Source organism: Burkholderia sp. LFS061, assembly GCF_047978125.1.
GTDB lineage: Bacteria > Pseudomonadota > Gammaproteobacteria > Burkholderiales > Burkholderiaceae > Burkholderia > Burkholderia pyrrocinia_C.
On the sequence record NZ_JBFPFS010000006.1, the window covers coordinates 1 to 114,191 of the forward strand.

Annotated in this window: 99 protein-coding genes, 4 tRNA genes and 4 pseudogenes (1 of these 107 running past the window's edge); 50 read left to right on the top strand and 57 right to left on the bottom strand. The window is 66.2% G+C overall.

The features are described 5' to 3' along the window. Positions 1–142: 142 nt before the first annotated feature. The gene (recB, locus tag ACNQQL_RS06990) at positions 143–3,853 is read right to left on the bottom strand and encodes an exodeoxyribonuclease V subunit beta (protein ID WP_347063685.1); all 3,711 of its coding nucleotides are present in this window, start codon (positions 3,851–3,853) and stop codon (positions 143–145) included. Continuing rightward, positions 3,850–7,188, bottom strand: a complete 3,339-nt coding sequence (recC, locus tag ACNQQL_RS06995; protein WP_347063686.1) for an exodeoxyribonuclease V subunit gamma — start codon at positions 7,186–7,188, stop codon at positions 3,850–3,852. The genes recB and recC overlap by 4 nt, the downstream gene beginning before the upstream one ends. A gap of 182 nt (positions 7,189–7,370) precedes the next feature. On the opposite strand from recC, the gene ACNQQL_RS07000 reads away from it, so the two are divergent. After that, positions 7,371–9,662: an FUSC family protein gene (locus ACNQQL_RS07000; RefSeq protein ID WP_347063687.1), complete on the top strand. Its 2,292-nt coding sequence runs from the start codon at positions 7,371–7,373 to the stop codon at positions 9,660–9,662. Between the two features lie 294 nt (positions 9,663–9,956). Beyond that, a complete protein-coding gene (locus tag ACNQQL_RS07005; RefSeq protein ID WP_347063688.1) occupies positions 9,957–11,324 on the top strand; it encodes an amino acid permease in 1,368 nt (455 codons plus the stop codon). 151 nt (positions 11,325–11,475) lie between these two features. Here ACNQQL_RS07005 and ACNQQL_RS07010 read toward each other — a convergent pair whose 3' ends face one another. Further along, the gene (locus ACNQQL_RS07010) at positions 11,476–11,637 is read right to left on the bottom strand and encodes a hypothetical protein (RefSeq protein ID WP_105390764.1); all 162 of its coding nucleotides are present in this window, start codon (positions 11,635–11,637) and stop codon (positions 11,476–11,478) included. A gap of 243 nt (positions 11,638–11,880) precedes the next feature. Here ACNQQL_RS07010 and ACNQQL_RS07015 point away from each other — a divergent pair, with 243 nt between their 5' ends. The 3 genes from ACNQQL_RS07015 to ACNQQL_RS07025 are packed head-to-tail and all read left to right on the top strand — an operon-like array spanning position 11,881 to position 15,380. Next, on the top strand, positions 11,881–12,924 hold the full coding sequence (locus tag ACNQQL_RS07015) for a Fe(3+) ABC transporter substrate-binding protein (RefSeq protein WP_347063689.1): 1,044 nt from the start codon (positions 11,881–11,883) through the stop codon (positions 12,922–12,924). Continuing rightward, complete coding sequence (locus ACNQQL_RS07020; RefSeq protein WP_347063690.1) at positions 12,914–14,602, top strand: iron ABC transporter permease; 1,689 nt, start codon at positions 12,914–12,916, stop codon at positions 14,600–14,602. Before ACNQQL_RS07015 ends, ACNQQL_RS07020 begins: the two co-directional genes overlap by 11 nt. Before the next feature lie 4 nt (positions 14,603–14,606). Further along, positions 14,607–15,380, top strand: coding sequence for an ABC transporter ATP-binding protein (locus ACNQQL_RS07025; RefSeq protein ID WP_347063691.1), 774 nt, complete (start codon positions 14,607–14,609; stop codon positions 15,378–15,380). Positions 15,381–15,427: 47 nt separating this feature from the next. Here ACNQQL_RS07025 and ACNQQL_RS07030 read toward each other — a convergent pair whose 3' ends face one another. The 4 genes from ACNQQL_RS07030 to ACNQQL_RS07045 all read right to left on the bottom strand — a co-directional run bounded on the left by ACNQQL_RS07030 (position 15,428) and on the right by ACNQQL_RS07045 (position 17,918). Then, a complete protein-coding gene (locus tag ACNQQL_RS07030) occupies positions 15,428–15,898 on the bottom strand; it encodes an Lrp/AsnC family transcriptional regulator (RefSeq protein WP_072435936.1) in 471 nt (156 codons plus the stop codon). A 269-nt stretch (positions 15,899–16,167) separates the two neighbouring features. Continuing rightward, positions 16,168–16,809 carry an NAD(P)-dependent oxidoreductase gene (locus ACNQQL_RS07035; RefSeq protein ID WP_072435937.1) on the bottom strand — a complete coding sequence of 214 codons (642 nt, stop codon included), beginning with the start codon at positions 16,807–16,809 and terminating at the stop codon, positions 16,168–16,170. A 132-nt stretch (positions 16,810–16,941) separates the two neighbouring features. Beyond that, positions 16,942–17,397, bottom strand: a complete 456-nt coding sequence (locus tag ACNQQL_RS07040; protein WP_347063692.1) for an Rrf2 family transcriptional regulator — start codon at positions 17,395–17,397, stop codon at positions 16,942–16,944. A gap of 92 nt (positions 17,398–17,489) precedes the next feature. After that, on the bottom strand, positions 17,490–17,918 hold the full coding sequence (locus ACNQQL_RS07045; RefSeq protein ID WP_347063693.1) for a hypothetical protein: 429 nt from the start codon (positions 17,916–17,918) through the stop codon (positions 17,490–17,492). A gap of 194 nt (positions 17,919–18,112) precedes the next feature. On the opposite strand from ACNQQL_RS07045, the gene ACNQQL_RS07050 reads away from it, so the two are divergent. From ACNQQL_RS07050 to ACNQQL_RS07085, 8 genes are all read left to right on the top strand, one after another. After that, positions 18,113–18,448, top strand: a complete 336-nt coding sequence (locus tag ACNQQL_RS07050; RefSeq protein WP_072435940.1) for a hypothetical protein — start codon at positions 18,113–18,115, stop codon at positions 18,446–18,448. Between the two features lie 252 nt (positions 18,449–18,700). Continuing rightward, positions 18,701–19,933, top strand: coding sequence for an ammonium transporter (locus ACNQQL_RS07055; RefSeq protein ID WP_347063694.1), 1,233 nt, complete (start codon positions 18,701–18,703; stop codon positions 19,931–19,933). A 165-nt stretch (positions 19,934–20,098) separates the two neighbouring features. Beyond that, positions 20,099–22,057, top strand: coding sequence for a PhoX family protein (locus ACNQQL_RS07060; protein WP_347063695.1), 1,959 nt, complete (start codon positions 20,099–20,101; stop codon positions 22,055–22,057). 606 nt (positions 22,058–22,663) lie between these two features. Continuing rightward, a complete protein-coding gene (locus ACNQQL_RS07065) occupies positions 22,664–23,488 on the top strand; it encodes an IclR family transcriptional regulator (protein ID WP_072435943.1) in 825 nt (274 codons plus the stop codon). 255 nt (positions 23,489–23,743) lie between these two features. Then, complete coding sequence (locus ACNQQL_RS07070) at positions 23,744–25,102, top strand: MdtA/MuxA family multidrug efflux RND transporter periplasmic adaptor subunit (protein WP_347063696.1); 1,359 nt, start codon at positions 23,744–23,746, stop codon at positions 25,100–25,102. 15 nt (positions 25,103–25,117) lie between these two features. Continuing rightward, a complete protein-coding gene (locus ACNQQL_RS07075) occupies positions 25,118–28,231 on the top strand; it encodes an MdtB/MuxB family multidrug efflux RND transporter permease subunit (RefSeq protein WP_347063697.1) in 3,114 nt (1,037 codons plus the stop codon). A gap of 3 nt (positions 28,232–28,234) precedes the next feature. After that, positions 28,235–31,540, top strand: coding sequence for an efflux RND transporter permease subunit (locus tag ACNQQL_RS07080; RefSeq protein WP_347063698.1), 3,306 nt, complete (start codon positions 28,235–28,237; stop codon positions 31,538–31,540). Between the two features lie 105 nt (positions 31,541–31,645). Next, on the top strand, positions 31,646–32,029 hold the full coding sequence (locus tag ACNQQL_RS07085; RefSeq protein WP_175962346.1) for a VOC family protein: 384 nt from the start codon (positions 31,646–31,648) through the stop codon (positions 32,027–32,029). 90 nt (positions 32,030–32,119) lie between these two features. Here ACNQQL_RS07085 and ACNQQL_RS07090 read toward each other — a convergent pair whose 3' ends face one another. After that, positions 32,120–33,577, bottom strand: a complete 1,458-nt coding sequence (locus ACNQQL_RS07090) for an NYN domain-containing protein (RefSeq protein WP_347063699.1) — start codon at positions 33,575–33,577, stop codon at positions 32,120–32,122. Positions 33,578–33,855: 278 nt separating this feature from the next. Here ACNQQL_RS07090 and ACNQQL_RS07095 point away from each other — a divergent pair, with 278 nt between their 5' ends. Further along, positions 33,856–34,485: an SDR family oxidoreductase gene (locus ACNQQL_RS07095; protein ID WP_347063700.1), complete on the top strand. Its 630-nt coding sequence runs from the start codon at positions 33,856–33,858 to the stop codon at positions 34,483–34,485. Positions 34,486–34,573: 88 nt separating this feature from the next. Here ACNQQL_RS07095 and ACNQQL_RS07100 read toward each other — a convergent pair whose 3' ends face one another. Next, positions 34,574–35,122, bottom strand: coding sequence for a peroxiredoxin (locus ACNQQL_RS07100; RefSeq protein ID WP_105390752.1), 549 nt, complete (start codon positions 35,120–35,122; stop codon positions 34,574–34,576). Between the two features lie 277 nt (positions 35,123–35,399). Here ACNQQL_RS07100 and cdpA point away from each other — a divergent pair, with 277 nt between their 5' ends. Next, on the top strand, positions 35,400–37,142 hold the full coding sequence (gene cdpA, locus ACNQQL_RS07105) for a putative bifunctional diguanylate cyclase/phosphodiesterase (protein WP_204426344.1): 1,743 nt from the start codon (positions 35,400–35,402) through the stop codon (positions 37,140–37,142). A gap of 27 nt (positions 37,143–37,169) precedes the next feature. Then, complete coding sequence (locus tag ACNQQL_RS07110) at positions 37,170–38,672, top strand: HDOD domain-containing protein (RefSeq protein ID WP_347063701.1); 1,503 nt, start codon at positions 37,170–37,172, stop codon at positions 38,670–38,672. Positions 38,673–38,773: 101 nt separating this feature from the next. On the opposite strand, the gene ACNQQL_RS07115 is transcribed toward ACNQQL_RS07110, so the two are convergent. The 16 genes from ACNQQL_RS07115 to hpnI all read right to left on the bottom strand — a co-directional run bounded on the left by ACNQQL_RS07115 (position 38,774) and on the right by hpnI (position 56,963). Next, on the bottom strand, positions 38,774–39,568 hold the full coding sequence (locus tag ACNQQL_RS07115; protein ID WP_072435952.1) for an ABC transporter substrate-binding protein: 795 nt from the start codon (positions 39,566–39,568) through the stop codon (positions 38,774–38,776). A gap of 286 nt (positions 39,569–39,854) precedes the next feature. After that, complete coding sequence (astE, locus tag ACNQQL_RS07120) at positions 39,855–40,883, bottom strand: succinylglutamate desuccinylase (RefSeq protein WP_177318335.1); 1,029 nt, start codon at positions 40,881–40,883, stop codon at positions 39,855–39,857. 7 nt (positions 40,884–40,890) lie between these two features. Continuing rightward, positions 40,891–42,231 (bottom strand): N-succinylarginine dihydrolase, encoded by a 1,341-nt coding sequence (gene astB / locus ACNQQL_RS07125; RefSeq protein ID WP_310136888.1) that lies wholly within the window; start codon positions 42,229–42,231, stop codon positions 40,891–40,893. A gap of 14 nt (positions 42,232–42,245) precedes the next feature. Continuing rightward, positions 42,246–43,709, bottom strand: coding sequence for a succinylglutamate-semialdehyde dehydrogenase (gene astD / locus ACNQQL_RS07130; protein ID WP_347063702.1), 1,464 nt, complete (start codon positions 43,707–43,709; stop codon positions 42,246–42,248). Positions 43,710–43,716: 7 nt separating this feature from the next. Then, positions 43,717–44,751, bottom strand: coding sequence for an arginine N-succinyltransferase (astA, locus tag ACNQQL_RS07135; RefSeq protein ID WP_347063703.1), 1,035 nt, complete (start codon positions 44,749–44,751; stop codon positions 43,717–43,719). After that, the gene (gene aruF / locus ACNQQL_RS07140) at positions 44,748–45,800 is read right to left on the bottom strand and encodes an arginine/ornithine succinyltransferase subunit alpha (protein ID WP_347063704.1); all 1,053 of its coding nucleotides are present in this window, start codon (positions 45,798–45,800) and stop codon (positions 44,748–44,750) included. The genes astA and aruF overlap by 4 nt, the downstream gene beginning before the upstream one ends. A 30-nt stretch (positions 45,801–45,830) precedes the next feature. After that, complete coding sequence (locus ACNQQL_RS07145) at positions 45,831–47,063, bottom strand: aspartate aminotransferase family protein (RefSeq protein ID WP_034183144.1); 1,233 nt, start codon at positions 47,061–47,063, stop codon at positions 45,831–45,833. A 1,010-nt stretch (positions 47,064–48,073) separates the two neighbouring features. Next, positions 48,074–49,111 carry a GlxA family transcriptional regulator gene (locus ACNQQL_RS07150; RefSeq protein WP_072435957.1) on the bottom strand — a complete coding sequence of 346 codons (1,038 nt, stop codon included), beginning with the start codon at positions 49,109–49,111 and terminating at the stop codon, positions 48,074–48,076. 22 nt (positions 49,112–49,133) lie between these two features. Then, positions 49,134–49,934 carry an ABC transporter ATP-binding protein gene (locus tag ACNQQL_RS07155; RefSeq protein ID WP_175962334.1) on the bottom strand — a complete coding sequence of 267 codons (801 nt, stop codon included), beginning with the start codon at positions 49,932–49,934 and terminating at the stop codon, positions 49,134–49,136. Positions 49,935–49,955: 21 nt separating this feature from the next. Next, the gene (locus ACNQQL_RS07160; protein ID WP_204426048.1) at positions 49,956–50,669 is read right to left on the bottom strand and encodes an ABC transporter permease; all 714 of its coding nucleotides are present in this window, start codon (positions 50,667–50,669) and stop codon (positions 49,956–49,958) included. Beyond that, a complete protein-coding gene (locus ACNQQL_RS07165) occupies positions 50,666–51,355 on the bottom strand; it encodes an ABC transporter permease (protein ID WP_006488734.1) in 690 nt (229 codons plus the stop codon). Before ACNQQL_RS07165 ends, ACNQQL_RS07160 begins: the two co-directional genes overlap by 4 nt. A gap of 270 nt (positions 51,356–51,625) precedes the next feature. Further along, positions 51,626–52,183 carry a hypothetical protein gene (locus ACNQQL_RS07170; RefSeq protein WP_072435960.1) on the bottom strand — a complete coding sequence of 186 codons (558 nt, stop codon included), beginning with the start codon at positions 52,181–52,183 and terminating at the stop codon, positions 51,626–51,628. 87 nt (positions 52,184–52,270) lie between these two features. Further along, a complete protein-coding gene (locus ACNQQL_RS07175; RefSeq protein ID WP_072435961.1) occupies positions 52,271–53,323 on the bottom strand; it encodes an HpnL family protein in 1,053 nt (350 codons plus the stop codon). Continuing rightward, positions 53,320–54,204: a hopanoid biosynthesis-associated protein HpnK gene (hpnK, locus tag ACNQQL_RS07180; RefSeq protein ID WP_347063705.1), complete on the bottom strand. Its 885-nt coding sequence runs from the start codon at positions 54,202–54,204 to the stop codon at positions 53,320–53,322. Before hpnK ends, ACNQQL_RS07175 begins: the two co-directional genes overlap by 4 nt. A gap of 3 nt (positions 54,205–54,207) precedes the next feature. After that, positions 54,208–55,629 (bottom strand): hopanoid biosynthesis associated radical SAM protein HpnJ, encoded by a 1,422-nt coding sequence (hpnJ, locus tag ACNQQL_RS07185; protein WP_031400064.1) that lies wholly within the window; start codon positions 55,627–55,629, stop codon positions 54,208–54,210. A gap of 158 nt (positions 55,630–55,787) precedes the next feature. Continuing rightward, positions 55,788–56,963, bottom strand: coding sequence for a bacteriohopanetetrol glucosamine biosynthesis glycosyltransferase HpnI (hpnI, locus tag ACNQQL_RS07190; protein ID WP_347063706.1), 1,176 nt, complete (start codon positions 56,961–56,963; stop codon positions 55,788–55,790). Between the two features lie 638 nt (positions 56,964–57,601). Between hpnI and ACNQQL_RS07195 the strand changes: the two genes are divergently transcribed. Beyond that, a complete protein-coding gene (locus ACNQQL_RS07195; protein WP_072435964.1) occupies positions 57,602–58,600 on the top strand; it encodes an LLM class flavin-dependent oxidoreductase in 999 nt (332 codons plus the stop codon). 20 nt (positions 58,601–58,620) lie between these two features. On the opposite strand, the gene ACNQQL_RS07200 is transcribed toward ACNQQL_RS07195, so the two are convergent. Continuing rightward, positions 58,621–59,682 carry an alpha/beta fold hydrolase gene (locus ACNQQL_RS07200; RefSeq protein ID WP_072435965.1) on the bottom strand — a complete coding sequence of 354 codons (1,062 nt, stop codon included), beginning with the start codon at positions 59,680–59,682 and terminating at the stop codon, positions 58,621–58,623. 173 nt (positions 59,683–59,855) lie between these two features. Between ACNQQL_RS07200 and pdxY the strand changes: the two genes are divergently transcribed. The 3 genes from pdxY (at position 59,856) to ACNQQL_RS07215 (ending at position 64,652) form a co-directional block, all read left to right on the top strand. After that, positions 59,856–60,716 (top strand): pyridoxal kinase PdxY, encoded by an 861-nt coding sequence (gene pdxY / locus ACNQQL_RS07205; protein ID WP_034183134.1) that lies wholly within the window; start codon positions 59,856–59,858, stop codon positions 60,714–60,716. Between the two features lie 272 nt (positions 60,717–60,988). Further along, positions 60,989–63,133, top strand: coding sequence for a phosphocholine-specific phospholipase C (locus tag ACNQQL_RS07210; RefSeq protein ID WP_347063707.1), 2,145 nt, complete (start codon positions 60,989–60,991; stop codon positions 63,131–63,133). Positions 63,134–63,503: 370 nt separating this feature from the next. Further along, positions 63,504–64,652 (top strand): branched-chain amino acid ABC transporter substrate-binding protein, encoded by a 1,149-nt coding sequence (locus ACNQQL_RS07215; RefSeq protein ID WP_175962327.1) that lies wholly within the window; start codon positions 63,504–63,506, stop codon positions 64,650–64,652. Between the two features lie 137 nt (positions 64,653–64,789). On the opposite strand, the gene ACNQQL_RS07220 is transcribed toward ACNQQL_RS07215, so the two are convergent. Next, positions 64,790–65,551 (bottom strand): FadR/GntR family transcriptional regulator, encoded by a 762-nt coding sequence (locus ACNQQL_RS07220; protein WP_034183131.1) that lies wholly within the window; start codon positions 65,549–65,551, stop codon positions 64,790–64,792. 360 nt (positions 65,552–65,911) lie between these two features. Between ACNQQL_RS07220 and gudD the strand changes: the two genes are divergently transcribed. Further along, on the top strand, positions 65,912–67,264 hold the full coding sequence (gene gudD / locus ACNQQL_RS07225; RefSeq protein WP_347063708.1) for a glucarate dehydratase: 1,353 nt from the start codon (positions 65,912–65,914) through the stop codon (positions 67,262–67,264). Between the two features lie 244 nt (positions 67,265–67,508). Here gudD and ACNQQL_RS07230 read toward each other — a convergent pair whose 3' ends face one another. The 3 genes from ACNQQL_RS07230 to ACNQQL_RS07240 all read right to left on the bottom strand — a co-directional run bounded on the left by ACNQQL_RS07230 (position 67,509) and on the right by ACNQQL_RS07240 (position 70,124). Next, complete coding sequence (locus ACNQQL_RS07230) at positions 67,509–67,973, bottom strand: DUF2214 family protein (protein WP_347063709.1); 465 nt, start codon at positions 67,971–67,973, stop codon at positions 67,509–67,511. A gap of 39 nt (positions 67,974–68,012) precedes the next feature. Further along, positions 68,013–68,822, bottom strand: coding sequence for a hypothetical protein (locus tag ACNQQL_RS07235; RefSeq protein ID WP_204426042.1), 810 nt, complete (start codon positions 68,820–68,822; stop codon positions 68,013–68,015). A gap of 237 nt (positions 68,823–69,059) precedes the next feature. Beyond that, positions 69,060–70,124 (bottom strand): glycosyltransferase family 4 protein, encoded by a 1,065-nt coding sequence (locus ACNQQL_RS07240; RefSeq protein ID WP_006476459.1) that lies wholly within the window; start codon positions 70,122–70,124, stop codon positions 69,060–69,062. 566 nt (positions 70,125–70,690) lie between these two features. Here ACNQQL_RS07240 and ACNQQL_RS07245 point away from each other — a divergent pair. Beyond that, positions 70,691–72,523, top strand: coding sequence for an ABC transporter ATP-binding protein (locus tag ACNQQL_RS07245; RefSeq protein ID WP_072435971.1), 1,833 nt, complete (start codon positions 70,691–70,693; stop codon positions 72,521–72,523). A gap of 124 nt (positions 72,524–72,647) precedes the next feature. On the opposite strand, the gene otsA is transcribed toward ACNQQL_RS07245, so the two are convergent. Then, a complete protein-coding gene (gene otsA / locus ACNQQL_RS07250) occupies positions 72,648–74,027 on the bottom strand; it encodes an alpha,alpha-trehalose-phosphate synthase (UDP-forming) (RefSeq protein WP_072435972.1) in 1,380 nt (459 codons plus the stop codon). Beyond that, entirely contained in the window at positions 74,024–74,776 is a 753-nt protein-coding gene (gene otsB / locus ACNQQL_RS07255; protein ID WP_072435973.1) for a trehalose-phosphatase, read from the bottom strand. Before otsB ends, otsA begins: the two co-directional genes overlap by 4 nt. 282 nt (positions 74,777–75,058) lie before the next feature. On the opposite strand from otsB, the gene ACNQQL_RS07260 reads away from it, so the two are divergent. The 3 genes from ACNQQL_RS07260 to ACNQQL_RS07270 are packed head-to-tail and all read left to right on the top strand — an operon-like array spanning position 75,059 to position 77,033. Next, positions 75,059–75,694 (top strand): SCO family protein, encoded by a 636-nt coding sequence (locus tag ACNQQL_RS07260; protein ID WP_347063710.1) that lies wholly within the window; start codon positions 75,059–75,061, stop codon positions 75,692–75,694. Positions 75,695–75,706: 12 nt separating this feature from the next. Next, positions 75,707–76,153 (top strand): copper chaperone PCu(A)C, encoded by a 447-nt coding sequence (locus ACNQQL_RS07265; protein WP_347063711.1) that lies wholly within the window; start codon positions 75,707–75,709, stop codon positions 76,151–76,153. A gap of 10 nt (positions 76,154–76,163) precedes the next feature. After that, complete coding sequence (locus ACNQQL_RS07270; protein WP_347063712.1) at positions 76,164–77,033, top strand: cytochrome c oxidase assembly protein; 870 nt, start codon at positions 76,164–76,166, stop codon at positions 77,031–77,033. Between the two features lie 19 nt (positions 77,034–77,052). On the opposite strand, the gene ACNQQL_RS07275 is transcribed toward ACNQQL_RS07270, so the two are convergent. Then, positions 77,053–77,544 carry a GNAT family N-acetyltransferase gene (locus ACNQQL_RS07275; protein WP_072435976.1) on the bottom strand — a complete coding sequence of 164 codons (492 nt, stop codon included), beginning with the start codon at positions 77,542–77,544 and terminating at the stop codon, positions 77,053–77,055. 131 nt (positions 77,545–77,675) lie between these two features. Continuing rightward, complete coding sequence (locus ACNQQL_RS07280) at positions 77,676–78,542, bottom strand: pirin family protein (protein WP_072435977.1); 867 nt, start codon at positions 78,540–78,542, stop codon at positions 77,676–77,678. Positions 78,543–78,651: 109 nt separating this feature from the next. Here ACNQQL_RS07280 and ACNQQL_RS07285 point away from each other — a divergent pair. Both ACNQQL_RS07285 and ACNQQL_RS07290 read left to right on the top strand, forming a co-directional pair. Beyond that, positions 78,652–79,550, top strand: a pseudogene (locus ACNQQL_RS07285) (LysR family transcriptional regulator). A 119-nt stretch (positions 79,551–79,669) separates the two neighbouring features. Beyond that, on the top strand, positions 79,670–80,173 hold the full coding sequence (locus ACNQQL_RS07290; RefSeq protein ID WP_072435979.1) for a GAF domain-containing protein: 504 nt from the start codon (positions 79,670–79,672) through the stop codon (positions 80,171–80,173). Between the two features lie 144 nt (positions 80,174–80,317). Here the strand turns inward: ACNQQL_RS07290 and map are convergent, their stop codons facing one another. Further along, the gene (gene map, locus ACNQQL_RS07295; RefSeq protein WP_175962316.1) at positions 80,318–81,124 is read right to left on the bottom strand and encodes a type I methionyl aminopeptidase; all 807 of its coding nucleotides are present in this window, start codon (positions 81,122–81,124) and stop codon (positions 80,318–80,320) included. After that, complete coding sequence (locus ACNQQL_RS07300) at positions 81,124–81,360, bottom strand: ParD-like family protein (protein WP_034183118.1); 237 nt, start codon at positions 81,358–81,360, stop codon at positions 81,124–81,126. Before ACNQQL_RS07300 ends, map begins: the two co-directional genes overlap by 1 nt. A 150-nt stretch (positions 81,361–81,510) precedes the next feature. On the opposite strand from ACNQQL_RS07300, the gene ACNQQL_RS07305 reads away from it, so the two are divergent. Together ACNQQL_RS07305 and ACNQQL_RS07310 are read left to right on the top strand one after the other, a co-directional pair. After that, positions 81,511–82,131 (top strand): helix-turn-helix domain-containing protein, encoded by a 621-nt coding sequence (locus ACNQQL_RS07305; protein WP_204426035.1) that lies wholly within the window; start codon positions 81,511–81,513, stop codon positions 82,129–82,131. A gap of 45 nt (positions 82,132–82,176) precedes the next feature. Further along, a complete protein-coding gene (locus tag ACNQQL_RS07310; RefSeq protein ID WP_034183116.1) occupies positions 82,177–82,725 on the top strand; it encodes a GNAT family N-acetyltransferase in 549 nt (182 codons plus the stop codon). Between the two features lie 94 nt (positions 82,726–82,819). Here the strand turns inward: ACNQQL_RS07310 and ACNQQL_RS07315 are convergent, their stop codons facing one another. Together ACNQQL_RS07315 and ACNQQL_RS07320 are read right to left on the bottom strand one after the other, a co-directional pair. Next, positions 82,820–84,298 (bottom strand): sensor domain-containing diguanylate cyclase, encoded by a 1,479-nt coding sequence (locus ACNQQL_RS07315; protein WP_347063713.1) that lies wholly within the window; start codon positions 84,296–84,298, stop codon positions 82,820–82,822. 497 nt (positions 84,299–84,795) lie between these two features. Further along, positions 84,796–85,194: a helix-turn-helix transcriptional regulator gene (locus ACNQQL_RS07320; RefSeq protein ID WP_347063714.1), complete on the bottom strand. Its 399-nt coding sequence runs from the start codon at positions 85,192–85,194 to the stop codon at positions 84,796–84,798. Between the two features lie 128 nt (positions 85,195–85,322). Here ACNQQL_RS07320 and ACNQQL_RS07325 point away from each other — a divergent pair, with 128 nt between their 5' ends. The 4 genes from ACNQQL_RS07325 to ACNQQL_RS07340 all read left to right on the top strand — a co-directional run bounded on the left by ACNQQL_RS07325 (position 85,323) and on the right by ACNQQL_RS07340 (position 86,768). After that, positions 85,323–85,685, top strand: coding sequence for a helix-turn-helix transcriptional regulator (locus tag ACNQQL_RS07325; protein WP_347063715.1), 363 nt, complete (start codon positions 85,323–85,325; stop codon positions 85,683–85,685). A 47-nt stretch (positions 85,686–85,732) separates the two neighbouring features. Then, on the top strand, positions 85,733–86,179 hold the full coding sequence (locus ACNQQL_RS07330) for an ImmA/IrrE family metallo-endopeptidase (protein ID WP_347063716.1): 447 nt from the start codon (positions 85,733–85,735) through the stop codon (positions 86,177–86,179). Between the two features lie 179 nt (positions 86,180–86,358). After that, positions 86,359–86,484, top strand: coding sequence for a hypothetical protein (locus tag ACNQQL_RS07335; protein ID WP_261530093.1), 126 nt, complete (start codon positions 86,359–86,361; stop codon positions 86,482–86,484). Between the two features lie 80 nt (positions 86,485–86,564). Beyond that, a complete protein-coding gene (locus tag ACNQQL_RS07340; protein ID WP_347063717.1) occupies positions 86,565–86,768 on the top strand; it encodes a DUF2188 domain-containing protein in 204 nt (67 codons plus the stop codon). 207 nt (positions 86,769–86,975) lie between these two features. Here the strand turns inward: ACNQQL_RS07340 and ACNQQL_RS07345 are convergent, their stop codons facing one another. Next, positions 86,976–88,454: a sensor domain-containing diguanylate cyclase gene (locus tag ACNQQL_RS07345; RefSeq protein WP_347063718.1), complete on the bottom strand. Its 1,479-nt coding sequence runs from the start codon at positions 88,452–88,454 to the stop codon at positions 86,976–86,978. Positions 88,455–88,744: 290 nt separating this feature from the next. Between ACNQQL_RS07345 and ACNQQL_RS07350 the strand changes: the two genes are divergently transcribed. Genes ACNQQL_RS07350 through ACNQQL_RS07370 form a run of 5 tightly spaced genes read left to right on the top strand, consistent with a single transcriptional unit; the run spans position 88,745 to position 91,350 of the window. Continuing rightward, entirely contained in the window at positions 88,745–89,161 is a 417-nt protein-coding gene (locus ACNQQL_RS07350; RefSeq protein WP_174379952.1) for a PAAR domain-containing protein, read from the top strand. A 3-nt stretch (positions 89,162–89,164) separates the two neighbouring features. Then, positions 89,165–89,668, top strand: coding sequence for a DUF4123 domain-containing protein (locus ACNQQL_RS07355; RefSeq protein WP_347063719.1), 504 nt, complete (start codon positions 89,165–89,167; stop codon positions 89,666–89,668). Beyond that, positions 89,661–90,137, top strand: a complete 477-nt coding sequence (locus tag ACNQQL_RS07360) for a hypothetical protein (RefSeq protein WP_347063720.1) — start codon at positions 89,661–89,663, stop codon at positions 90,135–90,137. The genes ACNQQL_RS07355 and ACNQQL_RS07360 overlap by 8 nt, the downstream gene beginning before the upstream one ends. After that, a complete protein-coding gene (locus ACNQQL_RS07365) occupies positions 90,040–90,627 on the top strand; it encodes a restriction endonuclease fold toxin 5 domain-containing protein (protein ID WP_416392559.1) in 588 nt (195 codons plus the stop codon). The genes ACNQQL_RS07360 and ACNQQL_RS07365 overlap by 98 nt, the downstream gene beginning before the upstream one ends. 12 nt (positions 90,628–90,639) lie before the next feature. Next, a complete protein-coding gene (locus ACNQQL_RS07370; protein WP_347063722.1) occupies positions 90,640–91,350 on the top strand; it encodes an immunity 52 family protein in 711 nt (236 codons plus the stop codon). Positions 91,351–91,389: 39 nt separating this feature from the next. Here the strand turns inward: ACNQQL_RS07370 and ACNQQL_RS07375 are convergent. Beyond that, a pseudogene (locus ACNQQL_RS07375) lies at positions 91,390–91,629 on the bottom strand (hypothetical protein); the annotation flags it as partial. On the opposite strand from ACNQQL_RS07375, the gene ACNQQL_RS07380 reads away from it, so the two are divergent. The 3 genes and pseudogenes from ACNQQL_RS07380 to ACNQQL_RS07390 all read left to right on the top strand — a co-directional run. Further along, positions 91,627–91,818 carry a phage major tail tube protein gene (locus ACNQQL_RS07380; RefSeq protein ID WP_347063802.1) on the top strand — a complete coding sequence of 64 codons (192 nt, stop codon included), beginning with the start codon at positions 91,627–91,629 and terminating at the stop codon, positions 91,816–91,818. The pseudogene ACNQQL_RS07375 and the gene ACNQQL_RS07380 sit on opposite strands and share 3 nt — an antisense overlap. Before the next feature lie 93 nt (positions 91,819–91,911). Then, complete coding sequence (locus ACNQQL_RS07385) at positions 91,912–92,241, top strand: phage tail assembly protein (protein ID WP_347063723.1); 330 nt, start codon at positions 91,912–91,914, stop codon at positions 92,239–92,241. A gap of 55 nt (positions 92,242–92,296) precedes the next feature. After that, positions 92,297–92,983 (top strand): annotated as a pseudogene (locus ACNQQL_RS07390) (phage tail protein); the annotation flags it as partial. On the opposite strand, the pseudogene ACNQQL_RS07395 reads toward ACNQQL_RS07390, so the two are convergent. From ACNQQL_RS07395 to ACNQQL_RS07440, 10 genes and pseudogenes are all read right to left on the bottom strand, one after another. After that, positions 92,984–93,229: pseudogene (locus tag ACNQQL_RS07395) on the bottom strand (ATP-dependent Clp protease proteolytic subunit); the annotation flags it as partial. Beyond that, a complete protein-coding gene (locus ACNQQL_RS07400) occupies positions 93,226–94,719 on the bottom strand; it encodes a phage portal protein (protein ID WP_105833217.1) in 1,494 nt (497 codons plus the stop codon). The gene ACNQQL_RS07400 and the pseudogene ACNQQL_RS07395, both read right to left, overlap by 4 nt. Next, complete coding sequence (locus ACNQQL_RS07405; RefSeq protein WP_006497114.1) at positions 94,716–94,922, bottom strand: phage head-tail joining protein; 207 nt, start codon at positions 94,920–94,922, stop codon at positions 94,716–94,718. Before ACNQQL_RS07405 ends, ACNQQL_RS07400 begins: the two co-directional genes overlap by 4 nt. Positions 94,923–94,935: 13 nt before the next feature. Next, positions 94,936–96,978: a phage terminase large subunit family protein gene (locus tag ACNQQL_RS07410; RefSeq protein WP_347063803.1), complete on the bottom strand. Its 2,043-nt coding sequence runs from the start codon at positions 96,976–96,978 to the stop codon at positions 94,936–94,938. Beyond that, positions 96,923–97,453, bottom strand: coding sequence for a MarR family transcriptional regulator (locus tag ACNQQL_RS07415; protein ID WP_347063724.1), 531 nt, complete (start codon positions 97,451–97,453; stop codon positions 96,923–96,925). The genes ACNQQL_RS07410 and ACNQQL_RS07415 overlap by 56 nt, the downstream gene beginning before the upstream one ends. A gap of 325 nt (positions 97,454–97,778) precedes the next feature. Beyond that, complete coding sequence (locus ACNQQL_RS07420) at positions 97,779–98,339, bottom strand: hypothetical protein (protein WP_347063725.1); 561 nt, start codon at positions 98,337–98,339, stop codon at positions 97,779–97,781. Positions 98,340–98,646: 307 nt separating this feature from the next. Beyond that, positions 98,647–99,420 carry a hypothetical protein gene (locus ACNQQL_RS07425; protein ID WP_347063726.1) on the bottom strand — a complete coding sequence of 258 codons (774 nt, stop codon included), beginning with the start codon at positions 99,418–99,420 and terminating at the stop codon, positions 98,647–98,649. A gap of 220 nt (positions 99,421–99,640) precedes the next feature. Continuing rightward, the gene (locus tag ACNQQL_RS07430; RefSeq protein WP_347063727.1) at positions 99,641–102,148 is read right to left on the bottom strand and encodes a VapE domain-containing protein; all 2,508 of its coding nucleotides are present in this window, start codon (positions 102,146–102,148) and stop codon (positions 99,641–99,643) included. Positions 102,149–102,408: 260 nt separating this feature from the next. After that, on the bottom strand, positions 102,409–102,792 hold the full coding sequence (locus ACNQQL_RS07435; protein ID WP_347063728.1) for a hypothetical protein: 384 nt from the start codon (positions 102,790–102,792) through the stop codon (positions 102,409–102,411). Then, complete coding sequence (locus ACNQQL_RS07440; RefSeq protein ID WP_176016940.1) at positions 102,779–103,321, bottom strand: phage regulatory CII family protein; 543 nt, start codon at positions 103,319–103,321, stop codon at positions 102,779–102,781. The genes ACNQQL_RS07435 and ACNQQL_RS07440 overlap by 14 nt, the downstream gene beginning before the upstream one ends. A 388-nt stretch (positions 103,322–103,709) precedes the next feature. Here ACNQQL_RS07440 and ACNQQL_RS07445 point away from each other — a divergent pair, with 388 nt between their 5' ends. From ACNQQL_RS07445 to ACNQQL_RS07480, 8 genes are all read left to right on the top strand, one after another. After that, a complete protein-coding gene (locus ACNQQL_RS07445; protein WP_176016914.1) occupies positions 103,710–104,138 on the top strand; it encodes a transcriptional regulator in 429 nt (142 codons plus the stop codon). Positions 104,139–104,591: 453 nt separating this feature from the next. Beyond that, positions 104,592–104,810, top strand: a complete 219-nt coding sequence (locus ACNQQL_RS07450) for a hypothetical protein (RefSeq protein ID WP_176016913.1) — start codon at positions 104,592–104,594, stop codon at positions 104,808–104,810. 51 nt (positions 104,811–104,861) lie between these two features. Further along, on the top strand, positions 104,862–105,224 hold the full coding sequence (locus tag ACNQQL_RS07455) for a beta-hexosaminidase (RefSeq protein WP_347063729.1): 363 nt from the start codon (positions 104,862–104,864) through the stop codon (positions 105,222–105,224). After that, positions 105,224–106,546 carry a pyridoxal phosphate biosynthetic protein PdxJ gene (locus ACNQQL_RS07460; protein WP_347063730.1) on the top strand — a complete coding sequence of 441 codons (1,323 nt, stop codon included), beginning with the start codon at positions 105,224–105,226 and terminating at the stop codon, positions 106,544–106,546. The genes ACNQQL_RS07455 and ACNQQL_RS07460 overlap by 1 nt, the downstream gene beginning before the upstream one ends. Next, a complete protein-coding gene (locus ACNQQL_RS07465) occupies positions 106,543–107,001 on the top strand; it encodes a hypothetical protein (protein WP_347063731.1) in 459 nt (152 codons plus the stop codon). Before ACNQQL_RS07460 ends, ACNQQL_RS07465 begins: the two co-directional genes overlap by 4 nt. Further along, the gene (locus tag ACNQQL_RS07470; RefSeq protein ID WP_347063732.1) at positions 106,998–107,918 is read left to right on the top strand and encodes a hypothetical protein; all 921 of its coding nucleotides are present in this window, start codon (positions 106,998–107,000) and stop codon (positions 107,916–107,918) included. The genes ACNQQL_RS07465 and ACNQQL_RS07470 overlap by 4 nt, the downstream gene beginning before the upstream one ends. Before the next feature lie 2 nt (positions 107,919–107,920). Continuing rightward, the gene (locus ACNQQL_RS07475; protein WP_347063733.1) at positions 107,921–108,484 is read left to right on the top strand and encodes a hypothetical protein; all 564 of its coding nucleotides are present in this window, start codon (positions 107,921–107,923) and stop codon (positions 108,482–108,484) included. Then, entirely contained in the window at positions 108,481–108,828 is a 348-nt protein-coding gene (locus ACNQQL_RS07480) for a helix-turn-helix domain-containing protein (RefSeq protein WP_198107900.1), read from the top strand. The genes ACNQQL_RS07475 and ACNQQL_RS07480 overlap by 4 nt, the downstream gene beginning before the upstream one ends. Before the next feature lie 35 nt (positions 108,829–108,863). Here the strand turns inward: ACNQQL_RS07480 and ACNQQL_RS07485 are convergent, their stop codons facing one another. The 7 genes from ACNQQL_RS07485 to uvrC form a co-directional block, all read right to left on the bottom strand. Further along, positions 108,864–110,060, bottom strand: a complete 1,197-nt coding sequence (locus ACNQQL_RS07485; protein WP_347063734.1) for a site-specific integrase — start codon at positions 110,058–110,060, stop codon at positions 108,864–108,866. A gap of 174 nt (positions 110,061–110,234) precedes the next feature. Beyond that, positions 110,235–110,308: transfer RNA gene (locus tag ACNQQL_RS07490), tRNA-Cys, on the bottom strand. 100 nt (positions 110,309–110,408) lie between these two features. Then, positions 110,409–110,484, bottom strand: a tRNA-Gly gene (locus tag ACNQQL_RS07495). A 51-nt stretch (positions 110,485–110,535) separates the two neighbouring features. Further along, positions 110,536–110,611, bottom strand: a tRNA-Gly gene (locus ACNQQL_RS07500). A 52-nt stretch (positions 110,612–110,663) separates the two neighbouring features. Beyond that, positions 110,664–110,739 (bottom strand) — tRNA-Gly (locus ACNQQL_RS07505). 142 nt (positions 110,740–110,881) lie between these two features. Beyond that, on the bottom strand, positions 110,882–111,469 hold the full coding sequence (gene pgsA / locus ACNQQL_RS07510) for a CDP-diacylglycerol--glycerol-3-phosphate 3-phosphatidyltransferase (RefSeq protein WP_034183114.1): 588 nt from the start codon (positions 111,467–111,469) through the stop codon (positions 110,882–110,884). Between the two features lie 98 nt (positions 111,470–111,567). Continuing rightward, entirely contained in the window at positions 111,568–113,610 is a 2,043-nt protein-coding gene (gene uvrC / locus ACNQQL_RS07515; RefSeq protein WP_347063735.1) for an excinuclease ABC subunit UvrC, read from the bottom strand. Between the two features lie 76 nt (positions 113,611–113,686). On the opposite strand from uvrC, the gene earP reads away from it, so the two are divergent. Further along, a protein-coding gene (earP, locus tag ACNQQL_RS07520; RefSeq protein ID WP_347063736.1) for an elongation factor P maturation arginine rhamnosyltransferase EarP crosses the window boundary here: on the top strand, positions 113,687–114,191 show its start. The gene runs 689 nt beyond the window's last position; the window shows 505 of its 1,194 coding nt (coding positions 1–505); the start codon lies at positions 113,687–113,689; its stop codon lies off the right edge, out of view.

Below are 114,191 nucleotides of genomic sequence, written 5' to 3' on the forward strand. Positions count from 1 at the left end.
GCCGCAGCCGGCGCGCCGGCGCGCCGTGCGAGGTCGCCGATGCGGCGCGCGAAGCCTTCCGCGAGCGCGATGCCGAAGTCGGCGGGCTCGGGCAGCCGCGCGACGAGGCCGCCGGTAAATTCGAGCGTGTCGTCGGATGCATTCATGCGCGGCCCCCTTCCATCATCCGGTCGAGTGCGTCGACGAGCGCGCGCTCGGGCCGCCGCGCATGCACGCCGGCCGGCTCGCCGCCGCTGCGCCAGCCGGGCCGCACGCCACGCACGAACAGGTACAGGTAGCCCGCGATATGCGTGTCGTAGTCGTAATCGGGCAGCCGCCCGCGCAGGTAGCGATGTAGCGCGACCGTGTAGAGCAGCGCCTGCAGGTGATACGCGTGATCGGCCATCGCGACGTCGAGCGCGTGCGGGCCGTAGGCGTCCGGCGTCGTGCCGAGATGGTTCGACTTCCAGTCGACGATCCAGAAGCGGCCGTCGTGTTCGACGATCATGTCGATGAAACCCTTGATGAATCCGGCGAGCATGCCCGCCTCCAGTGCAACGTCCGGGTAGCCGTGCGCGACCAGCAGCCGGCGCAGCGCCGTCAGGTCGAGCGACAGTGCCGGAAACAGGAAGCCCATTTCGTCGAGCCGCTTCGCGGGATCGAGATCGGCGAGCCGCATGCCCGGCACGAGCTCGGTGCGCACCACATCGTCGACGAGCCGCACCATCATCGCCGGCAGGCGCGTCGCGAGTCCGGGCTCGGCCTCGACCGGCCGGTCGTGCAGCGCGCCGAGCGCGGCCTGGTGCCACGACTCGGGCTCCGTGAACCGGCTGAGTTCGAACAGACGGTGCAGGCACTCGCCCGCCGCCGCGCCGCGCGGGAACACGAGGATGTCGTCGTCCGGCGGTTCGGGCGCAGCCGGATCGGCCAATATGAGCCCGCCGTCCGGCATCGCCGCGGCAAGCGCATCGTGATCGGGCCGCAGCTCGTCGTCGGGCACGACCGCGACGCCGGCCTCCTCGCGCGCCATCGACGCGGTCAGCGAACTGAAGCTCGCCATCCGCCACGCATCGCGCAGCACGCGCGTCGCATGGCGCGCCGCGAGCGTCTGCGACGCGTCGTGCCCGGCCGCGAGACGCTCGCGGCGCGCGGGCACCGGCAGCGGCACGACGCTCACGGGGCCGCCCGCGAGCGCAAGCCACGCGGCATCGAGCGCCGCTTCGTCGGGCGGCTCGTCGAGCCACGCGTCGAACGACTGGCCGGCACCGGCGACGAGCCAGTTGAGCACGCTGCGCCGCGCTTCGCGCGTCGAGCGCGACGACTGGTACGGCCCGGCGACGACATAGCAGCGATAGACCGCGCGCGTGAGCGCCACGTAGACGAGCCGCGCGCGTTCCGCGGCCTGCTCGCGCATCGCCTGCCGCGCCGCGTGCGCGGCCGCCTCGTCGTCGCAGCCGTAATGCAGCACCGCGTCGCCCGCGTCGTCGTGATATTCGCGCGCATCGGGCAGCGCGGACGAAGGCGGCTCGCGCAGCCCGCCGTCGTTCAGGAACGGACAGAACACGATCGCGTATTCAAGGCCCTTCGACTTGTGCACGGTCACGATCTGTACAAGGTTGCGATCGGATTCGAGACGCAACTGCGCTTCCTCGCCGCCGCCGTCGAGCCGTTGCGCGGCGAGCCAGCGCAGCGTCGGCGCGATGCCCGGCTGCGCGGATGCGCGTGCCTGCGTCAGTTCGGCCAGGTGGTTGATGTCGGTCACGCGGCGTTCGCCGTCCGCGCCGGCCATCAGCCGCTCGGCGATCCGCAGCTCGCGCGCGAACGTGCGCCACATCACCGCGAAACCGCGCTCGCGCCACAGCAGCCGATACCGCGAGAAACGTTCGACCCAGCTCATCGCGTCGGCACTGTCGGCCGCGGACGCTTCGTGCGACGCATCGCCGTCGCCCTGTTCCATCCGCCACAGCGCGCCGGCATCGAGGCCGAACCAGTCGGCCGCGAGCGCCGAACGCAGACGCCGCAGGTCGCCCGGCGCATCGATCGCCGCCAGCACGCGTTCGAGCTGCTCGGCGTCGCCGGTCGAGAACACCGAGGCCTGCGCCAGCTCGACGCTGCCGATGCCCCACGTGGCGAGCACGCGCTTCACGAGGCTGCCCTGCCGGTGCGTCTGCACGAGCACCGCGATGTTGCCCGGCGACAGCGGCGTGTCGCCCAGCCGCACGTGCCCTTCGCGCGCGCCGCGCATCAGCCGCGCGATCTCGGCCGCGCAAGCCTGGGCGGCCTGCGCCTGCGCATCGCGCTTGAGCAGCGTGCCTTCGCCGCCCGGCAGCGCCCAGACCCGGAAATCGCCGGCCGGGCCCGGATCGGTTTCGTCGACGAACGGCGCACGCACGCGCGTGCCGGCACGCACCGCGTAATAGTCGAGCCCGTCGAGCACGAACGCGCGCGGATTCGACATGAAGAAGCGGTTGCACGCATCGACGATCGCGGGCGTCGAGCGCTGGTTGACCGCGAGCGTGTAGCACGCGCTCGCGCTCGCGCGCGCCGCAAGATAGGTATGCAGATCGGCCGCGCGGAAGCTGTAGATCGCCTGCTTCGGATCGCCGACGAGGAAGAGCGGCCCGCCCGGCGCGAAGATCCGGTTGAAGATCGCGAACTGCAGCGGGTCGGTATCCTGGAACTCGTCGATCAGCGCGGCCGGATAGCGCGCACGCAGCGTGTCGGCGAGCCACGGATGCGCATGCAGCGCGTGATACAGGTTCGCGAGCAGATCGTCGAACGACACGACGCGCCGCGTACGCTTGCGCTCGGCCAACTCGCCGGGCGCCATGTCGAGCCATTCGGCGATCAGCGCGAGCCAGCGCGCGCGCTGCGTTGCCTCGGCTGCCGCCACGGCCGCTTCGAGCGCGTCGGCCACGTCGAAGAACGCGTGTTCGGGCGTCGCGCCGCCTTTTTTCGTCGCTTTCACGAGCGCGGTGCGCGTGAGCTTCAGTGCGGCCTTCGGCAGCGCGGCCGTCGCGTCGCCCTGCGCGAAATGCGCGGCCCATGCGTCGAGCGCATCGGCAACCGCGTCGGGCTTGTGCGAGCGCTGGTTGAGCGCGGGCTGCGCGGTGCGCAGCAACGCATCGATCGCGTCGCGTTCGGCCGCCCACATCCGCGCCGCCTCGGCGAAGCATTCGGCCGCGGCGCCCTCGGCCGATTCGTCCGGCTCGGTCACGCCGTCCCAGCGCAGCGCGGCGAGCGGCTTTTTCAGCCGGCGCGCGAGCTGCGCATCGAGCGCGGCCGGGCCGGCGCCCGATTCGACGAGCCAGGTCGCGAAGCCCGGCCAGCGCGCGGCCGCCGGTTCGACGCGCGTGCGCCAGAAGTCCGCCGCGAGTTCGAAGCGCAGCGACGCGTCATCGGTCTCCATGTCGAACGCGAACGGCATCGCGGCCGCGAACGGCGCTTCCTGCAGCGCGCGCTGGCAAAACGCATGGATCGTGTGGATTGCGGCCTGATCGAACGCGCGCAGTGCGCGCCGGATCCGCTTCGCGGCCGTGTCGGGGTCGAGCGCGCCGTCTTCGCCGAGCGTGGTCTCGAGCAGGCGCACGATGAACGGATCGCCGCCGTCGTCGCCCGTATCGAGCGCGTGCGCGAGCTGCGCGAGCCGGCCGCGAATCCGCTCGTGCAGTTCGGCCGTCGCCGCCTTCGTGAAGGTCACGACGAGGATTTCGTCCGCGCCGAGATCCTTTTCGAGCAGCAGGCGCACGTACAGCGCGCAGATGTTCCAGGTCTTGCCGGTGCCGGCCGACGCCTCGATCTGGTTGACGCCGTCGAGCGGGCACGCGAACACGTCGAGTTCGAGCGCCGGCTGCGGCTGCGACACGGCGCTCATGCGACCTCCTTCAGATGTTCGACGAGCGGCTCGAACACGAGCCGCGCGAGCGTGCCGAACGGCTCGTCGAGCGACGCGCGCGCGCCGCGCCATGCGATCGCGATGGCCGGATCGTCGGCCTCGCTCACGACACGCTCGTTGATCCAGACGCTCGCGGCCTTGGCTTCGCCGTCGGACACCCTCGCCCACGCACTGCGCGGGAAAAACCGCAGCGGCATGCGCCGCCCTGCGCGAAACAGCGCGGCAAGCGGCGCGAGCCGTTCGAGCGGCGCCGCGACGGGCGTCAGCTCGAACGCACCGCCGCTGCCGAACCACAGCGTGCGGCGCGGGCCGCCCGGTTCGACCGCGCAGTAGACGAGATGCGCGAGCCACGCGGACAGGTAGTCGCGCGCGCTCGACCGTGCATAGCGGTAGATGATCTGCCCGGCCGGCGTCAGCCGGTTCAGCGTGCCGTGCAGTTCGAGCGGTGCGCTGACCGCGTCGCCCGACAGCATCGCGTCGTCGGCGCCGAACAGCGCCTGTTCCGTATCGGGCCATGCGGGCGCGATGACGAGCGAAAACGGCCGCCTCTCGATGCCGTCGGCCAGCGCACGGCGCACGTTCGACGCAAGCTGAGTCATCGAGCCGAGCGCCTGGTCGCGCCACACGGCGCCCGTCGCGCCGCCCGGCAACTCGGGGCTCGCGTCCGCAATGCGCAGCGCATGATCGTGCGCGGCCCCATCATCCGATTCGATCAGGAGCGGCAGTACACGCTCGGCGAGCGCATCGCTGCCGGCGAAGTCGAGCGCGAACGGCTCCGTGTCGAGCAATTCGGCCTGCGCATCGGCGAGCACGATGCCGAGACGTGCGCGCAACAGCGCCCGCGCGGGATGCCGCCAGAAGCGTTCGAATTCGCTGAACGCGACGGGCTCGACCGGTTCCGCCGGCAGCGGCTGCGCGAAGAACGGCAGTTCGCGCGAGCCGTCGCGCGACGCGTCGGCGGCCAGCAGCGACGCAAGCGTCGCGCGCTCGGCGTCATAGGAAACGAGCCCGCTGCCGGGCTGGAAATACGCTGCCGCGAACGGTTGCAGCGGATGCTCGACGATGAACGCGCGCCGCGCGGCATCGACGGCGTCCGGCGCCGCGTCGGGCCCGGCCGTGACGAGCGCGAGATGGTCGAGCAGTTCGTCGACGAGTGCCGCGGGCGGCAACGGCGCGTTGTCGCGAATGCTGCGGCCCGTGTACGCGATCAGCAGCCGATCGCGTGCAGCGAGCAGCAGGTCGAGAAACAGGTTGCGCTCGTCGTCGCGGCGCTGTCGGTCGCCGAGCTTCGGCAACACGGCCATCAGGTCGAACTCGTCCGCGCGCGAGAGGCTCGGCAGCACGCCGTCGTCCATCCCGAGCAGGCAGACGACGCGGTACGGCAGGCCGCGCAGGCTCGTCAGCGACGAGAACGTGACGCCGCCCCACGGCACCCCGCCGCGCGCCGGATCGTCGAGCGCCGCCGCAAGCCCCGCGCGGACGACGGCCGCCGGCAGCGCTTCGTCGGGCGCGCCCTCCGTCATCGCAGCCAGCATCGCGTCGAGCGCGTCGCGCACGCCCGCGAGCGCATCCGCATACGCGGCGCCCGAATCGAAGAAGCGCGCCAGCGTGTCGGCGAACAGCTCGCTCCAGCCGCGCGGCGTGTGCGATTCGGCGAGCCGCCGCGCGAAGCCGTCGAGATCGTCGGTGAAACGCGCGAGCCGGCCGAGCAGTTCGGCCTCGCTGCCCGTGGCCGCCTCGATCGGCAACCACGCGCCGACCGGCGCTGCGCCTTCGGGCATCGCATAGCCGAGAAAGAGCCGCGCGAGTGCGTCGGAGAACGTATGGCGCGGCGCAGGCACGGCCGCGTCGTCGCTCGCACGCGGCGACAGCCCGCGCCGCGCGCCGGCGGCCGCGAGCCAGGTCTGCACCGTCTCGAGCGCGGCCGCATCGATGCCGTAGCGCGCAGCCACCGCATCGACGCGCAACCATTCGACCAGCTCCGGCGCGCCGACCTGCCGCTCCGGCAGCGCGAGCCAGTCGAGCAGCACGCGCGCGACCGGGTTTGCCTGCGACGGCGGCAGGCCGGTGATCCGGTAAGGCACGCGCGCGCCGCCGGCGCCGGCCGTGCCGAATACCGCATCGATCAGCGGTCCGGCCGCCGCGAGATCGGCCACCGCGACGAGCACGTCGGACGGCTGCAGGCTCGCGTCGGCATCGAACCACGCGAGCAGCCGGTCGTGCAGCACCTCGAGCTGGCGCGCGAGGCTGTGGCACACGTGCACCTCGATCCCGCGTTCGGCCGGCGCATCGCCGGCTTCGGCCTCCGGCTGCAGTTCGAGGATCGCGTTCTGCACGCGCGCGAGCCACGTCGGCGCGGGATTCTCGACGAAACGCGACGCATCGCCCACCGCGGCGCTTTCAGTCAGCTCATGCAGCATATGCAGTTGCGCCTGCGTCTGCCGGCCCCACTCGGCGAGCAGCGGATGGCCGACTTCCTGGTAGTCGAGCCGGCCGGCCGCATCGAGCGCCTCGGCATGCGCGGCAGTCACGATGTCGAACCAGAATTCGCGGCACGGGTTCAGCGCGTAAACGCGCACGTCGATCCAGCGCGACAGCTCGCGCAGCAGCGCGACGTGCAGCGGCGGCATCGTCGGCAGTGCGAACACGCTGACCGATTCCGGCCAGTCGGCACGCGCGACCGCGTCGGCATCGAGATGGCGCGCTTCGACCAGGAAGCGGTGCGCGGGCGGCGTGCCGCTGTCGCTCAGTTCCGCGAGCAGCGCGCGCCACAGCGCGGCCTGCCAGCGCTCGTCGTCGCGTGCGGCGTCGCTGATCCCGCGCGGCGCGCCGTCGCCCGCGAGCACCGACTCGCCGGCCTGCCACGCCGCCAGCCATTCGGGGCGATAGGTCAGGTAATGATCGAGCACGGCCGCGACGCGATGCGCGAGCTCGTAGCGCATCGCATCGTCGGAGGCGGACAGATACGCGGCGAGCCGCGGCGACGCAAGCCACGGCGCGCCGTCGGCCGCCTGCGCGAACAGCCGGTAGCAGCGCCACACGAGACGGTCGGGCGCGAACGGCGAACGCGCGGGCACCGTCAGCACGCGGCCGATCTGCGCCCACAGCCATTGCGCGAGATACGTGAACTCGACGTTCGCGCACACGCCGTTGCGCGCGGCGATGTCGAGCTCGAGGCGGCGGCGCAGCGCCGCGCTCGGCACGATGACCTGTTGCGGCGCCCACGGGCCGTTGCGGGCCGGAAACGCGGCCAGATCCTCGAGCAGCGCGTCGGCCAGCGTTTCGTGACGATTCGAATAGAAGAGATGGAGCATGAGGCGGGCGTCGGATTCTCGCGCCGGCCGGACCGGGCGAACAGGTTCCCGAAGGATAGCAAATGGCCTGCCGCGGCGAGCATCGGCCGGATGGCCAGATTTTGCGGACCGCGAAATACGATAGACTCGTCGCCAGTCAATTTGCCGCCCCCGGGCGTCTTCGTCTGCCATTCAGCCCATCGATGCGCTATTCGGTCGAAATCAGAAAGTTTCTCTACAGCCAGTACTTTTTCGGCGGCCTGCGGATCGCGGTCGGCGTTTCGCTGCCGGCCGTGCTGTGCCTGATCGTGTTTCACAACCGGGAGCTCGGCTTCACGATCTCGACGGGCGCGCTCGGCGCGTGCGTCGTCGACATGCCGGGCCCGCTCAAGTACAAGCACAACGAAATGCTCGCGTGCAGCGTGATCGGCTTCCTGGCCGCACTCGCCACCGGCCTCGCGACACCGAACATCTTCGCGCTGTGGCTCACGATCGTGCCGCTCACGTTCGTGCTGTCGCTGATCGTCGTCTACGGCAACCGCTGGCCGCAGATCAGCTTCGCGACGCTGTTCATGATGGTGATGACGCTCGAGGAGCAATTCACGCCGCTGCAGGCGTTCGTCAACGCCGGCTGGATTCTCGCGGGCGGCCTCTGGTATACGTACTGGGCCACGCTCGTGTCGCGCTGGCAGGCGCGCCGGATCGAGCAGCAGGCGCTGGCCGAAAGCCTGTTCGCGTGCGCCGACTACCTGCTCGCGCGCGCGCAGTTCTACGACCTCGATGCCGATCTCGACGAGTGCTACCGTAATCTCGTCGCGCGGCAGATCACCGCGGTCGAAACGCAGGAAACCGCGCGCGACATCGTGCTGCGCAACCTGCCGAAGCTGCGGCGCGGCAAGCTCGATCCCGGCCGCACGACGATGTACAACCTGTTCATCAACAGCGTCGACCTGCACGAACTGTTCGTCGGCGCGCACACCGATTACCCGCTCGTGCGCAACACGTTCGGCGGCTCCGATCTGATCATTTTCTACCGCGACCTGATCCGCAAGGCGGCCGCCGATCTCGAGGAGATCGGCCTCGCGGTGCTCGAAAACCGCGCGCCGCATTCGCGGATCAGCGTGAAGGCCGAACTGCGCGCGATCGAGTACGAGATCGAACTGATGCGCAAGAAGAACTTCGCAGCCACCAACGCGGAAGCATATGCGGCCGTGCTCGCGACGTTCCGGCGCATCTGGAGCGCGACGCGCCTGATCGAACGGATGCGCCGCAACCTGTCGGGCCACGCCGATCCGCAGCAAACCGAACTGAAGATCGACAAGGCGCTCACGCGCTTCCTGCAGCGCCGCCGGATGTCGCCGCTGCTGATCTTCTCGAACCTGAACATGAGCTCGCCGAGCTTGCGCCACGCGCTGCGCGTGACGATCGCGGTGGCGGTCGGCTTCTGGCTCGGCCGGCTGCTGCCGCTCACGAACGCGTACTGGATCGTGATGACGACCATCATCATCCTGAAGCCCGGCTATTCGCTGACCAAGCAGCGCAACGCACAGCGTATCGTCGGCACGCTGATCGGCTGCGCGGCGAGCATCGCGCTGATCTACACGGTGAAGGAGCCGCACCTGCTGATCGCGATCATGTTCGGGTCGATGGTGATGAGCTACAGCCTGCTGCTGTTCAATTACGCGGCGAGCGTCGTATTCACGTCGTCGTACGTGCTGCTGATGTTCCACCTGCTCGCGCCGGGCAGCATGCGGATCATCGGCGAGCGCGCGATCGACACCGTGGTCGGCTGCATGATCGCGATCGCCGCGAGCCGGCTGTTCCCGTACTGGGAATACCGGCTGATGGGCAAGCAGGTCGCCGACATGCTCACGGCGACCCGCAAGTATTTCGAGGCCGTGTGGCGCGTCGGGCGCGGTGCGTCGCCGCCGCCCGTGCCCACCGCCGACGGCGCGGCCGTGGTGCCGGTCATCGCCGCGGCGGTCGAGACGCCGGCCACGAGCCTCGACGACGACTACCGCTACCGCCTCGCGCGCAAGGACGTGCATATCGCGTTCGCGAACCTCGGGCAGGCGTTCCAGCGGATGATGATCGAGCCGAAGGCACACCAGCGTTTCGTGCCCGAGCTGAACGACCTGCTCGTGCAGACGCACGTGCTCGGTGCGCAGATCACGGCCGCCGCGCCGCTGATCCGCAACGCGTGCTCGGCCGACGGCGGCCTCGTCCACGACGACGCGCTGCAGCGCGGCCTCGCGGCCGTGCTCGACAATCTCGAGAAGGCCGAGGCCGGCGAGCCGCCGCCCGCCCATCAGCTCGAGGCGTCGAAGCAGATCACGCGCGATCTCGACGCGATGGTCGTGTCCGCGGAAAAATCCGCTGCGGTCGGCGCCGAACTCACGCACGACCTGAAGGTGCTCGCGCACCAGTGCAAGCAGATGCTCGCGTCGTCGCTGCTGATCCGCAAGGACGCGAGCGTGATCCGCCTGCCCGCCTGACCCTGCCCGACCGTTCCCGCCGGTGGCCGGCCCCGCACGCCGCGGCCCGGCCGCCGGCGTTCCCCGATTCAACGATCCCCCGACGCATGACCCACCCGCTCCACGCGGCCCGCGCATCCGCCGCGCGACCGCCCCACGCCCTATTCCGCGCGTCGCGCCAGTCAGGGAATACCCGATTCCGGTTACCGGGCCCGGCTTGTTATCATTCGTTCACGTTCAAGTTGTATATACAACTTGACGCAGTCGGACCGGTCCCGCTCGCCCGGTCCGTCGCATAACGATATCGGAGACTCGATGAAAAACTTGCAGCGCCACCTGAGCGCGCGGCACGTCCGCTTTCTCGCGCTGGGCTCGGCGATCGGCACGGGCCTGTTCTACGGCTCGGCGTCCGCGATCCAGCTCGCGGGCCCGGCCGTGATCCTGGCGTATATCCTCGGCGGCACGGCCGTCTACATGGTGATGCGCGCGCTCGGCGAGATGGCCGTGCGCGAACCCGTCGCCGGCTCGTTCGGCCACTACGCGACCGAGAACCTCGGCCCGTTCGCGGGATTCGTCACGGGCTGGACCTACACGCTCGAAATGGTGATCGTCGCGATCGCCGACATCACCGCGTTCGGCATCTACATGGGCTTCTGGTTTCCGGATGTCCCGCAATGGATCTGGGTGCTCGCGGTCGTCGCGATCATCTGCGGGCTGAACCTGTGCCACGTGAAGGTGTTCGGCGAGCTCGAGTTCTGGCTGTCGATCATCAAGGTCGGCGCGATCGTCGCGATGATCGGCGGCGGCGTCGCGATCCTGCTGACCGGCATGCACTTCGGCCATTCGGCCGACGTGCCGACGTTCGCGAACCTGTGGAACCATGGCGGCTTCTTGCCGAACGGTATCGGCGGGCTGATCGCGTCGCTGTCGGTCGTGATCTTCGCGTACGGCGGGATCGAGGTAATCGGGATGAGCGCCGGCGAGGCGAAGGACCCGGAGCGCGTGATTCCGCGCGCGATCAACGCGGTGCCCGCGCGCATCCTGCTGTTCTACGTGCTGACGATGGTCGTGCTGATGTCGATCAGCCCGTGGACGGGCGTCGGCGGCGACGGCAGCCCGTTCGTGCAGATCTTCTCGGCGCTCGGCGTGAAGTCGGCCGCGACGATTCTCAACCTGGTCGTGATCAGCGCGGCGATCTCGGCGATCAACAGCGACATCTTCGGCGCGGGCCGGATGATGTTCGGGATGGCTCGGCAGGGCCAGGCGCCGCGCGTGCTGACGACGACGTCGCGGCACGGCGTGCCGTGGGTCACGGTGCTTGTGATGGCGGGCGCGCTGCTCGTCGGCGTGCTGCTCAACTACCTGATGCCGAAGGACGTGTTCCTGATGGTCGCGGCGATCGCGACGTTCGCAACGGTGTGGGTGTGGCTGATGATCCTGCTGTCGCAGGTTGCGATGCGCCGCCGCCTGTCGAGCGCCGAAGTCGCGGCGCTGAAGTTCAAGGTGCCGCTGTGGCCGGTCGCGCCGGCACTGACGATCGCGTTCATGGGTTTCGTGATCGTGATGCTCGGCTGGTTCGAGGATACGCGCGTCGCGCTGTATGTCGGCGCAGCGTGGCTCGCGCTGCTCGCGGCCCTGTTCTACGCACGGATCCGCCCGAAGTTCGCACCTGCGTCACGTTGACGCACGGCTGACCTGCCCGCGCGGCGCGCCGGTTTCGGTGCCCGCTTCTTTCCCGGCTCCGCGCGGCGACTGCCGCGCCGGAAGCTGCGGGCCTCCCCCTTCTCAGCATTGCACCGACGTACGCGGCCCGAGCGGGCCGCGCATCGGCACGTCAATGCGATGCGGCGCTCGTGGCCTCGGCCGGATGGGCCTCGTCGTACGCGTGCTTCTGCGAAATCGCGTTGTACAGGATCGTCCCGATCACGAGCAGCACGGCCACGACGATCAGGATGCTCACGTTGCGGACAGGGTTCTTCTTGCGCTGATCGTTCATGGTCGGGGCGATTCCGTCAAATTCGTCGAAGCGGGCATTCTACGCGCTTGCGCCACCACCGCGACTTCCCGTTTCCGATCCCCGACCCTGCCTTCCCTACCGCTTGCCGCAAGCTTTCATTTGATAATCGTTCCCATTTCGATCTAGAATCCAGAGTCTTTCATTCTGTAATGTTCCGGATCGCTCGGGCGGCAGGCGCGCCCCGGAACGCTCCCCTCGTCCACCTGCCCCACCGGAGTCTTCATGTCGAATCCGCGCACCCGCCTGCTGCCGCTCGCCGGCGCCCTCGCCCTTGCCGCGGCCGCATTCGCGCCGCCGGCCCATGCGGCCGAGGAAGTGAGCCTGTACACCACCCGCGAGCCGAAGCTGATCCAGCCGCTCATCGACGCGTTCACGAAGCAGAGCGGCGTCAAGGTCAACACGGTGTTCGTGAAGGACGGCCTGCTCGAGCGCGTGAAGGCCGAAGGCGCGCAGTCGCCGGCCGACGTGCTGATGACGGTCGACGTCGGCAACCTGCTCGATCTCGTCGACGGCGGGCTCACGCAGCCGGTGCGCTCGAAGGCGCTCGACGACGCGATTCCCGCGAACCTGCGCGGCGCGAACGGCGACTGGTATGCACTGTCGCTGCGCGACCGCGTGCTGTACGTCGAAAAGGACCTGAAGGTCGATGCGTTCCGCTACGAAGATCTCGCCGATCCGAAATGGAAGGGCAAGGTCTGCATCCGCTCGGGCCAGCATCCGTACAACACGGCGCTCGTCGCCGCGATGATCGCGCACGACGGCGAAGCCGCGACCGAGAAGTGGCTGCGCGGCGTGAAGGCGAACCTCGCGCGCAAGGCGACGGGCGGCGACCGCGACGTCGCGCGCGACATCCTCGGCGGCATCTGCGACGTCGGTCTTGCCAACGCGTACTACGTCGGTCACATGAAGAACGCCGAGCCGGGCACCGATGCGCGCAAGTGGGGCGACGCGATCAAGGTCGTGCGACCGACGTTCGCGAACGCGAAGAGCGGCGGCACGCACGTGAACATCAGCGGCGCGACGGTCGCGAAGCACGCGCCGCACAAGGCCAACGCGGTGAAGCTGCTCGAATACCTCGTGTCGCCGGAAGCGCAGGCGCTGTATGCGCAGGCGAACTACGAATACCCGGTGCGCGCGAACGTGAAGCTCGATCCGGTGATCGCGAGCTTCGGCACGCTGAAGGTCGATCCGCTGCCGCTGGCGGACATCGCGAAGCATCGCAAGCAGGCGAGCCAGCTTGTCGACAAGGTCGGCTTTGACAACTGACGCATCGCCCGCCGGCGCGCGCCGCCAGCCGTACCGGCCGCGCCTGCGGCTGCGCGCGGGCAGCTTGTGGCTGCTCGCGGCGCTGGCGATCGCCGCGGCGGTCGCGGCGCCGCTCGCGGTGCTCGTGGCCGCCGCGTTCGACGCCGATCTCGCGCACTGGCGGCATCTCGCCGAATTCGTGCTGCCGCAGGCGCTCGTCAATACGCTGCTGCTGCTCGCGGGCGTCGGCGCGATCGTGTCGATCGTCGGCACGGGCTGCGCATGGCTCGTCACCGCATACGACTTTCCCGGCCGCCGGATGCTGACGTGGGCGCTGCTGCTGCCGCTTGCGGTCCCCACCTATATCGTCGCGTTCGCGTATCTCGACCTGCTGCACCCGATCGGCCCCGTCCAGGGCGCGATCCGCTGGCTGCTCGGCTTCGACAGCCCGCGCCAGTTCCGCCTGCCCGACCTGCGCTCGCTGCCCGGTGCGATCTTCGTGCTCGGCTTCGTGCTGTATCCGTATGTGTACCTGAGCACGCGCGCGATGTTCGTCACGCAGTCCGCGAGCCTGCTCGAAGCCGCACGCACGCTCGGCGCGGGGCGCGTCGCGACGTTCTGGCGCGTCGTCGTGCCGCTCGCGCGGCCGGCGATCGCGGTCGGCGTGAGCCTCGCGCTGCTCGAAACGCTGAACGACATCGGCGCATCGGAATTCCTCGGCGTGCAGACGCTGACCGTGTCCGTCTACACGACGTGGATCACGCGCTCCGATCTCGCCGGCGCCGCGCAGATCGCGCTCGCGATGCTCGCGATCGTCGTCGGCATGATCGTGCTCGAACGCTACGGACGCCGCCGCCAGCGCTACGCGCATGGCCGGCGCATGCGGCCGATCGCGCCGCGCCGCCTGACGGGCGCGGCCGCGTGGGGCGCCGCCGCGCTCGGCTGGCTGCCCGTGCTGCTCGGCTTCGGCGCGCCGGCCGCGCATCTCGCGGTCGAGACCGGCAAGCGGCTGCATCTCGTCGGCGGCGTGTCCGCGCAGTTGATGACGGGGCTCGCGAACACGCTGACGATCGCCACCGCCGCGACCGCCGCGACGCTCGCATGCGGGCTCGTCGTCGCATGGGCCGCGCGCGCGCAACGCGACAGCGCCCGCGCGGGCCCTGCCCGCGTGTGTGCGCGGATCGCGAGCCTCGGCTACGCGGTGCCGGGCACCGTGCTCGCGATCGGCCTGCTGATCCCGTTCGCCGCGGCCGACCGGCTGTTCGGCACGGTGCTCGGCCGCGACGGACTGCTGCTGATGGGCTCGGCGACCGCGCTCGTCATCGCGTACACCGTGCGCTTTCTCGCGATTCCGGCCGGCAGCATCGAGGCCGGCCTCGCGCGCATCCCGCCGTCGCTCGAACAGGCATCGCGCTCGCTCGGCGAGACGGCCGGCGGCACGCTGCGCCGCGTGCACCTGCCGCTGCTGCGGCCGGCGCTCACGACGAGCGCGCTGCTCGTGTTCGTCGACGCGATGAAGGAACTGCCGGCGACGCTGCTGCTGCGTCCGCTGAATTTCGACACGCTCGCGACCTGGCTGTATGCGGAAGCCGCGCGCGGCACCTATGAGGAAGGCGCGGTCGCCGCGCTCGCGATCGTGCTGGCCGGGCTCGCGCCCGTGATCCTGCTCGCCCGCACTCGCCACAAGATCGGAGCCTGAACCCGTGAACCTGCTCGAACTCGATGACCTCCACCTCGCCTACGACACGCCGCAAGGCTGCCGCACGGTGGTCGACGGGCTGAGCCTCGCGCTGCCGCGCGGCGACATCGGCTGCCTGCTCGGCGCGTCGGGCTGCGGAAAAACCACCGTGCTGCGCGCGATCGCCGGCTTCGAGCCCGTGCGCATGGGGCGCATCGTGCTGGACGGTACGCCCGTCGCAACGCCGTCGCTCGACGTGCCGCCCGAGCGGCGGCGCATCGGCATGATGTTTCAGGACTATGCGCTGTTCCCGCACCTGAGCGCGGCCGACAACGTCGCGTTCGGCCTGCGGCGCATGCCGAAGGCCGAACGCCGGGCGCGCGTCGCGGAGATGCTCGAACTCGTCGGCCTCGCCGAATCCGGCGGCGCCTATCCGCACGAACTGTCGGGCGGCCAGCAGCAGCGCATCGCACTCGCGCGCGCGCTCGCGCCGTCGCCGGAGCTGCTGCTGCTCGACGAGCCGTTCTCGAATCTCGACGTCGATACGCGCGAGCGGCTCGCGTTCGAACTGCGCGACATCCTGAAACGCACCGGCCACACCGCGATCCTCGTCACGCACAACCAGGCCGAAGCGTTCGCGATCGCCGACCGGATCGGCGTGATGAAGGACGGCCAGCTCGCGCAATGGGACACGCCGTACGCGCTGCATCACCATCCGGCCAGCCCGTTCGTCGCGGATTTCGTGCGCCGCGACGCGCTGGCCGACGAACGTGCGCGCGCACTGGCGCGCGGCCGCTGAACCCGCGCCGGCCGCGCGATCCGCAACGGTGCCGCGTCTGCAGCGCGTCAAGCCGGCTCGGCATGATCGCGCACGGGCAGCGCGGTCGAATACTTGATCTGCTCCATCGCGAACGACGAACTGACGTCGAACAGCGGCACCGCGCGAATCAGCTGCTTGTAGACGCGGTCGTAATCGTCGATGCCCGCGACGACGACGCGCAGCAGGTAATCGGTCTCGCCGCTCATCCGGTAAACCTCGACGACTTCCGGCATGTCGCGCACGACCTGCGTGAAACGCTGCGCCCATTCCTCGGTGTGCTGGTTCGTGCGGATCGCGACGAACACGGTCGTGCCGACCCCGAGCTTGCGCGGATCGCACAGCGCAACCTGCGCGCGAATCGCGCCGGTTTCCTTCAGCCGCTGCACGCGCTTCCAGCACGGCGTCTGCGACAGGTTCACGCGCTGCGCCAGTTCCGCGATCGGCAGCGTGGCATCCGCCTGCAACAGCTCCAGCAGCTTGCGATCGATGGCGTCCATTTCTCCAGTCCCTCGTAGATAGAAATTTATTCTATGCATTCTGCATAACGGGGAACAATATGAAAACCGCCTCGCCGCGTCGACCGGTATAAATACCAATCCGGTACGCGTGAATCCGCCGCGCGCGCGATCGCGCGGACATACCCTCCTCCAAACGAAAAAGGCGATTCCAACCGTCAAGCTGGAATCGCCTCATGCACCGCCCGTTGCGGCTCGCGTGCCGCGCCCGGGCCAGGCCGGCGCTCATGCGGCACCGGCCGCTACGCCGCTCAATACGCGACCGTCGCGATCTCACGCACGAAGCTGCCTTGTTCGAGCGCGTCGACGAACGCGACCGCGTAGTCTTCCGCCGAGATCTTGCTGTTGCCCTGCGCGTCCGCGATCAGCTTGTCGACGCCGGTGCGGAACGTGCCCGTCCGCTCGCCCGGTGCGATCAGCGCGGCCGGCGCGAAGAACGTCCAGTCGAGATCGCCGACCGTCTTCAGGTAGTCGAATGCGTCGCGGTGCGCGAGCGCGACCGCCTTGTACGCTTCCGGGAAGCCTTCGCTGTCGACGAGTTGCTTGCCGGGCGCGACTTCGAGCGAACCGGCGCCGCCCACCACGACGAGCCGCTTCAGGCCCGCCTGACGCGTGCCGGCGACCAGCGCCTTCGCGGCCGCGACGACCTTCGCCGCATCGTCCTGCTTCGGGCCGTACGCACTCGCGACGACGTCATGGCCCGGCAGCGCAGCCGCGATGCTGGCCGCGTCGAACAGGTCGGCCGCTTTCGCGGTGATGCCGTCGCCGGCCGCGCCGGGATTGCGCGACAGCGCGGTCACGCGATGGCCGCGCCGTGCGGCTTCCGCGGCGATGCGCGAGCCGATCGTGCCGGTGGCGCCGAACAGCGCGATATTCAAGGAACGTTGCGTCATATCGATTCTCCACAAAGAAAAATATGTAACTAAAGAAATTACATATAAGACCGAAAAAAACGGGGCGAATCCCCCGTTGCGCCGATCGCCGCGCCCACGCGCCGCCCGGCCTCCCGCCCTGCCTGCCACCGCTCACCCGCCGGCGCGCCCCGCGTGTTGCCTGCGCTGCTCCGAATCCAGCACGTCGGCCGTTACGTCGGCAAGCGTGCGCGTGGCGAGCGATGCCTCCATCGCGCGCTGCGCGTCGCCGATGTAGTCGATCAGCACGCCCTGGATGTGCCGCCCGACGAGACACGCGGGATTCGGCGCCTCGCGGTGCAGCGCGAACAATTGGGCATCGTCGACCGCGCGATACACGTCGAGCAGCGTGATCTCCCCGGGCTCGCGCGCCAGCAGCGCGCCGCCGCCCGCACCGAGCTGCGACGTGGTCAGCCCCGCGGCCGCCAGCATCGACAGCAACCGGCGGATCAGCGCCGGATTCGTGTTCACGCTACCCGCGATGATGTCGGACGACAGCGGCGCACCTTCCTGCATCGACAGCAAGGCGAGCACGTGGACGGCAAACGCGAACCGGCTGCTGGTATTCATTCCTCACTCACTCGGCGACGCCGGCCCGGACACGCAGCCGGCGACGATGTGTAATCATGGTAATTACATTTTGCGGATCATGCAAGCCCGCATCATTCTCCGCTTGCGGGCTTCGCGCCCGACGCGCTCTGCTGGCTCCACTGCTGGAGCTTCTTGCCGGCTTCCGCGATCTTCGCTCCAGCTTCGGAAGCCGCATGCGCGACGACCGCGGAAGCCGCCGCGTCGATCTGCGCCTGCGCGGCGGACGCGAGGCCGCTCGCGGACAGCGGCGGCACGGCCGATGCCGCGGACGCGATGCCGGCCTTCGCGGCGTTGAGCTGCTGGTTGACGGTGCTCGCCACCTGGTCGAGCGCCTTGGCCGCGTTGTTCGCGGCATCGGCGGCCGCGCTCGCGGCCGTGTCCGGTTGGGCGACCGGCGTGCCGGACTTTTCGCAGCCCGCGAGCAACAGCAGCGCACCGGCAGCCACCGCCGCCAGCGCGAACCCGGGCGCGCGACGCGCCCGCGATGTCTTCATGTTCATCAGCAATCTCCGGCCGCGCGTCGCACGGCCTCGTGGTTGGACCGACGTCGATGATACCGCCTGTTGAACAGGCCCAATGACGACCCGTGATTAAAAATGCCTTTCAATTTCGGACTCGTCCGATTCAATCGCGGGCGCTACGCCACTAAAGTGGGCACGCTTCAATCCGCTTCATGCGTGTCCCCTTTTTACTCATGGCTTTCCTCGTCGACTGGTTCATCGCCCTGGCCGCGCTGCTCGCCGCCACCCTGTTCCTGTGCCTGCGCCCGCCGTCGGCGCGCCGCCTGGCCGAAGCCGGACGCTCGCGCCGCATCGCGTCCGCGCGCCTGCTCACGCAGGCCGTGATCGGCTTCTGGACGGCCGCGCTGATCGTCGCGCAAGGCATCCTCGGCCCCGACGGCGACGGCCAGTCGCTCGCGGGCTTCGCGGCGCTCTCGTTCGCCGCGCTCGGGCTGACGACCGTCGCCGCATACTGGTCGGCGTGCGCACTGCGGCTGCGCCGGCCACGCGAACTGTTCGTGCGCCACTGACGCGCCAGATCGGTGCGCAACGGCATACGCCGACGCACCACGCCGCACTCATTCGCACCAGCCCCGCACGAGACGCACCACATTCGTGCGTTCGGCGCGGCCCCAGCCCGCACCGTGAGCGCGCCAATACCGGGCGCGATTCACCGAAATGCCCCGCCACGTGGTGCCGGAGCACCAATTTCACGCAATCTCTCACCAAGTTGGCTCGATACTTGCATTCCTCGCCCGTTTTTTGCGCAAGGAAGCCACGGCATGGATGGTCTGAAATCCGGCGTCGACACACTGTTCCTGTTGATCGGCGCCGTCATGGTGCTCGCGATGCACGCGGGCTTCGCATTTCTCGAACTCGGCACGGTCCGCAAGAAGAACCAGGTCAACGCGCTCGTGAAGATCCTGGTCGACTTCTCGGTGTCGACACTCGCGTACTTCCTCATCGGCTACACGATCGCGTACGGCGTCGAGTTCTTCGACGACATCGGCACGCTGTCGCAGCACAACGGCTACGCGCTCGTGCGCTTCTTCTTCCTGCTGACCTTCGCTGCGGCCATTCCCGCGATCGTGTCCGGCGGCATCGCCGAGCGCGCGAAGTTCAATCCGCAGCTCGTCGCGACGCTGATCATCGTCGGCTTCATCTATCCGTTCTTCGAAGGGATCGCATGGAACGAACGCTACGGCGTGCAGACCTGGCTCACGCACGCGTTCGGTGCGCCGTTCCACGATTTCGCGGGCTCGGTCGTCGTGCATGCGTTCGGCGGCTGGGTCGCGCTGCCGGCCGTGCTGCTGCTCGGCGCGCGCCACGGTCGTTATGCGAAGGACGGCCGGATCGCCGCGCACCCGCCGTCGAACATCCCGTTCCTGGCGCTCGGCGCATGGGTGCTCGCGGTCGGCTGGTTCGGCTTCAACGTGATGAGCGCGCAGACGCTCGACAAGATCAGCGGCCTCGTCGCCGTGAACTCGCTGATGGCGATGGTCGGCGGCACGCTCGCCGCGTGGATGGCGGGCCGCAACGACCCGGGCTTCACGTACAACGGGCCGCTCGCGGGCCTCGTCGCGGTGTGCGCGGGCTCCGACGTGATGCACCCGATCGGCGCGCTCGTCACGGGCGCGGCGGCCGGCGCGCTGTTCGTCGCGATGTTCACCTGCGTGCAGAACAAGTGGCGCATCGACGACGTGCTCGGCGTGTGGCCGCTGCACGGGATGTGCGGCGCGCTCGGCGGCCTCGCGGCCGGCGTGTTCGGCCTGCCGGCGCTCGGCGGCCTCGCGGCCGGCGTGTTCGGCCTGCCGGCGCTCGGCGGTCTCGGCGGCGTGTCGTTCCTGTCGCAGGTCGTCGGCACGCTCGGCGGCATCGCGATCGCCACCGCCGGCGGCACGCTCGTCTACGGCGCGCTGAAGGCGACCGTCGGGCTGCGCCTCGACCGCGAAGCCGAATTCGACGGCGCGGACCTGTCGATCCACCGGATCTCGGCGACGCCCGAACGCGATTGAGCGCCTGACGAACGCCCGACGCGGCATTACGTTTTCAATTCAAAAAACTTTCATCAAGCGTCCTTACACTTCCGTCCAGTTTTCACTTTGCCTTCGCGGAGCTTGCCGAACGCCTGCTTCCGCTTCGCGAAGGCCATTCTTCCAACAACTGAAACTGGACTCCACATGCCCGCGTTGCCCAATGCCGCCCGTCGTCAGGCCCTGAAGATCCTCGCCGGCGCGCCGATGCTTCCCCTTTCCGGCCTCGCGCTGCCGGCCCTGCTGACGGGTTGCGGCGGCGACGACAATCCGACGTCGACGCCGGCCGCCGCCGCGTATACGTCGGCGACGTTCTCGGCGATGGCCGCACCCACGCTCGACAACGCGGCCGCGATGGCCACGACGACGGTCGGCTCGACGCTGTCGGTGTCGTTCTCGGACGGCTCGTCGCGCAACTTCAAGCTCGCGTACCGGCCGTTCTTCGTGACGGGCGACATGGTGCCGGACGGCAAGGGCGGCACGACGCTCGCGGGCGGCTACTACGACATCAACAACCAGCCGATCATCGATCGTTCGGTAGCCGGCAAGGAGCGCCAGTTCTATTCCGACTGCCCGGACGGCAGCTCGCTGCTCACGCTGAAGAACGCGAACGTGCCGGGCGTGAAGGGCAACACGGTGTTCGCGGTCGTGCAGTTCGAATACACGACGCGCGACCAGGCCAGCGCATCGCAGTACGGCCAGCTGCCGTCGCCGATCGCGGTGCTCACGCTCGACCAGGATCCGGCCACCGGCGCGCTGAAGGTCGTCAAGTACCACAACGTCGACACGTCGAACGCGCACGGCCTGTGGATCACCTGCGGCGCGAGCCTGTCGCCGTGGGGCACGCACCTGTCGAGCGAGGAGTACGAGCCGGACGCGACGAAGGCCGCGACCGACGCGCAGTTCAAGGCGTTCAGCAGGAATACGTTCGGCGACGAGACGAAGGCGAACCCCTACCACTACGGCCACCTGCCCGAGATCACCGTGAACCCGGACGGCACGGGCACCGTGAGGAAGCACTACTGCCTCGGCCGCATCTCGCACGAGTTGATCCAGGTGATGCCGGACCAGCGCACCGTGATGATGGGTGACGACGCAACCAACGGCGGCCTGTTCATGTTCGTCGCCGACAAGGCGGCCGACCTGTCGGCCGGCACGCTGTACGTCGCGAAGTGGACGCAGACGTCGTCCGCCGGCGCGGGCACGGCGACGCTTACGTGGATCAGGATCGGCCACGCGACGAGCAGCGAGATCGAAGCGCTCGCGAACACGCTGAAGGCGTCGGACATCATGGACCTGACGACCACCGACCCGAACGATGCGAGCTACACGAAGATCCACTTCGGCGGCAAGTTCAACTGGATGCGCGTGAAGCCGGGGATGGAAAAGGCGGCCGCGTTCCTCGAGACGCACCGCTATGCGGCGCTGCTCGGCGGCAGCATGTCGTTCACGAAGCTCGAAGGCACGACCGTGAACGCGAAGGACAAGATCGTCTACACGGCGATGTCGCGGATCGAGACGTCGATGGTCAAGGGCAACGCGGTGTCGCGCGACGTCGCGGTCGACAAGAAGATCGCCGCGGGCGCCGTCTACGCGCTGAACCTGAAGGGCAGCCAGCGCGACACGACGGGCGGCGCGATCGACAGCGAATGGGTGCCGGTCGACATGGGCGCGCCGGCCGCGCTCGTCGGCGAGGATCTCGCCGCGGCCGACGGGCTCGGCAACCTCGCGAACCCGGACAAGATCGCGAACCCGGACAACCTGAAGTTCTCCGAGAAGCTGCGCACGCTCTTCATCGGCGAAGATTCGGGCATGCACGTGAACAACTTCCTGTGGGCCTACAACGTCGACACGAAATCGCTCGTGCGCGTGCTGTCGTGCCCGGCCGGCGCCGAATCGACGGGCCTGCACGCGGTCGACGAGATCAACGGCTGGACGTACGTCATGAGCAACTTCCAGCACGCGGGCGACTGGGAAACGCCGCTGCACGACAAGGTCAAGCCGACGCTCGACCCGCTCGTGCGCGCGAACTTCAAGGACCGCTTCGGCGCCAGCGTCGGCTACCTGACGGCCGAGCAGACCAGCATCAAGCTCGCGAAGGCCTGACCGCTTCGTGCGAGGGGGGCCTTGCGCCCCTGGCCGGCCGCCCCTAGCCGGGCGCTCCTTTCTTCATCACCGTTCATTCGTCGGCGCTCCACGCCGGTTTGTGCGCGATGCCCACTGCGGGCATCGCGCTTTTTTTTGCGCGCGCGAATCGAACCTGCCGCGGATGCATCGCGCGCAAGCATGCTCCGCCGGACGTTCGGACGGGCGTTTTCTGCGATCGGGGGATAATACGGGCCTGACGCGTCCGGGCGGACGGGCAAAAAAAAGCGCCACGGAGACCGTGGCGCTAAAAAAGTTCTAGCCATTCCGAGGGCCGTGCTAGAACCTGAGAGACTGCGCGAAACACCGTTGCCGGTTAAACTCCTGAAACGATGTTTCGAAAACGTGAGACATTCTTTCCGTTTCCGCCCGACAAGTCAAGCGGTATTTGCACCGGCTCATGCACTTTCCGGCAAGGCTCCTTTGAGCATTTTCCTAATAAACCAAGGGTGAACCCGCAAAATCTCATCCAATGACCGGTTCACCCACGGAACATGCATCTTTTGACAATCATCCTACAATACCAACAAAATTGAAATCGAGTTTCGGAAATAGAGAGAATCCCTTGTGTCGACAACTGTAACCTCTTCCGCGTCCCGAGATCGTGAATCGTCGCCGGACGAGATCACCGCGCTCGCCCGCGGCCTTGCCGTGCTGCGCCGCATCGCGGCTGCCGACGCGCCCGTCAGCAACCGCGAGCTGACCGAACTGACCGGCATCCCGAAGCCGACCGTGTCGCGCATCACCGCGACGCTGGTCAGCGCCGGCTTCCTGTTCCAATTGCCCGACAGCGAGCGCTTCGTGCTCACCGCATCGGTGCTCGAACTGAGCCACGGCTTCCTGCGCAACTTCGACATCCGCGCGCGTTCGCGGCCGTTCATGATCGAGCTGGCCGAACGCACGTCGCTGTCCGTGCACCTTGCGGTGCGCGACCGGCTCGACATGGTCGCGATCGACGTGATCCGGCCGCGCTCGGCCGTGCTCGTCACGCGCCTCGAAATCGGCTCACGGATGGACATCGCCCGCACGGCCGTCGGCCGCGCGTATCTCGCGGCACTCGAGGACGACGAGCGGCGCCAACTGCTCGATTCGCTGCGCACGACGGCGGGCGACGACTGGCCGCATGTGTCCGCGAGGCTCAATCCCGCGCTCGACGAAGCGATGCGCGAAGGCCACGCGATCGCGATCGGCGAATGGCGCGAGGGCCTGAATGCGGTCGCTGCCGGTTTCGTCGGCCCGTCGGGCCAGCGTTATTCGGTGAATTGCGGCGGTGCGTCGCACCAGTGTCCGCCCGAATGGCTACAGGAACATGTCGTACCCGCACTGCACGAATGCATCGCGAAAATCACCCGCGAGATCGGCGGCGCGCCGGCCCGACGCATCGGCGTGTAATCGTTCCGTCATCGTGCCGACGCGTTCTGTAACGACCGTAACCCGTTGAAAGATAGACCGCTGGACTGTAACGGGGACGGCACGTAGGATCATGCCCATCGTCGCGCCGCATTCGCGGTGCGCACAGCTCTTTTCCCGCGCGGGTCGGGTGGGCACCGGACCGAGCCGGGTTGCCCCTCCCGGCACCGCTCGCCCATGCGCAGCCAAGAGCAGTCCGATTCCCGGCACGCCGCGCCGTCTTCCCGACAGAACACGATGGATAACGAACAAAATCCCACGCCCCCTTCGAAAGATCCCGCCTCTCCCGCCGCACGGCGCCCGCGCCGCACGCTGATGATCGGGACGCTCGCGGTCGTCGTCATCGGCGGCCTGCTGTGGTGGCACCCGTGGAATCGCACGTCGGCGGCCAAGCCGGGTGCCGGCAGCGCGGCCCAGGGTGCGAGCGGCGCCGGCGGCCATCGCGGCCGCGGCGGCCCCGCCGCGATGGCGAACGTTCCGCAGCCGGTGCAGGTGGCGACCGCGACGCAGGGCGAGATGCCGATCGTGCTGTCCACGCTCGGCACCGTGACGCCGCTCGCGAACGTGACGGTGAAGACGCAGTTGTCGGGCTATCTGCAGTCGGTGTCGTTCCAGGAAGGCCAGATCGTCAAGAAAGGCGACGTGCTCGCGCAGATCGACCCGCGCCCGTACCAAGTGTCGCTCGAGAACGCCGAAGGCACGTTCGCGCGCGACTCGGCACTGCTCGCGACGGCGCGCCTCGACCTGAAGCGCTACCAGACGCTGCTGTCGCAGGACTCGATCGCGTCGCAAACCGTCGATACGCAGAAATCGCTCGTCAAGCAATACGAAGGCGCGGTGAAGACCGACCAGGCCGCGATAGATTCCGCGAAGCTGAACCTTACGTATGCGCGCATCACAGCGCCCGTGTCGGGCCGCGTCGGCCTGCGTCAGGTCGACCCCGGCAACTACGTGACGCCGGGCGACAGCACCGGCATCGTCGTGATCACGCAGTTGCAGCCGATGAGCGTGATCTTCACGACATCGGAAGACAACCTGCCGCAGATCCTCAAGCAGGTGAACGCAGGCCAGAAACTGTCGGTCACCGCATACAACCGCAACAACACGGTGCCGCTCGAGACGGGCTCGCTCGCGACGCTCGACAACCAGATCGACACGAGCACGGGCACGGTCAAGCTGCGCGCGAACTTCGATAACAAGGAAGGCATGCTGTTCCCGAATCAGTTCGTGAACACCCGGCTGCTCGTCGACGTGATGCGCGATGCGACGATCGTGCCGACGTCCGCGGTGCTGACGGGTTCGATCGGCCAGTTCGTCTACGTCGTGAAACCCGACAACACGGTGACGGTGCGCAAGGTCAAGCCCGGCCCGGTCGACGGCGAGCGCACGAGCATCGTCAGCGGCATCGCGCTCGGCGAGCGCGTGGTGACCGACGGCTCCGACCGCCTGCGCGAAGGCGCGAAGATCTCGATCCCGGCCGACAAGCCGAAAGGCGCGTCGGGCGCGCGCGGCGCCGGCGCGGCGTCGGGTGCATCGGACGCCGGCGGCCATCGCGGCGGACACCAGCACGGCGCGTCGCAAGCAGCGGCCCGATAACGCGCGGGCCGCTCGATGAATCCATCCCGTCTCTTCATTCTCCGGCCGGTCGGCACCGCCCTCCTGATGGCGGCGATCATGCTGGCCGGCCTCGTCGCGCTGCGCTTCCTGCCGCTCGCCGCGCTGCCCGAGGTCGACTACCCGACGATCCAGGTCCAGACCTTCTACCCGGGCGCGAGCCCGGAGGTGATGACCTCGTCGGTCACCGCGCCGCTCGAACGGCAGTTCGGGCAGATGCCGTCGCTGAACCAGATGTCGTCGCAAAGCTCGGCCGGCGCGTCGGTGATCACGCTGCAGTTCTCGCTCGACCTGCCGCTCGACATCGCCGAGCAGGAAGTGCAGGCCGCGATCAACGCGGCCGGCAACCTGCTGCCGTCCGACCTCCCTGCCCCGCCGATCTACGCGAAGGTCAACCCGGCCGACGCGCCGGTGATCACGCTCGCCGTCAAGTCGAAGACGCTGCCGCTCACGCAGGTGCAGGATCTGGCCGATACGCGCCTCGCGATGAAGATCTCGCAGATCGCGGGCGTCGGCCTCGTCAGCCTGTCGGGCGGCAACCGCCCGGCCGTGCGGATCCAGGCGAACCCGACCGCACTCGCGCAGTACGGGATGAACCTCGACGACCTGCGCACGACGATCTCGAACCTGAACGTGAACACGCCGAAGGGCAACTTCGACGGCCCGACGCGCGCCTACACGATCAACGCGAACGACCAGCTCACGAGCGCCGACCAGTACAACAGCGCCGTCGTCGCGTACAAGAACGGCCGCCCGGTGATGCTCACCGACGTCGCGACGGTCGTCGCCGGCTCGGAGAACACCAAGCTCGGCGCGTGGGTGAATTCGGAGCCCGCGATCATCCTGAACGTGCAGCGCCAGCCCGGCGCGAACGTGATCCAGACGGTGGACGCGATCAAGGCGCAGTTGCCGAAGCTGCAGGAAACGCTGCCGGCCGCGCTCGACGTGCAGATCGTCACCGACCGCACGACGATGATCCGCGCGGCCGTGCGCGACGTGCAGTTCGAGCTGCTGCTCGCGGTCGGGCTGGTCGTGCTGGTGATGTACCTGTTCCTCGCGAACGTCTACGCGACGATCATCCCGAGCCTGTCGGTGCCGCTGTCGCTGATCGGCACGCTCGCGGTGATGTACCTGGCCGGCTTCTCGCTGAACAACCTGTCGCTGATGGCGCTCACCATCGCGACCGGCTTCGTCGTCGACGACGCGATCGTGATGATCGAGAACATCGCGCGCTACGTCGAGGAAGGCGAATCGGGGCTCGAGGCCGCGCTGAAGGGCTCGCGGCAGATCGGTTTCACGATCATCTCGCTGACGGTATCGCTGATCGCGGTGCTGATCCCGCTGCTGTTCATGGGCGACGTGGTCGGGCGCCTGTTCCACGAATTCGCGATCACGCTCGCGGTGACGATCGTGATCTCGGCGATCGTGTCGCTCACGCTCGTGCCGATGATGTGCGCGAAGCTGCTGCGCCATTCGCCGCCGCCGGAAAGCCACCGCTTCGAGGCGCGCGTGCACCAGACGATCGACTGGGTGATCGCGCGCTATGCGGTCGCGCTCGAATGGGTGCTGAACCGCCAGCGCTCGACGCTCGTCGTCGCGCTGCTGACGCTCGTGCTGACCGGCCTGCTTTACGTATACATACCGAAGGGCTTCTTCCCCGCGCAGGACACCGGCGTGATCCAGGCGATCACGCAGGCGCCGCAGTCGATTTCGTACGGCGCGATGGCCGAACGCCAGCAGGCGCTCGCGGCCGAGATCCTGAAGGATCCGAACGTCGAAAGCCTCACGTCGTTCATCGGCGTCGACGGCAGCAACATCACGCTGAACAGCGGCCGGATGCTGATCAACCTGAAGGCGCGCGACGAGCGCTCCGAGACGGCGGCGCAGATCATCCGCGACCTGCAGCACCGCGTCGCGAACATCACGGGCATTTCGCTCTTCATGCAGTCGGTGCAGGACCTGACGATCGACTCGACCGTCAGCCCGACGCAGTACCAGTTCATGCTGACGAGCCCGAATTCGGACGAGTTCGCGACCTGGGTGCCGAAGCTCGTCGCGCGGCTGCAGCAGGAGCCGTCGCTCGCCGACGTCGCGACCGACCTGCAGAGCAACGGCCAGTCCGTCTACATCGAAATCGACCGCGCGAGCGCCGCGCGCTTCGGCATCACGCCGGCGACCGTCGACAACGCGCTGTACGACGCGTTCGGCCAGCGCATCGTGTCGACCATCTTCACGCAGTCGAACCAGTACCGCGTGATTCTCGAGTCCGAACCGAAGGAGCAGCACTACGCGAAATCGCTGAACGACATCTACCTGCCGTCGGCCGGCGGCGGCCAGGTGCCGCTGTCGTCGATCGCGTCGTTCCACGAGCGGCCGTCGCCGCTGCTGGTCGCGCACCTGTCGCAGTTCCCGTCGACGACGATCTCGTTCAACCTCGCGCCCGGCGCGTCGCTCGGCGAGGCCGTCAAGGCGATCGAGGCCGCCGAGAAGGACATCGCGCTGCCCGCGTCGTTCCAGACGCGCTTCCAGGGCGCGGCACTCGCGTTCCAGGCATCGCTGTCGAACCAGGTTTTCCTGATCCTCGCGGCGATCATCACGATGTACATCGTGCTCGGCGTGCTGTACGAAAGCTACATCCACCCGATCACGATCCTGTCGACGCTGCCGTCGGCCGGCGTCGGCGCGCTGCTCGCGCTGATGATCACCGGGCACGACCTCGACATCATCGGGATCATCGGCATCGTGCTGCTGATCGGCATCGTGAAGAAGAACGCGATCATGATGATCGACTTCGCGCTCGACGCCGAACGCAACGAAGGCAAGCCGGCGCGCGAGGCGATCTTCCAGGCGTGCCTGCTGCGCTTCCGGCCGATCCTGATGACCACGCTCGCCGCGCTGCTCGGCGCGGTGCCGCTGATCGTCGGCTCCGGCGCGGGCTCCGAACTGCGCCAGCCGCTCGGGATCGCGATCGCCGGCGGCCTGATCGTGTCGCAGGTGCTGACGCTGTTCACGACGCCCGTGATCTACCTCGGCTTCGACTCGCTCGCGCGCCGCGTGCGCGGCTGGTTCGAACGCCATAGCCCCGCTGCCGGCACGCGCACGGATGCGTAAGCCATGAACCTGTCGCGCCCCTTCATCACCCGCCCCGTCGCGACGACGCTGCTCGCGCTCGGCGTCGCGCTCGCGGGCCTGTTCGCGTTCATCAAGCTGCCGGTGTCGCCGTTGCCGCAGGTCGACTTCCCGACCATCTCGGTGCAAGCGTCGCTGCCCGGCGCGAGCCCCGAGACCGTCGCGACCAGCGTGACGAGCCCGCTCGAGCGGCACCTCGGCTCGATCGCCGACGTGTCCGAAATGACGTCGACGAGCACGGTCGGCAACGCGCGGATCATCCTGCAGTTCGGCCTGAACCGCGACATCGACGGCGCCGCGCGCGACGTGCAGGCCGCGATCAACGCGGCGCGCGCCGACCTGCCCGCCGCGCTGAAGAGCAACCCGACCTACCGCAAGGTCAACCCGGCCGATTCGCCGATCATGGTCGTGTCGCTCACGTCCGAAACCTCGTCGCCGGCGAAGCTGTACGACGCGGCGTCGACGGTGCTGCAGCAGTCGCTGTCGCAGATCGACGGGATCGGCCAGGTGTCGGTGAGCGGTTCCGCCAACCCGGCCGTGCGCGTCGAGCTCGAACCGCAGGCGCTGTTCCACTACGGGATCGGCCTCGAGGACGTGCGTGCGGCGCTCGCGTCCGCGAACGCGAACGCCCCGAAGGGCGCGATCGAATTCGGCCCGCAGCGCTACCAGCTCTATACGAACGACCAGGCCTCCGACGCGTCGCAATACCGCGACCTCGTCGTCGCGTACCGCAACGGCTCGGCCGTGCGGCTGTCCGACCTGTCCGACGTCGTCGATTCGGTCGAGGACCTGCGCAACCTGGGCCTCGCGAACGGCCAGCGAGCGGTGCTCGTGATCCTGTACCGCTCGCCCGGCGCGAACATCATCGAGACGATCGACCGCGTGCACGCGGCGCTGCCGCGGCTCACCGCGTCGCTGCCGGCCGACATCACGGTCACGCCCGTGCTCGACCGGTCGACGACGATCCGCGCGTCGCTGAAGGACACCGAGCACACGCTGCTGATCGCGGTCAGCCTCGTCGTGATGGTCGTGTTCCTGTTCCTGCGCAACTGGCGCGCGACGCTGATCCCGAGCGTCGCGGTGCCGATCTCGATCATCGGCACGTTCGGCGCGATGTACCTGCTCGGCTTCTCGATCGACAACCTGTCGCTGATGGCGCTGATCGTCGCGACCGGCTTCGTCGTCGACGATGCGATCGTCGTGCTCGAGAACATCTCGCGGCACATCGAGAACGGCAAATCTCGGATGCAGGCCGCGTTCGACGGCGCGCGCGAGGTCGGTTTCACGGTGCTGTCGATGAGCATTTCGCTCGTCGCCGTGTTCCTGCCGATCCTGCTGATGGGCGGCATCGTCGGGCGCCTGTTCCGCGAGTTCGCGCTGACGCTGTCGCTCGCGATCGCCGTGTCGCTCGCGGTGTCGCTGACCGTCACGCCGATGATGTGCGCGCGCCTCTTGCCCGAGTCGCACGACCCGCGAAGCGAAGGCCGCTTCGGGCGCTTCCTCGAGCGCGGCTTCACGCGCATGCAGCGCGGCTACGAGCGCTCGCTGTCGTGGGCGCTGCGCCGGCCGCTGCTGATCCTGATGACCCTGTTTGCAACGATCGGGCTGAACGTCTACCTGTACATCGTCGTGCCGAAGGGCTTCTTCCCGCAGCAGGACACCGGGCTGATGATCGGCGGCATCCAGGCCGACCAGTCGACGTCGTTCCAGGCGATGAAGCTGAAGTTCTCCGAAATGATGCGGATCGTGCAGAGCAATCCGAACGTGAAGAGCGTCGCGGGCTTCACCGGCGGCACGCAGACCAACTCGGGCTTCATGTTCGTCACGCTGAAGGACCGCACCGAGCGCAAGCTGTCGGCCGACCAGGTGATCCAGCAACTGCGCCCGCCGCTGGCGGACGTCGCGGGCGCGCGCACGTTCCTGCAGGCCGCGCAGGACATCCGCGTCGGCGGCCGGCAGAGCAACGCGCAGTACCAGTTCACGCTGCTCGGCGATTCGAGCGCCGACCTGTACAAGTGGGGGCCGATCCTGACCGAGGCGCTGCAAAAGCGCCCCGAGCTGACCGACGTGAACTCCGACCAGCAGCAAGGCGGCCTCGAGGCGATGGTGACGATCGATCGCGCGACGGCCGCGCGGTTCGGCATCAAGCCCGCGCAGATCGACAACACGCTGTACGACGCGTTCGGCCAGCGCCAGGTCTCGACGATCTACAACCCGCTGAACCAGTACCACGTCGTGATGGAAGTCGCGCCGAAATACTGGCAGAGCCCCGAGATGCTGAACCAGGTATGGATCAGCACGTCGGGCGGCAGCGCGAACGGCTCGCAGACCACCAACGCGGCGGCCGGCACCTACGTCGCGACGTCGGCCGGCACGTCGAGCGCCGGCACGGCCGCGCAGAGCGCCGCGGCGATCGCGTCCGATTCCGCGCGCAACCAGGCGCTCAACTCGATCGCGGCCAGCGGCAAGTCGAGCGCGTCGTCGGGCGCATCGGTATCGACGTCGAAGTCGACGATGATCCCGCTGTCGGCGATCGCGACGTTCGGGCCGAGCACGACGCCGCTGTCGGTCAACCACCAAGGGCTGTTCGTCGCGACGACGATCTCGTTCAACCTGCCGCCGGGCGTGTCGCTGTCGCAGGCGACGCAGGTGATCTACCAGACGATGGCGCAGGTCGGCGTCCCGCCGACGATCGTCGGCAGCTTCCAGGGCACCGCGCAGGCGTTCCAGCAGTCGATGAACGACCAGCCGATCCTGATCCTCGCCGCGCTGCTGGCCGTCTATATCGTGCTCGGGATCCTGTACGAGAGCTACATCCACCCGATCACGATCCTGTCGACGCTGCCGTCGGCCGGCGTCGGCGCGCTGCTCGCGCTGCTGCTGTTCAAGACCGAGTTCAGCATCATCGCGCTGATCGGCGTGATCCTGCTGATCGGCATCGTGAAGAAGAACGCGATCATGATGGTCGATTTCGCAATCGACCAGACGCGCAACAACCGGAAGTCGTCGTTCGACGCGATCCACGAGGCGTGCCTGCTGCGCTTCCGCCCGATCATGATGACGACGATGGCGGCACTGCTCGGCGCGCTGCCGCTCGCGTTCGGCAGCGGCGACGGCGCCGAGCTGCGCGCGCCGCTCGGGATCGCGATCGCCGGCGGCCTGGTCGTGTCGCAGGTGCTGACGCTCTATACGACGCCGGTCGTCTATCTGTACATGGACCGGCTGCGCGTGTGGGCCGAGAAGCGGCGCAACCGCCGGAATCCGGGCGGGCCGGCGGTCGCCGGGGAGTGACGGCAGCGGCTGCCCGTCAGGCGGCCGCTTTCCGCGCTTGAACACCGGTGGCGATCGGCTATCGTGTTTCCATGCCCACCGCGGCGCCCTTCACGGGAACACGCCATGAACGTCCAGTTGAACCACACGATCGTCTGGTGCCGAGACAAGCACGCGTCGAGCCGCTTCCTCACCGAGCTTCTGGAACTGCCGCCGCCGACGCCGTTCGGCGCGATGCTGGTCGTCGCGCTCGACAACGGCGTGTCGCTCGATTTTTACGAAAAGACGGGGGAGATCGCGGCGCAGCATTACGCGTTCCTGACCGACGAAGCCGGCTTCGACCGCGTGTTCGCGCGCATTCGCGAGCGCGGGCTGCCGCACTGGGCCGATCCGGCAAAGCGGCAACCCGGCGACATCTACCGCCACAACGGCGGCCGCGGCGTGTATTTCGACGATCCGGACGGCCATTTCCTCGAAGTGATGACGCGGCCGTATGTGCTGAACGGTTAGCTCGGCAGGCCGGCCGGCGTTGCGCCGGCCGGTATTGCGCGGGCCGGGTGCCGTCCTGTTTCGGACGATCCCGGCCCGGCTGCGGTTTATTTACTCGGTAGCCGCCGTCTTGCGCGGACGACGCGCGCGCGGCGCCGCCTTGCGGGCCGGCTTCTTCGACTTGGCAGCGGCCGGTGCTTCGGCAGCCGATTCGACCGGCGCGGCGTCATGCGACGGCTGCGCCGCGGCAACCTCGCCGCCGAAATCGCCGGCCGCCGGCTCGGCGTGCGTCACCGCGGCGTGCCGGTCGTCGCCCTGCCCCGCATCGCGATGTGCGTCGTCGGCATGCTTGCCGTGCGCGTGCTTGTCGCCACCGTGCTGCGCCGCGCCATGCGCGGCATCGTCCGGCTTCCCGGCCTCGTGACGGCCGGCGCTCTTCGCGGCGGCGGTTTTCTTCGCGCCGGTCTTCTTCGCCGCACTCTTGCGTGCGCGCTTGCGGCCGTCCTTCGCGTCGCCGTGCGCGTCGGCCGCATCGGCCGTGACGGCAGGCGCGACCGCCGCTGCGTCGGCGACTTCGGCAACGACCGCCTCCTGCGCTTCGACCTGCACGCTTTCGTGCACGACCGCTTCCGCCCGCTGCCCGCGACGTCGCGATTCGCGCCCGGCCCGCGCCGGCTCCGCCGCGCGCGGGCTGTGGTGCGCCGCGGCACCTTCACCGCCCGCCGCGACATGCTCCGCGGCCGCCGGCTGGCGTGCCCGCGACACGAACGCACCCGACTTGTCGTCGCGCCCCACTTCGAGCAGGCCGCGCGCCTGCGCCTCGTCGAGCAGGTTGCCGAACGCGCGGAACCCGTAGTACGACTCGTTGAAATCCGGCTTGCGGCGCTTGATCGCGCTCTTGAGCACCGACGCCCAGATCTTGCCGACGTCGTCGCGCTCCGACGCGAGCGCGTCGAACGTCTCGACCGCCAGCGCGATCGCCTCGGCCTTGCGCGCGTCCATGTCGTGCTTGCGCGACGGCTCGTCGGGCCGCTTCGCGCCGCCGTTACCGGCGCGCTGCTGTTGTTCGCGCTTCGCGAGCGTGCGCTGCTGCTCGCGCACCAGATCGTCGTAGAAGATGAATTCGTCGCAGTTCGCGACCAGCAGGTCCGACGTCGATTTCTTCACGCCGACGCCGATCACCTTCTTCGCGTTCTCGCGCAGCTTCGACACGAGCGGCGAAAAGTCCGAGTCGCCGCTGATGATCACGAACGTATCGACGTGCGACTTCGTGTAGCAGAGATCGAGCGCGTCCACGACGAGCCGGATGTCGGCCGAATTCTTGCCCGACTGGCGCACGTGCGGAATCTCGATCAGCTCGAAGCTCGCCTCGTGCATCGACGCCTTGAAGCCCTTGTAGCGATCCCAGTCGCAATAGGCCTTCTTCACGACGATGCTGCCCTTCAGCAGCAAGCGCTCCAGCACGGGCTGGATGTCGAATTTCTCGTACTTCGCGTCGCGCACGCCGAGCGCGACGTTCTCGAAGTCGCAGAACACGGCCATGCTGACGTTGTCCAGGGGTAATGCCATGTGTACTCCAACCGGTTGGCCGACGCGTTATGGGACGTAGCGTCGAAAAATGCATCGCGCACATGATAGCCGGTCGGCGCGTCATTCCCGAATCCGGGTGAATGAATGACCGCCCGAACGTGCGCCGTGTCGCCGGGAGACCGCGTATCCGCACCGGAAGCCCGCGCCGGTACGCCCCTTATTACCTGTGCGCCGCCACCGCGATTCGACATTACACTTGAGTTATCGGTCGTCCGTCCCTATCTGGGAGGATGACGCATCGAGCAAGGAGCGGTTTCATGACGACGAAGGTACTGCTGATTGGCGCGACCGGCCGCACCGGCCAGGCCTGCGCGGATCTGCTGCTCAAGCAGCCGGAATTCGAGGTGACGGCGCTGGTGCGCCGGCAAGGCTATGCGCTGCCGGGCGCGAAGGTCGTCGAGGCCGATCTGACGGACGATTTCTCGCACGCATTCCAGGGCATCACGCACGTGATCTATACGGCCGGCTCGGCCGAATCGGAAGGCGCGGCCGAAGAGGAGCAGATCGACCGCGACGCGGTCGCCCGCGCGGCCGAGTATGCGCTGGCGTACAACGTGCAGAAGCTCGTCGTGATCAGCTCGCTGTCCGCGTACTGGCCCGAGCAGAGCCCCGACGCGCTGCGCCACTATTCGCAGATGAAGCGCGAAGGCGACGAGCGCGTGATCGCATCCGGCGTCGACTACGTGATCCTGCGCCCCGGCCCGCTCACGGACACGCCGGGCATCGGCAAGATCGCGCTGACCGAGGAGCGCGTCGAGCCCGCGCCGCCGGTATCGCGCCAGGATGTCGCGTGGGCCGCGATCGAGGCGATCAAGCTCGGCATCTCGCGCAAGATCGTCGGCTTCGTCGGCGGCGGCGTGCCGATCGAGCAGGCATTGCGCGCATAACGCGGCTCCACGCGCGCCGCCTCGCGAGGCGGCGCGTTTTCCCGCGCCCGCGGCCCGCACGACGGGCCGCTTACGCGTGGGCTGCCGCCTACTGCTTCGGATGCGCGTCGGCCCACGCCTTCACGGCGGCCAGCGTGTTCTCGACGTGCTTGTCGGGCGACAGGCTCGTGTATTCGTACAGAATCTTCCCTTCTGGCGAAATCACGTAGGACACGCGGTTCGCGCGGTCGAGCGCCGGCAGCTTCGCGTCGTATTCACGGATGATCTTCGCGTCCGGATCGGCCGCGACCGGGAACTTGCTCCGGCACTCGCTCACCGAGAATTTCGTCAGCGTGTCGATATTGTCTGCCGATACGCCGATCACCGTCGCGCCATAAGCCTTGTAACGGTCGACCGCATCCGCGAACGCATGCGCCTCGATCGTGCAGCCCTTCGTGAACGCGGCCGGGTAGAAATACAGCACGACCGGCCCATGCTTCAGCGCATCGGCGAGCGAGTACGTGTAAGTCTTGCCGCCCAGCGACGCCTGCGTCGTGAAGTCCGGCGCCGCGGCGCCCGGCTTCAGTTGCGCCTGTGCCATCAGCGCATGGCCGGCCACCAGCGCCGCCGCGGCGCCCAGCAACAGTTTTCGCTTCATCTGCGTCCTCATTTCTTATAAAGTCAGCCTCGATGTAGGCCACGTTGGCGTTCGCCTGTCGAACGCACGTGCATGATCCGGTCCAGCGGCAGCACCATCCGCGCCCGGCCCGTTAAAGATTCCGCACAGTCTGCCGTTATTCCTTCCGGACAACCGGTTCCAGCCCTTCACGTCAGCGAGAAACATGGAAGCCAACAGGAAACAGACGTCACGCAAGGGCTCCTGGCGCAGCGCCTTGCATACGCTGCGCCGCTTCGCCTGGTCGGGCGGCGCGCTGATGCCCGCGCGCGCCGGCGCGCCGCGGCGCGACGACTCCGTGCGCAACTGGCTGGAACAGACGGTCGGCACGGTGGATTTCCTCGCCCATGTCGACCGCGAGTTGCGCTTTCTGTACGTGTCCGACGCGAGCCTGCGCTTCATCGGCTACCACCGCGACTACCTGCACACGCTGACGCTGCGCGACCTGATCGCCGAACAGGATACCGCGGCGCTCGAAGGCCTGCTTGCGCGCGCCGCGCATTCGGGCCAGGTCGAGAAGGCGACGATGTGCATCGTCAAGTCGCTGACCTATCCGCTCGACGTCGAGATCCGCGCGTTCAAGAGCCGTCACCTCGGGGTCGACGGCTTCGCGATCGCGGCGTTCGACGTGTCGTCGTGGCGCGCGCTCGAGGCGCGCCTCACGTACGAAATGCACCACGATCCGATGACGGGGCTCGACAACCTGTCCGCGCTCGTGCCCGCGCTGATGCGCGCGCAGCAGACCGCCGACGAGGACGGCACCTGCGCGGCGCTGCTGCTGCTCGACCTCGACGACTACCAGCGGATCAACCGCGCGCTCGGCTACGACGCGGGCGACACGCTGCTGCGCGAAACCGCGCAGCGGCTGAAGGCACTCGTCACGCCGAACGAACGGCTCGCGCGCGTCGCAAGCGACAAGTTCGCGATCGTGCTCGGCGCGCCGGACCGCGCGCAGGCGAGCCATGCCGCCGACGCGCTCGCGCGCCGGCTGCAGGCCGCGGTGCGCGAACCCTACGTGTACCAGGGGCAGACGGTGCATTTGTCCGCCAGCATCGGCATCGCGCTCTATCCGGACGAGCGTGCCGCGCCGCATCGCGCGCAGCACCACAGCCCGCTGCTGCGCCGCGCCGATCACGCACTCGCGCAGGCGAAGGCATCGGGCGGCAACGCGCTCGCGTTCCATGCGCCTGTCGACGATCCGGCCGACGCCGAACGGCTGAAGCTCGAAGCCGATCTGTACGACGGCGTGCGCAACGGCGAGTTTTCGCTCCATTTCCAGCCGATCACGCACAGCCAGTCGTGCGCGGTGGTCGGCGTCGAGGCGCTGATCCGCTGGCGCCATCCGGTGCACGGCCTCGTGCCGCCGGCGACCTTCATTCCGCTCGCCGAATCGATCGGCCTGATCAACTATCTCGGCAACTGGGTGCTCAAGGCCGCGTGCATGCAGCTCGTTGCGTGGGACCGTCAGGGGCTCGCGCTGCAGTACGTGGCGGTCAACGTGTCGCCGCAGCAGTTCCGCGACCCGCGCTTCACGCAGAGCGTGCGCGAGGCGATCGCGCTGACGGGCATCGACCCGCGCCGCATCGTGCTCGAAATCACCGAAAGCCTGCTGATGCACGACCCCGCGCATGCGAAGGGGCTGCTCGAGGAGCTGACCGATCTCGGCATCCGTTTCGCGATCGACGATTTCGGCACCGGCTATTCGAGCCTCGCGTACCTGCAGCGCTTCCCGCTTGCGAAGCTGAAGATCGACCGCAGCTTCGTCGAGAACCTGCTGACGTCGCGCAACGACCGCGCGATCGTGTCGGCGGTGGTCGGCCTCGCGCAGACGCTCGATCTCGAGCTCGTCGCCGAAGGCGTCGAGACCGAGGCGCAGCGCGAACTGCTGACGGAGATGGGCTGCAATCACATCCAGGGCTGGCTCGTCTGCCAGGCGCTGCCGTCCGAGGAACTCGCACGGCGCTTCGAGGCGCAGCAACTGCACCTGCACGCCGCCGCCTGACACGCGCGGCGAACCGGACAGATCCGTATGTCAACCACCGAATACCTGCCCCGCACCGCGTTGCTCGACAAGCTGTGGGCCCGGATGAACGAACGGGGCGACTTCCCGCTGCTGTCGGAATCGCTGCGCGCGACGATGGCCGCGATGAAGAACGACGACCTCGACTTCACAGCGCTCGTGCGCGTCGTGCTGTCGGATTTCGCGCTCACGCAGAAAGTGCTGCGGCTCGCGAACTCCGCGATGTACATGGCGTTCGGCGGCAACATCACGACCGTCACCCGCGCGCTGATGGTGCTCGGCCTCGACGCGGTCGGCCATCTCGTCGTCGGGCTGAAGCTCGTCGACCATTTCCACCACAGCACGCCGCGACGCATCGACGCGAAGCTCGAACTGAACCGCGCGCTGCTGTCCGGCTGCGTCGCGCGCAAGCTGACCGAGCACGCCGAGCTGCGCGGCGGCGAGGAAGCCGTCGTCTGCACGCTGATGCGCCAGGTCGGCAAGCTGCTGGTGGTCTGCTATCTCGACAGCGAATGGGACCGGATCCGCCGGCGCACGGCCGAACTGAACGGCGACGAAGCGGCCGCGTGCATCGACGTGCTCGGCGTCGGCTTCGACGAGATCGGGCTCGAAGCGGCCGCGCGCTGGCGGCTGCCCGACGTGATTCGCGCAGGGATGGCCAACGACGATCACGCGGCCCACGCCGACGCGTTCGACGACGAATACGACGACGACCGCAACGCGAGCCATGCCGCCGACGACGGCCCGGCCGACCGCGTACGCTGGCTGCGCGCGGTGAGCCGCTGCTCGACCGAGGTCGCGAGCGCGCTCGTGATGCCCGCGAGCCCGCAGCGCGACGCGCGCATTGCGACGCTCGCGCAGCACTACGGCACGGAGCTCGACATGGAGTCCGACGCGCTAGTCGAGATCGCCGAGCTACTCGCGCGCGAGGAAGCGAGCGACACCGTGATGCGCGAGATCGTCGAGCTGCGCGCGAACGCCGATGCGATCGCGCGCGCGCAGGCCGAGCCCGAGGCATGCCTCGAAGCCGGCCTCGCGGACCTGCGCGCGCTGCCGTCCGAGCATGTGCTGACGCCGGTGCTCGCGCTCGCGTCGGAAAGCCTGCTGGCCGGCCTCGCGTTCACGCGCACCGTGATGTTCGTGCGTCACGACGACGGCACGTTCGCCGCGCGCCTCGGCTTCGGCCCCGGCGTCGATACGGCGCTCGACAGGCTGCGCTTCGACGAACGCTTCGAGCCGGACGTGTTTCATCTCGCGATCACGAATTCGGTCGGCATCTTCATCGAGCAGGCGCAGGAACCGAAGATGCTCAAGCGCCTGCCCGCGTGGTATCTGGACGCGTTCGACGACACGCGCGCGTTCGTGCTGCTGCCCGTGCGGGTCGGCACGACGACCGTCGCGCTGCTGTACGGCGACTGGGCAGGTGCGCAGCCCGCGCGCAAGATCGCGCAGCAGGAGATGAGCGTGCTCAACGAGCTCGCGCGCGAACTGGGCCGGTTCTTTCCCGCGTAGCGCGGCCAGCGGCGGCCTGCCCGCGTCGTTTCCTGCCTCCCGAACGCAAACCGGCCGCATGAGCGGCCGGTTTGCTTGCATCGTGCGATCGAACGAAACGCTTATTTGAGCGTCACGGGCACGCTGAAGTACTTCTTCGCGAGGTTGTCGATCGTGCCGTCGGCCTTCAGGTCCTTCAGCGCCTGATCGAGCGCGGTCTTCAGCGCCGCGTCGTTCTTGCGCAGGCCGAAGCCGACGCCCGAGCCGAGGATCTCGGTGTCGCTGACCGTGCCGCCCGCGAACGCGAAGCCCTGGCCTTGCGGCTTGGTCAGGAAGCCCTTCGAACCGGCTTCCGAATCCTGGAACGTCGCGTCGAGACGGCCCGACTTCAGGTCGGCATAGGCCAGGTCCTGCGTCTGGTACGGCACGACCTCGACGCCGGCCGGCGCCCACTTCTTCTTCGCGTACGCTTCCTGGATCGTGCCCTGCAGCACGCCGACGCGCTTGCCCTTCAGCGATTGCGGGGTCGGCAGCAGGCCGCTGCCCTGCTTTGCGATCAGCTGGTTCGGAATCGTGTAGATCGGATCGGTGAACGCGATCGCGTGCTTGCGCTGGTCGGTGATCGTCATGTCCGAGTTGATCGCGTCGAACTTGCGCGCCTGCAGCGCGGGGATCAGGCCGTCGAAGTCGTTCTCGACCCACACGCACTTCGTCTTCAGCTTCGCGCACACCGCGTTGCCGATATCGATGTCGAAGCCGGTCAGCTTGCCGTCGGGCGTCTTGTATTCGAACGGTGCGTACGAGGCCTCGACGCCGAACCGGATCTCCTTCAGATCCGCGGCAAACGCGCTGCCTGCCGCCGCCACCGATGCCGCCACCACCGCGTGCGCGGCCACTTTACGCCAATCCAACTTCATCAGGTGCTCTCCTCGATACTCGAATGTTCCGGAACTACGGGCGCTTGCATCATTGCAGGGCCGGATGGCCGCGACAATGTCGATGCCGCGCCGTGATGCGGCGCAACAGCCGCAAGGCCGCGATTGTACCAATCCGCGCGGCCCGATATGGCAAAGCGGCCGCCCGCGCGCGATGCTGCGGTGCGTGCGCGGCGCCGGCCGTGTCGGCAGCCGAACTTGCAAGACGATGTCGCAAATATGCAAGGCCGCGTGCCGTCGCGGCCGCGCAATCGGTCGGGACACGCGCTCAGACAAGTGCCGCGAGCGTCTCGCGCGTCGTGTCGACGACGAGCAGTCCCGCGCGCAGGCCCGGCTTCACGGTCGGGTTCGGAAACACGATCCGTTCCTCGTCGTGCGTCACCGTGTAGCGGTAGTCGCCGTCCTGCGCGAGCACCGTGCCGCGCGCGAACGCGGTGAAGTTCGCGACGTCGGCCGCGACGAACAGCTCGAGCGCGTCGCTCTGCTTCGTGATCTGGTCGATCACGGTGAATACACGCGGCAACTCGGCCCCGGCGTCGCTCCGCGCACCCGATACGAGTCGACGCACGGCCAGGTCGGCCGGCGCGAAGCGCGTCAGGTCGTTCTGGCCGAACGGCCGCACCTTGCCGAGTTCCAGTGTGCATGCGAGCGCGCCACAGTGCTCGGCCGTGAAATGCGAATACGTGTTGCCCTTCGCCGTATGCAGCAGCACGGCCGCGATGCGCGCGTCGCCGAGCCATTCGACCATCGTGCGCGTCGGCGGCGTGCCGGTATGCGGCAGCAGCGCGAACTGTTCGAACACCGACGCGCGGATGGCCGTATGCATGTCGATGTGCCAGCGCACGCCGCCCGCCGGCGCCGCCGCGAAGAACGCGGCAGCCGCCGCTTCGAGCCGCGCGGCGCGCGGCGCTTCGCGGCTCGCGGGCACCTGCGCGTGACGGCCGCTGAACAGGCGGTTCAGGTCGTCGTCGAGATAACGCTCGCCGGCACGCATCGCCGGCACGTTGCCGAGCACGACCAGCAGCCGGCACGCGAGCGGCAGCGCGCCCGATGCGAGATCCCGCACGAGCATCGACAGCAGCTCGATCGGCGCCGTCTCGTCGCCGTGCACACCCGCCGATACCAGCACGCTCGCGCGCGCCGCACCGTCAGCCGCGGCCGGTTCGAGCGCGAGCAGCCCGTCGCCGAGCCATTGCCAGCGGACTGCCCCGCCCGCGCAGGCGCCGTCCGTCGCGGCCGGCACGGTGCCGGCCAACGTGAACGCGAGAAAGTCGTCGAGCGGCGCGGCGGCGGACATCGGTGCGTCAGCGCTGGAAGTCATACAGCGACCCGACGCGCAGGATCTGCGTGAGCTCGTCGAGCGCCGTGCGCGATTCGTCGAGCAGCGCCGGATCGGCGAGGTCTTCCGGTGCGAGGCGATCGCGATAGTGCTTGTCGATCCACGCGTCGAGCGACGCGAACAGCGTGTCGTCGATCCATACGTTCGACGTGACCGCCGCGCGCTCCGCCTCGTTCAGTACGACGCGCAGGCGCAGGCACGCGGGGCCGCCGCCGTTCTTCATGCTTTCGCGCAGGTCGAACACGAGCACGTCGTGAATCGGGCCGTTGCCGGCCGCGAGACGGTCGAGATAGGCCGCGACGTTCGCGTTCTCGCGGCATTCCTGCGGCACGACGAGCACTTGCGAGCCGTCCGCGCGCGACAGCAGCTGGCTGTTGAACAGATACGACGTCACCGCGTCGTTCACGCTCACGGCCGCGTCGGGCACCTCGATCACGTTCAGGCGCGCGCCGCGTGCGTCGAGCGCGGCGGTCAGCGTGTCGTAGATCGCCTGCTTGTTGACGAATGCGCGCTCGTGCGTGAACAGCGTGTCGCGGTTGCCGACCGAGATCACGTCGTTGTGGAACACGCCGGCATCGATCACGTCCGGATCCTGCTGCGCATAGACCGTCGCTTCTTCGGCGAGCCCGTGGCGATGCGCGACCGCGCGGCTCGCCTCGAAGGTCTGGCGTGCCGGGAAGCGCTTCGGCTCGGGGCCGCGGCGGTATTCCGCACGGCCGTACACGAAGAACTCGATGCCCGGCTTGCCGTATTCGGCGCAAAAGCGCGTGTGGTTCGCCGCGCCTTCGTCGCCGAGCGCCGGCGTGCCCGTCAGCGCTTCGTGCACCGCGAAGTGCGCGGGATCGGCGAACAGCGTCGACAGCGTGCGGCGCGTCGCGTCGTGCTCGATCGCGCGATGCAGCTTGCTGCACAGGTTCGCCGGCGTGAAGTGCACGCGGCCGTCGCTCGTGTCGGCCGACGGGCTGACGGTGGCCGCGTTCGCGGTCCACATCGCCGACGCCGAGCTCGCCGCCGCGAGCAGCTCGGGCGCCTGCTTCGCGGCCTTCGCGATCACGTCCGCGTCCTTGCCCGAGAAGCCGAGCTCGCGCAGCAGGCGCAGCGACGGCCGCTCCTGCGGCGGCAGCACGCCCTGCGCGAAACCGAGATCCGCGAGCTGCTTCATCTTGCGCAGCCCCTGCTTCGCGGCGGCCTTCGGGTTCGCGGCCGACTTCTCGTTGTTGAGCGACGCCACGTTGCCGAACGACAGCCCGGCGTAGTTGTGGGTCGGGCCGACGAGCCCGTCGAAATTGGCTTCTTGTGCGTTCATCGTCGTTCCCTCGATCAGAAATGCAGGCCCGGCGACAGGCTCGCGGGCAAAGTCAGTTGCGTGCTTTCCACCGACGCCATCGGATACGCGCAATAGTCGGCCGCGTAATATGCGCTCGGACGATGGTTGCCCGACCGGCCCGTGCCGCCGAACGGCGCGGCGGACGATGCGCCGTTGGTCGGCCGGTTCCAGTTGACGATCCCGGCGCGGATCGTGCGGCGGAAGTGCTCCCAGGCACGCACGTCGTCGGCGAGCAGGCCGGCGGACAGGCCGAACGCCGTGTCGTTCGCGCGCTCGATCGCTTCGTCGAACGTCGCGTAGCGGGCGATTTGCGCGAGCGGGCCGAAATGCTCTTCGTCGGGCAGGTTCGCCACGCCCGTCACGTCGACGATCGCCGCGTTCACGAAACCGAGACGCGGATCGCGCTGCGTCATCGCGACGATCGGCTTCGCGCCCTGCTCGATCAGGCGCGACTGCGCGTCGACGAGCTTCGCCGCCGCGCGCGCCGAGATCACCGCGCCCATGAACGGCTGCGGATCGGCATCGAACACGTCGGCCGTGATCTTCGACGTGACGTCGGCGAAGCGCGCGAGGAAGCGATCGCCGAACGCGCCCTGAGGCACGAAGATGCGGCGCGCGCACGTGCAGCGCTGGCCGGCCGACAGGAATGCCGACTGGATCGTGTGATGCACGGCCGCATCGATGTCCTCGACTTCGCCGATCACGAGCGGGTTGTTGCCGCCCATCTCGAGCGCGAGCACGATTTCCGGACGGCCGCCGAACTGCCGGTGCAGCAGCGTGCCGGTATCCGAGCTGCCCGTGAAGAACAGCCCGTCGATCTGCCGATGGTTCGCGAGCGCGATGCCCGTGTCCTTCTCGCCCTGCACGAGGTTCAGCACGCCGGCCGGCAGCCCGGCTTCCGTCCACACCTCGACCGTCGCGCGTGCGACGCCCGGTGCAAGCTCCGACGGCTTGAACACGACCGTGTTGCCGGCAATCAGCGCGGGCACGATATGGCCGTTCGGCAAGTGGCCGGGGAAGTTGTACGGGCCAAACACCGCGACGACGCCGTGCGGGCGGTGGCGCAGCACCGCGACGCCGTCGGCCATGTCCTGGCGCTTCTCGCCCGTGCGTTCCTGGTATGCCTGGATCGAGATGCCGACCTTCGCGGCCATCGACGCGACTTCGGTGCGCGCTTCCCACAGCGGCTTGCCCGTCTCGCGGCCGATCGCGGTTGCGATCGCTTCCTTGCGTTCGTTGAGCAATGCCGCGAAGCGCTTCACGATCGCGCAGCGCGATTCGAAGTCGAGCGCCGACCAGCCGGCGAACGCGCGGCGCGCGCTCGCGACCGCGCGGTCGACGTCGGCCGCCGATGCGCTGTCGCCCTGCCATGCGATCTCGTCGGTGCCCGGGTTGCGCGAAGCGAAGACGGGGCCCGAGCCTGCGACCCAGGCGCCGTCGATGAAGAGTTCCGTCATGATTCGTTTATCCCTGTTTGACTTTGAGCGGCAGCACGCGGACCGGATCGCCGGCCTTCACGTCGAGCGCGACGGCATCGTCGGCCGACAGCACGAACGAGCCGTTCGCGACCACGCCCGGCGCGACGCCGACGCGGAAATCGGTGAGCGACGTATTCGATACGAGCGACGTCGGCGGATGGTCGCCCTGCGCGTCGGGCACGCCGATCGCGACCGGCACGACGACGCTCTCGCGCACTGTGCGCAAGTCGTTCACGTGGCATTCGAGCACGGGTCCCGCGTCGAAGATGTCGACGTGGTTCTGATAACGCAGCCCTTCCGCCTCGAGCATCTTGCGGGCCGGCAGCGTGTCGCGGTGCGTGAGGCCGACCGCATCCTGCGCATCCTTCGGCAGCAGGTCGACGTACACCGGGTAGCGCGGCATCAGTTCCGCGAGGAACGACTTGCGGCCGTGCGAGCTCAGGTAGTCGGCCGCGTTGAAATCGATCTGGTAGAAGTGCGAACCGACTGCGCGCCAGAACGGCGACGTGCCGTCTTCGTCGAAGTGGCCGCGCAGTTCCGCGCAGATGCGTTCCGGGAAGCGCTCGCGGAACTGCGCGATGAACATGAAGCGCGAGCGCGACAGCAGGCCGCCGACGCCGCCCGTGCGATAGCGCGGGCTCAGGAACAGCGAACACACTTCCGCATAACCCGTCAGGTCGTGCGAGATGTTCAGCGCGGACATCCGCGTCCACACGCCGAGCTCCTGGCTCGCGTGCACGACCGTACTCACGCGATAGTTGTAGAACGGCTGCTCGAGGCCGACCTGCGATTCGATCCCGCACACGCCTGCGATGTCGCCCGTCTTCGAGTCTTCCATCACGAAGAAGTAGCCGGCTTCGCCCGGCGCGGCCTCGCCCGCCAGCGTGCGGCGCGTGCGCTCGATGCGCGCGGCGAGCGCGTCGCGGTCGGGCTTGAACGTGGTCAGGCCCGGCCCGGTTTCCTTCGCGAGCGACACGAGCGCATCGACGTCGCCCGTTTGTACGACCCGAACGACGATCATGCTGCGTCTCCCTTCAAATCTTCATCGTCGCGGCGGTGCAGCGGCACGCAGCGCACGACATCGCCATCCTTCACACCGAGCGCCGCGCGCACGTCGCCGGCCAGCGGCGCGTCGCCCATATCGCCCGGCAGGTCGGCCAACACGCAGCGGAACGATTCGCCGCTGCCCGTCGACACCATGTACGCGACGTCGCCCTGCTGGTGCGCGGCTTCGCGCACGACGCGCTCCGTACCGTGCTTCACGCACGCGATGCGGTCGACCTGCGCGGTCAGCACCGGGCCCGCGTCGAAGATGTCGACGAAGCGGTCGGGCTCGAAGCCTTCCTCGAGATGGATGTCGTACGCGAGCAGTGCCGTCTCGTTCGGCTCGCCGAGCACGCGCTGCGCGGCTTCCGGCAGCAGCGGCACGTAGATCGGATAGGCCGGCATCACTTCCGCGATGAACGTGCGGCTGCGGCCGCCCGACGCGATGTCGACGTCGGTGAAGTCGCGGCCGAAGAACTTGCGGCCCACCGCTTCCCAGAACGGCGATGCGCCGTTGCCGTCGCTCACGCCGAGCAGCAGCGTGAACACTTCGGGCGTGAAGCGGCGGCGGTTCGCGGCGATGTACATCATCCGGGCGCGCGAGATCAGGTGCGCGGCCGCGTCGCCGCGCAGCGACGGATCGACGTAGAAGCCGGCGAGCCGGCTCTTGCCGGTCAGCTCGTGCGACATCGTGAGCGCGTGGATCTTGCGGTTCACGTGCAGCTCGCGCGACGCGTGGATCAGTGCGTCGTTGCGGAACGCGTAGAACGGTTCCGAGTAGCCGGCCGCGGCCACGATGCTCGCCGTGCCGAGCAGCTTGCCCGTCGACGAATCCTCGAGCACGAAGAGGTAGAACTCCTCGCCGGCGAAGTCGACGTCCGCGCGAAACGAATCCTCGGAGAGCGCCACGCGCGCTTCGAGCGCCGCGCGGTCGTGCGGCAGCGAGTGCAGGACCGGCTGCGCGGTGCGCGCCATGTGCGCGAGCGCATCGAGATCCGTGAGTTTGCCGGGGCGAACAAATAGCATCGTCGTTCCTGTCTGCGATGGGTGCGCCGATCAGCGCGCGGTGGCTTCCTGCGCGGCGAGCACTTGTTCGACCGCCTTCTCGAAGCGCTTGACGCCTTCGTCGAGCAGATCGAACGGGATCACCAGCGACGGGACGAAGCGCAGCACGTTCGGGCCGGCGATCAGCATGATCAGGCCGTTCTCCGCTGCGGCGTTGACGAAGTCCTTCGCGCGGCCATCGAACGCGGCGGTGAGCTCCGCGCCGACGAGCAGGCCCTTGCCGCGGATGTCCTTGAAGATGCCGAAGCGCGCGTTGATGCGTTCGAGCGCGCCCTTCAGGCGCACGCTGCGTTCGCGCACGCCTTCGAGCAGTGCCGGATCGCCGATCAGTTCGACGACCTTGTCGGCGATCGCCGATGCGAGCGGGTTGCCGCCGTACGTCGTGCCGTGCACGCCGACCTTGAAGTGCGCGGCCAGTTCGTTCGTCGTCAGCATCGCGCCGATCGGGAATCCGTTGCCGAGCGCCTTGGCGGTCGTCAGGATATCCGGCGTGACGCCCGTGTCCATGTATGCGTAGAACTGGCCCGTGCGGCCGACGCCCGTTTGCACTTCATCGAAGATCAGCAGTGCGTTGTTGGCGTCGCACGCTTCGCGCAGCGCCTTCAGGAAGGCCGGATCGGCCGGGATCACGCCGCCTTCGCCCTGCACGGGCTCGACGATCACCGCGCAGGTTTGCGGGCCGATCGCCGCCTTCGCGGCTTCGATGTCGTTGTACGGCAGGTGCTTGATGCCGGCCGGCACGGGGCCGAAGCCTTCCGAGTACTTCGGCTGGCCGCCGACGCTGACCGTGAAGAACGTGCGGCCGTGGAACGACTGAACGAACGAGATGATTTCGAATTTGTCGGCGCCGTGGCGATCGAATGCGACGCGGCGTGCGAGCTTCAGTGCGGCTTCGTTCGCTTCCGCGCCCGAGTTCGCGAAGAATGCGCGATCGGCGAAGGTCAGCGATTCGAGGCGTTTCGCGAGGCGCAGCACCGGTTCGTTCGTGTAGCCGTTGCCGATGTGCCAGAGCTTGCGGCCTTGTTCGTCCAGGACCTTCAGCAGTTCCGGGTGGCCGTGGCCGAGCGACGTCACCGCGATGCCGCACGCGAAATCCACGTACTCGCGGCCGGCCGTGTCCCACACGCGGGAGCCCTCTGCGCGATCCGGCACGAACGGGGCGGGGGAAAATACCGGCACCATCACTTCGTCGAATGTCTGGCGGGTCACGGTCGAGGTCGTCATGGTCGTTCCTTTCGGTTTCGTAAGAGGGTTCAACAGGATCAAGTTTAGGTAAGGGTGACGCAAGCGTCTTGCGGAATTGCGACGGGTTCTATCGGAAGCGGATAGTTCGCTTTATTTTGCGCTCCCGGCGGGGGTTGGTGTTTTTGGTTGCGGCTTTTGGGTGGTCGGCCTGCGGTTTTCGTGAAGCACCTGTGATCGTGTCGGTCTATTAGCGTCGCCCCTGCGCGGGGCGGCGGTTACTTTTCTTTGTCTTGCCAAAGAAAAGTAACCAAAAGAAAGGCGCTCAGAAAACGCATGACTTCCCGGTGCCGTGGCCAACAAAGTGGCCGCCGCCTAAGTGTCCGCGCCAGTCAGGAGACCGGAGTGGTTCGAGCAATGGTTCTGACACCACTCGCCACCCAACAGAGCGGTATACCGCCCGCAAGCTCCGCCCTCGCTTCGCTCGGCCGACAGGTACGCATCCCTCGAGCAGAACAATCGAAATACCACCCCAAACCCGATACGCACGTGGTCCGCACCTCTCACTGCAGAAAAAGAGGGACGCACTCAACGAACACCGAAACTCGCGCCCGCCCAAGGCAGTGGAGCCAGCGCTGGTAGCTGGCAACCGGCCTGGTCGCACGAAGATGTGAATAGTGAGAATGCTCGACCCGGCGATGCGTTGCGGTTGGAAGCACATGAGCGCAAGCCGCACGACCTGAAGTACCTTGCAGCCGAGCGAAGCGAGGATGGAGCTAGCGGGCGGTATACCGCTCCGTTGGGTGGTGCGGCGCGTCAGAACCATTGCTCGAACCACTCCGGTCTCCTGACTGGCGCGGACACTTAGGCGGCGGCCACTCTGATGACCACGGCACCGGGAGGTCTTGCGTTCTCGCAGCGCCTTTCTTTTGGTTACTTTTCTTTGGCAAGACAAAGAAAAGTAACCGCCGCCCCGCGCAGGGGCGACACTAATAGACCGACACGATCACAGGTGCTTCACGACAACCGCAAGCAACCCACGAAACCACGAATCAATCCTTCCCCCCTCGCTCGACCAACGCGCCCCCGCGAGGCTCACTCCCGGTCTGCTTCTCGAGCCACGCTCGCCGATCTTCCCGAGGCGTCACCCCGAACCTTTCGCGATAGGCATTGGAAAAATGCGCAGCAGAAGAAAACCCACAGGCGAGACTGACCTGCACGACCGATTTGCTCGTGCGCTGCAACTGCGTCCTTGCCTTGAGCAACCGGAGATTGAGGTAATACTTCGAGGGCATCGCCCCAAGATACTGCCGAAACAACCGCTCTAACTGTCGGCGCGAAACGCCGACCAATTCGGCGATCTCATCGGTAGTCAAAGGATCCTCGACATTGGCTTCCATCAACAGCAAAGCATCGTTCAACCGCGGATGCCGCTCGCCGGGCGCGGTAACGAAAGGAATCCGCTGACGTTCCTCGCCACTCCTCAACGTCCCCGCACCAAGCGCATCGGCAATCCGCTCGCCGAGATCGGGCCCATGTTCCCGGCCGATCATCGCCAGCATGAAATCCACGGTAGCCTGCCCGCCCGCGCACGTCGCGCGGTCCCGATCGATCTCGAAGATCTGCTGCGTGACGATCGACCGCTCGAACTGCTCGGCAAACTGTTGATACGTCTCCCAGTTCACGCTCACGCGATAACCGGAAAGCTGCCCGGCCATCGCGAGCCACCACACGCCGTGATGAATGCCGGTCACGAGCGGCGTACGCTGCCCGACGCGCGCGAGACTCGCGAGAAACAGCCGGTAATCGGCAAACTGCTGAAACCGCTCGGTCACGACGATCAGCCAGTCGCACGCGATCGCATCGTTGAACGCCGCATCGGCATGCCATTGCGCGCCGCCCGCGAGCGGCACGGGCCGCCCGTCCCACGAACATACCTGCCAGCGATACAGCAGCCGCCCGTCGATCTCGTTCGCAAGATTCAGCGCATCGACGATCGGGCCCACGCCCGACATTGACACGGGCGGCAATGCAACGATCACCACCTGCGTCGTGCGGGTGGCGCCTGCGGGACGGGACACCGGTACCACGTATGAAACCTGCCCTGTCGCGTTACTTGAGGCTGCCCGACAGGAACTGCTTGAGACGCTCGCTCTGCGGGCGCACCAGCACTTCCTTCGGATCGCCCTCTTCCTCGGTCCGCCCCTGATGCAGGAACATCACATGATTCGACACGTTGCGCGCAAAGCCCATCTCGTGCGTGACGACGATCATCGTGCGGCCTTCCTCGGCGAGCTTCTGCATCACCTTCAGCACTTCGCCCACCAGCTCCGGGTCGAGCGCAGACGTCGGCTCGTCGAACAGCATCACGTCCGGATGCATCGCGAGCGCACGCGCGATCGCGACGCGCTGCTGCTGGCCGCCCGACAGGTGCGACGGATACTGCTTCTCGACGCGCGGTGCGAGGCCGACCTTCTCGAGATACGCGCGCGCGCGATCCTCGGCTTCCTTCTTCGGGATGCCGAGCACGTGTACGGGCGCTTCCATCACGTTCTCGAGCACGTTCATGTGCGCCCACAGATTGAAGTGCTGGAACACCATCGCGAGCTTCGTGCGGATACGCTGAAGCTGCTTGTGATCGGCGACTTCGAGCGCACCGGTGCGGTCGGTCTTCGTGCGGACGGTCTCGCCGTCGACGACGATCTGCCCCGCATTCGGCCGCTCGAGGAAATTGATGCAGCGCAGGAACGTGCTCTTGCCCGAACCGCTCGCGCCGATGATGCTGATGACGTCACCGGCCTTTGCGTTCAGCGACACGCCCTTGAGCACCTCGTTGTCGCCATAGCGCTTGTGGATGTCGACCGCCGCAAGCTTGGTGGAAGCGGAAGCGCTCGTTTGAGTGATCTCGGCCATCTGGCTCTCCTCGAAGTGAAATCAATGACGGCCGGCCGCGAGATACGCGAGCCAGTGGCGCTCCGCACGGCGAAACGCCGCGACGAGTGCGAAAGATACCGCAAGATAGATCAGCGCGGCGATTCCGAACGACTGGAACGCCATGTAGGTCGCGGAATTCGCGTCGCGCGCGACCTTCAGGATGTCGGGCACGGTCGCCGTGAACGCGACGGTCGTCGCGTGCAGCATCAGGATCACCTCGTTGCTGTACAGCGGCAGCGCGCGACGCAGCGCCGACGGCAGGATCACGCGGCGGTACATCGTGAACGGCGTCATCCCGTACGCCCGCGCAGCCTCGACCTCGCCGTGCGGAATCGCGCGGATCGCCCCCGCGAAGATCTCGGTCGTGTACGCGCAGGTGTTCAGCGCGAACGCGAGAATCGCGCAGTTGAAGCCGCTGCGGAAAAACGCGTCGAGCAGCGAATGCGAACGCACGAACTCGAGGCTGTACATGCCCGTGTACATCAGCAGCAACTGCACGTAGAGCGGCGTGCCGCGGAACACATACGTGTAGAACCGCACGGGCATCGACACCCACTTCTTCTTCGATACGCGCGCGACCGCGAGCGGCACCGCGCACACGAAGCCGAGCGAAATCGACGCGACGAGCAGCCACAGCGTCACTGCAAGGCCGGAGAGGCGCTGGCCGTCCCAGAAAAGGAACGCCTTGCCGAATTCCTGGAGGATCTCGATCATAGTTCTGCGTGCCGCACGCCCATGGAATAACGCTTCTCGAGCTGGATCAGCACGAGGTTGGAAACGGTCGTGATCGCGAGGTAGATCAGCGCCGCAACGAGGATGAAGAAGAACATGTTGAACGTGCTCTTGCCGGCGTCCTGCGCGGCCTTCACGACGTCCGCGAGACCGATGATCGACACCAGCGCGGTCGCCTTCACGAGCACCTGCCAGTTGTTCCCGATCCCGGGCAGCGCAAAGCGCATCATCTGAGGAAACATGATCCGCGCGAACACGCGCGCGCCGCTCATCCCGTATGCGGCACCGGCTTCGAGCTGGCCGCGCGGCACCGACAGGAACGCACCGCGAAACGTCTCGGTGAAGTACGCGCCGTAGATGAAGCCGAGCGTCAGCACGCCGGCCACGAACGGATCGATGTCGATCTGGTTCCAGCCGACGAGGTCGGTGAACTGGTTCAGCCAGATCTGGATGCTGTAGAACAGCAGCAGCATCAGCACAAGATCGGGCACCGAGCGGATCAGCGTCGTATAACCGGTCGCGATCGCTCGCAGCACCCGGTTGTGCGACAGCTTCGCCACCGCGCCGATCAGCCCCAGCGCCACCGCAGTGGCGAGCGACAGCACCGACAGTTCGATGGTCTGCACGGTGCCGGCCCAGAGGACAGGACCAAAGCCGTAAAGGAACACGCGCGTCTCCAGAGTTGGAATGGATGCCGACGCGAATGCCTGTCCCGCGCCGGGCTGACGCGGATAGTCGCAAGCGAAATTGTTTGTCTCAAATCACCTTGCGCGCGATTGCTGCAGTGCAGCAACCCGTCCCGCCATTTGCAACCCCGGCCTACGCCGCTGTTTCAAAAGGAAAAAAGCCGCTTCCTGACAGTCGGATGACACGCAGGGAAGCGGACTTTTTGCAATTTTCCGGTCGCTTTTTCGATATAGCGCCGAACGCGGGCCGGCTCACCGCCCCTTCAGGATGTCGGAGCGCGAAGTCGTATAGACAAGCCCGTCCGGGCCGAAATGGACGTTGAAGAATGCGTCGGTGTTGACGCCGTCCTCGAGCCAACGCCAGCTCCAGACCGTCTCGGGCTTCAGCGGATACTGCGCGATGTCGCCGGGCTTGCCGAGCAGGCGCCGCACCTCGTCCTCGTTCATCCCGGGGCGCACCTTCGCGAAATTCTCTGCGGTCAGCACCTGCGTCGCGCCCGTGTAACGGCCGCTCGCATCGAGATCGACGAACCACGTCTGGTTGCCCATCGGGCCGCGCGGATATTCGAGACGCTTCGAGCCGTCGGTGAACACGCGCTCGGTCTCGGGCTTGCCCATCGTGCCGCGCACGTCGGCCTCGGTCGATTCGCCGATCTTCAGCCCCTTCAGCAGCAGCGGCGCGGGCTTGATCGCGTTGAAGAAGTCCCGGATGCGTTGCACGTCGAGGTTACCTTGCTTGTCGTCGCAGCCGGTCAGCGCCAGCGCGGCGGCCAGCATCGTCACGGGAAGCAGCCGGAAACGGAAAATCATCGGAAGAAATGCGCGTCGAGAAAACACGCGGCAAGCATACCCGCACGACGCCAAAAGCGCGAGACGGGCACGCGGCCCGTCTCGTGTTCAATGCGTCGTTTCGGTTTCGGCTTCGGTCTCGGGCGTGCGGCTCGCCGGATGCGGCCCGCGCGGCCCGGCCGGCGGCGCGTCGTTGATGCGGCGGCGCGTGCGCACGAGTTCGGCGAGCTGCCACGAACCGAGCGCCACGCAGCCGAACAGCACCTCGCGGCCGCGCTTGACCAGCGCGAGCGACAGCGCCGTCTCGCGATCGACGCCGAACATCTGCGCGAGCAGCACGACGGTCGCCTCCTGCACGCCGAGGCCGCCCGGCACCATGAACGCCGCATGCCGCACGGCCTGCGTCATCGCCTCGATCGCGATCGCACCGCCGATCGACACCGGATGGCCGAGCAGCGCGAGCGCCCAGTAGATCTCGAGCGCGCCGAGCACATAGCCGGCCAGTTGCCAGAAGAACGCGCTGAACAGCAGGCCCGTGCGCGACATCAGCCCGTCGATGTCGGCGTCGAGCCGGCGGCCGTCGACGCCCTGCAGCAGCCGGTGCGAATCGCCGAGCAGGCGGCCCGCGAAACGCTCGATCGCGTGGAAGATGCCGCCGCGCCGCATCAGCACGACGCCGAGCACGGGCAACGGCAGCGTCAGCAGCAACGCGAGGCCGATCGTGCCGCCGCCCATGTCGTGCGTCGTCGAAAGCAGCAGCACGAGGCCGAGCGCCGCGAATGCATACTGGACGACGATCGTCACGAGCACCTCGACGATCACCGACGCCGTCACGCGGCTCGCGTCGGGCACCTGCCAGCGCGCGAGCCGGATGCCGACGAGTTCGCCGCCGATCCCGACCACCGGCAGCAGCCGGTTCACGGCCTCGCGCACGGTCGCGATCCACCACAGGAACGGCAGCGAGCTGCGCCGGTCGAGCAGCAGGTGCCATGCATACGCATCGAGCAGCAGCGGCAGCGCATGGAACGGCACGAGCCACAGCAGCGCGTAACCGGCGCGCGCGAGCATCTGCGACACGTCGCCGATGCCTTCGTGCAGCCCCAGCGCGAGCAGGATGCCGATGCCGATCGGCCAGCCGAGCCACTTGATCCACCTGGTCATGACGGCTGCGCTCCCGGTGCGCGCGGCGTGTGCGTGCCGCGCCTGGCCGCACGCTGGCCGAACACGTCGGCAAAGCCTCCGGTCGCGACGCCCGCCGCCTTCAGCGCGGCGGCGACGCGCGGCGACAGCAGCGCATCGAGTTCGTCCACCGGACGGTAGCCGGCCATCGTCGGCGTGATCGGGCCGTCGCCGGCCTCGGCCGGATGGCAGTAGATCTCGCCGACGCCCGGCGGCAGCGTCGCGAGCGCGTCGAGCAGCACGGCCTCGTCCATCGCGCCCGTGTGTTCGATCCCGACCACGTAGTCGTTGTGCGCGAGCCCGGCGCGGTCGAGCCGTGCGCGCACGAGCGCGATCCACGGCTTGAGCAGCGCGGGCGCGCTCGTCTCGTACGGCAGCCGCACCGCACGCAGCCCGTAGTCGCGGCCGATCTCGATGATCATCGACAGCACGGTCGGATGCAGATGGAAATGCTTGTGCGCGTTCACGTGGTCGAGCGGCAGGCCGCTCGCCGCGAACGCGTCGAACTGCGCGCGGATCTCGCGGCGCAGTTGCGCACGCACGTGCGGCAGGAAGAAGAAGCGGCAGCCGTCCTTCGCCATCGCGTCGCCGAACCGCCCGTCGGAGCCGACGAGCGCGGGAATGTCATGCGCGGGCAGCGTGGCCGGCCCGTCCGCGAGGACGAGGTGCAGGCCGACCGCGAGCGACGGCAGCCGCCGCGCGCGTTCGATCGCATCCTGCGCAGCGGGCGCACCGACCATCAGGCTCGCGGCGTTCAGCACGCCGTCGCGATGCGCACGCTCGACCGCCGCGTTGACGCGCGGATGCAGCCCGAAGTCGTCCGCGGTAAAGATCAGCGCCCGCGCCGCCCGCTGCGTCGCCACGAATCAGGCCTCGTGCGCGCGCAGGAAGCGGAAGAACTCGACGCCCTCGCGCAGGCGGCGCTTCATCATGTCCCAGCTCGTCAGCATCTCGCGGACGATCTCCCAGATCTTCGACGGACGGAAGTAGAACTGGCGATAGAACTGCTCGAGGTGGTGATAGATCTCGTCGCGCGACAGGTGCGCATAGCCGATCGCCGCGAGCTGCACGCCTTCCTTGCTCACCAGGTTGATGGTCTTGTTCTCTTCCATCCAGCCGTTTTCCACGGCCTGCTTGTAGAGCGTCGTGCCCGGGTATGGCGCGGCGAGCGAGACCTGGATCGTGTGCGGATTGATTTCCTTCGCGTACTCGATCGTCTTCTTGATGGTCTCCTGCGTCTCGCCCGGCAGGCCGAGAATGAAGGTGCCGTGGATCTTGATGCCGAGCTTCTTGCAGTCCGCGCTGAAGCGGCGCGCGAAATCCGTGCGCACGCCCTTCTTGATGTTCACGAGAATCTGGTCGTCGCCGGATTCGAAGCCGACCAGCAGCAGGCGCAGGCCGTTTTCCTTCATGACCTTCAGCGTCTTGTACGGCACGTTCGCCTTCGCGTTGCACGACCACGTCATGCCGAGCTTGCCCAGACCGATGGCGATGGCTTCGGCGCGCGGCAGGTCGTCGGTGAAGGTGTCGTCGTCGAACATCAGTTCCTTCACTTCCGGCATGTTGTCGCGGATCCATTTCGCTTCCGCGAGCACGTTCTCGACCGAGCGCGTGCGGTAGCGATGGCCGCTGACCGTCTGCGGCCACAGGCAGAACGTGCAGCGCGACTTGCAGCCGCGGCCCGTGTAGATCGACACGTACGGGTAGTTCAGGTAGCCGATGAAGTAGTTGTCGATCTTCAGGTCGCGCTTGTAGACGGGCGCGACGAACGGCAGTTCGTCCATGTTCTCGAGGATCGGACGCGCTTCGTTGTGCTCGATCGAGCCGTCCTTCGCGCGCCAGCTCAAGCCCTTGATCTCGGGGAACGGCTTGCCTTCGGCGATTTCCTTGCAGGTGTAGTCGAATTCCTCGCGGCACACGAAGTCGATTGCCTCGCTCGCCGTGAGCGAGTTGTGCGGATCGACCATCACCTTCGCGCCCACCATGCCGACCAGCATCGACGGCTTCATCTTCTTGAGATCCTGCGCGAACATCGCGTCGGTCGGGAACGACGGCGTGCTCGTGTGGATGATCACGAGATCGTAGTCGTTCGCGATCTTCAGCGTCTCCTCGACCGACAGGCCGTCGGCCGGTGCGTCGACGACGCGGCTGCCCGGCACGAGCGCGGCCGGCTGCGCGAGCCACGTCGGATACCAGAAGGAACGGATTTCGCGCTTCGCCTGATAGCGCGAGCCGGCTCCGCCGTCGAAGCCGTCATACGAAGGGGCCTGCAAGAACAGCGTTTTCATGAATGCTCCGGTAGCCTGCATAGTTCGTTTCGATACAACGATTCAGTCAAAAAACCGCGGGCCGCCCTGCCGGCGCCCGCCTCTCTGTCATGTCGCGCCGCGCGGCATCGCCGCACAGCGCGTCTCGGCCCTCGGGCCGGGTTCGTCCGGGAGCGGCCCTAGCGGCCGTCTACCCCTTCCACGGCCGCCGCCGCGCGTTCGCCGCCGACGACCGTCATCCTTGCGCCGCGCCACACGACGTGCGTCCCGAACACCGCCGCGAGCCACTCGAGCGCGAGCAGCGTGTCGCGCACCGCGACGAGCGGCAGGTCGCGCCAGAACGCGCGCCAGCCGTCCTCGCCGCGCGCGTGCAGCACGAGCCGCCCGAATGCGCCGACGGCGGCCGCCCCGCCCGCCAGCGTGCCGGCGAAGGTTCCGTCGAGACGCAGCGCGAGCGCCGCGCCAATCGCGAGCCACGGCGCGGTAAATGTGATGAACAGGAACGCGAAGCCGGCCGGGTTCAGCGACCGGATCGTACGCAGCCAGCGCGTCTCGCGGTGCCACAGCGGCCCGAACGACGGCTCGATCACGTCGGTCGCGACGTCGACCTCCGACAGCACGGTGCGCCGCCCGAGGCGGCGCGGCAGCTCGGCGAGCCAGAAATCGTCGGCCAGCTCGTCCTTCAGCGCGAGAAAGCCGCCGATCCGGTCGAGCGTGTCGCGCGTCAGCGCGAGCGTCGCGCCGAAGCCGAAGCGGCTCGAGCGGCCGAGGTGCGTGATCCGCACCGACGGCGCGAACCAGGCGTCGACGAACTGCGCGCCGATCCGCGTCCAGAACCCGCCGACGCTGCGCGCATGATACAAGCACGTGACGACGCCGACCGACACGTCGGCGAGCGGCGCCGTCACGCGCTCCAGATAATCGGGCTTCACCGCGATGTCGCTGTCCGCGATCACGATGCGGCCGTACTTCGCGCGCTCGGCGAGATTGATCAGGTTGCTGACCTTCAGGTTCTTGCCGTGCACGCGCGAGTCGACCACCAGCGTGATGTCGCACTCGGGATAGTCGGCACGCAGCCGCTCGACGACGGCAATGGCCGGATCGGCCGCCGACGCGACGCCGAACAGCACTTCATGGCGCGGATGGCGCTGCTCGCAGAAGGTCGCGAGGTTTTCGTACAGGTGCGGCTCCGCGCCGCACAGCGGCTTGAGCACGCTGACCGGCTCGTAGCCGTCGCGCGCGGCCGTGCGCGGCGTGCGCGGCTGCGGCGCGAACGCGGCGACGAGCGCATAACCGGCCGCGGCCAGCGTGAACGCGATCAGAAGCCAATCGAGCAGCGTTGCGGTCGGCGTCATGCGCGACGCCTCCCGGCGACCTGAACGCCACGGCGAACGCTTGAGCGTGATTGAGCGTGATGCGGTATTCGGACAGCGACGAACGCGGGCACGACCCGACTCCTTGTTCCAGCAGCGTCTGTATATGGGGGAGGCACGACCCGTTTTCGGGTGTTGCCATGCCCGGCTTCGTATGGCGCATCTCCGCGCGACGCCCGGACGGGCATGCGGGAAGACTCGAATGGCTACCATCGGCACAACATGGGCAGGCGCCGGATTTTATCAGCCTGCGGCACCCCGCGCTCGGCACTACGAGAAACGGACTGGTGCAATTTCAGCAAAGCTGGGCGGCCGGCGAACCATTCAGGCGCAACCGCGTTTACGTTAGCGTAAGCACTTTGCAGGCGTATTGCAGTCTTGAAAATCAAACGTTTCGTGCAAATTTGTCGGTCGATGCGGATTCACGTCCAATTGCCGTAAAGATTGGTAATTAACCAACGATTGGATTGATTTTTGCAACAATCATCGGATGCGACCCTGCGTCCCTGCGACGCGCATGGGTATCGGCGCGCGCCCAGCACGTTCCGGAACCCTTTGGCAAAATCCTTGGCATTTGTTGCGTAAGCGCATCACCGCGCGCCCCTTTCGAAGGCCACCCGATGACTCCGTTTTCCGTACTCGATCTCGCCCCCATTCCGGCCGGCGCCGACGCCTCGCAGGCTTTCCGCAACACCGTCGATCTCGCGCAGCACGCGGAACGCTGGGGCTACCAGCGCTACTGGCTCGCCGAGCATCACAACATGCCCGGCATCGCGAGCGCGGCGACCGCCGTCGTGATCGGCCATGTCGCGGGCGCCACGAAGACGATCCGCGTCGGGTCCGGCGGCATCATGCTGCCGAACCACGCGCCGCTCGTGATCGCCGAGCAGTTCGGCACGCTCGCGTCGCTGTATCCGGGGCGCATCGATCTCGGCCTCGGCCGCGCGCCCGGCACCGACCAGACCACCTCGCGCGCGCTGCGCCGTGACCTGATCGGCAGCGCCGACTCGTTTCCGGACGACGTCGCCGAGCTGCTGCGCTACTTCGCGGAGCCGGTGCCCGGCCAGCGCGTGCGCGCGGTGCCCGGCGCGGGGCTCGACGTGCCCGTGTGGCTGCTCGGTTCGAGCCTGTTCAGCGCGCAGCTCGCCGCGATGCTCGGGCTGCCGTTCGCGTTCGCGTCGCACTTCGCGCCGGACTACCTGATGCGCGCGCTCGAGATCTACCGCGCGCAGTACCGGCCGTCGGCCGCATGGCCGAAGCCGCACGCGATGGTCGGCGTCAACGTGTTCGCGGCCGATACCGACGACGAGGCGCGGCGCCTGTTCACGTCGCTGCAGCAGCAGTTCATCAATCTGCGGCGCGGCACGCCGGGCAAGCTGCCGCCGCCCGTCGACGTGCTCGAGGCGAACGAGCTCGAACTCGCGAACGTCGCGCATTCGCTGTCGTTCGCGGCGGTCGGCTCGCGCGACACGGTGCGCGACAAGCTGCGCGATCGCATCGCGCAGACGGGGGCGGACGAATTGATCGTCACCGCGCAGATCTACGATCACGCCGCGCGGCTGCGCTCGTTCGAACTGGCCGCGCAGATCCGCGACGAACTCGCGAACGAAACGCGCTGACGGCGCGAGCGCGCCCCGCATCACTGCGGGTGCGCGGCCTCCAGAGCGTCGAGCAGCGCCTTGTGGAATGCGTCCGGATCCTGGATCTGCGGTGCGTGACCGAGCGCCGGGAATTCGACTAACTGCGCGCCGGGGATCGCCGCCTGCGTGCGCTTCGCGAGTTCCGGATAGCGGCCGAGCTTCGCGTGCACGTCGGGCGGCGCGACATCCTTGCCGATCGCGGTCGTGTCCTTGTCGCCGATCATGAGCAGCGTCGGCACGCGGATCGCGCCGAGTTCGTAGACCACCGGCTGCGTGAGGATCATGTCGTAGATCAGCGCGGAGTTCCACGCGACCGCGTCGCGGCCGGCACCGCGATACATCCCGGCGAGCATCTGCACCCAGCGCTCGTACGACGGCGACCACTTGCCCGCGTAGTACGTGCTCTGCTCGTAGCGGCGGATGCCGTCGGCCGTCGTCTTCAACTCGCGCGCATACCAGTAGTCGACCGACAGCGGCGGCACGCCGAGCGCCTTCCAGTCCTCCAGGCCGATCGGGTTCACGAGCACGAGCTGGTCGGTCGCCTTCGGGTACATCAGCGCGTAGCGCATCGCGAGCATCCCGCCCGTCGAGTGGCCGACGATCGTCGCCGATTTCACGCCGATCGATTCCAGCAGCGCGTGCGTGTTGCGCGCGAGCTGCTGGAAGCTGTACTGGTAGCGATCGGGTTTCGACGACTTGCAGAAGCCGATCTGGTCCGGCGCAATCACGCGATAGCCGGCGCGGCTCAGCACGCCGATCGTGTCTTCCCAGGTCCCCGCGCAGAAGTTCTTGCCGTGCAGCAGCACGACGGTGCGGCCGTTCGGATGCGCCGGCTGCACGTCCATGTAAATCATCTCGAGGGTTTCACGCTGCGACACGAACGCGTAGCGGTGCAGGGGTTCCGGGTAGGTGAAGCCTTCCAGGCGCGGGCCGTACGCCGGGCCGTCGTTGCCGGCGGGCACCGGGGCGGCCTCGGCGGCGGCGTTCGCGCATGCGAAGGCAACGCCCGCGCCGAGCAGGGCGGCGCGCGCGACGGACAACATCTTGCAAATCGAAGGCATGGCGGTCACGGTGATTGGAAACGCACGCGGGCAGCCGGGCGGCGCCGCGCCCCGCGATTCTACGCGGTCGGCTGACGACGGCGCGCAACACTCGGTGGCCGCGCGACTTCCGCGTGCGCGACGAACTCGGGTATCGTGTGACGTGACCCTGAAACGCCTGCAGGCGGATTCCCATGAAAAACGTCCTCAGCATTCAGTCGCACGTCATCTACGGCCATGCCGGCAACAGTGCGGCCGTGTTCCCGATGCAGCGCCTCGGCGTCAACGTCTGGCCGCTCAATACCGTCCAGTTGTCGAACCACATGCAGTACGGCCACTGGGCCGGCAGCGCGATCGATGCCGCGAAGATGGAGCAGCTCGTCGACGGGATCGCCGCGATCGGCGCGCTCAAGCGCTGCGACGCCGTGCTGTCCGGCTTCCTCGGCTCGCCGCCGCAGGCGCGCGCGGCAGTCGAGATCGTCCGCACGGTGAAGGCGATGAATCCGGACGCGTGGTACTTCTGCGATCCGGCAATGGGCCAGACGGGCGGCATCCGGCCCGAGCCCGGCGTCGAGGAATTCATGGTCCAGGAGGTGCCCGCGCTCGCGGACGGCATGTCGCCGAACCACACCGAACTGCAAAAGCTCGTCGGGCGGCGCATCGAGACCGTCGCCGAAGCCGTCGACGCGTGCCGCGCGCTGATCCGCCGCGGCCCGCAGATCATCCTTGTCAAGCACCTGCACGACCGCAACAGCCCGGCCGACCGCTTCAACATGCTCGCGGTCACTGAAACCGAAGCGTGGATCGGCCAGCGTCCGTTATACGCATTTCCGCGCCATCCGGTCGGCGTCGGCGACCTCACCAGCGCGGTGTTCGTCGCGCGCCGGCTGCGCGGCGACTCCGTGCGCGCCGCGTTCGAGCATACGCTCGCGGCCGTGCACGCGGTCGTGAAGGCCACCTACGATGCGCGCCGCTACGAACTCGAACTCGTCGCCGCGCAGGACGAGATCGCACGCCCGAGCGAATGGTTCGGCGCGTGGGTGACGGACGCCTGACGCGCCCGCACCGACTCTGCTTCGCCGGCGCGCATGCGCGCCGCCCTGCTTTCCTGCTTTCCTGCTTTCCTGCTGCACCATAACCGCCGGCGATACGCATCCCGATGCCGGTCCGATGCATGTGCAAACGATTCCGGACTTCACATGAATGACACCGATTCCTCGCTATGCTCGCGTCGGCACGCCCCCGCGCAGCCGCATCCTGCGACCCGGACGCGCCCTTCCCGTAGTTCCCGCCAATCGGCTCCCCTCTTTACCGCACGATAACGACCATGACCCGATCGAACCGTCGTGACTTCCTGCGCGTCGCCGCCGGCACTGCCGGCGCCGCCGCGCTGAACCTGTTTCCGCCCGTGATCCGCGATGCGCTTGCGATTCCCGCAAACCGCCGCACCGGCACGATCCGCGACATCGAACACATCGTGATCCTGATGCAGGAGAATCGCTCGTTCGACCATTACTTCGGCACGATGCGCGGTGTCCGCGGCTTCGGCGACCCGCGCGCGCTGCGTCTCGCGAACGGCAAGTCGGTGTTCCACCAGCCGGTCGGCCCGGCCGAGCTGCTGCCGTTCCACCCCGGCGCGGACAAGCTCGGCCTGCAGTTCCTGCAGGACCTGCCGCACGGCTGGCAGGACATGCACGCCGCGTGGAACAAGGGCCGCTACGATCAGTGGGTGCCGAACAAGGGCACCACGACGATGGCTTACCTGAAGCGCGACGACATCCCGTTCCATTACCAGCTCGCCGACGCGTTCACGATCTGCGATGCGTACCACTGCGCGATCCCGAGCTCGACCGACCCGAACCGCTATTACATGTGGACGGGCTACGTCGGCAACGACGGCACGGGCGGCGGCCCGGTGCTCGGCAACGAGGAAAAGGGCTACGGCTGGAAGACCTATCCGGAAGTGCTCGAACAGGCCGGCGTGTCGTGGAAGATCTACCAGGACGTCGGCACGGGGCTCGACGCAAACGGCTCGTGGGGCTGGACGCAAAACCCGTACATCGGCAACTACGGCGACAACGCGCTGCTTTACTTCAACCAGTACCGCACCGCGCTGCCCGGCACGCCGCTGTACGAGAAGGCGCGCACCGGCACCAACATCAGCGCGGGCGGCACGCTGTTCGACGTGCTGCAGCAGGACGTGAAGAACGGCACGCTGCCGCAGGTGTCGTGGATCTGCGCGCCGGAAGCGTATTCCGAGCACCCGAACTGGCCCGCGAACTACGGCGCGTGGTACATCGAGCAGGTGCTGAAGGTGCTCGTGTCGAATCCCGAAGTGTGGAGCAAGACCGCGCTGTTCATCACGTACGACGAAAACGACGGTTTCTTCGACCACGTGCCGCCGCCGTTCGCGCCGCAATCGCGCGACAACGGGCTGTCGACCGTCGAGACGACCAACGAGGTGTTCGCCGGCGACGCGTCGCACATGGCTGGCCCGTACGGGCTCGGGCCGCGCGTGCCGATGCTCGTCGTGTCGCCGTGGACCAAGGGCGGCTGGGTCTGCTCGCAGACCTTCGATCACACCTCGCTGCTGCAATTCATCGAGGCGCGGTTCGGCGCGCAGTATGCGGTCACCGCGGCCAATGTGTCGCCGTGGCGCCGCACGGTGTGCGGCAACCTGACGTCCGCGTTCGACTTCTCGACGCCCGACGCAAGCTGGCCGCAGCTCCCGGACACGACCGGCTACGCGCCGCCCGACCGCAATCGTCACCCCGACTACATCCCGGTGCCGCCGGTCGTCCAGCATCTGCCGAAGCAGGAACACGGCCTGCGTCCGGCGCGCGCGCTGCCGTACGAACTGTTCGTGCACGGGCGGATCGACAACGCGAGCGGCCAGTTCCGGCTGACCTTCGCGAACACCGGCGCCGCCGGCGCGGCGTTCCAGGTCCAGGCGCGCAACCGCGTCGACGGCCCGTGGGCCTACACGGTCGACGCCGGCAAGCGGGTCTCCGACACGTGGAGCCCCGCGCCGTCGCTCGGCCTGTACGACCTCGACGTGTACGGCCCGAACGGCTTCTACTGCCACTTCCGCAGCCCCGCCGCGTCGGCGGTCGGCCCCGCGAGCGTCAACCCCGAGGTGATCTACGGCTACGACGTCGCGAACGGCAACATCACGCTGCGCCTGATGAACCGCGGCCACAAGGCCGTGCGGCTCAAGGTCACGAACGCTTACGGCCACGGCCACGCGCGCACGTTCGACCTCGCACCGGGCGCGCGGGTCGACGACTACTGGGACCTGCGCGGCAGCCACGGCTGGTACGACCTGACCGTCAGCGACGGCAAGCCGCTCGGCTTCCAGCGCCGCTTCGCAGGCCACGTCGAGACGGGCCGCCCGAGCACGAGCGACCCGGCGATCCGCACGACGTCGTCGCACAGCGACGCCGAGGCCGCATCGGACGCGCTGTCCGACTGACGGCGTCCCACACGCGGCGCGGCCCCGGCGGGCCGTGCCGCGTCTCTGCCCTGCCCCGCTCTCCCTCCTCCCCGCCCGTTCCGTTCGCGACGGGAAACTCCCGATACCGGCCGCCACCGCACGCGCGGAAGCTGTGCGCAAATCCTCATCGAATGCGCGGCAAATTGCCAAGACCCGTGCATATCGGCGACCTATAAATCGAGGCGATCGGGGCTCTTCGCGGAGCCTGACGGGAGATTCTTCCGAGGATCACGATGCCGACCTCCCCGCCCGATTCCGAGAAGCGGTCGAACCGCCCGCCCGTCGCACGCGCCTGGCCCGCCCGAGCGCGTGCGGTACCCACTCGCAGGTATCGAACAAGAGGAACCACATGAAATTCCGTCATTCCCTGCTGTCGGTGTCGATTGCATCCGCGCTGGCCCTCCTCTCGCAACAGGCCGCCCGGGCCGCCGACGCAACCGACGTGAAGGTCGGCTTCGCCGCACCGCTCACGGGCGTGAACGCCGGCTACGGCAAGGACCTGCAGAACGGCGTGCAGCTCGCGCTCGATGACGCCGCCGCGCAGAAGGTGCAGATCGCCGGCAAGCCCGTGCACTTCAATCTCGTCGTGCAGGACGACCAGGCCGACCCGCGCATCGGCGTGCAGGCCGCGCAAGCGCTCGTCGACCAGAACGTGTCGGTCGTGGTCGGCCACTTCAACTCGGGGACGACGATTCCGGCGTCGGTCGTCTACGACAAGGCCGGCATCCCGGTGATCGATCCGGCCGCGACCAACCCGACGCTCACGTCGCGCGGGCTCGCGAACATGTTCATGGTGATCGCGACCGACGGCCAGAACGCCGGCAACGCCGGCAAGTATGCGGTCGACGTGACGAAGGCGAAGCGCATCGCGATCATCGACGACCGCACCGCGTTCGGCCAGGGCGAGGCCGACGAATTCGAGAAGGCCGTGAAGGCCGCCGGCGGTACGATCATCGGTCGCGAGTTCACCAACAACCAGGCGGTCGACTTCCGCGCGCAGATCACGAGCCTGAAGGGCAAGAACCCCGACCTGATCTTCTTCGGCGGCCTCGATTCGCTCGCCGCGAACTTCGTCAAGCAGATGCGCCAGCTCGGGCTGAACGCGCAGTTCGTCGGCGGCGGCGGCGTGAAGGACAACGAGTTCATCAAGATCGCGGGCCCGGCTGCCGAAGGCGCGATGGCGTGGGAATACGGCCGGCCGCTCGACGAACTGCCGCAAGGCAAGGATTTCGAACAGCGCTTCAAGAAGCGCTTCGGCGTCGACGTGCTGTCGTACGCGCAGTTCGGCTACGACGCGGCCTGGGCGGCGATCAAGGCGATGCAGGCGGCCGGCTCGACCGACCCGAAGGTCTATCGCCCGGTGCTCAAGAAGGTCGACTTCGAAGGGGTCACCGGCCGCATCTCGTTCGCGAACGACGGCTCGCTGAAGAGCGGGATGTCGACGCTGTACCAGGTGAAGAGCGGCGCGTGGAAGACGATCGTGACGAAGGGAGGCTGATCGGCGGTGTCGGCGGCCGGCGGCGGAAACGCCGTCCGGCCCCGGAGACCGGCGAAGTTATGCCGATCTCATATGACGACTGATGTTGGCGCGATGCAATCGGGCCCGCGGCAACGCGGGCCGCACTGCCCGGCGGATCAATTGGCCTGCGTGTCGCGCTCGGCTTCGGCTGCCTCGTGCGCGCGGCGCAGCCGCTCGCGGCTGTTGGTGAGGTGTGTGCGCATCGCGGCGCGGGCGGCCTCCGGGTCGTGGCGCGCGATCGCCTCGTAGATATCCTCGTGCTCGTGATTCAGCCGGCCGACGTAGCGCTCGAGGTCGTCGCCGGCAAAGCGCGCCGAATTCACGCGCGTGCGCGGGATGATCGACGTGCCGAGCTGCGTCATGATGTCGACGAAATAGCGGTTGCCGGTGGACTGCGCGATCTGCAGGTGGAACTGGTAGTCAAGCTGCGCCGTGTCGCGGCCGCCGCCCGCCCCCGTCGCGATCGCGTCGAGCGCACGCCGCAGCGCGGCGAGGTCGGTATCGTTCGCGCGCTGCGCGGCGAGGCTCGCGCACTCGCTCTCGAGGCTGATGCGCAGTTCGAGCACCGCGAGCACGTCGCGCAGCGTCGTGATCGTCGCGGGATCGATGCCGAGCGCCTGGCGGCGCGACGGCTCCAGCACGAAGCTGCCGATGCCGTGGCGCGTTTCGACGAGGCCGCTCGCCTGCATCCGGGAGATCGCCTCGCGCACGACCGTGCGGCTCACACCCTGCGCCGCCATGACTTCGGTTTCGGTCGGCAGCTTGTCGCCGGGACGCAGCGTGCCGTTTTCGATCTGCGCGGTCAGCGCGTCGACGACATCTTGTGCGAGGCTGCGTGCGCGACGGCGCGGCGCTGCGGGAAACGTAGGCACGGACATGAGGCCGGTTCCTTTTTGAATGATCGTAATGTGGGCCGAGGGTTTACGCGGGGTTTGAGCGAAAGCCGATGATTCATTATACTGCGTCACAAGTCATCCGACGACTGATGATATACGCACGGTTCTCCTGTCGACTCAAGCCGGCGTTCCGGCGCCTGCTGGTCCCATGCGTTACGATCAGCCAGCGTTCGCGTTCTGCGCTTCGCTGGTCCGGTTGTCGCTCCCACCCCGTTCCGGGTTTGCTGTCGACATGCGGGCCTTGCGCGCCGCGCACGTCGGTTGTCGAATGATCGCACCTCCCGCCGCGCGCGGCAAAGCTTTTGCCGCACGGCATTGCCCACCCTTTCGCCATCGCCGCCCATGAACGCCGCCACTGCCTCGCCTTCCCACGACACGCCGCGCATCGTCGACCTGCAAGCGATTCCGGTCGCCGGCCACGACAGCATGCTGCTCAACCTGAGCGGCGCGCACGGCCCGTTCTTCACCCGCAACCTCGTGATCCTGAAGGACAGCGCGGGCCAGACCGGCGTCGGCGAAGTGCCGGGCGGCGAAAGCATCCGCCGCACGCTCGACGATGCGCGCGCACTCGTCGTCGGCCAGCCGGTCGGCAATTACCACGCGGTGCTCAACGACGTGCGGCGCACCTTCGCCGACCGCGACGCGAGCGGCCGCGGGCTGCAGACCTTCGACCTGCGCACGACGATCCACGCGGTCACCGCGCTCGAAGCCGCGCTGCTCGACCTGCTCGGCCAGCATCTCGGCGTGCCGGTCGCCGCACTGCTCGGCGAAGGCCAGCAGCGCGAGCGCGTCGAAATGCTCGGCTACCTGTTCTACGTCGGCGACCGCACGAAGACCGCGCTGCCTTATCGCGACGGCAGCGGCGCGACCGACGACTGGACCCGCGTGCGCAACGAGCCGGCGCTGACGCCCGAGGCGGTCGTGCGGCTCGCCGAGGCCGCGCATGCGCGCTACGGCTTCAACGACTTCAAGCTGAAAGGCGGCGTGTTCGAAGGCGCGAGCGAGATCGAGGCCGTGACGGCGCTCGCCGAACGCTTCCCCGACGCGCGCGTGACGCTCGATCCGAACGGCGCGTGGTCGCTCGACGAGGCCGTGCGGCTGTGCCGCGACCAGCATCACGTGCTCGCCTATGCGGAAGATCCGTGCGGCGCGGAGAACGGTTACTCGGGCCGCGAGGTGATGGCCGAATTCCGTCGCGCGACGGGATTGCCGACGGCGACCAACATGATTGCGACCGACTGGCGGCAAATGGGTCACGCGGTGCAGCTTCAGGCTGTCGACATCCCGCTCGCCGATCCGCACTTCTGGACGATGCAGGGTTCGGTGCGCGTCGCGCAGATGTGCCGCGACTGGGGTCTCACGTGGGGCTCGCACTCGAACAACCACTTCGACGTATCGCTCGCGATGTTCACGCATGTCGCGGCCGCCGCGCCGGGCCAGGTCACCGCGATCGACACGCACTGGATCTGGCAGGACGGCGAACGGCTGACGCGCGAACCGCTGAAGATCGAGAACGGGCTGGTGGAAGTGCCGAAGCGGCCGGGGCTCGGCATCGACATCGACATGGATGCGGTCGCGATCGCGCACGAGCTGTACAAGCAGCACGGACTCGGCGCCCGCGACGACGCGGCGGCCATGCAGTATCTGATTCCGGGGTGGACGTTCAACAACAAGCGCCCCTGCCTCGTGCGCTGAGCACGGACGGCCCGGGCGACGGCCTCGCCCGGCCGGGACGAAGTCCGAAGGAATGATGCAGTTCGAGGCCGGCCCGGCTGATGTCGGGCTGGAGAGGCGGTGCAGGTGGAACGAGATCCGGACGGTTGCTTGCGGCTATGCCGGACCTGCCGAGCCGGACCTGCCGAGCCGGACCTGCCGAGCCGGACCTGCCGAGCCGCACCTGGCCGGCCGCACCTGGCCGGCTAGCGCTACCCGGCCAGCCCTAGCCGGCCGCCCCAATCCCCCGCGCCATCCCCGATGCGGCGAACACGATGACGACCAGCAGCACGGCCTGCCAATGGCCGATCCGCACATAGGTGCGCGCGCGGCCGATATCGGGCATCTGCTGCCGCCGCGCGGCGACACGCCAGCGGATCAGCCCGAGCATCGGCACGACCTCGAGCAGCAGGATCAGCACGAGCGCGGTCATCTTCAGATGAAAGAGCGGTTCGTGCAGGTAGTACGCGGTGCCTTTCTCGAAACCGCCGAACGCGCGCATCAGCCCCGTCACGATCAGCACGAGCGCCGACAGCCCCCAGGCAGCATCGGCCTTGAATACGGCGGGCAAGTCGGCCGCCTGCGCCGACGCGATGAGCCGGCGCAATGCGCGGTTGCGTCCCGCGATCGCGGCAAACGCGACGGCGAACGCGCTCAGGTGAACGGCAGCCAGCAACCAACGGACGATCATCGTGCCTCCTTGTCGCCCGCGCCCGGTGCGCGAGCCGTGTCAGACGATCTGCTTGAGCGCCGCGTCGAGCGCGAGCACCGCGACGCGGTCGCCCTCGGTCGCAAGCGGCGCGCGCATCACGATCTGCCGGTTATGGCCGACGGCTGCCGGCGAATCCCACAGCAACTCCACCTTCGGCCGCCGGAACAGGCCGCCGCCGCGTGGCGGCACGGCCGCCGGCTGCACGTCCGGCGCGCCCTGATCACCCGCGACGGGCGCCGCCCGGCCGGGCCAGCGCACCGACAGCTCGCGCGCGTCGTACTGGCCGACCTTGCGGCTTTCCATCCAGACGATCGCGGTACGCGTCAGCACGTCGAGCGAAATCGCGTAGCGGCCGACCGCGAAGCGGCGTGCCGCCACGTTGGTCCGCCACAGCGGCCGCGGACGGCAGATCCAGACGATCGCCGCATAGAGCGCCGGCGCGGCGACGAGCCAGCCGTTGGTCGCCGTCACCGCATGCAGCGCGCGGCGCCAGCCGGCCGCCCATGCGAACGCGCCGACCGACCAGACGGCGAACAGGAAGCCGATCAGCGCGAAGACGCGCAGCGCCTGGCGCAGCCATTGCGGCAGCGGATGAAACGGCCGCTCGGCGCGCGCGACGGCACCCGGCAACGCGAGCAGCAGGAAGATCAGCACGAGGTAGACGAACGCCCACGGCGACGACACCATCGCCGACAGCGACGCCCGATAGCCCATCTGGGACATCGAGAACAGCCAGCGCGCGAGCAGCACGAGACCGATCGCGCGCAACGCGAAGATCACGCCGGCGCCCGGGGCCGGCGCTGCGCGCGTGGTTTTCGTTCTCGCCAAGACAGCTCTCCTCTGGATGATCGTGCGGGGCCGGATTTCACGGCACGGCCATTATAGGGACATTACCGTCTGGACAGACTGCCGGATGGCGTGCCCGGCCGCTTCATGGGCCGTTCGCGGCGTCGGGCGCGGCGAGAATACAACAGATCCGCGCCGCGGATGTGACAACGCCCCGCCGGGAACCCGGACGGGGCGTCGATGACGGCCGCGCGCCGCCGTGCGGCGGCGGCCGGCGAATCAGCTTGCGTTGACTTCGCGGAGCACGGTGCGGCGCTTCTGGCGCAGCAGTTCCTCGTAGCCCTTCACGTAGTTCTGCGCCATCACCTTCGACGAGAAGCGTGCTTCGAACGCGGCGCGGACCTTCTCGCGCGGCAGCGTATCGAGGCGCTTGAGCGCCGCGACGGCCGACAGTTCGTCTTCGACGACGAAGCCCGACACGCCGTTGTCGATCACTTCCGGCACCGAGCCGCGCTTGAACGCGATCACCGGCGTGCCGCATGCCATCGCCTCGATCATCACCAGGCCGAAGGGCTCCGGCCAGTCGATCGGGAACAGCAGCGCGTGCGCGTTGCCGAGGAATTCGGTCTTTTCGGACTCGCTGATTTCGCCGATGTACTCGACGTGCGGCAGCGCGAACAGCGGCTTGATCTTCTCTTCGTAGTACGCGCGGTCGGCCTTGTCGAGCTTCGCGGCGATCTTGATCGGCAGGCCGGCCTGCTCGGCGATGCGGATCGCCGTGTCGACGCGCTTCTCCGGCGAGATGCGGCCGAGGAACGCGAGATAGCTCGGCTTCACGTTCGGGATCGGCGTCAGCAGGTTTTCCGGCAGGCCGTGATAAACGGTCGACAGCCAGTTCGCCTGCGGCAGCGGGATGCGCTGGTTGTCGGAGATCGACACGACCGGCACGTCGCTGAATGCGTTGAAGATCGGCTGCAGTTCCGGCAGGTCGAGACGGCCGTGCATCGTCGTCAGATGCGGAACCGGCTGGCGCGAGAACAGCGAGAACGGGTAGTAGTCGATGTGGCAGTGCAGGACATCGAACTCTTCCGCGCGGCGGCGCACCTGCTCGAGGAGCAGCATATGCGGTGCCATCACGTCGCGGATCGTCGGGTCGAGGCGCAGCGCCTGCGGCCAGCACGCTTCGAGCTTCGCGGAGGTTTGCGAATCGCCGCTCGCGAAGAGCGTGACGTCATGCCCCATCTCGACAAGTGCTTCGGTGAGGTAGGACACCACTCGCTCGGTACCGCCGTACAGCTTCGGGGGAACTGCTTCGTGCAACGGAGCGATTTGGGCGATTCGCATGCGTAACTCCTAAAAAATCGGCTAAAAACCAGGTTGGGTCGGCAACCTGCCGGCGGTCTCCGGGCTGGATGCATTTCGTCCGAAAAATTGGACGAATCAGCCTGCCGGGGGCGTCGAACCCGCGCTGCTCGAGGAGCGTCGGCGACGCGACAGGCATAGAACGTTTGAAACGAAGACCCGTTGACAGGGGTTCGTAAAAAAACCTGGAATCGAACCCGGAGCCGATTATCTAGGGTTAATCCCGATACGGCGCACAACATTTCAAACACTTTACTTTGTTACAAAGGCGCAACACTTTGCAACCCGCGGACTCGGGTGTCCGTTCTAGAGTGGAAGGCCCTTTTGGCGATCCTGGTCACCCGTGACTGCCGGCAGCTTGATTCCGGCACATGAGGCAGGACGGGATGCCGGATTTTATCTCAAAATAGATCGCGAGCCCCTGGCCAAGGCAAGATTCGCGCAGCGCAACGCATGCGTTGTTTACAATGCCGGATTATTCAGTCCGGGCGAACGCCGGCATGCGATCCCGCCGCAACGCTCAACCACCGAATCACCGCACGCATATTTTGGAATCTCTCACCCCTGCCCAGCGCAACGCCCACAACGCGAAGCTGTCGAGCTACGCGCACCGGCCGATCGCGTTCCTGTTCCGCTACATCCGCCTGCATCCCGTGGCCCACCTCATCGTGCTCTGCAGCGTGCTGGCCGCCGTCGGCTGCGCGCTCGGCTCGCAATACGCGATCAAGCACCTGATCGACGTGCTGGCGACCGGGCGCCATCACCCGGGCCCGCTGTGGAGCGCGTTCGCGCTGCTCGTCGGGCTGATCGCGGCCGACAACCTGCTGTGGCGCGTCGGCGGCTGGGTCGCCGCGCACACGTTCGTCGCGGTCACCGGCGACCTGCGGCGCGACCTGTTCCAGTACCTGATCGGCCATTCGCCGACCTACTACTCGGAAAAACAGCCCGGCACGCTCGCGAGCCGCATCACGGCCACGTCGAACGCGGTCTACACGTCGGAGAACACGATGGCGTGGAACGTGCTGCCGCCGTGCATCGCGGTGATGGGCGCGATCCTGATGATCATCGTCGTCAATCCGCTGATGGCCGCCGGCCTGCTCGGCTGCTCGGCCGTGCTGTCCGTGATCCTGTTCAAGCTCGCCGGGCGCGGCTCGGCCCGCCACCATGCGTTCGCGGCAAAGGCCGCGGCGGTCGACGGCGAACTCGTCGACGTGATCGGCAACATGGGCCTCGTGCGTGCGTTCGGGATGACGCTGCGCGAGCAGAAGCGTTTCGGCGCGACGGTCAAGGCCGAGATGGACGCGCGCCAGCAGAGCCTGCTCTATCTCGAGAAACTGCGCCTGCTGCACGCGGTGATCACCGCGATGCTGTCCGCCGGCCTGCTCGGCTGGGCACTGTGGCTGTGGGACCAGGGCCGCGCGACATCGGGCGACATCGTGCTCGTCAGCTCGCTCGGCTTCACGATCCTGCACGGCACGCGCGATCTCGCGGTTGCGCTCGTCGACGTCACGCAGCACGTCGCACGGCTGTCCGAAGCCGTGAAGACGCTGCTCGAGCCGCACGGGATGCAGGACCGCTCCGATGCGCAGCCGCTGTCGGCCAAGGGCGGCCGCGTCGCCTTCGAGCGCGTGACGTTCGCGTATCCGCACCGCCGTGCGATCCTCGACCACTTCGATCTCCATATCGAACCGGGCCAGCGCGTCGGCCTGATCGGCAAGTCGGGCGCCGGCAAGTCGACCGTGCTCGCGCTGCTGCAGCGCTTCTACGACACGCAGGACGGCGTCGTGAAGGTCGACGGCCAGGACGTGAAGGCGATCACGCAGGACAGCCTGCGCCACGCGATCGCGCTCGTGCCGCAGGACATCTCGCTGCTGCACCGGACGATCTACGACAACATCGCGTACGGCCGCCCCGACGCGACCCGCGACGAAGTGCTCGCCGCAGCGCGCGACGCGCGCTGCGCGGAGTTCATCGAGGCGATGCCGGAAGGTTATGACACGATCGTCGGCGACCGCGGCGTCAAGCTGTCGGGCGGCCAGCGCCAGCGCATCGCGATCGCGCGCGCGATCCTGAAGGATGCGCCGATCCTGCTGCTCGACGAAGCGACGTCGGCGCTCGACAGCGCATCCGAGGAAGCGATCCAGAGCGCGCTCGACCGCCTGATGGTCGGCCGCACGGTGATCGCGATCGCCCACCGCCTGTCGACGCTGCGCAACTTCGACCGGATCATCGTGATGAGCAACGGCAAGGTGATCGACGACGGCAGCCCCGAAGTACTGCGCAACCGCCCCGGCCTGTATCGCGACCTGCTCGCGAAGCAGCACGGCCGCCATCACGCGGCCCCCGACGGCAACGCGCCGACCGGCGAACGCGTGGCCTGACGCGTCCGCGCGCAGCCGATAAAAAAGCCGCAGTGCTTCACGCACTGCGGCTTTTTTTCATTGCATCGGGAACGGCCAGCCGGGATGGCGCGGAATGCGCCGCGCGATGCGTCGGACCTACCGGCTAGCCATGCTGCAGATCGCGCAGGAAGTTGTCGCGCCACACCGACACGTTGTTCTCGCGAAGCTGCGCGATCATGTCCGCGTAACGCGCGCGCCGCTCGGCGAGCGGCATCGTCAGCGCCTGTGACAGCGCATCGGCCATCCCGTCGATATCGATCGGATTGACGATCAGCGCGCCCGTCAGCTCGCGCGCGGCGCCCGCGAAACGCGACAGCACGAGCACGCCCGGATCGTCCGGATTCTGCGCGGACACATACTCCTTCGCGACGAGGTTCATCCCGTCGCGCAGCGGCGTCACGAAACCCACGCGTGCGAGCCGGTACAGCGCGGCCAGCACCTGGCGGTCGTACTGGCGGTGAATGTAGAGGATCGGCGCCCAGTCGAGCTCCGCGTAACGCCCGTTGATGCGCCCCGACTCCGCTTCGAGCTGCAGGCGGATGTCCTGGTATGCGCGCAGGTCCGCGCGCGTCGACGGTGCGATCTGCAGGAACGACACGCGGTTGCGGATCGACGCCTGGTGTTCGAGCAGTTTCTCGAACGCGCGGAACCGCTCGACGAGCCCCTTCGAATAATCGAGCCGGTCGACGCTCATGATCAGTTGCCGCCCGCGCAGCGACGTCGCGAGCGTGCGTACGGCCTTGCCGTGCTCGCCCGCCTGCGCGAGCGTCGCGATCTCGTCCGGATATACGCCGATCGGATAGGCGGCCGCACGCAGCGTCTGGCCGAACGCGCGCACGCGCACCGTGTGGCCGTCGCGTTCGACCTCGCCGCCCGCCTCGAATTCGACGTAGTCGCAGAACGCGCGCAGGTCGGGCTCGGTCTGGAAACCGAGCAGGTCGAACGCGCACAGCGACTCGACGAGCTCGCGGTGCGGCGGCACGTTGACAAGCACCTGCGCGGCCGGAAACGGGATGTGCAGAAAGAAGCCGATGCGGTTCTTCACGCCGGCCTCGCGCAGCGCGCGTGCGAACGGGATCAGGTGATAGTCGTGCACCCAGATCACGTCGTCGTCCTGCAGCAGCGGCACGAGCTGCTGCGCAAGCCACACGTTGACGCGGCGATAGCCGTCGAATTCGTGGCGGTCGTACTGGATCAGGTCCGCGCGGTAATGGAACGCGGGCCACAGCGTCGCATTCGAGAAGCCGCGGTAATACTGGTCGTAATCGCGGCGCGACAGGCCGACGGTCGCGAACGTCACGGGCCCGCGCTCCTCGATGCGGATCTGCGGCGCGCCGGAGGCGACGACCTCGCCGCTCCAGCCGAACCACATGCCGCCCGTCTCCTTCAGCGCATCGTAGACGCCGATCGCGAGGCCGCCCGCCGCCGGTTCGCCTTCCGAAATCGGGGCGACGCGGTTTGAAACGATGATGAGCCGGCTCATGCGTGCGGCAGCCCCGCGCCAAGCCAGCACGCGATCTGCTCGTGCAGCGCGTCGACCGAGTCGAGCCGCATGCGGGCGGACGTCTCGCCCGCGCCGACCTTGATCGACAGGCCGCCGCGCGCGTTGACCACCGCGAAGCCCTTCTCGTCGGTCAGGTCGTCGCCCGCGAACAGCGGCATGCGGCCCGCGAACGGCGGCTCGTCGAGGAACGCGGCCAGCGCACGCCCCTTGTCGACACCCTTCGGCTTGATCTCGAACACCATCTTGCCGGGCTGCAGCACATACGCATCCGCGTATTCGGCGACGAGGCGCTCGGCCGCTTCGCGCGCAACCGCCTCGCGCTCGGGCGCGTTGCGATAGTGCAGCGCGACGGCCGCGCCCTTGATTTCGAGCAGCATGCCCGAATGACGGTCGACGACGGCCGCGAGCTCGCGCTCGATGCGCAGCAGACGTTCGTCGTTGAAGCCGATGCGCTGCGTGTCGCCGTTCGCATCGCGGCGCTCAGCGCCGTGCAGGCCGGCGATCGGCAGGCCGGGCATCTTCAGGAACGTGTCGAGGTTGTCGATGCCGCGCCCGGACACGATCGCGACGGCGCCGTGCGAGCGGCGGCGCAGCTCGTCGAGCAGCGTCGGCAGCGACGGCGGAACGTGAATGCTATCGGGCGTCGGCGCCAGTTCGACGAGCGTGCCGTCGAAGTCGAAGAAGAACGCGGTATCGGTCAGGGACAGGGAAGCCGGAACGGATTGCATCGATTCGATAATGTGAGGGGCGGCCGGCAAACGCCGGGCTGCCGCTGCGCGAATGGAATTGTGCGCATCTTACCGCGCCTGCGCATCGAGTTGGGCGAAACCGGCGCATCGCAAGCAGCGCGCCGCCAGCCGCGTCAACTGCGACATATTGCCCCGCTCGCCCGCGCCGTACGGGTTTCGAAAGGACGCAGGCGCGCGAATTGCGCTACAGTCGCAACCGCCTGCCGCGCGACGCATGGCGCCGCGCCGGCCGGCCACCATTCCGTCCGATCGAGCCCCAGGATGCCGTCTGCCCGTCCCGCGCCGCGCCGGCGCTTCTCCCGTTTCATCCGCACGGCCGCGGCCCTCGCCGCCGCCATGGCGCTCGCCGCGTGCACGCACGACGAGCCGCGCTGGAACCTGACCAACGTCACCGGCCACCTGCCCGACCTGTCGTTCACGCTGACGGGCGGCGACGGCCATCCCGTCGAAGCCGATGCATTCCGCGGCCGCGTCGCGCTCGTCTACTTCGGCTACACGCACTGCCCCGATGTCTGCCCCGAAACGATGGCGCGGCTGATGGAAGTGCTCGCGAAGCTCGGCCCACAGGCGAACGACGCGCGCATCCTGTTCGTCTCGGTCGATCCCGCGCGCGACACGCCGCAGGCGATGCAGTCGTATGTCGCCGCGTTCGACCCCGCGCATGCGCGCGGCCTGACCGGCACCGACCGCCAGATCGAATCGCTCGCAAAGCGCTATCGCGTTGCGTACCAGATGGAAAAACGCGATCCGTCCGGCGGCTACGAAGTCACGCACAGCTCGGCCGTCTACATCTTCGACGCGAGCGGCCGCGCGCGCCTGCTCGCGACCGACCGCGACTCGCCCGACGCCATCGCCGCCGATGTGCGCCGGATCATCGACACCGCCCCCACTACCTGAATGCATTCCGACATGAAGACGAAGACGACCCTCAAGACGTTCGCCCTCCTCGCCGCGCTGTGCGCCACCGCCCAGGCCTATGCCGCCGGCACGATCACCGCGCAGAACGCGTGGGTGAGGTGGCTGCCGAACAAGCTGCCGGCCGGCGGCTACGTGACGCTCGTGAACACGGGCGACAAGCCGGTCGATCTCGTCGATGTCGACAGCCCCGACTACGGGATGACGATGCTGCACCAGACCGTCTCGAACGGCTCGACGCAGAAGATGGAAATGGTCGACAAGCTGACGATCCCCGCGCGCGGCAAGGTCGACATCGCGCCGGGCGGCTATCACTTCATGCTCGAGGAGCCGAAGCACGCGATCAAGCCGGGAGACACCGTGCACCTGCGCCTGAAATTCTCCGACGGCGAAACGGTCGACACGCCGTTCGCCGTGAAGTCGCCGGCCCAGGCGAAGTGATGCGCGCGCGATGAACCTCCTGTACTGGCTCGATCCGTGGGAACCGTCGCCGACCGTCGTCATCGCGGTGCTGACGGCTGCCGTGCTGTTCGCGCGCGGCATGAAGAAGGCGAAGGTGTCGCCGCTGCGGCAGTTCTCGTTCTGGTTCGGGCTGACGGCACTCTACATCGCGCTGCATACGCGGCTCGACTATTTCTTCGAGCACGAGTTCTTCCTGCACCGCGTGCAGCACCTCGTGCTGCACCACCTCGGGCCGTTCTTCATCGCGCTGTCCTATCCGGGCGCGGCGATTCGCGCGGGCATCCCGTTTCGCTGGCGGCAGCGCTTCGTGCGCCCCGCGCTCGCGTGGGCGCCCGTGCGCGCGACGCTCGACGTGGTGTTCCATCCCGTCGTCGCGGTCGTGCTGTTCGTCGGGCTGATCTATTTCTGGCTGCTGTCGCCGATCCACTTCATCGCGATGCTCGACTGGCGCCTCTATCGCGTGATGAACTGGAGCATGGTGATCGACGGGCTGCTGTTCTGGTGGCTCGTCGTCGATCCGCGCCCCGCGCCGCCCGCGCGGCTGTCGCCCGGCCGCCGGATCCTGATCGTCGTCGCGGCGATCCCGCCGCAGATCGCGCTCGGCGCGCTGATCTTCTTCACGCCGCACGAGCTGTATCCGATCTACTCGATCTGCGGCCGCGCGTTCACGTGGCTGAGCCCGCTGCGCGACCAGCAGATCGGCGGCCTGCTGCTGTGGATTCCCGGCTCGATGATGAGCGTGATCGGCGCGCTGATCGCGCTGCGGCACTGGCTGCGGCTGTCCGCGCGCGGGCGCCTGATCGGCGAACGGGCCGTGCAGCGCGCGGACCAGCCATCGGTGGCGCGCACCGCGCACTGACTGCCGGGCGCGTCGCGCATCACGCGCGCGTGCTGCTCATCCACACGTGCGGGATACCATCCTCGTCGTGCACGTCCGAACTCGGCGTGAAGCCGAATGCGCCGTAAAAGCGCTGCAAGTGGGCCTGCGCATGCAGGCTCACGGGCGTATCCGGCCACTGCGCGCGGATATGCTCGAGCGCGCGCGACAGCAGCCCGTTGCCGAGGCCCGCGCCGCGAAACGCGGCGGTCGTCAGCACGCGGCCGATGCGCACGTCGGTGTTCTGCGCATCGGGCAGCAGCACGCGCAGATAGCCGGCCAGACGGCCGGCCGGATCGTATGCGGCCAGGTGCCACGCGGCCTGGTCCGCATCGTCGATGTCGTGATACACGCAGTTCTGCTCGACCACGAACACCGCGCTGCGCGCTTCGAGGATCGAGTAGATTTCGCGCGCCGTCAGCGCGTCGAAGGATTTCCAGCGCCAGTCGAGATCGGCGGCGCTCGGGGATGCGGCGGGTGCGGATGCGTTCATGTGCGGTCCTGATTCGGGCGCGCCGGCCGGCGCGCGGCAACCGCTGATTATGCCTCGAAGCACGCGCGACCGTCCGCCCGCGCGTAACGCCCGCGCGCAAAAAAGGCCCCGCATTGCGCGGGGCCTGTCCGTCATGCCGGCATCTTGCCGAAGCGGCCACTGTTGAAATCCTCGATCGCGGTACGGATCTCCGCTTGCGAGTTCATCACGAACGGCCCGTAACCGACGACGGGCTCGTCGATCGGCTCGCCGCTCAGGATCAGCAGCTTCGCGTCGCCGTTCGCTTCGATCTCGACGTCGCGGCCGTCGCGACCCAGTTGCACGAACTGCGCTTCGCGGGCGACCGTCTCGCCGTTCACCTGCACCGTGCCGCTCAGCACGACCACCGCGAGCGTACGCCCGTCGGCGACCGGGAACCGCGCATGGCCGCCTGCCACGAGCCGCACGTCCCACACGTCGATCGGCGTGTGCGTGCGGGCCGGGCCGCGCCGCCCGTCGAGTTCGCCCGCGATGATCCGCGCACGCCCCGCGCCGTCCGGCAATTCGACCACGGGGATGTCCGCGTTCAGCAGCGTCTGGTAGCCGGGTGCGCCCATCTTGTCCGCGGCGGGCAGGTTCACCCACAGCTGCACCATCTCGAGCGGGCCGCCACGCTTCGTGAATGCCTCCGAGTGGAATTCCTCGTGCAGGATCCCGCTCGCGGCCGTCATCCACTGCACGTCGCCCGGGCCGATCACGCCGCCCGCGCCGGTCGAGTCGCGGTGCGCGACTTCGCCGTCATAGACGATCGTCACCGTTTCGAACCCGCGATGCGGATGCTCGCCGACACCGCGCGGAGCCGAAGCCGGCTCGAACGTCGCGGGGCCCGCGTAGTCGAGCAGCAGGAACGGGCTCAGGTGCGCGCCGTGAGACTGGTAGCTGAACATCGAACGCACCGGGAAACCGTCGCCGACCCAATGGCCGCGCGGCGCACTGTACACCCCCTGGATCTTCTTCATTGCCCTCTCCAAATTGCGGCGAAACACATGTTTCGCATCCTGAGCATGAATATAGAGGTGGAACGATCGATCCGGTAGACTGCCAAAATCGCACTCAGCGTTCCATTTCATGAACGATAAAGAACGAGATCTGAACGATCTCTACTATTTCGTGCAGGTCGTCGAGCATGGCGGCTTCGCGCCGGCCGGGCGCGCGCTGGACATGCCGAAATCGAAGCTGAGCCGTCGCGTCGCACTGCTCGAGGCGCGGCTCGGGATGCGGCTGATCCAGCGCTCGACGCGCCGCTTCACGGTCACCGACGTCGGCCAGACCTATTACGCGCATTGCCGCGCGATGCTCGTCGAGGCCGATGCGGCCGACGAGGCGATCGCGCTGCTGCACGAGGAGCCGCGCGGCATCGTGCGCGTCAGTTGCCCGATCGTGCTGCTCGATTCGCTGGTCGGCGCGATGATCGCCGCGTTCATGGCCGAGTGCCCGCGCGTCGAGATCCACCTGGAAGCGACCAACCGGCGCGTCGACGTGGTCGGCGAAGGGATCGACGTCGCGATCCGCGTGCGCCCGCCGCCGCTCGAGGACAGCGATCTCGCGCTGCGTGTGCTGGCCGAGCGCGGCCAGTGCCTCGTCGCGAGCCCCGCACTGCTGCGCGAACATGGCGTGCCGGCCGTTCCCGCCGATCTCGCGCGTCTGCCGAGCCTCGATCACGGCGTGCCGCAGTCCGCGCACGTGTGGCGGCTGCGCGGGCCCGACGGCGCTCAGGCCGAAATCCATCACCAGCCGCGCTTCGTGACGGGCGGCATGCTCGCGCTGCGCGCGGCGGCGGTCGCGGGCGTCGGTGTCGTGCAATTGCCGACGATGATGGTACGCGACGAGGTCGCGCACGGCGAACTGGCGACCGTGCTGCCGGACTGGGCGCCGCGCCGCGAGATCGTGCACGCAGTATTCGCGTCGCGGTGCGGGCGCTGCTCGATTTTCTGGCGGAGCGGTTTGCCGGGCTCGAGCCCGATTGAGCGCACCGCGTCACACGCAACCGCACGCTGCAGACCGCACGCGCGTGCCGTAGACTGCGGGACGCGCATCGCGCATTTTGCGCATCGCGCATGTTCACAACCCCTATCGCTTTCCCGCCATGTTCACGCTGTCCAACGACCCCACCGCCTCCAAGGCCGATCAATATGCGACGCTCGTCGAGCAGGCACGCGCGCTCGTCGAGTCCGAACGCGACCTGACCGCGAACGCGGCGAATTTCTCCGCGCTCGTCTACCACTCGCTCGACCGCCTCAACTGGGCCGGCTTCTACTTCTTCGACGGGGCCGAACTCGTGGTCGGGCCGTTCCAGGGCAAGCCGGCGTGCGTACGGATCGCGCTCGGCAAGGGCGTATGCGGGACGGCCGCGCAGACGCGCGAGACGCAGGTCGTGCGCGACGTGCATGACTTCCCCGGCCATATCGCGTGCGATGCGGCATCGGAATCGGAAATCGTCGTGCCGCTGGTAGCCGGCGACGGCACGCTGATCGGCGTTTGGGACGTCGACAGCCCGGTCGCCGCACGCTTCGACGATGAAGACCGCAAAGGGATGGAAGCGCTGTGCCGCGTGTTCGTCGAACACGCATGGCAGAAAGCGCGCGGTTAAGCCGCGTTCTCGCGTCACGCAACAGGCAACCGCAGTCGCGGGTGAATCGTGCCGCGCGACCTCGAACGAAACAGGCCCTGCTGCGGGGCCCGTTCATTTGCACCGCTGCGCCGCTGCGCCGCCTGACGCGGCGCACTGCACGCGTCAGGCCACGTGCGTGCCGGAAAGCGCCGCAAATGCCAGCGGCTTCGCATCGTCGGTCAGCACCTCGAAGCCCGTTTCCGTCACCACGACCATGTGCTCCCATTGCGCGGACAGCGAATGGTCCTTCGTGACGACCGTCCAGCCGTCCGGCAGCACGCGCGTGTCGCGCTTGCCCGCGTTGAGCATCGGCTCGATCGTGAAGATCATCCCCGGCCGCAGCGGCACGCCGGTGCCCGGACGGCCGTAGTGAAGCACCTGCGGCTCGTCGTGATAGACGTCGCCGATGCCGTGCCCGCAGTACTCGCGGACCACGCTGAACCCTTCGCGATGCGCGACCTGCTGGATCGCGTAACCGACGTCGCCCAGCGTCGCGCCCGGACGCACCGCACGGATACCCGCGTGCATCGCTTCGTAGGTTGCCGCGACGAGACGCCGCGCGAGTTCGCCCGGTTCGCCGACGAAATACATGCGGCTCGTATCGCCGTACCAGCCGTCCTTGATCACCGCGATGTCGAGGTTCACGATGTCGCCGTCACGCATCGGGCGTGACGATGGAATGCCGTGACAGACCACATGGTTGACCGACGCGCACAGGGTCTTCGGATAGCCGTGGTAGCCGATGTTCGCCGGTATCGCGCCGAGCACGTCGACGATGTATTCGCGGCAGCGCGCGTCCAGTTCATCGGTGGAGACGCCAGGCTTCACATGCTCGGCGATCATCGTCAGCACCTGCGACGCGAGCTTCGCGGCCTCGCGCGACTTGGCGATTTCCGCGGTGCCGCGGATCGGGATTTCGCGCTTCGCCATTACGCCACCTGCTCGATGCCATGCGCGACCGGCTCTGCCGGAGCCACATCGCCGCCCCGCGCTTCGGCCTCGATCAGCATCCGGCAGATGTCACCGTACGACAGCGCCGGATTGAGTTCCGCCAGCATCCCGACACGCAGCCAGTGTTCGGCCTGTGCGTTGATCGACCGACTCAACGCCGTGCTCGTCGAGCGCAGCCGTTCGTGCATGTGCTCGGAAATCTTGATGATGCCCATATATCCCCAATTAAACGAAACGTAGTCGATTCGTATATTACGCTGCGCGTGACTGCCGGGCAAGGCGTTCGGAGGCCATCGCGCCATCGGTCGGCCGCCGCCAATGCACCGTTGACACCGAATTCCAGTTTGCTGGAGAATCAATCCATCATGCAAGAATCAGTGACGACCGCTGCCGACGATACCGGCATCAACGAGCGCATCGCCCGGCGCGTGCGCGATCTGCGTACTGCTCGAGGCTACACGCTCGATGCGCTGGCCGCGCGCTCCGGCGTCAGCCGTTCGATGATCTCGCTCATCGAACGCGCGTCGGCCAGCCCGACGGCCGTCGTGCTCGACAAGCTCGCGGCAGGTCTCGGCGTGTCACTGGCCGGGCTGTTCGGCGGCGACCGGGACGACACGCCCGCGCAGCCGCTGGCACGGCGCGCGCAGCAGGCCGAATGGCGCGATCCGGCGTCCGGCTATGTGCGGCGCAACCTGTCCCCGCCCGGCTGGCCGTCGCCGATCCAGCTCGTCGAGGTCGATTTCCCGCCCGGCGCGCGCGTCGCGTACGACAGCGGCGGACGCGAAAGCGCGCTGCATCAGCAGATATGGATCATCAGCGGCCGCGTCGACGTCACGTTCGGCAGCGAGCTTCACGAACTTCACGAAGGCGACTGTCTGGCCATGCGGCTCGATCGGCCGCTGATCTTCAGCAATCCGTCGTCGCATGCCGCGCACTATGTCGTCGTGATCTGCGATGCATCCGCGGCCGGCGCGCGGAGCGCGTGATGCGCGCGCGTGTGCGCAACCCGTTCAAAACCAACCGGAGCCGTTATGAATTCCCCGAAACAGCGCGACGACGTGCGCCTGATCGATTGCAGCGAGGCCGAGCACGCAGCGGCCATCCTCGAGATCCTGAACGACGCGATCGTGAATTCGACCGCGCTGTACGACTACCGGCCGCGCCCGCCGGAAGCGATGGTCACGTGGTTTGCAACGAAGCGCGCGGGCGGTTTTCCGGTCGTCGGCGCGGTGGACGCGTCGGGCACGCTGCTCGGCTTCGCGAGCTGGGGTACGTTCCGCGCGTTCCCCGCGTACAAGTACACGGTGGAACACAGCGTCTACGTGCACCGCGACCAGCGCGGCCGCGGGCTCGGCGAACTGCTGCTGCGCGAAGTGGTCCGGCGTGCGCGCGAAGCGCAGGTGCACGTGCTGGTCGGCTGTATCGATGCAACCAATGCCGGGAGCATCGCACTGCATACGAAACTGGGATTCGTGCACTCGGGCACGATCACGGAGGCGGGATTCAAGTTCGGCCGCTGGCTCGATGCGGCGTTCTATCAGTTGAAGCTCGAAACGCCGGCGCAGCCGGTGGATGGCTGATCGCCCGCTTGGCCGTTGCATCCGCAACGGCCAAGCGGGGCTTTTGTGTTATCGAGGCCACCAAACCATGGGTCACCGAGGAGTCCGGTTTCCATCAAGCCGTGGGCTGGAAGGTAGCGACCTTGTTCCGACCGGTTGCCTTTGCATAGTAGAGCGCCTCGTCGGCCGCCTTGATCACGGCGCTCGGCTCACCCTCCTGATCCGGCGCCCAACTCGCCAGTCCGATACTGGCGGTGACGCGCCCGTATTCGCTTCCGGCGTGCTCGAGTGCCAGTTCGTCGATTGCCGCGCGAATCCGCTCGGCAATCTGGGCTGCCCCCGTCTGCGGGGTATCGGGGAGCAACACCACGAATTCCTCCCCGCCGTAGCGAGCCGCGGTATCTACCGGCCGGCGGATGTTTTCGCCGATGCAGCGTGCGACCGCTGTCAACGCGTCGTCGCCCGCCTGGTGGCCATAGATGTCGTTGTAGGCCTTGAAGCGGTCAACGTCGACGAACAGCAGCGAGAAAATGGAACTGGCCCGCCGTGCGCGACGCCATTCCCGGTCCAGCACTTCGCCAAAGCTGCGGCGATTGTTCAGGCCGGTGAGACCGTCGGTGCGCGCCAGCAGCACAAGCTCGGATTCCGCACGCATCCGGCGCCGCAGTTGCGCGCCGAGCATGAAGGACAGCGCAATAAACGCGGCGCCGAACGTCACCACAAGCGCACCGATCGTCACGGCGCGGTGCGACCACGCCGCATAGATGTCCTGCTCGGCTTCCGCAACCATGATGATCAGCGGCAGCGTCGGTAGATGCTTGAAGTAGTAGAGACGGCGCACGCCGTCGATCGACGACGTTTCCGAGAACGAGCCCTCCGGGGCGGCTCCGAACCGTCGAAAGGTTGCCGCCTTGCTGATGTCGCGGCCGATGGTACGGACATCATATGGCTGGCGCATGACCATGACGCCATCCTTGCCGATCAGGGACATCGAGCCATGCTGCCCCAGCGACAGCCCCGCGAACAACTGGTGGAAATATTCGAGGTTGACTGCAATCAGCGCGATGCCGGCAAACGAACCGTCAGGATTCGAGATTCGCCGCGACAGCGCAATGCTGAGCATGCCGCTGCGCAGGCGCGACGCGAACGGATCGCTGACATAGAGCCCCACGTTTGGGTTGTCGCGGTGAACGGTGAAGTACTTGCGATCGGCGAAATTGCCCTTGCGCGGAACATCGTTGGCCGAATCCAGAATGATGTTGCCGTCGGCATCGAGCACCAGTTGCGAACCGAGAAATTGCGCGGTCATCGAGTTGTCGAACAGCACGCCCTGCCGCAGGGCCGGCGAAGCAGCCATCACGTCGGGCCGCTGCAGGCCATGGATCAACGCCTGCAAGGACAGATCGTAGAGTTCGAAGTTGCGCTCGATGTCGCGCTCGGCCATCAGGCCGAGATTTCGCGAGGTCTCGCTGGCGCGCTCCAGTGCGTCGTGGCGGCTCTGGAACAGTTGCAGCACGCACAGGCCCATCAGCGCGCAGGCGATCACGATGCCGACTGCCACAATGGAGTAAGGTGCTGCCGTCCGGGGGTGCATGGGTCTCCTTACCGCATAAGTGTGCGCCCGCGCCGGGCGTGGTTTCCGCATACTAAATCGGACAGGCACATTTGCAAGCGCAGAGCGAAACTGATCGAAAGGCGAACCTCGCGCGACGGTGTCGGAGCCGCCGGCAAACCCGGGTAGCAAAGTGACTTTATGTCCGACCCACGACAAGGCGTCACCCGATTCGATTGACGCGAATCGACGAGGCAAGCCTCGCCGACCATCGGACACCATCTCGATGTGAAACCCGTCGAAAGCGAGACAGAAAAAGAAAAGCCCCGCCAAAGCGGGGCTTTTCTCTTCCTACCTGGAGGCGCGAGCCGGAGTCGAACCGGCCTAAACGGCTTTGCAGGCCGTCATAACATTATATAAATCAAATATTTATTTAGATTAACCGCCTCATTTAACCATCAGGCAGCTGCGCATCGCCGCAACAGATACTGAATCGAGCAGGACTCGCGACATAGCGCAATGAGGGACCTCAACATCAATCACGGCCTGTTGACTGTTGAACTCATAGCTTGGACGCGCTCGACCACCGTCAATTGCGCAGCGGGCTTAGGTTGCGGGAATAGCGTATAGAAGCCGCGCGCATGGCCCATAGCCATCAGAATTCGTGCCAGCGTTTCAATACTGCCCACTCCGCTCAATTCAAACCGTTTGTACGTCCGAAGTGCCACGCCGGCCTTTTCGGCAAACGCCGCCTGAGTAAATCCACCGCGAACCCGCTCGCCACGTACCCGCATCGCTACGTACTTTCCGATGTCCCGTTCGCTGGCTGACTGTAAGAATTCAAGCTGTTGCTCTGGCGTCATATCAACGTGCCATTTTTGGCACCAAGTGTGGATAACCCTGCTCGCCAGCATAAGTGCTCTGGCACAATAAGTCATGAGCACAGGATATCCGTCGCAAAATTTCAACCGATTCGGTACATTTTTTGTCGCAACATCTTGCGGAACCGTGTCAGTTCTTGCTAGACTCCAGCCACAGGATTTTGTTAGGTAGACAGGAGAAAGAAATGGCACTCACCGCATTTGGCAAGGCCGTGCGGAAAGCGCGGGTCGATATTGGTCAAACGCTGTTGTCGATGGCTGCGGAGTTGAATACAACGGCGTCGTTTCTCAGCGCCATGGAAACCGGGCGCAAGAAAATTGGCGCTCAATGGATCGCGAAAATCGGGACGTTCTTTGAAGACAAGGGGCATCCGATCCCGGATCTGGAACAGTTGGCTGCGGTGTCCAACGAGACCGTTCCGGTTGACGGCTTGCCGCTTCAGCAACAGATGTTGGTGGCGGGTTTCGCGAAGTCGAGTTTTACGGCCGAGGAGCTGAAGCAGGTTGCTCAGTTGCTCGAAAAGATTAACAAACGGAAGAAAGAGTAACTATGCCGGACGCAGACAATCGACCGTATGTGATGAGAGGCAATCGAGTGGTACATCGATCCGCCGTAGAAATCGTTCAGAGCGCGGAGACGTTCTGCCGCCTGTTTCGCGTTAGCAGGAAGACGCGGCTGAATATCGCTCAGTTCTTCGAGTCGTTGTCAACGCGTTCGATTTGCATCGACCCGATTGAAGACGACGAGTGGCTGTTGTTCACGGACGCAATCTGCTCGCCGGAAACATTCACGATCCTCGTCCCCGAAAGCACGTATATCAAGGCATGCAGCGGGGACGAGACAGCAATCAGCACCATCTGTCACGAGATCGGGCACCTGGTGCTGGCACATAAGGCCGTCCTGCACAATGAAAAAAGTGCGAAACCGTCCCAAGGAGAGGACGCCGAATGGCAAGCCGATGCCTTCGCGGATTACCTGATGGCACGGATGGGCCTGACGCCGAGCACACAGTTGACGCTCGATTTTCGCGACGACGAATAAAAAGGCCTCAAGCGTTGGCGCGCAGGAGGCCTTGAAGAAGCTTTCAAAAACGTGGCACTCAACGATCTCATGAGTGAAACGTCTTGGTGTTGCTGTGTGAGAGCAGCGATGGTATGCCTTGTTAGGCAGGATTGTCAACATCAAGTTCCATGCTGAGGTCGCTGAGATAGGAGCCCAAAATGGCTACCAACAACAGCGAAGAACAGGTCATCTACCGGATGACCATCACGGTTAAGGGGCGGGTGATTCGGCGACCGAATGGCCAACCGTTCCGCATCGTGCTTCGCACTCCTAAAGCGAAGTAAACCGTAGAACCAGCGCAGGACTCAGGGAAGGCCTCTTCGGTAGCCTCCCCTGCTTTTGATGACCTAACTTGGAACGTGACATGTCAAAGAAGATTTTCGTTGAACGCCGCCCTGAGGGTGACTACGCAGTGCGCCGACCAAACTCCCAGCGGGCCAGCGACGTACTGCCTACCCAGCGAGAGGCAATTGAGCGTGCAAAGCAACTGAACAACGGCACTCCCCCGCTCGTCGAGCGCGTTCGGCATACCGACAAAGGTGGCCCCGATAAGTGGCGCAAGCCGTAAGAGTCATCGTGATGCTGTAGCTTGCATGCGACTCAGGATGTCGCCCGATCAGGGCGACGTCTACGCACCCCGTAGTTCAGGGGATGGAATGATAAGCGCAAGGCTTATCCAGCAAGGCTCCCGCCCCTTGCTGTAGCAAATCTGTAGCATGCAAAAAAGCCCGCTCGCAGCGGGCTTTCGTATTCTTGAATCTGCCAAATCGCTCCATCAAGCTGCTACGTGGGACGTAGCGACCTTGTTCCGCCCGGTTAACTTCGCGTAGTACAGCGCCTCGTCTGCGTCCTTGATCACCGCGCTTGGCTCACCGTCTTGATCCGACGTCCACGTCGCCAAACCAATACTGGCCGTCACGCGCCCATATTCGCTGCCGGCGTGCTCAAGCGCCAGATCATCGATCGCTGCACGAATCCGTTCGGCGATCTGCGCGGCTCCGGCCTGCGGCGTGTCCGGAAGCAGCACGACGAATTCCTCCCCGCCATAGCGAGCCGCAGTATCGACCGGGCGCCGGATGCTCTCGCCGATACAACGGGCGACCGCAGCCAGCGCATCATCCCCTGCCTGATGGCCGTAAGTATCGTTGTAAGCCTTAAAGCGGTCGACGTCGACGAACAGCAGCGAGAAGACGGAATGCGAGCGTCTGGCGCGACGCCACTCCCGATCCAACACCTCCCCGAAGCTGCGGCGATTGTTCAGGCCGGTGAGCCCGTCGGTGCGCGCAAGCAGCACCAGCTCGGACTCAGCACGCATGCGACGCCGCAGTTGTCCACTGAGCAAGATCGACAGCGCGATGAAAGCAGCGCCGAAGGTTGCTACTAACGCGCCGATTGTTACGGCGCGGTGCCGCCATGCTGCATAGATGTCCTGCTCGGCTTCCGCCACCATAATAATCAGCGGCAGCTTGGGCAGGTGCTTGAAGTAGTAGAGCCGGCGCACGCCGTCGATTGAGGCGGTCTCCGAGAACACCCCCTCTGGTGCGGATTTGAACCGCCGGAAAGTCGCGGCCTTGCTGATATCGCGGCCGACGATACCGTCCGTATACGGCTGACGCATCACCATGATGCCGTCCGTGCCGATCAGCGAAATCGAACCGTGCTGCCCGAGTGACAGGCCGGAGAAGAGTTGGTGGAAATACTCGAGGTTGAGGCCGATCAGCGTGATGCCGGCAAACGAGCCATCCGGGTTCGAGATGCGCCGCGACAGAGCAATGCTCGGCGTGCCGCCGCGCAGGCGCGACGCGAACGGATCGCTGACATAAAGACCAACGTCTGGGTTATCGCGATGGATGGTGAAGTACTTACGATCGGCGAAATTTCCCTTGCGCGGCACGTCGCTGGCGGAATCCAGGATGATGTTGCCCCCAGCATCGAGCACCAGCATCGAACCGATGAATTTGGCACTCATTGCGTGGTCGAACAGCACGCCTCGTCGCACCGCGGGCGCTGCCGCCATCACGTCAGGCCGCTGCAGGCCATGGATCACCTGCTGCAAGGACAGGTCGTAGAGTTCGAAGTTACGCTCGATGTCGCGCTCAGCCATCAGACCGAGATTGCGCGAGGTTTCGCTGGCTCGCTCGAGCGCGTCGTGGCGACTCTGGAACAACTGCAACACGCACAGGCCCATCAGCGCGCAGGCGATCACGGCGCCGACTGCCACGATCAAATAGGGGGCCGCCTTCCGAGAATGCATGGTCTCCTCATCGCAAAATGAGCCTCGCCAGACGCTGGGCCTTTTCCGCATACTAAATCGCACGGACATATTTGCAAGCGCAGCGTGATACAGACCGGAAATCCCAACTCATGCAATGCCGTCGAGCTACGAGGAAAACCCGACCAGCAAATAGCACCTATATGTCCGAGCGATGACAACATGTCCGCAGCCTCGGTAAACACTGGTTGACAGACCCGCCCCTCCGTGACGATCTACCGCTCTTCCGGAAGTGGTAAATTCATACGAAAATCACATCTACGAGAGAACATATGGCCCGAGCCATGATCTGCGTCGGCGACACAACGACGCATGGCGGCCGCGTGCTGGAGGGCAGCGCGACCGCGACCATTGACGGAAAGCCCATTGCTGGCGTGGGGCACAAGGTACTTTGCCCGCAGTGCAAGGGAGTCTTTCCGATCCTGCCCGCCACGGGGCGGCGATACCCGCACACCTTTGATGGACGAGAAACCGCCATCGAGGGTATGAAAACCGCGTGCGGAGCGACGCTGATCGCCTCGCAGTCGTCCGCCACACTCGACGACGTCGGATCTGGCGAAGCGACGACAGGCGGCGCAGTTTCGGCCGTCGCCGCTACTGCAGCAGCGCTTGCCCCCTCACCGACGCTCTGCCTCGAATGCCTGAAAGCTGCGGCCGAGAATGCCGCGACGATGATCGCGCGCGGGTAGGACATGACCGAAAATTCGATCGAAGCATTCTTCTTCAAGCGGCAACAGCAGTTGACCATGCAGGTTCACCTGTACGCCCTTGTCGACGGCCTTCTTTACGCCGACGCGGCCAACGGTTCACCACCGCCACGATCACAGTCGGCAGCCGCCCTGTTCGACAACACTCCCGACGCGTCGCTGGCCGATGCCGGACCGTGGCTAGTCGACTACGAGCGCGCGTCCGGCAATGTCCGCCGCACTCTTTCCACAATGGCCAGCAGCTCCACGGGCGTGTCCTGGCTGATCAGCGGATACCCGATTGAATCGCTCGCTGACGAGCTGCGCAGCCGCCTCGACGTACGCTTTCCGGACGGGCGCACGGCCCTGCTTCGCTTCTACGATGCCCGCATCATGGCCGACGTCGCGCCGCTGATGGAATTCACGCAGCGCATGCAGTTCTTCGTCTCGACATTCGACTGGCTCGTTGAAGTGAATGGAAAACTGAAGGGAGTACACCCGCATGCTTGAACTGACAAGCGAACAGGTCGCCGGCCTTGCCGGGATCGATGCACGCGGATATGTCGAGCGCGTCAGACAGGATCTCGTCAAAGCTGATCCGAAACTTGCCGATGACAGTACGTTGTCGACGCGGCTCTGGAACGCATACGTTGCCGCGCGACAGCTCGGTATCCAAGCAGATGCAAACGTCGAAGCGTTTCTCCACATCGAAGCGTACTCCCCGAGTTTCTATACGAAGCCTGCGACACGGACATGGCTCACTCGTCCCGGACGATCGCCGGACGAACGCTTTCACGACTACTTCCGCGTCATGAAATGGCGCATCGAACATCCGGAATACGACAGGAGATCAACAGATGGCGGGGTTCGCGGTACCGATAATCGAAGCAGCAGCGGCGGAGCTTGGGCCGGTATTAGCGCGAGCTGGCGTCGCCTTATTGGGCGGCCTGGGACTGGCGGGGACGGCGAGCCTGTCTAGCGATACGCCGAAGGACGAGACCAAGGCCAAGACGGACGCCAAGGCAGTGCCGCGCACCGGAGAAAAGTGCAAAAAATGCCCGCCGGAAGAATCTGGGCAGCCCCTCCGCAGAAACTATCACATGTCTGCACATGCTCGAAGCTACCAAGGCCGCATCACGGGGCGTCCGTATAGCGTCGAGGAAGGGTGGAGCGAGGAATGGGTGTGGCTCGGAACTGATTTCGACGGATTCTTGCCTGCCGAGTGCTTACTGCAAGAAGCAAAGTCACTTTATGCGAAGTTTTTCGAGCGCGACAAACACGGCGAACTTCAGCCGCGTGAATGGTTCGACGGTCACGAAGACCTTCAGAACGCCTTAATCCGCCAAGCAAAAAAGGTGAACGCAAACCCTCCAGCTCGCCTGAAATGGTACTTTGAAGAAGCTGATACGCGGGAGTTCATGCTTCCCTACCTGACCACCTACCGAGTACAGTCGGTCGTGCAACCGTAACCCGAGGCGAACATGGATTTCAGGCTTCAATTCAAGGACGCAACGCTCGATCCGATGAACTTCGAGCAGGCGCTATCTCGCATTCACGTCGTGACGACCGAGCTGTCTCAGATAGACCCAAAGTTCAGTCGCTGGTACGCACGCGGAAAAAGCCGCGACGAGGCGTTGCTCTACCCCGCGTTCGAAGACGGGGCACCATCAACAGCAATCCAAGCCGTACTGAAGCACAAGTTCGCAGCAGATCCAACGACAACATATGTGGCGTTATGGGACGGCAACGAAGGCGACGCGCGCGGCGCGACCCTCGCATGCCATCTCAATGAGGCAGGCACCTATAACTCGTTTGAGCTATCGATGTCGGACTCGGCAGTCCTCGGGAATCTTGATGCGATGCTCAGAATCTTGCGTTCCATCGTTACGGCGTTCAACCCGGCCTACGTCACGGTCTCCCCGCGAAGCTACGTGGCAAAGCAAGTTTTCGACGACAAACCCGGCGTCGGCTGGATGCTTTATCTGCCAACCGTCATAACACAGCAGCAGGTACCTGAGGCCCGCGAGATTGTTCCTGTCCCGGAGGCCGGCAAGACCCAGACTGGGACAATCATCGTCAGCACAATCGATGCTCCGTTCTCGATGCAGAATCCCGAGCACATCGAGACGGCAAATCGCATCGAGGTCCGGCTCGTCGATCAAGATCTCCTGCCCGCCTTTGCAGACCTGTAAGTGCAATGCCGGCGCGGTCCTTTGCGCCGGCATCATTGGTTAGAACAACCCTACAGGCTGCGCCGCGTCATCCCAACTGAAAATGATCAACTCGTTGCGTTCAGCGGCCCTACCGCCTCCACCAACGGTGTACTGAATCGGCACGGTCTCAATGTGAAACCCATCGAATACATGCCGAATGTCGGGATGGTCATTGAGGCTTACGATCGCACGCCCCTTGATCGACCGCAGGCGCTGCGCCATCTTCTCGTACTCTGCAAACGGAAACGCGACGCCATGCTGTCCGAATACGATCCGGGGAGCTGGAAGCCGGGTTCCACGTCGGAACTGAAATACACCGCCGAGCTGACCTACTACAAGGCCGAGATCGACGGCGCAGTGATTTGCGAAATCGACGTGCTGAACATGATCCGCATTATCGACGGCGTCGACCAACTCGCCGACGTGCGCAAGGCGCTCGGCATGTAGGAGCGTCGGCCGGCGGCAATGCCGGAAAAGTTACTTTTCGATAACCAGAAGGGGCGGTCCGTTGACCGCCCTTTGTCATTTCTGAGGTGCTGAATGGAAACCGTGAAGATCACGCTGAAGTATCCCGTCTCGTTCGACGGCGTTGTGCGCAACGAGCTGGTGATGCGCCGTCCGAAGGTGCGCGACATGCGTACCGCGAGCAAGCAGGCGCAGGGCGACGACGAGCTGCGCGAAATCGTGCTGTTCGCGGCGTTGGCTGAAGTCGCTCCCGACGATATCGAAGCAATGGACATGGTCGATTACGACGCCATGCAGCGTGCGTACGAATCCTTTCGATCCGTTCGTCCGGCTTCCGATCGAAACGGTGAAGGCGCTGGCTCGCCGGCTGATGAAGGAGTACGGGACGCAGCCGCAATCGGTTGACGACATGACGATCGACGATTTGTTGTGGTGGCTGACAGATTGAGCGAGGGCCGACATGGCACGGGATATTGCACTTGGCATCGTCATCGGCGGTGCGGTGTCGGCAACGCTCGGTAAGGCGTTCGCCGACACGAATTCGAAGATCGTTGGATTGCGCAAGACCGCCAGCGAGCGCGGCATGTGGCAGCGGCAGATCGGCGAGACGATCAAGCTGCAGGAGGAGTTTCGCCGCCTGCATCTTGCGGGTGACAGCGCAGCGGACGGGATTCGGCGCAAGCTGGACAACAACGTCCGTGCGCTGCGTGATGCGGGTTTCGAGGTCGACCGGCTCGATCGTGCATACGCCCGGCTCGGCCGGACGGTGCGGGGACTTGAGCTGAAGGCCGCAGGGCATGAGCGTCTTGCCGCTGGCCGAGAGGGCATGCGCAGTGCGGCGGGTGACGCAGTGAAGCTTGGTGCGGCAGTAGCCGTACCCACCGCTGTCTCCGCGCAGTATCAAGCAATCATCCGGGATATCGCCATCAAGGCCGGCATCGCGCGCACTGAGCAGGAGCGCGTGATGTCCGAGCGCATCCGCCGTGACGCGTTGTCGAACGGCATGGGACGCAACGAGCTGGCCGACGCCGTCAACCAGATGGTCGCCGCCGGGATGGACGTCGATCGGGCGCTGAACTTCGGCCCGGCCGTTGCGAAATTCTCGGTGGGTCAGGGGGCGTCGAGCGTCGAGACCGCGCAGATGATTCACCTTGCCGGTATGCCGACGCAACGCGTTGTAGATCGCGAACGCATCGAACACGTCGCCGCCCATCGAGTTGATCGCGACGACGATCGACGTCGCTGTCGCCGCCACCTCGTCCAGCTTCGTCACGAACAATTCAGCGTCAGTGCCCCAGAATCCGATGTCGCCGTAGATCCGGATCTCGACCACATTCCCACCCGCCGCGTTCGCTTGCGCACGGATATCCCACCACCGCTTCTTTCCTTTCATTCGCCATCCCCATTAGAAAGATCGCCCGCCCCGTCGACCGGATCGAGCGTGTCATATCGAATTCCGAGCCGGCGCTCGCGCGCGAGATCGTCCGCGTTCTCCTGATCGACCTGCTCCGGATCGTCACCACGCGAGAGCACTGCACCTGTCCGGCTCGCGAGCCCGGACCGGATCTCCATCCGCTTCGCCGTCACGTCCTGCACCGGATGGATATACGGCCAGCCCTGCGGCACCCACCGCACCCGCAGATAGTCGCGACGGCGTCGGTAGTAATCCGCCATCGGCATCGCGCCTGATAGTGCGCAGGCATCGACCCACCAGCGCCAGACCTTCCGGCAAAACTGGTGAATGAACACGTTCCACTGGAACTGCTCGATCGACCGCCGGAACTCGTTCAAGATCACCCGCAGCACGCGATCGCTCACGTCGCGCAGATCGCCCGTCAGGACTTCGTACGGCATGCCGACCGACGCCGCAGCAGCCATCAGTTGCTGACGCATGAAGGGGCCGTAGTCGGTCCCCGCGCCCGGCGGCTCCGCAAACTTGACGTCCTCGCCGGGGGCCAGCTCCTGCATGCTCCCCGGTTCGAGCGATACGATCGGCGAAAAACCGTCGACGTCGTACTGCATTTCGCCGCCGGTCACCGGATCGCTCATGAGGCCCGGCTCGGCGGGCGGCTTCGTGATGAATCCGGCAAAGAGGTTGCTGACCTCCTGCCGGAACAGCACCGCGTCGTCGAAGTTGTCCAGCGACTTGAGCCGCAGCAGGACGGTCGACAGCTCGGGAACACCACGCACCTGGCCGGGCCGCAGCGCGAGGAAAACGTGCGCGATCTCGTCGGCCGGCACACGAACGGTCTGCATGTTGGCCGTCGACGCACGCCCGTACTCGCCGGGATGACGCTGCAGCAGGTGATACGCAACGCGTCGACCGTCCGCATTGAACTCGACGCCGTTGACGATCTCGCCCCCGCCGGGCACGACCTCGTTCTTCTCCATCGGCAGCAGATCGCCTTCGAGAAGCCGGATCTGCATGGGGACCGCCAACCCTTCGCTAGGACTGCGGAACTGGCGACGAACCAGTACCTCGCCGTCACTGAAAAACGCCCGTGCGGCAAGCGTCTGCACACCCGCCATGTCGAATAGTTCGTCCGCGTCGATCTCCTCGCAGCTATCCTCCCAAAGTTGCTTTTGCATCTTTCGCACCGCGTCGTTCGGATGCTTTGGGTGCGCTTGAATACCGTTCCCGATCGTGTTCGATACGAGTCGTGCAATCGCCGTTTTCGCCCACGGATCGTTGCGAATCGCGTCGCGAGCGCGCGAGCGCAGCAGCGGCAAGTTTTGCGCCGCCGCCGCGTTCGGTCCCGCGCTCGACGCGCGCCACGACTTCGCCCGTGCGCCCGTCGTGCTCGCCGACTCATATGCCGCCGCCTTCAGCCGCGTCGGCACCACGAATCCGCGCCGCGCGAGTGACGGAAAGCCCGCCTTCATCGCACCCCCTTGCCGGCGTGGCGAATCCGGACGATCGACGAACGCCCGGCCGCGCCGTTCAGGTCGCGAATGATCTCGGTGCGTGCCTCGCGCAGCTCGCCGATCGAGCGATATTTCACGCGCCGGTCGGCATACTGGACTTCCAGCTCGCCCTTCGCGATTGCAGACTGGATGTTCTGCAGATCCTGTTTTGTGTATGCCATGCCATTCCCTCGTTTAGCGCCGCTTCAGGTACGTCGAGCGACCAACACGACGCCCCTGAATGCGCGAAACCCCGCTCGGGGGCGGGGTTTCGGTGGGTTTTGCTACTTGCGGCGACGGCCGCGGTGTCTCGATAATCTCAGGCACGTCCGGCGGATCGGGCGGTACCTCGGCCGGCAGCGCCGCAGGCAATGCCTCCAGCACCGGGACAGCATCGAACAGGGAGACCTGCGATGCACGATGCTGCTCGACCTGCCAGTGCGCCTCGGTCATCAGGTGCACTTTCACGCTACGGGCCGCGTGCAGCGCGTACCCTTCGCAGTCCAGCGCCTCGTTGCGCGGGCTGATCTTCTTCCACACGCGCTTACCGCCACGCGGCCCCGGCACCTTGACCTCCGCCGTGAGCTGCGACAGGTAGTCGCTGCGCATACCGCTATACCAGTGCATGCGGCCCGGCCCGTCGCCTTCGAGCTTCAGCCGGTTTTCGAGGATCAGATCCTTCGCGCGGCTCACGCCGACCATGTACGGCCGCAGTCCGTACTTCGCCGCCTTGCTGTTGTTGCGCGTCGAGTCGATCGACGCCTTCGGCACGCTGAAGATCTCCGCGTCGACGTTGCTACTGCCCTTGACGGCCATCACGTTGTAACCGGCCTGTTGCGCCGCGCGCACATACTTGTATACCGCGTCCGACGTCGCTCCGTCCGACGAGTCGATCGACGTTGCACGTACGCGCAACAACCAGCCGTTCTCATGCCGGTATGCGTGCGACAGTAGCATCGTCAACGCGCCCCATACGCCGCCCGTCATCGAGTCTTGCTGCTGCTCCGTCACGTTGCCGTAGATCTCGCCCCACAAGACGAGCCAGCTTTCCTCGCCACGCCCCCACGCACGCACGACGATGGCGAGCCGGTCGTGCTGCACGTCGACGCCGAGCGTCAACACCAGACCGCCGAGCGGCACCGTCAGCTCCGCGTATGGCAGCGCGCGTTGCGCGAGCACGTCCAGCTCGGGCAGATCGGTCTTGTACTTGTACGCGCGGCCCTGCGAGTTGTTCACGAACGAACGCATCTTCGTATCGTCGCCCTCGCGCAGCGCCTTGTCGGCCGTCAGCCACTTCTTGACCAGCTCGGCCATGTTCGAGCCGGGGAACGGCGACACCAGCTCGTTGATGCGGAAGCCGGCAACGCCGTGAAACGGTGCCGTCGCAAGCCATCGCCCGCGACGGACCGCACGAATGCGCGTCGCGTCGTCCCACAACGAGCCGCAATGCGGGCAGGTGTAGCGGGCCGTCTCCGGTTGTGCGCGGCCGTAGACCTCATGTACGACTTCGGCGCCCTCGGTCCACGTGACGTTTTCCCACGCCAGCTCATGCTCCTCGTCACAATCAGGGCACGGCACCAGATACACACGCTGATCCGATGCCGCGTAAGCCTGCTGGATGCGCGACAGGCCGTCGATGGTCGGCGTGCCGCCCAAGATCATCTTGCGTCGCCGGGCCGAGTAGCTCTTGTTCCGTTCCTCCAGCAGCGTGATCGAATCGCCCTGCTCGCGAACGTTCGTATTCGCGTCGTCCGGCTCCTCGACCGCAACGACCGGGGCCGGCGTCGACTTCACTTCGTCCGGCGCGTTCGACGTGATGAACTTCAGGAAGCCGCGTGCGAACGTCTTGTGATCCCACAAGTTGTTTTTGTCGCGGGCCGCATGAACCGGCAATTTCGCCGACAGGCGAGGCGTCACCTCGACCATCGGCTCGAACTTCTCCAGGTTGAACTTCTTCGCCGTTTTCTCTTTCGGGAACATGACGATCATCGGACACGGGTCGACATCGATCCGCTTGCCGATGTAGTTCAGCAGCACGCCGTCCGTCCACGCAACCTGAGCCGACTTCATGCACACGACCTTCTGCACGGTCGGATCGTCAAGCGCTTCATGCATGCCGAGCACCCATGGCGTGATGTTCGGGTTATAGCGGCCGGGGCTGGCTGATCCCTTCGCGCTCAACCTACGATGTTTGCGTGCCCAGTCCGTCGTCCCAATCCGCTCCGGCGGACGCAGCATCTTCGCGATCCGGCGAATCACCGCGTGGACTGTCTGGGTCGTATTCAGAAAGCTGCTCAAGGCATCCATATATGTGCTCGTTCAACCATTCGACGTCCACCTCGACGCCGTATAGCGTGCGCAGCTCCTGCACCAGCTTGTCGGACAGCGACAGCAGTTCCGTTTGAAATGCGCCGACCATCAGGCCGTACGCCTGTTCGAGCTGCACCGCATTGACGAGCTGCCCCTTCTTCTCGGCCAGCGTCAGCAGCTTGATTTCGCGATCGACGCGCTCCGTCATCGCCCGCTCGGCGACGAGATCGATCCCGGTCTCGCTGGAGCGGCCGGCCGCGACCTCGCGCAGGTGCCGAATGTAGGCGATGCGGATCTCGTCGATCGACACCGCGCGGTAATCGAGCCGGACCTTGTCGACGAACCGAGAAACCGCCGACTGGTCAAGGTCGAGATGGTCGGCAATCTGCTGCTGAGTCGGCATGAATATGACCCCCTATGGAAACTCGCCAGTAGAGAAAAAACGCGGGTGCGAGCCCCCGCGTGTGGCGATGCCCGCAGGGTCCCCGCCTGCTCAAAATGTAGGCAGACCCGCACTGATCGCGACATCGGCGGTCACGCCGTCGCCCGCTCGGTCCATCGCCCACACGACACGGTCCATCGCGTCGTCAAACACGAAGCACCGCGCGGTCACGCGCCCCATGCTTCGATCGTCATCCCACGTCGACCAGACCTCGCTCGGTCCGGCGCTCGTCGACTCGATTCGCATTTCATGCCCCCCAATGCAAAAGCCCTGAGGGCTCTCGCGCTCAGGGCTTAATTTGCAGGCCGATCGAGATCGGCTTTCCTATATTGATGCGGTCGACTTTTAATTGACCACGCTTCAGTGCGGCGACCGTGGCCAACACCGCCAGCACAAATTCTCGATGGTGCTCGTTCACATCAGGCCATTGATCCTTGGTCGCCTCAAAAACCGAATCAAACTTTTTGTTCTTTCGAGCCCACCGAGCCAGTTCGGTCAATCTATCGCGATGCCCGCCCTTGCTAAGGGTTGCATCCGAGACGTGGTGCGCGAACTCGTTACGCATGCGCCGAAGAATCTGCAATCCACGCTCAAATTCGTCGTCAATTATGCCGAGCCGATGGGCAATTAATATCTTTGCGGAAAAGGTTCCTAGCGCACGGTCCGAGTCGAACAACGTATCCTGTCCGCCTGCACACGGGCGTAAGAGAGCCTTCAGCAATCTTTCCAACTCTACGTCGATCTGCGCAACAGCCAAGATAACTGCAGCACGCTCGCTTTCTTTAAAAAGCGATAGAACAAACTGACTGTCATCTTCGGTAAGCTTCGGTTTCACTTCCGCGCTCATCTCTTCCTCTCCAATACGCTGGTCATCGGAACCGCGAATTAAACTCGCAGCCAGATTGCATTCTAAATGTCCAAAACAAAAGCCCCGAGTGCTTTCGCACTCAGGGCTTCGGTATTCATTTCGTAAGGGCGAACGCCCTCCCAACAGATCCCAACTGACAGTTATCGTTGTTGGTCGCGGCGCTCCCGCGATTCAGTACGCCTGTCGGGCGAAGGTTGCGACACGAGTATGCGGTCGCTCATTTATCCAGTGACGCGGTAAAGGATGTGCAGAGTTTACGCGATCCGCTCTTGAAATGGAATACGTTTCATCCTCGCAATTGACGACGCAATGTGTCGTACACCGATCCATCCACCGTATCCAACAGCGCGAGCATGTCGTGAAAGCGCCACGACCAGTTCTTCCGATACTCGTCGATCGATACGCCGAGCGCATGCGCCCGGCCAGCGTCGTCGACCTGACGCTTGCCGGAACCGGAACAGTCGGGGCAAATGTGCCTGCCCTTCGCATCCGAAACCGGCGACGCGGCGATCCGCCCCATCCCGCCGCAGTCGTCGCAAGGTTCATATTCCCGAAAGACCAGCGGCCCGTTACGCCCTTCGAAGAACGGGATACGCTCCTCCGATACACACACCTTCCCGCTGCCCCCGCATACGTCACACGCGTGCGTTGATGTTGTGACGGCACGCGCGCGACGCACGACGCCACGCCCTTCGCATTCGACACACTGATCGTTCACCCACTCGTCCAGCAACCGCAGCGCGAAGCGCTCGACGATGTCGACCTTCGAACGCTCGACAGCGTGCCCCGCACGTTGATCGCGACGCTCGTCGCGCGACAGGCCCGTGAACCGCGCACGCTTGAATCGGCCCGACGTCCGGATCATCTGCGCCAACAGCAACGTTGCACGTCGAACCATCGCAGGCGTCGGCAGCGGCCCGGCTTTGATTCGGGCCAGCAAGCTCCCGAGATCGTTCGCAAAGGCGAGCGCGCCCAAAGTAACTTTAGGATCGGCAATCGGGTCGGTGAACTGACCACGAACGCTCATCGCAACGCCCACCCGCTCTTTCAAATCGATCATCACTCTCTCCTACTCGTCCTAATGTCCCAATGTCCCAAGGGAAGAAGCTTGCAGGGGTGCGCGCCTGCGACATGCGACATGCGCCGCTCACGTCGCGCATGTCGCGCCCCTGCACCCGCGCCCGAGACCGCGCCTTGGGACATTGGGACATGGGACGTCCGCAGCGCGCCAAGACGGGGCAAGTGGCGCGCTTACCGTGCAGGCACAGCGCGCCACGCGATCACAGCGGACTGTCGTCATCGCCCGCTGCGACCAGTTCGCGCTCCGCTTCCGGCTCTTGCTCTTCCTTCACGTAGTACCAACCGCGCGATCCGGTCGACTCGCGCTTGCGCACCCACCCGAGCGACTTCAACGCCTTGCCGATGCGGCGCTGCTCTGCCAGCGTCCACTTCGACGTGTCGAGCTTCAGGATGTCCGCGAGGATCTCTTCCATCGTCGTGCGCGACACGAATTCCAGGGCCTTTGCGATCTTGTCCTCGTACACGTCGCCCTCATAGCGCTCCGCCTGCTCGATCTCGAACAGCGGGCGCTCATGCTCTTCTACGTGCCACACGACGCCCGAGCGATACAGGTGCACAGCTTCCGCCCAGAGCTGTTCACGGACAGCCACAATGCCGTCGATGTCGACCAGACCGCCGACACGCAGCGGCCAGTAACGCCGGTTGCCTGATTCGTCTTTCAGGTACGTGTCGAAGTTGACCGAGCCGGCGAACACGCACTGACGCGGGACGTCGGTCGCCCGCTTGCCGTAGAAGTTGCGGAACCGGTCGACGGCCGTCGCGAAGAAGCTCTTCACCGCCGACGAGTCGGCCTTGTTCAACGAGTCCAGCTCGGCCAGCTCGATCACCCACTTCCCGGCCAGCACCGCGTACGTGTCTTTGTTGCCGATCTGGATCGGCGTATCGGTGAACCACGGTGCGCCGGCCAGCACCTTCAGCGCCGTTGATTTGCGATGCCCCTGCTTGCCTTCGAGGATCAGGACGTTGTCGACCTTGCAGCCCGGCTCCATCACGCGCGCGACGGCGGCGATCATCCACTTCATGAACGCGAGCTGCACATACTCGCTGTCGGCCACGCGCAGGTATGTCGACGGCATCGTGCGCACACGCGGCACGCCATCCCATTTGAGCCCTTCGAGGTATTCGCGCACGTCATGGAAGTGCGTCGCGTCCGCTACCAACAGGACCGCGTTCATCACGACATCGGTGCGCACCGAGAGGCCGTAGCGCTGCGACAACCAAAGCGCGCAGCGCTGATCGTCCATGTCGGTCCACTCGCCCTTCACGCCCTGCGGGAACGGCGGCGCTTTGCGCTTCATCACGCGGCCACCGAAGTCGTCCTGCTCGATGACGCCCTGCCATGCCTTGTGATTCGACAGGATCATGTGCACGTTGCCGAGCGTCGGCAGCAGCGTGCCCTTGTCCGAACGCGCGAGATCCTGCTCCCACGTGTGCGCGCCGTTCTCGGCCTCGCGGCCATCCCATTCCGGCTGTTTCGCGGCAGCGGACGTCGCGACGGATTTCGTCGGCGTGTCGTCCGCGGTCGACACCGCCACCGTCGCTGGCCGGATCTCTTCGTTCGCTGGCGCGATGACGCGCAAGATTGCCGCCTGCACTTGCGCCTGGACAGGGTCGATGCCCTCTTCGACGTGCAGGTCGTTGAAATCGGTCAGCTTGCGCTCGCCGCGATTGGCGAATGCTGGATAGACGACGCTGACGTCGGCGACCGTCGCTGCCGCCTCGTACGCACGCTTCAGGCCCGTGTTCTCGAAGCGCTTACGGCGCAACGGCATCACGTCATTTCCGTAGCTCACCTCGACATACGGCACGCCATTGTCGTCACGACGGCGTGACGCGGCGACCATGTACCACGTGTTCTTCGCCTCGATCCGCACCGGGTCGGCACCAAACACCAGTTCACCCCGGAAAGCGAATTCGTCGGCGAGCCAGTCGCGCATGCGCTGCTCGATCTTCCAGTCGTCGTCGGCGCAGACCAGCACGTGCACATCCGGATACGTCGCATGCAGGTAGCGCACGGCCGGGAGGATGCCACCCGCGTCGAAGCAGACATTGACTGCAAACGCCTCGTCGATTGCCATGCGGATCGAGCGCGCGGTCGCGTAGCCTTCGGCGACCAGCACGATCTGGTCGTCTGCGCCGACCTCGCCGAGCAGATACGACGCGCCCTTCTTTTCCATGCCCTTGTTGAAACGCTTCGCGCCGTCCGGCGTGATCTTCTGCAGGCCGACAAGACGAGCGTCGTCGCCGTACTGATACATCGGTACGAAGATCGTGCCGTCCGCATCGAAACGCACGCCTTCGGCCGTGATGCGCTTGCGTTCAAGATAGGTGGACACGCCACCCTCTGCCGCACGGCTCCACTGATCTCGCGCGCGGTTCGCGGCGAGCTTCGCCTGACGCGCGTCACGCTCTGCCTGCTCACGGTCGGCGGCTTCTTGCCGGCGACGCGTCTCCGCGAGCACTTCGTCGCTCAATGGTGCGCCGCTCCACTCGAATCGCTCTGTGCCCGGATCGTCGCCCGAGAAATGACCGAACGTACCGCCATAGCCGATTACCGCGCCCTTGCTGATGATCTCTCGAAGCTGATACCAGTATTTCTTGCGCGGCCCGTACCGGTGATGCTTACCGTCCGCGACGGGATGGCCGGCAGGCAGGTCGGGATGACCCGCAGCACGCAATTGCTGAATGATCTGGTCCAGTGTCGCCATACAAAAATTCCCTCGATCAAAGTTACTTTGGCCGCATGTCGCGGCCAGATCACAATTCGTTGAATGGTTCCGTGCTAACTCGCACGCCGCGCGGTCTCCAGCTCGACGAGACGGCGGTCGCGCGCGACCTTGTGAGAAAAGCTTCGCCACGCGGCCCGCCCCGCCGCATAGCACTGCCGTCCGCTGGGCGAGCGGCTGTACTGCGATGCACCGCGTCGCAACGCGCTACTGATTCCGTTCACGTTCACGTGTGTCTCCGGTTATTTGCCGCGCAGTCGACGCCATTCCGCCGACATGAGATCGTCGAACGCGGCAAGGTCCAGCGCGCAGAGACGATCGGTAAGCTGGTCGCGAAACGCGTGGCGTTCCGCCTTGGACGCGAGCGCGGCGCACGCGCGCGCAGCTCGTTCGATGAACAGACGCACGCGCCCCGCTGCGCTCGCCTCCGCAAGAATCGCAGCAAGGCAATTGGGAAACGTGGCGATCAGTTCGGATAGCAAGCGCCCCGCTTCAGCGGGGGCAGATTCGAATCGGAATGCGAGCGTCGTGACAGCGCATGCCAATTGCTGCTCGGGCGAGCAGCAAAGGCCGATATGCTCACGGTCGGGACGACAGCACCCCATGCCGGGCTTAAACCGCTCCATGACGACGACGTCGACGCGCGGCGAGGTTGCGAGCAGCGTGAATCAAACGCTGGAACAGACGCTGGCCCTTGCGGCCGGTCGCGATGATCTTCTCGGCGTGTTGATCGTCGATCCGCTGATCCGCCAGCGCACGCGTCACGTCGTCAGCGACGAGACCAACATGCGCCTGCAGGTGGAGCGCCGTCGAAACAAGACGCAGCGTGCCGGGTTCGCTGACGTCGTCAGTGGCATGGTCTTCGACGTGTTCGGCAACCAGCCCGAAGCGCGCGTTCAACGCATGCAGCGCGTCCAGCGCGTACACCTCTCCCTCTGCCTTTTCCTGCATCCACTCGATCAGCAGCTCGAACATTTCCATCGACAAGCGACTGTCGCCAACACCACGCAGGCGGAGGCGAAGCGATTCCGGCGTGATGTTCTTACCGCGCCGGATCGTGAGGTGGTTCGCCGCGTCGGCGACACCGCCGGGCGTGTTGCGAACGGACGTATAAAGCACGTCCAGCCATTCGGTACTGTCGTATCGGCAGGTCATAGCGGGAGATTGGTAGAGAGTGACTTTCATCCTGTCGCGCGCACTGGGTCGCAACTAAGATTCAGTTCACGAGGTGCGTAACTACGGCTGTCACGCGTCGATGGGGTGTGACAACGAGTTGTCGTGTACGTCTAGAGAAGCAAACAGGTCAGGACGCGCGAGCTTCAAGAACAACAGACGCGCTCGCGGAATGCCGTTTCGACGCCATTCGGATACGGACGGCATCCGGACTTCGCACAGTTGGGCAGTCGCGGCGGTTCCGCCGAATGCATCGATCACGGCGCACGCGTACGGGTCTCGATTCAGGAGCGTATTCATGCCGCCATGTTAGGCGTTCCTTACACGAAAAGCAAGGCATTCCTTAGGCCCATTCAGTTAGGCTTTCCTAATGACGACACTAGCCGAACGCCTGGAACAGGCAATGAAGTTGCCGCCTGAGAAAAAGGCTGCAGATCTAGCGCGAGCGTGCCGAGTGCGAGCGCCCTCGGTCAGCGACTGGTTAAGCGGGAAAACAAAAAAGATGGAGGGCGCGAACTTGCTACTCGCGGCCGAATTCCTGAACGTTGATCCGTGGTGGCTCGCCACTGGCGAAGGCCAGATGGTGCGTCGAGCCAATGCGCCCGCCCCCCAGAGACAAGAGAGCCTAGGTACGCATGCTCAAGCACTAGTTGACGCGCTCGCCAAAGCAGACAAGCTTGGATTGCCGTCGGCAGCATTTGTCGCGCTGCTGGAAACGCTCAAGGTGTTTGAAGATCTGCGCGGACAGCAGTCTGGCGACCTTCTCGATCTGAATGCGCCTGACCCGCAAGAGGGGTAAGGTTCCAGTCGAATACAGCGGCCTTGCGGTGCGTTCCGACACGCCCGGAACGTATCCCGCGCCCTCTGATCGGCCCACCAAGAATCTCGACATCCCAATCGAAGTCATCACTGCCGTGCGGGCCGATGATCCGAACGAGCATGCCGATACGCGACCGGTTCCGGCATCGACTGACGATCGCCACATCGCCCGGTTTGCAGCGCAATTCCCCTGTTGACATAGCCCCGCAACAACCTCCCCTCGGCAATATTTCCCTTAAACACTGTACAAACATACAGTATTTGGTCGGAAGAATACAACACCTTTCAGGAAGGTTCGCCGCGCCCTCCGGGCTCCCTCGCGAGCAAATGCGATGACATGAAAAAATAGTTAGGCACTCCTATTGCACAACGACAAAGGAATGCCTAACATTCGTCTTCATCGCTGCCGCCCGCGCAGCCTTTGGAGAAGCCCATGAAAATGCTCGACCATCAGTCAACCGAACGCCATGAATGGCTTCGCGACGAAAGCACACCCCGCATCACGCCGTCCGAACCGGCCCGCCAAAGCAACTTTGAGAAATCGAAGATCTTCCGCTGGACCGTCGTCGCCGCCCTCCTGTTTGTCGTCGTGAATGTGTTTCAAGACGATCCGGTCGTCGCCCCAACGACCGCTTACAACGTCACTGTCTAAACCGCCCCGACATTGCCGGGGCGAGCCCACCCCGGCGTCATGGAGACCACCATGCCGCGCATCAAAGTCAAAGCAGAACCCCTTTTCGACGTCGAACGTCGCGACACCCTCTCACTCCGCACTTTCACGCGATACGACCGGAACGCACGCCGTCCGTCGACACCGATCCTGATCGGCAAGTACGTTGTTGGGCGCCGCCCGCTGCCGGACAGCGTGCATACAGAATATTTGATCCTCGACGGTACAGAGATCGCCCGCAGGCAGATCTCGATTCCGGACGAAGGCAATTGCGCCGACGCAATCAAGCGCCTGCGCGACGCCAAGCGCGTAGCGAATGTCGAGGCGTCGAAGGCGATCGATAAAGCGAAGAAGCGGGGCAAGGCGCGCACCGAGGCCGCGCGGGAGATCGCGTAATGGACGACCACACCCAACAGCTCGACCTGACCGCCCCGATCCAGACCGGGAACACGAAGGCGGCAGCAGCCGCGGCCGGCGCGACCTCCGCTGACCTGTGGATGACTCCATACGAAGCGCTGCGCTACGACCCGCGCGACAACGTCCGCCCGGTCGATCCGCAATGGGTCAAGGAACTGACCGCACTGATGTTGCAAAACGGGTACGACAAGGGTTCCCCGCTGCATTGCTATGCGCGTAAGGTCGACGGCAAGGATTATTTCTACGTCTACAAGGGCCAGCATCGCTACCTCGCGGCCGGAGCAGCGATCAAGGCCGGGAAAGACCTCGGAAAGATTCCGATCGTTGTCCGTGATTCGCGTGACGTGAAACGGTCAGAAATGGTCGTCGACGGTTACGTGAGCAACGTATCGAAGCCGGCGTCGCCGCTCGATCTCGCGACGTCGATCGCCGAGCTGCGCGACGTTCACGGATTCGACACCAAAGCCATCTGCGCCCGACTCAACATTTCCGAGCAGTCGATCCGCGACGCCGCGCTGCTGGAGAAAGCCCCGGCCGAACTCCACGATCTTGTCCGCAGCGGCGCGATCGCAGGCACACTCGCGATCGAAGAGATCCGCACGCATGGCAGCGACAAGGCGCTCGAGCGCATCGTGTCTGGTCTGTCGAAAGCGAAGGAAGCAGGCAAGACCAAGGTGACGAAGAAGCACCTGGGTGGCGACATGCCGACCACCAAACCCTCTGCCCCCAAACCGACGAAGATCGACGAGCCGCGTGCAAAGCAACTTTTGCAGGCCGTGCAGTCTGTCCTGCACGATCCCGGCTTCGGAAAACTCTCGCCAGGCACGATCGAGGGCGTCCATCGCGCACTGATTGGCATGGAAGACCTACTCGATCTTCCGGAGCGCGCGAAAACGCATGCGATTCACACGCCAAACCCGAACGGCGTGTTTGAGGGCTGCGAGAAACTTCACGCACCGAAGGCGACTGGTTCAGGTCTGATCCCCGCCAGCATCTACATCGCGCAACCCGAAGAAGGCGCGTGGATCTATTCGTTCGAAATGAACATCGCACCGACGTACGGCTTCGGCGACCACTACCCCTCGATGCGGGATACGCCGGCGATATTCCCGACCCGCGTGCAAGCCATTCGCTCGGCCGTGTCCGATCTGACTCGCCTGATGCACCACGGCGGGCGGGCCAAATCGAGGGCCGCAGCATCCGTCAACAAATGGCTCGACAAGCTGTACACCATGCCCGATCCCGACTGGACGCCCGAGCTTGCGGCCAAGCATGCTGCCTTGCAGGAGGTCGCCCAATGACCCCGCACCCGGCCCTTTCTACCCCACGTCCGCTGCCGCGAAAGCGGGAACACGCGAAGAAGCGCCCGGCTATCGCACTAGCGAGCGTCAACGGCACTTCGATGCAGTCGGACAACGACGGGCTGACGCCCGTAAAAACGATCCAGAAAGACGAAGCGCCGCTCGCGCGGCGCAAACCAGTCCAGACAAACGAAGCCTTGGCGGACACCCGCCAACGCAGGCTCACGCGCCTCGACGCCCTTCGCACCGAGATCCGATCGCTGGTCATCGAGATCTCGCACGCGGCCGACGTCGAGCTGCTGGACCTGATGACCGACGAGATCGGATCGTTTGCACGCCACAAAGCCGCGCAGGATGCGCGCACCTGGGCCGCGACCGCCGGCATCACGCTGGAAACCGGCTTGATGCAGCTCGTCCGCGCCATGCCCACAACTGTCGACGGGGATCGGTCATGACCAAACAATGCTATCAAGAGAAGCGCTTCCGGGCCGATACGCTCGACCTCATTGAGACAATCAACTCGATTGTCGACGAGTACGAGTCGCAGGGCTACGTGCTGACCACCCGGCAGTTGTATTACCAGCTCGTCGCGCGCGACATCATCCCGAACAACCTGCAGGAATACAAACGCGCAGCTTCGATCATCAACGATGCCAAGCTCGCCGGGCTGATCGATTGGGACATGCTGGAAGATCGCACGCGGTCATTTATCCGACGCGGCCGCTGGACGTCCCCGACGTCGATCATCGACGCATGCGCCGAGCAGTACCACCAAGACATGTGGATCGGCCAATCGCGCCGCGTGTTCGTGATCGTAGAGAAAGAGGCGCTTGTCGGCGTGCTTGAGCGCGTGTGCCATCGGTACGACACGCCGCTGCTCGCCGCACGCGGCTACCCTTCGTCGACCGTGCTGCGCGAGTTTGCAATCAACGACATCCTGCCGGCGATGCGCGAAGGTCAAAGCGGTCTAGTCCTGCATTTGGGCGACCACGACCCGAGCGGCATCGATATGACACGCGACCTGCTCGAACGCCTACGTATGTTCGGGGGCCACACGTTCGACCTGAAGCGCATCGCGCTCAACATCCAGCAGGTCGAGGAGCTGCAGCCGCCCGAAAACCCGGCCAAGTCATCGGACTCACGATTCAGTGCCTATCTGCGCGAATACGGCGAGTCGAGCTGGGAACTCGATGCACTGCCTCCGCAATACCTCGACGAGCTGGTCTCTTCCCACATTGACGCTGTGATCGACAAAGGCGCATGGAACGCCAACCAGCAAATCATTCTCGACGCTCGCCAACAGATCCAGCGAGCCTCATGGTATGTCGCCGCAGGCTGCCCCGACTACGAAGATCCCGATCAAGGAGAGTGATCATGACCAACAATAATACGAACAGCTTCCGCGAGCTGACCGAAAGCCAAATAGAGCAAATTGCACGAAATCATTGCCCGGACATGCCGGACGGGCAAGACGCAATGGTGCACCTGAAGTGCGCGATCCACGAAGCGCTGGACATGTCGCGCTCCGTTGCACAGCCCCTCAAGCAACTTTGCCCCTGCGGTACCACCCTCGCGCACGTACATCACCATTGTGATGTCCCGGTGATGTGGCGCATGTACGAGAAGTCGGACGTGTTCGCAAACGCGAGTGCGGCAGCTCGCGACGTACTGGTCGAACGCCGCCGACAGATTGAAGTGGAACGCAGGGAGACGGGCTGCGACGACCAATACACCAACGGGGAACTGCCTGAAGCCGCCGTTGCATACGCACTCTCGGCCGCCGGGTGGGATCTTGGTACTGCTACCCACTATTGGCCAAGCTCATGGGCAGGATGCTGGTTCAAACCGACCACGCCTCGTCGTGATCTCGTGAAGGCCGCTGCACTTATCCTCGCCGAGATCGAACGCACCGATCGGGCCGCAGGGGGCATTGCGTGAGAACGTTCGATCTACAAGAATGCGCCGACTTCCTGAAGGTCGACCGCACAACAGCGATGAAACTGGCGCAGCAAGGCGACATCGTCGGTGCTCGCATCGGTCGGGCATGGGTGTTTCTCGAAGACGATGTTGTTGCGTTCCTCCGGGAGCAGGCGCAGCAGCAAACTCTTGAACGGCTCGAAGGACGCACCAAGCCCGATTACGCAGAAACTGATCGCCGCACGCACGCCGCGATCGCGCGGCAGTTAAAACAGGCACCCGTCCGTAAGCCCGGCCGAACGGCACGCGCTTTGCCGCGCCTCCCGGACCTGCCTGCAAACGCCCCGGCCATGCAGGCCGCGTGACGTCCTCGCTGCCCGTCGACCGGCGGGCAGCGCACCTACCAAAGCCGCTCGGCTAGGTCACTTCCCCGCAGATTCGCGTATCTCATCAGCACTTTCGGGTCCGTATGGCCCGTAATCTTGGCGATCTGGATATCACTCAACGTCGTCCGCTCGTACAGCCGCGAGGTTGCTTCATGCCGCAGGTCATGGAAGACGAGATCGGGGCAGCCGGCCGCGTTGAATAGTCGCCCAAACTGTCCAGACAGTCGCACGGTAACGCGCTCAAGAACCTTCCGGCGGAGCAGCGGCATATTCTTCGCGCGCATGCCTGCCTCGATCTCATCGACCCACGGGAACAGCCTACCGCCCTCAAATGAGAACCCGCACATTTCTGGGTCTTGACCGGTAACTGCCGCGACATACCGCTCGAACGCGGCAATCGCTACGGTCGTAAGTGGCACCGAGCGCTTGCTGCCGTTCTTTGTCCGTTCTAACAAGGCCGTCCGGCGGACGACATCAAACTGCGCAACGTCGAGCGTGTACATCTCTCGCATCCGCATCGCGGATTCGATCGCAAGCTCGAACAGGAACACCAACGCTGGCCGATACGGTAGCTCGAAAGCGCGCTCCCTCCCCTTCGGTTTGCCGCCCGCCATGATGCGGCGGATCTCGGCCTCCTCCTCTGCGCTCGGCCGCCGGTCTCGATGCACATCTTCTTTCGGCGCACGATCCTGTGCTTCGACTGCCACTCGATCGTCATCGGTATAGGTCGCATAACGTTTAGGCAGCAGGCGCAGTGGATTGACCGCAAGCATTGGAGTGCCGGACTTGACCACCCAATCGAAACAGCGAGCGAGCGCCCCCACATTGTGGCGAATCGTCGACGGCGACAAATGATGCCCGCGCTTCATTGTTGTCACCCATCGTTCCGCCCAATCGTAGTCCACGGTAGAGAGCGCTTTCGAGGGGAGCCGGCCGCCGAGCAACGTGTTCAGCACCTGGGCGTCGGAATCCGGCACCGACACACGCCGCAGATATTCTCGAACAGCGTCGAGCGTCGTTGCGATCGCTTCGCGTTGCTCAACGACGTCCGTCGGCACAATGCCGGCATCGAGCAGCTGCTCCAGCCGGGCGACGTATGCGTCGCCCTCTTCTTCGGATTGAAACGTCAGGGAAAGTGGCTTTGGAAGAAGCTTCGAACGTCGGATGATGTATTCCCACGTTCCAGAGGGTCGTAGTCGCTTGGTCGCCATGCGCTAATGCGAACTCGCCTATACGGCCAAAGAGCCGACTTAGGCGTGGTTACGCGTGTTTCTTGAGTGGTTAGAGGCGACTTTGTACCATTCTAGGCGACTTTCTTACAAGGATGAAAGTGGGGCCGGAAAAAGAAAAAGCCCTGATTTCTCAGGGCTTTTTCTCTTCCTACTTGGAGGCGCGAGCCGGAGTCGAACCGGCCTAAACGGCTTTGCAGGCCGCTGCATAACCGCTTTGCTATCGCGCCAAAAGCGGACTGTCCGGATGCCGTGAAGGCAAGCGACAGATTTTTATTCGAGGACCGTAAGTCCATCAAATAAAAAGGGAAGCGTGGCTTCCCCATTACTTGGAGCGGGAGACGAGTCTCGAACTCGCGACCTCAACCTTGGCAAGGTTGCGCTCTACCAACTGAGCTACTCCCGCATTGTCCTGCATGTGCAGCGCTTTGCCGACCAACACGCTGCCGAAAAATCCTGGAGCGGGAGACGAGTCTCGAACTCGCGACCTCAACCTTGGCAAGGTTGCGCTCTACCAACTGAGCTACTCCCGCATTTGTCCTGCATGTGCAGCGCTTTGCCGACCAACACGCTGCCAGAAAAATCTGGAGCGGGAGACGAGTCTCGAACTCGCGACCTCAACCTTGGCAAGGTTGCGCTCTACCAACTGAGCTACTCCCGCGTATTGCTGCGCTACTGCTTCCCCGTCGCACTTACTTCGCCGTGCAGCGGAGAAGCGAGATTATGTCTAAGGCACATTCGTATGTCAAGGGCTTTTCCAGCCCTTTTTCCAAAAACCCGCGCCGCCGAACGCGTGGCGCGGGTCACGCGCCGCCGCGCTCGCGAATCTGCGGCCACGCAAGCTTCATGTAGTACAGCATCGACCAGATCGTCAGCACCGCCGCGAGATACATCAGCCACTCGCCCCACACGCGCGTGTCGATCGTCGCGACGCCGAGCGGCAGCGGCCCGTAAAACAGCAGCATCGGGATCGCGACCATCTGGCACGCGGTCTTGAACTTGCCGAGCTGGTTCACCGCGACGCTCTTCGACGCGCCGATCTGCGCCATCCACTCGCGCAGCGCCGAGATCGCGATCTCGCGGCCGACGATCACGAGCGCGATCGCCGCGTCGACCCGCGAAATCTGCACGAGGATCAGCAGCGCGGCCGTCACCATCAGCTTGTCCGCCACCGGATCGAGAAACGCGCCGAACGACGACGTCTGGTTCCACTTGCGCGCGAGAAACCCGTCGAACCAGTCGGTCAGCGCGGCGAGGATGAAGATCGCCGCCGCCGCGAGATTGCGGTGCGCGCCGCCCATCACCGTGTCCGGCAGATAGAACACGCCGACGACGAGCGGAATCAGCACGATCCGTACCCACGTCAGGAAAATCGGGAAATTGAACGGCATGGCATCCGGGACAGTAAAGGATTCGCAATTGTGCCGTGTCGACCGGCCTGCCACAAGAACGCGAAAACGCGGGCAAGGCAGCCGGCCGCACGGGCGCGTCAGTGAAGCTGCTTGTAGATCTGCTCGGCGAGCGCGTGCGAGATGCCCTCGACGCTCGCGAGTTCCTCGACGCTCGCGGCAACGACGCCGCGCAACCCGCCGAAGCGCGCGAGCAGCCGCTGCCGGCGCTTCGCGCCGACGCCCTCGAGTTCCTCGAGCCGCGACGTCTGGCGCGCCTTCGCCCGCTTCGCGCGCATGCCCGTGATCGCGAAGCGGTGCGCCTCGTCGCGAATTTGCGCGACGAGCATCAGCGCGGCGCTCTCCTTGCCGAGTTCGAGCGGCGTGCGGCCGTCCGCGAACACGAGCGTCTCGAGGCCCACCTTGCGCCCCTCGCCTTTCGCGACGCCGACCAGCATCGACGTGTCGAGCCCAAGCTCGGTGAACACCTGGCGCGCGATTTCGACCTGACCCTTGCCGCCGTCGATCAGCACGATGTTCGGCAGCAGGCTCGACGCCTCGGCCTGGCGCGTCGACTCGCCGTCGATGCCCGCCGCATCGTCGGCGGCGGCCGCCTGCGCGGCCTGCTCGACCATCTTCTCGTAGCGGCGCGTGAGCACCTGCCGCATCGCCGCGTAATCGTCGCCCGGCGTGATACCCGTGATGTTGTAGCGACGATACTCGCCCGACTGCATCTTGTGATGGTGATAGACGACGCACGACGCCTGCGTCGCCTCGCCCATCGTATGGCTGATGTCGAAGCATTCGATCCGCAGCGTCGCGAGATCGTCGCATTCGTAGCCGAGCGTCTCCGCGAGCGCGCGCGTACGCGCCTGCTGCGAGCCCTGCTCGGACAGCAGCCGCGCGAGCGCGAGCCGCGCATTCTGCTCGGCCATCGACAGCCACGCGCGCCGCTGCCCCTGCGGCTGCCGCACCAGCGACACCTTGTGGCCGGCCTGCTCGGACAGCAGCTCGAGCAGGTCGCGGCTCGCGGGCGCATGACTCACGACGAGCACCGGCGGCACGCGGTTGCCGAGATAGTGCTGAGAGATGAACGCATCGAGCACTTCGGCCTCGACCGACGCCACCGCGTCGCCGCGCACGCTGCCGCCGTCTTCCGCGGGCTGGTCGGGCAGTACGCCGTGGGTCGCGTCGGCCGCGCCGGCAACCTCCGCCACCTCGGCCTCGTCTCCGAGGCCGCCCTCGGCAAGCGTCAGCGCGCTTTCGACGTGCGTCGGGAAATACGCCTTGTCGCCGAGATGGCGGCCGCCGCGCACCATCGCAAGGTTCACGCACACGCGGCCGCCCAGCGCGACGACCGCCAGGATGTCGACGTCGCTGTCGCCGCCGACCTCGATCGCCTGCTGATGCAGCACCGTTGCAAGCGAACTCATCTGGTTGCGCACCGCAGCCGCCTGCTCGAATTTCAGCTCGGCCGCGAACGCGTGCATCTTCTGCTCGAGCTCGTTCATCACCTCGGACTGCCGGCCGAGCAGGAAACGCGCGGCGTTCGACACGTCGACCGCGTAATCCTCGTCGGAAATCGCACCGACGCACGGCGCCGTGCAGCGTCCGATCTGGTGCAGCAGGCACGGCCGCGTGCGGTTGTTGAAGACCGAATCCTCGCAGGTCCGCAACTGGAACACACGCTGCAGGATCTGGATGCTCTCGCGCACGGCCCACGCACTCGGGAACGGCCCGAAATACTGGTTCTGCTTGTCGACCGAGCCGCGGTAGTAGGCCATCCGCGGAAAACGGTGCGCGGTGAGCTTCAGGTACGGATATGACTTGTCGTCGCGAAACAGGATGTTGTAGCGCGGCGCGAGCGCCTTGATCAGATTGTTCTCGAGCAGCAGCGCCTCGGCTTCCGAGCGCGTGACGGTCGTTTCGATGCGCGCGATGCGCGTGACCATCATCGCGATGCGCGGCGACAGTTGCGTCTTCGTGAAATAGCTCGACACGCGCTTCTTCAGGTCGCGCGCCTTGCCGACGTAGAGGACGGCGCCCGCCGTGTCGTAATAGCGATAGACACCCGGCATGTGCGGCAACTGCGCAAGGATCTTCTTCGGTTCGAACGGAGTATCGGAGGCTTCTGGGGCTGTCATGCGTGATCCGGGCGCCTTGTAACGCGGGACGGGTCTATTAGAATCGCCAGTTTAGAGCATTCACCGGCCCGCTTCGATGCCACGCACCACCGCTGCCCCCCAATCTGCTGCGCCGCTCGCGCCGGGCGAACCGATCGCCTGCGACCTCTTCTGCACGGTAATCGACAATTTCGGCGACATCGGCGTGTGCTGGCGCGTCGCGCGCCAGCTCGCACACGAGCACGGCTGGCAGGTTCGCCTGTTCGTCGACGACCTGCGCACGTTCGCGCGCCTGCTGCCGGGGGTCGATCCCGACGCGGGACGGCAGTCGGTCGACGGCATCGCGATCGAGCACTGGCATGCGGAAGCCGGCGACGCGCTCGAGATCGCCGACGTCGTGATCGAGGCATTCGCATGCGAGCTGCCCGGTGCGTATCTGGCGGCGATGGCACGCCGTGCGCGTCGCCCGGTGTGGATCAACCTCGAATACCTGAGCGCCGAGGATTGGGTCGCCGATTTCCATTTGCGGCCGTCGCCGCATCCGCGCTACCCGCTGCTGAAGACATTCTTCTTCCCGGGCCTGTCGGCCGGCACGGGCGGTG

Bases quoted from the DNA above. Each gene is read 5' to 3' on its own strand.
- recB (WP_347063685.1), bottom strand. From the start codon at position 3,853: ATGAGCGCCGTGTCGCAGCCGCAGCCGGCGCTCGAACTCGACGTGTTC.
- recC (WP_347063686.1), bottom strand. From the start codon at position 7,188: ATGCTCCATCTCTTCTATTCGAATCGTCACGAAACGCTGGCCGACGCG.
- ACNQQL_RS07000 (WP_347063687.1), top strand. From the start codon at position 7,371: ATGCGCTATTCGGTCGAAATCAGAAAGTTTCTCTACAGCCAGTACTTT.
- ACNQQL_RS07005 (WP_347063688.1), top strand. From the start codon at position 9,957: ATGAAAAACTTGCAGCGCCACCTGAGCGCGCGGCACGTCCGCTTTCTC.
- ACNQQL_RS07010 (WP_105390764.1), bottom strand. From the start codon at position 11,637: ATGAACGATCAGCGCAAGAAGAACCCTGTCCGCAACGTGAGCATCCTG.
- ACNQQL_RS07015 (WP_347063689.1), top strand. From the start codon at position 11,881: ATGTCGAATCCGCGCACCCGCCTGCTGCCGCTCGCCGGCGCCCTCGCC.
- ACNQQL_RS07030 (WP_072435936.1), bottom strand. From the start codon at position 15,898: ATGGACGCCATCGATCGCAAGCTGCTGGAGCTGTTGCAGGCGGATGCC.
- ACNQQL_RS07035 (WP_072435937.1), bottom strand. From the start codon at position 16,809: ATGACGCAACGTTCCTTGAATATCGCGCTGTTCGGCGCCACCGGCACG.
- ACNQQL_RS07040 (WP_347063692.1), bottom strand. From the start codon at position 17,397: ATGAATACCAGCAGCCGGTTCGCGTTTGCCGTCCACGTGCTCGCCTTG.
- ACNQQL_RS07045 (WP_347063693.1), bottom strand. From the start codon at position 17,918: ATGAACATGAAGACATCGCGGGCGCGTCGCGCGCCCGGGTTCGCGCTG.
- ACNQQL_RS07050 (WP_072435940.1), top strand. From the start codon at position 18,113: ATGGCTTTCCTCGTCGACTGGTTCATCGCCCTGGCCGCGCTGCTCGCC.
- ACNQQL_RS07055 (WP_347063694.1), top strand. From the start codon at position 18,701: ATGGATGGTCTGAAATCCGGCGTCGACACACTGTTCCTGTTGATCGGC.
- ACNQQL_RS07060 (WP_347063695.1), top strand. From the start codon at position 20,099: ATGCCCGCGTTGCCCAATGCCGCCCGTCGTCAGGCCCTGAAGATCCTC.
- ACNQQL_RS07070 (WP_347063696.1), top strand. From the start codon at position 23,744: ATGGATAACGAACAAAATCCCACGCCCCCTTCGAAAGATCCCGCCTCT.
- ACNQQL_RS07075 (WP_347063697.1), top strand. From the start codon at position 25,118: ATGAATCCATCCCGTCTCTTCATTCTCCGGCCGGTCGGCACCGCCCTC.
- ACNQQL_RS07080 (WP_347063698.1), top strand. From the start codon at position 28,235: ATGAACCTGTCGCGCCCCTTCATCACCCGCCCCGTCGCGACGACGCTG.
- ACNQQL_RS07085 (WP_175962346.1), top strand. From the start codon at position 31,646: ATGAACGTCCAGTTGAACCACACGATCGTCTGGTGCCGAGACAAGCAC.
- ACNQQL_RS07090 (WP_347063699.1), bottom strand. From the start codon at position 33,577: ATGGCATTACCCCTGGACAACGTCAGCATGGCCGTGTTCTGCGACTTC.
- ACNQQL_RS07095 (WP_347063700.1), top strand. From the start codon at position 33,856: ATGACGACGAAGGTACTGCTGATTGGCGCGACCGGCCGCACCGGCCAG.
- ACNQQL_RS07100 (WP_105390752.1), bottom strand. From the start codon at position 35,122: ATGAAGCGAAAACTGTTGCTGGGCGCCGCGGCGGCGCTGGTGGCCGGC.
- cdpA (WP_204426344.1), top strand. From the start codon at position 35,400: ATGCCCGCGCGCGCCGGCGCGCCGCGGCGCGACGACTCCGTGCGCAAC.
- ACNQQL_RS07110 (WP_347063701.1), top strand. From the start codon at position 37,170: ATGTCAACCACCGAATACCTGCCCCGCACCGCGTTGCTCGACAAGCTG.
- ACNQQL_RS07115 (WP_072435952.1), bottom strand. From the start codon at position 39,568: ATGAAGTTGGATTGGCGTAAAGTGGCCGCGCACGCGGTGGTGGCGGCA.
- astE (WP_177318335.1), bottom strand. From the start codon at position 40,883: ATGTCCGCCGCCGCGCCGCTCGACGACTTTCTCGCGTTCACGTTGGCC.
- astB (WP_310136888.1), bottom strand. From the start codon at position 42,231: ATGAACGCACAAGAAGCCAATTTCGACGGGCTCGTCGGCCCGACCCAC.
- astD (WP_347063702.1), bottom strand. From the start codon at position 43,709: ATGACGGAACTCTTCATCGACGGCGCCTGGGTCGCAGGCTCGGGCCCC.
- astA (WP_347063703.1), bottom strand. From the start codon at position 44,751: ATGATCGTCGTTCGGGTCGTACAAACGGGCGACGTCGATGCGCTCGTG.
- aruF (WP_347063704.1), bottom strand. From the start codon at position 45,800: ATGCTATTTGTTCGCCCCGGCAAACTCACGGATCTCGATGCGCTCGCG.
- ACNQQL_RS07145 (WP_034183144.1), bottom strand. From the start codon at position 47,063: ATGACGACCTCGACCGTGACCCGCCAGACATTCGACGAAGTGATGGTG.
- ACNQQL_RS07155 (WP_175962334.1), bottom strand. From the start codon at position 49,934: ATGGCCGAGATCACTCAAACGAGCGCTTCCGCTTCCACCAAGCTTGCG.
- ACNQQL_RS07160 (WP_204426048.1), bottom strand. From the start codon at position 50,669: ATGATCGAGATCCTCCAGGAATTCGGCAAGGCGTTCCTTTTCTGGGAC.
- ACNQQL_RS07170 (WP_072435960.1), bottom strand. From the start codon at position 52,183: ATGATTTTCCGTTTCCGGCTGCTTCCCGTGACGATGCTGGCCGCCGCG.
- ACNQQL_RS07175 (WP_072435961.1), bottom strand. From the start codon at position 53,323: ATGACCAGGTGGATCAAGTGGCTCGGCTGGCCGATCGGCATCGGCATC.
- hpnJ (WP_031400064.1), bottom strand. From the start codon at position 55,629: ATGAAAACGCTGTTCTTGCAGGCCCCTTCGTATGACGGCTTCGACGGC.
- hpnI (WP_347063706.1), bottom strand. From the start codon at position 56,963: ATGACGCCGACCGCAACGCTGCTCGATTGGCTTCTGATCGCGTTCACG.
- ACNQQL_RS07195 (WP_072435964.1), top strand. From the start codon at position 57,602: ATGACTCCGTTTTCCGTACTCGATCTCGCCCCCATTCCGGCCGGCGCC.
- ACNQQL_RS07200 (WP_072435965.1), bottom strand. From the start codon at position 59,682: ATGCCTTCGATTTGCAAGATGTTGTCCGTCGCGCGCGCCGCCCTGCTC.
- pdxY (WP_034183134.1), top strand. From the start codon at position 59,856: ATGAAAAACGTCCTCAGCATTCAGTCGCACGTCATCTACGGCCATGCC.
- ACNQQL_RS07210 (WP_347063707.1), top strand. From the start codon at position 60,989: ATGACCCGATCGAACCGTCGTGACTTCCTGCGCGTCGCCGCCGGCACT.
- ACNQQL_RS07215 (WP_175962327.1), top strand. From the start codon at position 63,504: ATGAAATTCCGTCATTCCCTGCTGTCGGTGTCGATTGCATCCGCGCTG.
- ACNQQL_RS07220 (WP_034183131.1), bottom strand. From the start codon at position 65,551: ATGTCCGTGCCTACGTTTCCCGCAGCGCCGCGCCGTCGCGCACGCAGC.
- gudD (WP_347063708.1), top strand. From the start codon at position 65,912: ATGAACGCCGCCACTGCCTCGCCTTCCCACGACACGCCGCGCATCGTC.
- ACNQQL_RS07230 (WP_347063709.1), bottom strand. From the start codon at position 67,973: ATGATCGTCCGTTGGTTGCTGGCTGCCGTTCACCTGAGCGCGTTCGCC.
- ACNQQL_RS07240 (WP_006476459.1), bottom strand. From the start codon at position 70,124: ATGCGAATCGCCCAAATCGCTCCGTTGCACGAAGCAGTTCCCCCGAAG.
- otsA (WP_072435972.1), bottom strand. From the start codon at position 74,027: ATGAGCCGGCTCATCATCGTTTCAAACCGCGTCGCCCCGATTTCGGAA.
- otsB (WP_072435973.1), bottom strand. From the start codon at position 74,776: ATGCAATCCGTTCCGGCTTCCCTGTCCCTGACCGATACCGCGTTCTTC.
- ACNQQL_RS07260 (WP_347063710.1), top strand. From the start codon at position 75,059: ATGCCGTCTGCCCGTCCCGCGCCGCGCCGGCGCTTCTCCCGTTTCATC.
- ACNQQL_RS07265 (WP_347063711.1), top strand. From the start codon at position 75,707: ATGAAGACGAAGACGACCCTCAAGACGTTCGCCCTCCTCGCCGCGCTG.
- ACNQQL_RS07270 (WP_347063712.1), top strand. From the start codon at position 76,164: ATGAACCTCCTGTACTGGCTCGATCCGTGGGAACCGTCGCCGACCGTC.
- ACNQQL_RS07275 (WP_072435976.1), bottom strand. From the start codon at position 77,544: ATGAACGCATCCGCACCCGCCGCATCCCCGAGCGCCGCCGATCTCGAC.
- ACNQQL_RS07280 (WP_072435977.1), bottom strand. From the start codon at position 78,542: ATGAAGAAGATCCAGGGGGTGTACAGTGCGCCGCGCGGCCATTGGGTC.
- ACNQQL_RS07290 (WP_072435979.1), top strand. From the start codon at position 79,670: ATGTTCACGCTGTCCAACGACCCCACCGCCTCCAAGGCCGATCAATAT.
- map (WP_175962316.1), bottom strand. From the start codon at position 81,124: ATGGCGAAGCGCGAAATCCCGATCCGCGGCACCGCGGAAATCGCCAAG.
- ACNQQL_RS07300 (WP_034183118.1), bottom strand. From the start codon at position 81,360: ATGGGCATCATCAAGATTTCCGAGCACATGCACGAACGGCTGCGCTCG.
- ACNQQL_RS07305 (WP_204426035.1), top strand. From the start codon at position 81,511: ATGCAAGAATCAGTGACGACCGCTGCCGACGATACCGGCATCAACGAG.
- ACNQQL_RS07310 (WP_034183116.1), top strand. From the start codon at position 82,177: ATGAATTCCCCGAAACAGCGCGACGACGTGCGCCTGATCGATTGCAGC.
- ACNQQL_RS07315 (WP_347063713.1), bottom strand. From the start codon at position 84,298: ATGCACCCCCGGACGGCAGCACCTTACTCCATTGTGGCAGTCGGCATC.
- ACNQQL_RS07320 (WP_347063714.1), bottom strand. From the start codon at position 85,194: ATGACTTATTGTGCCAGAGCACTTATGCTGGCGAGCAGGGTTATCCAC.
- ACNQQL_RS07325 (WP_347063715.1), top strand. From the start codon at position 85,323: ATGGCACTCACCGCATTTGGCAAGGCCGTGCGGAAAGCGCGGGTCGAT.
- ACNQQL_RS07335 (WP_261530093.1), top strand. From the start codon at position 86,359: ATGGCTACCAACAACAGCGAAGAACAGGTCATCTACCGGATGACCATC.
- ACNQQL_RS07340 (WP_347063717.1), top strand. From the start codon at position 86,565: ATGTCAAAGAAGATTTTCGTTGAACGCCGCCCTGAGGGTGACTACGCA.
- ACNQQL_RS07345 (WP_347063718.1), bottom strand. From the start codon at position 88,454: ATGCATTCTCGGAAGGCGGCCCCCTATTTGATCGTGGCAGTCGGCGCC.
- ACNQQL_RS07350 (WP_174379952.1), top strand. From the start codon at position 88,745: ATGGCCCGAGCCATGATCTGCGTCGGCGACACAACGACGCATGGCGGC.
- ACNQQL_RS07355 (WP_347063719.1), top strand. From the start codon at position 89,165: ATGACCGAAAATTCGATCGAAGCATTCTTCTTCAAGCGGCAACAGCAG.
- ACNQQL_RS07360 (WP_347063720.1), top strand. From the start codon at position 89,661: ATGCTTGAACTGACAAGCGAACAGGTCGCCGGCCTTGCCGGGATCGAT.
- ACNQQL_RS07370 (WP_347063722.1), top strand. From the start codon at position 90,640: ATGGATTTCAGGCTTCAATTCAAGGACGCAACGCTCGATCCGATGAAC.
- ACNQQL_RS07380 (WP_347063802.1), top strand. From the start codon at position 91,627: ATGCTGTCCGAATACGATCCGGGGAGCTGGAAGCCGGGTTCCACGTCG.
- ACNQQL_RS07385 (WP_347063723.1), top strand. From the start codon at position 91,912: ATGGAAACCGTGAAGATCACGCTGAAGTATCCCGTCTCGTTCGACGGC.
- ACNQQL_RS07400 (WP_105833217.1), bottom strand. From the start codon at position 94,719: ATGAAGGCGGGCTTTCCGTCACTCGCGCGGCGCGGATTCGTGGTGCCG.
- ACNQQL_RS07405 (WP_006497114.1), bottom strand. From the start codon at position 94,922: ATGGCATACACAAAACAGGATCTGCAGAACATCCAGTCTGCAATCGCG.
- ACNQQL_RS07410 (WP_347063803.1), bottom strand. From the start codon at position 96,978: ATGCTGCGTCCGCCGGAGCGGATTGGGACGACGGACTGGGCACGCAAA.
- ACNQQL_RS07415 (WP_347063724.1), bottom strand. From the start codon at position 97,453: ATGCCGACTCAGCAGCAGATTGCCGACCATCTCGACCTTGACCAGTCG.
- ACNQQL_RS07420 (WP_347063725.1), bottom strand. From the start codon at position 98,339: ATGAGCGCGGAAGTGAAACCGAAGCTTACCGAAGATGACAGTCAGTTT.
- ACNQQL_RS07425 (WP_347063726.1), bottom strand. From the start codon at position 99,420: ATGATCGATTTGAAAGAGCGGGTGGGCGTTGCGATGAGCGTTCGTGGT.
- ACNQQL_RS07430 (WP_347063727.1), bottom strand. From the start codon at position 102,148: ATGGCGACACTGGACCAGATCATTCAGCAATTGCGTGCTGCGGGTCAT.
- ACNQQL_RS07435 (WP_347063728.1), bottom strand. From the start codon at position 102,792: ATGGAGCGGTTTAAGCCCGGCATGGGGTGCTGTCGTCCCGACCGTGAG.
- ACNQQL_RS07440 (WP_176016940.1), bottom strand. From the start codon at position 103,321: ATGACCTGCCGATACGACAGTACCGAATGGCTGGACGTGCTTTATACG.
- ACNQQL_RS07445 (WP_176016914.1), top strand. From the start codon at position 103,710: ATGACGACACTAGCCGAACGCCTGGAACAGGCAATGAAGTTGCCGCCT.
- ACNQQL_RS07450 (WP_176016913.1), top strand. From the start codon at position 104,592: ATGAAAATGCTCGACCATCAGTCAACCGAACGCCATGAATGGCTTCGC.
- ACNQQL_RS07455 (WP_347063729.1), top strand. From the start codon at position 104,862: ATGCCGCGCATCAAAGTCAAAGCAGAACCCCTTTTCGACGTCGAACGT.
- ACNQQL_RS07460 (WP_347063730.1), top strand. From the start codon at position 105,224: ATGGACGACCACACCCAACAGCTCGACCTGACCGCCCCGATCCAGACC.
- ACNQQL_RS07465 (WP_347063731.1), top strand. From the start codon at position 106,543: ATGACCCCGCACCCGGCCCTTTCTACCCCACGTCCGCTGCCGCGAAAG.
- ACNQQL_RS07470 (WP_347063732.1), top strand. From the start codon at position 106,998: ATGACCAAACAATGCTATCAAGAGAAGCGCTTCCGGGCCGATACGCTC.
- ACNQQL_RS07475 (WP_347063733.1), top strand. From the start codon at position 107,921: ATGACCAACAATAATACGAACAGCTTCCGCGAGCTGACCGAAAGCCAA.
- ACNQQL_RS07485 (WP_347063734.1), bottom strand. From the start codon at position 110,060: ATGGCGACCAAGCGACTACGACCCTCTGGAACGTGGGAATACATCATC.
- pgsA (WP_034183114.1), bottom strand. From the start codon at position 111,469: ATGCCGTTCAATTTCCCGATTTTCCTGACGTGGGTACGGATCGTGCTG.
- uvrC (WP_347063735.1), bottom strand. From the start codon at position 113,610: ATGACAGCCCCAGAAGCCTCCGATACTCCGTTCGAACCGAAGAAGATC.